Consider the following 113,251-nt stretch of genomic DNA (forward strand, 5'->3'; position numbering starts at 1 on the left):
GTTGGCGGCAGGGGCACGGCGATCGGAGGTGCAGCGTCGACCGCCAATGTGCGGTGCATTTGAAGTTTCCCTCCAAACGGCGACACCGCAGACATATTCGGCTTGCTGTAGGAAAACACGCCGATTGCTTGTGATTGGCTCGTCAGGTTAAGGACTTCCGTTGCGTAAGCACCTGGATGGGGAAATCCGGGATAAGATTCTGGCACAACGATCACGGCGCCTGCATACCCTTTGCGAAGATAGGCATGCGACTGGCCGATCGCCGTTAGTACGCCATGAAGCCCTTCGTTTGGCCGCTTGAACTCCAACGCGACGGTGTAGTCTGCTGCGGCTGGCCCTGGAATCGAAAGTGCGATCACCCCATCCGCGTGTGGCCAAGCGTGGCGCCCCTCACGAGCAGCGTATGCACTCAGGGCTGCCGCAGCAGGAGGAGCATCAAACCAATTCTGCGGTGAAGCAAGCAGAAGCCTCACAATCTCTGCCGCTGCATACGAGGCCTCGATGTCATGGCTCATGCCACGGCCTCAAGCAAGTCGTCATCGTCACCGTTACCATCTGCGTTCGAGAGGGGCTGTGGGCCTTCAATGAGCGAGTAGTACGCGGACGCAGGCACCTGGCCCGGAAACCAGCTGTTGACCTCGGCTTTTCTGATGCAGTTGCCCAGTATTTCAGCAAGCAGCGGCGGAAAAGCGTTGCCGACTTGTATGCACTGTTCCTGCCTGGGCCCGACAAATTCTATTTCGTCCGGAAATGTCTGAATTCGCGCTGCCTCTCGCACCGTAAGGGCACGGTTTAAGAACGGGTGTATTGGAAAAGCGTTGTGGCCAGGCACCATCGTAATAGAGGGGCGGTCGCGGTGGAGACGCTTGAATACGTGGCTGTAGTTCTTCACTTCGTCAGTTCGGTACCCCGACCTGAGGTGAAAGGGCAGAGACTCGACATCCAGCCTTCCTCCTTCTGGAATGTAGCCGTATCGCTCTACCAAAAGCGGCTTGTGCTTCATAGGCACGTGGCAGGATACACGATCATGGGAGGACGGCAGAGCCAAATCGCCGATCACTTCGCCGACTGTCCGGTAAGGGTCTTGCCAGTCCTTTGGCTCGGCAAAGAACTTCCTTTTTGGCCACGGAATCACATGGCCGGTTCGATTGCCAATGATAAGAAGCCTGCGGCGAAGCTGAGGTACGCCATAGTCCGCCGCGTTAAGTACGCGGGCTTCAGAATGAGTATACCCTGCCTCTTGGAACTCTCGCAGCAACACGCGCAAGAATTGTCCGTCATCTAGGTTTGCCAAACCCGGAACGTTCTCCATCACGAACCAGCGGGGCTGCACCCTTCGCACAATTTCAACAAAGGCGAAGACCAGCGTGTTTCGAGGGTCCTTGTGCGGATCGTATCCCCGCGTATTCACAAACCGCCGGCGTCCAAACATCGAAAACCCTTGGCACGGCGGTCCACCCACGATCAGGCCAGTCTGGGACGCAGATAGCCTCTCCACTACCTCATCTACGACGCTCTGCTTGGACAGGTCGGTCTCTAAGAACGGGGTTTGGGGGAAGTTGAGGCGATGAGTGGCGCTCGCGTGTGGGTTTGCGTCCACCGCAAGGGTCGGCGTCCAGCCTGCTCGCTCCATTCCAATCGAAATGCCTCCTGCCCCGCAGAACAGATCAGCGAACGCCAGTGGGGGGCCGCTCCGACTTGCTGTCACTGTTCGAGGTTTTGATCGGGTGAGCGAGAGCGCCTTAGGTCCAGCCGCTGCCGTGCTGGCACGGGAGGTCGCAGCCGCCTTTTTGGCGACCTTAGCCGCAGCGTGTTTGATAATTGCCTTGCCGATCGCGCATCCAAGAAGAGGGGGAACGGCGTTGCCAACTAAGATGCACTGGTTGCGCCTATCTCCAGCAAATTCAATCTCATCCGGGAAGGTCTGCAAGCGGGCTGCCTCACGAGGTGTGAGGCTTCGGTTGAGTGTCGGGTGGACCGGGAACGCATTGTTTCCAGGCACCATCGTCAAGGAAGGCTTACTCCGATGAAGCCGCTTATAAGTGTTGCCGAAATTGCCACGACGTATTTCGGGAGGGAGTTGCTCGGGCGGCGGCAGGCGGCCGCCTTCTGGAATGAGCCGATATCGCGCGATGACTGTCTCTGAATGAGCGAGCGCCACGTGGTTGGGAACTTCGCTACCCTTCGTCGAAAGATCGCCGATTGCCTGCCATGCGCTCACGTAAGGCTGCTCTGCTTCAGGTCCGTGGGAAGGCTCAGGAAACCGAAAAGGAGCATTTCGCCGGGTGCCGAAAAAGAACACCCGCTGGCGAAACTGGGGAACGCCGTAGTTCGCCGCGTCCAGCACATCCCAATGCATACGGTAGCCCATGTCCTCGAAGACCCGGAGGATGTGATCCTTAAACCGCCCCCCGTACATCGTCGTGAGCGCCTTTACGTTCTCCATGAGGACGTACGTGGGCTTTACCTCGGAAACGATCCGAGCGAACGCGGCAAACAGCTCATTCCTCGGGTCGGCGGACATCTTGTCGCCCAGCGTCGAGAAGCCTTGGCAGGGCGGCCCCCCCACGATTAAGTCAGGCCCAACGCCCCCAGCCGCAGCAACTAACGCGTCCCCAGAAAGTTTGCGTGCGTCCGCCAGTATGAACGGGGTCTGTGGCTTATTCAGCGCGTAAGTGGCCTGAGCATAGGGCGAAATATCGGACGCCACAGCGACCCGAAAGCCCGCCTGCTCAAGGCCGAGATCAAGTCCCCCCGCTCCGGCGAACAATGCAAATGCCGTAAGCTGTTTGCCCCGGTTCTCCAGCATCTATCGATCCCCTTCCCTGGGGTTGCCCAGGAACCCTAGCAGTTGCCGTTGCACACCGTCGTCAACAGTGAGTTGGCACTCCCAAACCACAAAGGTCTGCCAGCCCAAGTGTTGAAGCTTCGCGAGATTTCTCCGATCTCGCTCTATGGTATTGTCTAATTTTTCTTCCCAGTAATCGCTTCGTGTTCTTGGTCGCTGCGCGTTCTTGCATTTTGGATGGGAGTGCCAGAAACAACCATGAACGAAAATCGCTTTGCGCTTGCGGCTAAACACGACATCCGGCTTCCCCGGGAGCGCAGCCACGTTCTTGCGAAACCGATATCCGAGCGCATGCAGCTTCGCGCGAAGCGTCCGCTCCGGACGGGTATCCGTACTGCGGATTGCTCGCATGATGCGCCTACGCGCCTCGGGGACTTCGGCGAAGATAGCTGGCGAGGGCGGGACAGGACTGACTCGGACCATTCCAACACTCTAGGCTGATTCGTTCTAGGCTGTCGCGAATTGCCCAAGGTGACGAATAATTTGCAAGGTCGAGAAGTTGTGGAAGTTTCAGGGACAATGACATGACAATGCCCGCTCACTTCACCGCCCTCATGGGATCCCTGGGGAAAGACCGACGTGGCATCGCCAACCGTCAGCTTAGTTGACCCTTCTCCGCGATCACTGCTCAACACAGTCGACCCGGTAGCGATTGCCGACGCCCGATGTGGGCGCTGCAACGAGACCGGCGCGAAAGTTGCTAAGCCTCGATGGCATTGAGTTCCTTCAGCACAGCGCGTGCATAATCGTGCGTTGTGAACTCGTCGCCGTTGGGTGAATAGCAGTGCATCGCGCCAGCTTTCGGAAGGCCTAGTTTTCTTGCCATTTCACGTAAGATGTCCTTGTTCTTACCGCGCTCCACGCGCTCACCCGTGTTCAAGTTCGTCATCTGGATAGGATCAACGCTGTCGATGCGATAGTCGATGAACTCATTGCGCTTTGGGCCAATGTGATCCTGGCGCGACATCTGGGTGCGGATCGTACCGGCGTTATACCCGTGGGGCGCGAGCGCGGCGACAGCTTCAGCAGCAGTTGCGTTGGGGTTCGCAGCACGAAACCGGCGTACGGCTTCGATGGGGCCAACCAGTTCAGTAGCCTCTTCGGCTGTGAGGGCGGCTTGAAGGGCATCAAGTGCCGCGTGGAGCTGCTCAAACGCGGCTACTACACTCCGGGTATTGGTCATCGTCACTGATCCTTAGCTGTCTCGAAGCATTGCGTTAAGCCGATTCACTACCTAAGTGACATTTAGATATCACACAAGTGACGATTTTGCAATTAGAATAGAGAATAGTGGAGCGGTGTCGCCGACGTTCCTGACGCGCCCTGCCTGCTGCTTTTTTAGGGCTCTACTCGATTGCCTGTAGCTGGCCTCGGTTAGCTGTAGACCGGATCATCATCTCCATCCCCCAAGAACACCCCAGCTTCCTTAGCGGCCAGTTTGAAGACCCTGCGGAACTCCTGGGGGGTAGCTCGATCCTCAAGGGCCTCAAGGGCACACCGGGTCGCCGTCTGCTGCCACCGGGCCGGAGGCCACCTGAGGAGTTCCTCCGCTCCCGCCTCGATGTTCGAGACGTTCAGCCTGCCGCCTGGGTGCCTTATGGTCACCGGGGGTTTGAACCAGTGGAGCCCTCCGGGGAGCCCTTGAGTTGCCATGGGGGGTCGGACCTTTTTGCGAAAAATGCGTTAGACCTTACGTATAACTCAGGGGGCCTCAATCCCCCCGTGCCCCCTCAGACAAACGCGCGATCATCGAGTGGGCACTGGGCAAAATGCCCATGTAGGAATGCCCAGTCGCGTCGTACATCTCGTACGTTTACGTGAGTGACCGCTACAGTGTCCCCTACCCGCCGGAAAATGCCGGCCTGTGCGACGAGATCGCCGATCGTGGCGGCGCCATCGTTTCCGAAATGCCGTTCGGCTGGCAGCCGCGCGCGCAGGATTTTCCGCGCCGCAACCGCCTGGTTGCCGGCATGGCGCTCGGGCTGGTGGTGGTCGAGGCGGCGCAGCGGTCCGGTTCGCTGATCAGCGCCCGCCTCGCCAACGAAATGGGCCGGCTGGTCTTCGCCGTACCCGGCTCGCCGCTCGATCCGCGCGCCGCCGGCTGCAACGCGCTGCTCAAGGACGGCGTCACACTCGTGACCGAGGCCGCCGACGTGCTTGGCGCGATGGCGCCGCTTGCCGGCATCAGGCTTCCAAGAACGGCCACACTTGCCGAAGCCCCCGACATGTCAAATCTGCCGCCGCCCGGCGAAAGCGAGCGTGTCGATGTTCTGGAAGCGCTTGGGCCCACACCGACAGGTATAGACGAGATCATCCGCCACACCGGCATGACCGCCGCGCAGATCGCGATGGTGTTGCTTGAGCTTGACCTCGCCGGACGGCTGGAGCGTCACGCGGGCGGTAATGTGTCGCTGGTGTTGGGGAAATCCTGAGTGGTCGCGCGTCGCGACACCACTACCGGAAGAGGTACTTAGCCACTTCCGGATTACCCCGGCGCCACATGACATTATCGAGGAAATAATGGTGCACGTTGATGAAGATCAGCACGATGAAGAAGAACAGCGAGGAGCCGAGGACCTGGCTGTCGTAGGGGACCAGGGCGGTAAGCACGAACGGGATCAGCCAGAAGCCGAGATAGCCGAGGGCGCCGCCGCCGATGATGAACCCCAGCACCCGCAGCCTGTAGCGGGGCCCAAGCACAGATAGAATTCTCGGCTCCGGATCGCGCGCGGCATCCGAGACGTCTCGCTCGACATTGGTCTGATACCGCCACACAACGGCAAGATATTGCAGCGAATGGAGCGCGGGCACCACCAGCAGCCAGAGCGGGTTTATCCTGGCGATCAGGATCCAGAGATAGAGCGAGGCGACATAGGCCACGATGCCGTTCCAAGGCAGGGCCCCACCGTTCCTTCGCCAGCGATCGGCCAGCATCAAAAGGGTGGCCGCCGTCGACCCGACGGCCGCCAGCACGGCAATGTCGGCAATCCAGGACGGCGCGGCGAAGGTGTAATATTGAAGGCCGTAATATTGCCCTCGCGTCACCGCCGTGTTCGTCTGCAGCCAGGCCAGAATCCACACCGCGTAGCTGTTGACGAGCAGGACCTTCTTGTCCCGGCCGTCGAAAAACTTGCGCTTCAGCACGGCGTCGACCATCAGCATGCCGTAGCCTTGCTTGACGTAGTGCCAGCCGACGAAGAAGAACATGGCATTGGCCGCGAATCCAAGCAGCCGCGTGTTCGACGTCGCCGCGCCATAGGCAAAGAACAGAGCCATGATCGCAGGAACGACGACGCCGGCGAAAATGTAGCGAAGCTGCAGGCTCCTTTCGTACCCGACGCCACGCGCCTTGCGCCCGAAATTGCGGTAGAAAATCTGGTAGGAATGCGCGAAGTGCGGATAGTTCACAAGGTAGGCCACGGCGACCATCGTCGCGGCCAGAGGGCCTTCGTATTCACGCGGCACGAAGAACAGCACGGGCAAGATCAGGAACGCGCTGCCGCCCAGCATCAGGAAGTCGGCGACCGGGCCGAAAAGATATCTGCCGGGCGACGTCTCCGCTTTGGTCGCCTGCGCATCCACAGAAAGGTCAAGTGTCATGCGTGAGCCTCCCTCGGAGGCCCGAGTTTAACCACGACCTTTTACCGGGACAAGGCAAGTGCCATGATCTCCTTGTCTTGGGAAAATCACACTATCACGCTGAGCCGGTCGACGCGATCTTCACAAGCCGTTTTTTGGCCTCTGCCACTCGCTTCTTTTCCAACCTTATACGGCTGCACAACGCGAGATTGATTCCGACGCCGCATTCTTCTTCCAGCATTTCTGTCGCGTGATTGAGAGAAATCTCCGCGCGCTTGACCCGCTGCCTGGCACGGGCCAGTTCCAGATTCAGTACATCCACTTTCCGCATCCTGAATTGCGGTCCCTTCATCGGGGAAACGGCCGCGCATAAGTTTTTGTTCCGACGTCCTGGGCGGACGACGGTTCGTGTTTCCATGGCCCCGGATGTGGAAGCATCCGTCGATCGGCTCTGGCGTCTGTTTGATTGTTGAATGGTGAGCGCGATGGGATTCGAACCCATGACCTACTGATTAAAAGTCAGTTGCTCTACCGGCTGAGCTACGCGCTCCCGCGGGCTCGAAACGCCGCCCTCGAAATTGCGCGGAACATAGGGAGAGTGCTGCGGTCGGTCAACCGGAAAAAGACGGTCCCCCGCCAGAGCTGCCAAGGGGTTCTGCGAAAGGTTGGCGGCCCGCGATCTGAATATCCGCCGTGTAGATCCCAGTGGCGGATTCCCGGCAGCGAAATATCTCGGAAGCTTCAGACAGAACAATGACATGAAAATCAAACGGGAACCTTCGCGCTGATTTCCCGTTTGCCCAGCACAGGGACGTCAACCAACCCTCTCTCAGGAGAAGACCAATGAAGAAGATCATATCGGGCTTGCTTGCCGCCACCTTGTCGGTTTCGTTTGCCGCCGTTGCGGCGGTTCCGGCCAATGCCGCGCAGGTATTCGTCCCGCAGGCCTCGCCGGCTTCGTCCGACGTCCAGAGCGTAGCGGAGCGCGATTTCCGCTGGAGGCACAACCATTGGCGCGACGGTCAGCGTTTTTCGCGCAATGACGGCATGTATTGGAACGGCCATCGCGGCTATCGCGAATACCGCCACGGCTATCGCCGCCATGGCGACTACTGGTTCCCGCTTGCCGCTTTCGCCACCGGCGCGCTCATCACCGGCGCGATCGTGAACAGCGAGAACAACCGCGTCTACCGCGGCAATTCGCATGTGCAGTGGTGCTACGATCGCTATCGTTCGTACCGCGCCTCGGACAACACCTTTCAGCCCTACAACGGCCCGCGTCAGCAGTGCATTTCGCCCTACTGACGGCCTCCAGTCAGTACCAGGGTCGTTGACTGAGCCCGTGCCTCGAGAGGCACGGGCTCTCTCTTTTTTGCCTAGCTAACCGCCAGAGTAATTCCAGCAAGAGTGTGAGCGGTCAGGCTCGGCGACTTCGCCGTAGCCTTCCGCCCGGAATTGCGGAAAAACAATAGATAGCGGTCAGTTTGCCCATCTGATGCTTTTGAAAACCAGATACAGCGCTCCGCCCTCGCCGCGCGGCGATCGGTAGGCTCCAAGCGCGTTGCAAACCCGAACCATAGCCCCGGTCAGGTTCCAACCAACAGCCTCCAGGTCTCCGCTCGCACCCGTGACGTAGGCCTGCGCCAGGTCATCTATGCCCTTTTCCTCGCCGAAGGCCCGAACCAGCTTCGCGTCGCCGACAAGATTGCCAGGCAGGTTCGAGTTTGCCCAGGCCCACAACCAGTTGTCAGCCTTGGCGCTGGTGGAACCAGCGATCTGGATTTCGGAGACGACCTTGAAGCCGGCCTTGTCGGAGAACGACAACGTTCCGACCGTCAGGTCGTAATCGTAACGCGGCCAGTGCCCGAGGCGGAAATCCTTCTCCAGGCGCGCGTTCTTGGCGGTGAGTTGATCATAGGCCTCATCGCGCCAGGCGGGATACCAGTCCGGCTGCATTTTCCCCCGTTCCCTCGCCCGCTCCCACGAATCCTTATCGCACGCTCAGCGTCCTGCGCACTGCGTCGCGCCAGCCAGCGAGCTTCGCCGAGCGCGTTGCCGCATCCATCTCCGGTTTGAAGCGCCGCTCCAGCGCCCAGCTTTTGGCGAAGTCCTTCGCCTTTGGCCAGATGCCCGCCTTCGATCCCGCGAGCCACGCCGCGCCCAGCGCCGTTGTCTCGAGGATCGTCGGGCGGTCGACCGGCGCGTCGAGAATGTCGGCGAGCCGCTGCATGGTCCAGTCGGACGCCACCATGCCGCCATCGACGCGGAGCACCGTTCTGGCGGAAGCGCCTTTCCAGTCCTTACGCATAGCGTCGAGCAGGTCGCGCGTCTGGAAGGCGACGGATTCGAGCGCCGCGCGCGCGAACTCGGCGGGGCCCGAATTGCGCGTCAGGCCGAAGATGGCGCCGCGCGCGTCGGCGTCCCAGTGTGGCGCGCCGAGGCCGACGAAGGCCGGCACCAGATAGACAGCTTGGGCGGGATCGGCGGACGCCGCCAGCACGCCGCTCTGCTCCGCCTTGCCGATCACCTTGATGCCGTCGCGCAGCCACTGCACAGCCGCGCCCGCGATGAAGATCGAGCCCTCCAGCGCATAGGTGGTCTTGCCGTTGAGCCGGTAGGCGATCGTGGTCAACAGCCGGTTCCTCGAGCGCACGAGGTCCGCGCCGGTGTTGAGCAGCGCAAAACACCCGGTGCCGTAGGTCGATTTCATCATGCCGGGCTCGAAACAGGCCTGGCCGATGGTCGCCGCATGTTGGTCGCCGGCAACGCCGAGGATCGGCATCTCGGTCCCGAACAGGCTCTTGTCCGTGACGCCGAAATCGTCGGCGCAGTCTTTCACCCGCGGCAGGATAGAAGCCGGTATCTTCAGGATAGAGAGCAACTCGTCATCCCAGACATTCTTCTCGATGTTGTAGACCAGCGTGCGCGAGGCGTTTGTGGCGTCGGTTGCGTGCACTTTGCCGCCGGTCAGGCGCCAGATCAGGAAACTGTCGATGGTGCCCGCAAGCAGCTCGCCCTTTTCGGCGCGCTTCCGCGCGCCCTTCACCTTGTCCAGCATCCAGGCGATCTTGGTGCCGGAGAAATAGGGATCGAGCAGCAGCCCGGTCTTGCGCGTGAATTTCTTCTCCAGTCCCTGTTTCTTTAGCTTCTGACAGAGCAGCGCCGTGCGCCTGTCCTGCCAGACGATCGCGTTGTGGATCGGCTTGCCGGTCGCCCTGTCCCAGATCACCACAGTCTCGCGCTGGTTGGTGATTCCTATTGCCGCCACGTCCGACGCTGCGCGACCGGCGGCTTTGAGCGCGGTCTTCACCGTCCCTAGCACGCTCGCCCAGATCTCCTCCGGGTCATGCTCGACCCAGCCGGAGGCCGGATAATGCTGCTTGAATTCCTGCTGGCCGGCGCCGGCGACTTTCATATTGCCGTCGAAAAGGATCGCCCGGGTTGAAGTCGTCCCCTGGTCGATAGCCAGCACAAAACCGCTCATTCCGCTCCTCCACCTTGATGCAACGGGGGAGACGGCAAAGCCGCCTCCCCCCGCATTCCTTACGCGAGCGCTGCCGCCCGCATCTGGTCTGTCACTTCTGCCAGCTCTTCACCAGGTCGTCATAGTTGATGGTGATCGGCTTTTCTTTCTCGTTCTCGATCTTGAGCTGCGGCGCGAGGTTGCCCTTCGAGACGGCATCCTTGTTCCAGTAATCGAGATCGTGCTCCTCGGCGAGCTTCGGCCCGATGTCGCCTTGGACGCCGGACTTCCCGATGCGGCCCATCACCTTCTCCTGCTCGGCGCAGAGCGAGTCCATCGCTTCCTGGGCCGACTTCGCGCCCGACGACGCATCGCCGATCGCCTGCCACCACAACTGGGCGAGTTTCGGATAGTCCGGCACGTTGGTACCGGTCGGCGACCACTGCACGCGGGCCGGCGAGCGGTAGAACTCGATCAGGCCGCCGAGCTTCGGAGCGCGCTCGGTGAAGCTCTTGTCGTGGATGGTGGAGTCGCGGATGAAGGTGAGACCGACATGGCTCTTCTTCACGTCGACCGTCTTCGAGGTGACGAACTGCGCGTAGAGCCAGGCGGCCTTGGCGCGGTCGGTCGGGGTCGACTTCATCAGCGTCCACGAACCGACGTCCTGGTAGCCGAGCTTCATGCCGTCCTTCCAGTAGACGCCGTGCGGCGACGGCGCCATGCGCCACTTCGGCGTGCCGTCGTCATTCATCACCGGCAGGCCCGGCTTGACCATGTCGGCGGTGAAGGCCGTGTACCAGAAGATCTGCTGGGCGATGTTGCCCTGCGAGGGAACCGGACCCGATTCCGAGAAGGTCATGCCTTGCGCTTCCTGCGGAGCATACGCCTTCAGCCAGTCGAGATACTTCTGTATCGAATACACCGCTGCCGGCCCGTTGGTGTCGCCGCCGCGCGCCGTGCAGGAGCCGACCGGACGGGATTGATCGTCGACCTTGATGCCCCATTCGTCGACCGGCAGCCCGTTCGGGATACCCTTGTCGCCATTGCCGGCCATGGAGAGCCAGGCATCGGTGAAGCGCCAGCCGAGCGACGGGTCCTTCTTGCCGTAGTCCATGTGGCCATAGACCTTCTTGCCGTCGATCTCGCGGCCGGTGAAGAACTCGGCGATGTCCTCATAGGCCGACCAGTTGACCGGCACGCCGAGGTCGTAACCATATTTGGCCTTGAAGTCGGCCTTGTTCTTCTCGTCGTTGAACCAGTCGTAGCGGAACCAGTATAGGTTGGCGAACTGCTGGTCGGGAAGCTGGTATAGCTTCTTGTCCGGGGCGGTGGTGAAGGACGAGCCGATGAAGTCCTTCAGGTCGAGGTTCGGGTTGGTGACATCCTTGCCCTCGCCCTCCATCCAGTCGGTCAGGTTGCGCACCTGCTGGTAGCGCCAGTGCGTGCCGATCAGGTCGGAGTCGTTGACCCAGCCGTCATAGAGGTTCTGGCCGGTCTGCATCTGGGTCTGGATCTTCTCGACGACGTCGCCTTCCTGGGTGATGTCATGCGTGACCTTGATGCCGGTAATCGCGGTAAAGGCAGGCGCCAGCACCTGCGATTCGTACTGATGCGTGGTCAGCGTTTCCGACACCACCTTGATGTCCATGCCGGCAAACGGCTTGGCGGCATCGATGAACCACTGCATTTCCTTTTCCTGATCGGCGCGTGATAGCGCCGACAGGTCGCCTATCTCCTTGTCGAGAAAGGCCTTCGCCTCGTCCATACCGGCATAGGCATTGCCCACCCCGAGCAATAGGACAAGGGCAGTCGTGGTTGTTAGAAATTGCCGTTGCATGTGTCTCCTCCAATTTAAGTTTCAAGTGCGATCCGGGGTGGCCGCCAGCACGCGGCCGCTCCGGCTATTTCCCCCTCTATACGTATCGGAACACGCCAATGGCGTAGATCACGGAGAGAGCGAGAGCCCACCACAGGTTGGGCCCTATCAGACCCAGCCAAGCGAGATGGATGAAGGCGCTGCCGAGCAGCGAAACAAAAAGCCGGTCGCCGCGCGTCGTCTCGAAGCGCAGCACGCCGACGCTCGGATTGCCGCCGGGCGAGACATATTCCCAGACGCCCATCCCGCAGAGCATCAGCGCGATGACGACGAAGAAGGCGGCCGTCGGCCAGGTCCACGCCATCCAGGAGAAGTCGAGGTTCATGGTCAGACCCTCCCCAGGGCGAAGCCCTTGGCGATATAATTTCGGACGAACCAGATCACGAGCGCACCGGGGATCAGCGTCAGCACGCCAGCGGCAGCCAACAATCCCCAATCCATGCCGGCGGCAGAAACGGTGCGGGTCATGGTGGCGGCGATCGGCTTCGCGTCGGTCGTGGTCAGCGTGCGGGCGATCAGCAGTTCCACCCACGAAAACATGAAGCAGAAGAAGCAGGCGACACCGATGCCGCTCGCGATCAGCGGCATGAAGATCTTGAGGAAGAAGCGCGGGAAAGAATAGCCGTCGATATAGGCGGTCTCGTCGATCTCCTTCGGCACGCCGGACATGAAGCCTTCGAGGATCCACACGGCCAGCGGCACGTTGAACAGGCAATGCGCAAGCGCCACCGCGATATGCGTGTCGATGAGGCCGAAAGCCGAATAGAGCTGGAAGAACGGCAGCGCGAACACCGCCGGCGGCGCCATCCTGTTGGTCAGCAGCCAGAAGAACAGATGCTTGTCGCCGAGGAACCGGTAGCGCGAGAAGGCGTAGGCCGCGGGCAGCGCCACCGCCACCGAGATCACCATGTTCATCACCACATAGGTGATCGAGTTGATGTAGCCGGAATACCAGGCCGGCTGCGTGAAGATAGTATAGTAGTTCGCCAGTGTCGGCTGGTGAGGATAGAGCGTCAGTGAATTGACGATCTCGGCATTGGTCTTGAAGCTCATGTTGATGAGCCAGTAGATCGGCAGCAGCAGCAGGATGATGTAGATCGTCGGAACGATCCACCACCAGCGCGACTCCTCGCCGCGACGGCGCATCAGCTTCGCCACCTCATCCTGAGGCAATGTGCTGCCGACTTCGGTGATGGCCGTTTCGCTCACGCGTGTCGTCTCGTTGGCGCCTGCCATGTCAGCGCTCCGCGTCGTAGTTGGTCATCACGGTGTAGAACACCCATGACAACAGGAGGATGATCAGGAAGTAGATCAGCGACATGGCCGCCGCCGGACCGAGATCGAACTGGCCGAGCGCCGTCTTGACCAGGTCGATCGACAGGAAGGTCGTCGAATTGCCGGGGCCGCCGCCGGTGACGACGAAGGGTTCGGTGTAGATCATGAAACTATCCATGAAGCGCAAAAGCACGGCGATCAGCAGCACGCGCTGCATCTTCGGCAGCTGGATATAGCGGAACACCGCCCAGCGCGACGCGCCGTCGATCTTGGCCGCCTGGTAGAAGGCGTCCGGGATCGAAACCAGCCCGGCATAGCAGAGCAGCACGACAAGGCTCGTCCAGTGCCAGACATCCATGATGATGACGGTGACCCAGGCATCAAACGGATCCTGGACATAGTTGTAGTCGATGCCGAGCGCGTTGACGTAATAGCCGAGCAGGCCGATGTCGTTGCGGCCGAACACCTGCCAGATCGTGCCCACGACATTCCATGGAATCAGCAGCGGCAGCGCCATCAGCACCAGGCAGACCGGCACGCCCCAGCCGTTCTTCGGCATGTTCAGCGCGATGAAGATGCCGAGCGGCACCTCGATCGCCAGGATGATGAAGGAAAAGATCAGGTTGCGCACCATCGCTTCCCAGAAGCGGTCGGAATGCAGCAACTCCTCGAACCATTCGGTGCCGGCCCAGAAGAAGACGTTGTTGCCGAACGTGTCCTGCACCGAATAATTGACGACGGTCATCAGCGGGATGACCGCCGAGAAGGCCACGAGCACCAGCACTGGCAGGACAAGGAACCAGGCCTTGTTGTTCCAGGTCTTGTCCATCTATGCCCCCATCTCGACGCGCCAGGAATCGGCATAGATGTTGATGCCGGCCGGATCGAAGCGGACTTTCGGCTCGGCCGGGACCTCGTCGTCCTCACCGATCACCGCGGCTATTTCGCTGCCTTCCAGGTTTGCGCGCACGACCTTGTGGCGGCCGACATCCTCGACCTTCCTGACCTGCACCGCCATGCCCTCGCGGCCGAGCCGCACATATTCGGGGCGGATGCCGAGTTCGGCCGCGCCGGTCGCGGCCTTGGGCACGCCCGGCAATTCGATGCGCTGCGCCCCGAGCTTCGCCGTCCTGCCCTCGAGCGCAATCGGCAGCACGTTCATGCCCGGCGAGCCGATGAAATAGCCGACGAAGGTGTGGCGCGGGCGCTCGAAGAGCTCGGCCGGCGTGCCGATCTGGACGATCTCGCCGTCATACATCACCACGACCCTGTCCGCGAAAGTCAGCGCCTCGGTCTGGTCGTGCGTCACATAGACCATGGTGTAGCCGAAGCGGCGATGCAGTTGCTTCAGTTGCGAGCGCAGCACCCATTTCATGTGCGGGTCGATGACCGTCAGCGGTTCGTCGAACAGGATGGCGTTGACGTCGGAGCGCACCAGGCCGCGGCCGAGCGAGATCTTCTGCTTCTGGTCGGCGGTCAGGCGGCGCGCCTTCCTGTTCGCCATCAAGGCGAGATCGATCATGTCGAGCGTCTCGCGCACCTTGCGGTCGACGTCAGCCTCCGGCACGCGGCGATTGCGTAGCGGGAAGGCCAGGTTGTCATAGACGGTCATGGTGTCGTAGATGACCGGGAACTGGAACACCTGGGCAATGTTGCGCTCCTGCGTCGACAAATTTGTCACGTCCCTGCCGTCGAACAGAAGCTTGCCGTGCGAGGGATGCAGCAGCCCCGAGATGATGTTGAGCAAGGTGGTCTTGCCGCAACCGGAAGGCCCGAGCAGCGCATAGGCGCCGCCATCCTCGAAGGTGTGATGCACTTCCTTCAGAGCGAAATCGGAATCCTTCTGCGGGTTGGGCAGATAGGAGTGGCGAATGTGGTTGACCTCGATGCGCGCCATCTGATGCTCCTCAGGCCGCCAGCTTCGGCGCCGTCACGGCGCGGCCGTTCTGGTCGAAGACCATGATATGGCGCGGATCGATGAAGACCTCGACCTCGTCGTCCGGCTCGAACTCGCGGATGCCGTGGGCGAGCATCACCCACCGAACGTCGGCAAAGTCGAGATGGACGAAGCTCTCCGAGCCCGTGATCTCGGTGATGGTGACCTTCGCCCGCACCGGCACGGCTGAATCGTTCGGCCGCTCCAGCGACAGATGATGCGGCTGGAAGCCGATCGTGTAGCTGGCGTCCGCGATACCGGCGAGCTCCCGCGGCACCGGCAATTTGACACCGCCTTCCAGCAGGAAGTCCGCTCCCCTTTTGGAGAGCAAGATGGTGTTTAGCGGCGGGTCGGCGAAGGTCCGTGCAGTCACGAGGTCGGCAGGCTTGCGGAACACCTCCACCGTCGGGCCGAATTGCGTAACGCGTCCCTCCGAAAGCGTGGCCGTGTTGCCGCCCAGCAGAAGCGCCTCGTGTGGCTCGGTCGTGGCATAGACGAAGATCGTGCCGGCGGCGGCGAAGATCTTCGGCAACTCGGCGCGCAATTCCTCGCGCAGCTTGTAGTCGAGATTGGCCAAAGGTTCGTCGAGCAGCACCAGACTGGCATTCTTGACGATGGCGCGGGCGAGCGCGGTGCGCTGCTGCTGGCCCCCCGAAAGGTTCAGCGGCGTGCGGTCGAGATAGGGCGTGAGCTTCAAGAGCGCCGCCGCGTTGCGCACTTCCTTGTCGATCCTGGCCTGCTCCACGCCGGCCACCCTCAGCGGCGAGGCGATGTTCTCGTAAACGGTCATCGCCGGGTAGTTGATGAACTGCTGGTAGACCATCGCGACGTTGCGCTTCTGCACAGGCTGCCCGGTCACGTCCTTGCCGTCGAACCAGACCGAGCCGGAGGTCGGCGCGTCGAGGCCTGCCATCAGCCGCATCAGGCTGGTCTTGCCGGAAAGCGTCGGTCCCAGCAGTACATTCAGCGAGCCGTGCTGAAGCGTCAGCGACACGTCGCGGATGTGCTCCTGCGCGCCAACCGTCTTCGTCACGTTCCTCAGTTCCAGCATCGCGCCTCCTCCCGGGCTTTGCGCTTCAGCAATAGATCCTTATTCCGCCGCCGCGACGTGACGGCTGCTCAGTCCTCGCATGAACTCTTCCAGTGCCGCCGTCTGCTCCCGGCTGAAATGCAGGCCTCGCTTGGTGCGGCGCCACAGCACGTCCTCGGCGGTGACCGCCCATTCATTTTCGGAGAGATAGCGGACTTCCGCCTCGAAAAGATCGGCGCCGAAATTGCGGCCGAGATCGGCATTCGACTTGGCGAGCCCGAGCAGCTTCTCCGCGCGTGTGCCGTAAAGCCGGGTGAGCCGGCGCGCCAGCCGTTGATCGAGGAACGGATAGGTGTTCTTCAACCTGGCAACCTGGGCATCGAAGCCGGTGGCGAAAAAATCGCCGCCGGGCAGTGGCGCGTCATGCGTCCAAGGCTTGCCGCGCTTGCCGAGAAAAGCCTCGATCTTCTCCAGCATCGATTCCGCCAGCCGGCGGAAGGTCGTGATCTTGCCGCCGAACGCGTTGAGAAGCGGGGCAACGCCCTCCCCGCCATCGGCTTTCAGCACGTAGTCCCGCGTCGCCTCCTGCGCCTTGGAGGCGCCGTCGTCATAGAGCGGGCGCACCGCCGAGTAGGTCCAGACGATGTCCGAGCGCTTCACGGGTTGCGCGAAATATTCGCTTGCGGCGGCGCACAGATAGTCGATCTCGGCGTCGGAGATCTTCACGTCATGCGGATCGCCGGGATAGTCGCGGTCGGTTGTCCCGATGAGGGTGAACTCTTCCTCATAGGGGATGGCGAAGATGATGCGGCCATCCTTATTCTGGAAGAAATAGGCGCGCGGATCGTCGAATTTTTTGCCGATGACGATATGGCTGCCCTGCACGAGGCGCACATTGTGGACTTCGTTCTGTCCGACGGCTGCCTGCAGGACGTGATCGACCCACGGGCCGGCGGCGTTGACAAGAAGCCGCGCGCGGACCTCTTCGGTGTCACCGGTGAGCATATTCTGCACTTTGATGGACCATGTCGAACCGTCGCGGCGCGCGCTGACGACCTTGGTGCGGGTGCGGATAGTGGCGCCCCGGTCGGCGGCGTCACGAGCGTTCAGCGCCACCAGGCGCGCGTCGTTGACCCAACCGTCCGAATACTCGAACGCCTTGCGGAACAACGGCTTGAGCGGCTTGCCGGCCGGATCGCTGGCCATATCCAGTGTCTTCGTCGCCGGCAGCAGCTTGCGCCCGCCGATGTGGTCGTAGAGGAACAGCCCAAGTCGGATCAGCCAGGCGGGCCTGAGGCCCTTGGCGTAAGGCAGAACGAAGCGCATCGGCCAGATGATGTGCGGCGCGTTCTTCCACAGAACCTCGCGCTCCATCAGCGCTTCGCGCACCAGCCGGAACTCGTAGAATTCGAGATAGCGAAGACCGCCATGGATGAGCTTGGTCGAACCGGAGGACGTCCCGCTCGCCAGATCGTTCATTTCGGCCAGGTATACCGAGTATCCGCGGCCAACAGCATCGCGGGCTATGCCGCAGCCATTGATACCGCCACCGATGACGAAAATGTCATGGATCGGAATTGCGTCCAAAGGGTCCTCCAACGATTTCGCATTGCACCATTTTTGTGTTTTACGAAACCGTGGCGGAATTATTTCGAACTCAAACCGAATGTCAAACGAAATATCACAGCTTTGTGAGGCGGCTGTGATGCAAGCCTATTCGAGTCCCGTCTCGACCAACCTCACCTCGGTCTCTTCGCAGATCCGACGGATAGAGGGGATATCGCAACGATCGGTGATGAAAGTATTCACTTGCGAAAGATGGCCGATGCGAACCGGCGCCGTGCGCTCGAACTTGGTCCGGTCGGAGACCAGGATGACATGGCGCGCGTTGGCGATGATGGCCTGCGCCACCTTCACCTCACGGAAATCGAAATCGAGCAGCGCGCCGTCATGGTCGATGGCCGAGGCGCCGATGACGGCGTAGTCGACCTTGAACTGACGGATGAAATCGACGGCTGCTTCGCCGACAATGCCGCCGTCCGAACCGCGCACCACGCCACCGGCGATCACCACCTCGAACGTAGGATAAATGCGCATCCTGTTGGCAACATTGATGTTATTGGTAATGACCATGAGCCCGCTGTGGTCAAGCAGCGCCTTGCTGACCGCCTCGGTCGTGGTGCCGATATTGATGAACAGCGAGGCATTGTCCGGTATTAGACGCGCCGCCGCGTTACCGATCGCTTCCTTCTCGTCGGCAGCGATCTTGCGCCTCGCCTCGTACTCCATGTTCTCGATGCCAGAGGGAAACAAGGCGCCGCCGTGGATGCGCGTCAGCAGGCGCTGATCGCAAAGATCGTTGAGGTCCTTGCGGATGGTCTGCGGGGTTACATTGAAATGCGTCGCAAGGTCCTCGACCAGCACCCGGCCACGGTCTTTCGCCATCTGGATAATCTCGGCGTTGCGCGGCGAAAGAAACATCCGGCGTCCTCCATTTTCGTTTTTCCCGTCTATATCGGAAAACGAAAGCGAAGAAAAGGCATAAGCCGGCTAACGAAAATCACCTGATTGCAAAAGGCAAACCACCGCGCAACACCCACTGCCTCAAGCCGGGCGGCGGGCCATCTCGGTTATAACGTCGAACGCCGCGTCGACATCAGCCGCGGTCGACTCGAACTGTCCCGCCTGAAAACGGATCGCCACGCGCCCGTCGACCCGCGTTTGCGTCAGGTATATGCGGCCATCGGCGTTGATGGCATCCACGAGGCGCAGATTATGCTCGTCGGTGTCGATACCCGCTGCCGCGCGATGCCGGAATGAGAAAAGCGACAGCATCGGCTCGCTGCTGAGTTCGAAGTCCGCTTCCTTGGCCAGCCGCGCGGCAAGCCCTTCGCTCCAGGCGACATGGTTGCGGATCATGTTGCGCAAGCCCTCCAGGCCATGGGCGCGCAGCAGGAACCAGAGTTTCAGTGCGCGGAAGCGCCGGCCGAGCGGCACCGACCACTCGGAATAATTGATTATGCCGTCATGACCCAGCGTCTTCAGAAACTCCGGCTTGATGGCCAGCGTGCGCACGAGGTCTTCCGGCTGGCGGACGAACTGGATCGAGCAATCGAACTGCGCACCGAGCCATTTATGCGGATTGAAGACGATCGAGTCGGCACCCTCGATGCCGGCCCAGAAATGCCGGTATTCCGGGCAGATCATCGCCGATCCTGCCCAGGCAGCGTCGACATGCAGAAAGAGCCCCTGCCGCTTCGACACGGCCGCGGCAGCGGCGATGTCGTCCGTGCCGCCGATGCTGGTGCCGCCGACGGACGCGATGATGCCCGCCGGAAGCAGGCCCGCTTCGCGATCGGCGATGATAGCCGCTTCAAGTGCCGCCGTGTCCATGGCGCGAAAGCGGCCGGCGACCGGAATGCGCACGAGATTATCCTCGCCGATGCCGGAAACCCAGATGGCGCGGTCGATCGATGTGTGGACCTGGTCCGAGGAATACACCCGCAGCTGCACCTGCCCGGCGAGACCCTTTCTGTTACCTTGCCATTCGAGCGCCCGTTCGCGCATGGTGAGCACCGCGGCGAGCGTCGCCGACGAGGCCGAATCCTGGATGACGCCGGAGAAGCCTTCCGGGAGGCCAAGCGCTTGGCGCATCCAATCCACGACGCGGGTCTCGAGTTCGGTCGCCGCCGGCGAGGTCTGCCACAGCATGCACTGCGCGGCCATCGCTGAGACCAGGTATTCCGCCACGACCGAAACCGGCGCCGCGTTGGCCGGAAAATAGGCGAAGAAGCGGGGATGCTGCCAATGGGTCATGCCTGGCACGATCTTGGCTTCGAAATCGGCGAAGATCTTCTCCATCGGTTCGGCCGTTTCGGGCGGCGACGCCTCGATGCTTCTGAAGATCTCGCCCGGCGCGATTGCCGGGCGCACCGGGCGGTCGCGCAGGTTGGCGCGATAATCAGCACCCCAGTCGGCGGCGCGCCTCGACCAGTCACGGAATTCTTGGTTGTCCATGCATCCTCCCGGCAGTCAGGCCGAGCGCGCCAGCGTATACGCGCTCACTTCATTGTTTATGCGACGCCACCGGAGCGCATGCCTTCACCACCTTACCCCGGAAAGTCCGGCAGGCTGGCAAAGGCCGTCTTGAGCGCGTTCGACCAACCGTCGGAAATGGTACGATAATAGGGATCACCCTGGGCAATCCGCCGGTTCAGGCCGACCTTGAACGCATCCTTTTCCAGGAACAGCAAATCGAGCGGCAGCCCGACCGACAGATTGGATTTCAGCGTCGAATCGAAAGACACCAGAAGCAGCTTCACCGTCTCGGCCAGGCTCATTGCCCGATCATAGGCGCGGATGATGATCGGCTTGCCGTATTTCGTCTCGCCGATCTGGAAGAACGGCGTATCGTCGGTCGACTCGATGAAATTGCCTTCCGGATAGATCATGAACAGCCTTGGCGGGCTGCCCTTGATCTGGCCGCCGAGAATGAACGAGGCATTGAAATAGGAATCGGCCTTGTCACCGCTCGGCGAGGCGTGCGCGATCACCTCCTTGACCGTGTCGCCGACCAGCCGCACCGTCTGGTACATGGACGGAGTATTCAACAGTTTCTCGTGGCGGTCGCTGACCGCTTTGTTGCGCTCGTCGAGCAGGCTGACGACGGCTTGCGTCGTGGCAAGGTTGCCCGCCGACATAAGCACGATGACGCGCTCGCCTGGCTCTTCCCAGACCTGCATTTTCTTGAAGGTCGAGATCGAATCCATGCCCGCATTGGTGCGCGTGTCCGACATGAACACGAGCCCGCGATCGATCTTGAGGCCGACGCAATAGGTCATGGTTCGCTCTTCCGGCAGAGAATCTCGCAGAGATTACTGCTCCACCGTCACGGTGACGGCAAGCCTCTCTTGCGCCCGCCCCAGCAATATCCCGGACACCGGCGAGGCGTCCCGATAGTCGCGACCGGTCGCCACCCGCACATACCGTTCGTCGGGAGAGATGCCGTTGGCCGGGTCGAAGGCAACCCATCCGAGCCCTGCGACATAAGCCTCTGCCCACGCATGGCTCGCGGCCTGCTCGACGGCTGCGTCCATCATCAGGTAGCCGCTGACGTAGCGTGCCGGAAAACCAAGGGCGACGGCCGCGGCGATGAAGATATGGCTGTGATCCTGGCAGACACCGGATTTCAGCGCCAGGGCTTCTTCCGCGGGCGTCACAACGCTGGTTGTGCCCGGCCTGTAGGCGACGCGGTCGCGGATGGCAGCCATCAACCGGTGCAGCCGCTCGATCTCGGTGCCCTGCCCGAGCGTGCCGGCCAGTTCGCGTATGCCGTTGCCGGCGGCGGTGAGTTCTGTCTGCTGTCCGAACAACCAGAGCGGCGCAAAGCCTTGATGCGCGCCCGTCACGCCCGCGGTGTCATGCGTGGTTACTTCCCCCGACGCCTCGACAGTGATCACGCTCAGGCCGCCATCGGCGCTCATCAGCCGCGTGTCGTTGCCGAAATGATCTGTAAAGCGCACCTCCTCGCGCGCGCCTTCGACCTTGACCGCCCAGGAGCCGACGGTTTGCGTCCGCCCGCTCAAGGGCAGCAGGCGCAACCGCTGCAGCAGATATTGCACCGGCGCATCGTAGCGATACTCGGTGCGATGGGTGATCTTGAGCCGCATGACGTCTGCCCTCAGCCCCGCTCAATGGAAACGGTAGTCCTGGGCTATCTCGTCGCCCAGTCTGGTGTTGTCGCGAATGAATTCCGCCAGGAACTCGTGCAGGCCATGATCGAATATGTCCTTGATCGAGCCCCTGTTGAGCATCGCCTGGATCTTCTCGGCCGTGTCGTGGCAGGCATGGCGCTCCCCATAATCGTCGGCGAGGAATTTCAGGTGCTCGCCGAGGAAGCGATAGCAGAAGGTCAGCGAGCGCGGCATGCGCACATTGAGGATCAGATAGTCGGCGATATTCGTCGGCTTATAGTCGGCTTCATAAACCCAGCGATAAGATCGGTGCGCCGACACTGAGCGCAGGATCGACTCCCACTGGTAGTTGTCCAGCGTCGAGCCGACCCAGGACAGCGAAGGCAACAGCACGTAGTATTTCACGTCGAGGATGCGCGCCGTGTTGTCGGCGCGCTCGACATAGGTTCCGAGCTGCGAGAAATCGAAAATCTCGTTGCGCAGCATCGTGCCGTAGAACGAACCGCGGATCAACGCCGTCTCACGTTTGATGGCATCGAGCACCGTCGGCAAGTCGCGCTCGTCGATCGGCCTCGCCAGCATCCGCTTCAGTGACATCCAGGCTTCGTTGATGCTTTCCCAGGTCTCGCGCGTCAGCGCCGTGCGCACCATGCGGGCATTGTTGCGCGCCGTCTCGATCGACGACATCGTGCTCGACGGGTTCGAGGTGTCGCGCAGCAGGAAGTCGGAGACGTTGGCGGCAGTGTATTCCTGGTACTTCTGAGAGAAGGCATAGTCGGAACCGGCGCTGAGCAGCACCGAATTCCACTCCTCCGACGCATTCTGCGTACGCGTCAGCGCCATGCGCAGGCCGGCATCGACGAGGCGCGCCATGTTCTCGGCCCGCTCGATGTAGCGGTTCATCCAGTAGAGACCGTTTGCGGTGCGGCCGAGAAGCATGTCAGCAGGCCCCGGCGAGCGAATAGCGAGTAGCGAGTAGCAAATAGGGAAGATTACGTTTCATGATTGTTGCGTCCCCCTGCCCGGCTCAGTCATCGAGTACCCATGTATCCTTGGTGCCGCCCCCCTGTGAGGAATTGACCACCAGGGAGCCCTCTTTGAGGGCGACACGCGTCAAGCCGCCCGGCACGATCTGGATACGATCCGAGACCAGCACATAAGGTCGAAGATCGACATGGCGCGGCGACAGGCCCTTTTCTGTCAGGATCGGACAGGTCGACAGCGCCAGCGTCGGCTGGGCGATGTAGTTCGAGGGTTTTGCCTGCAGCTTCTTGGCGAACTCCTGGCATTCCTTCTTGGTCGCCGCCGGGCCGACCAGCATGCCGTAGCCGCCGGAGCCGTGCACTTCCTTGATCACCAGCTCGCCGATGTGCTCGAGCACATATTTGAGGCTGTCCGGCTCCGAGCAGCGCCAGGTGGGGATGTTGCCGAGGATAGCCTTGCGGCCGGTGTAGAACTCGACGATCTCCGGCATGTAGGAATAGATCGCCTTGTCGTCTGCAATGCCGGTGCCGGGCGCATTGGCGATGGTGATGTTGCCGGCGCGGTAGACATCCATGATGCCCGGCACGCCGAGCGCGGAGTCCGGCCGGAAAGTCAGCGGATCGAGGAAAGCGTCGTCGACGCGCCGGTAGAGCACGTCGATCTGCTTGTAGCCTTCGGTCGTGCGCATCGCGACATGGCCATCGACGACGCGCAGATCCTGCCCCTCCACGAGTTGCACGCCCATCTGGTCGGCAAGGAAGGCGTGCTCGAAATAGGCCGAGTTGTAGGAACCCGGCGTAAGCACGGCGATGGTTGGCGCGCCCTTGGCGCTTTGCGGCCGCACCGCGGCGAGCGATTGGCGCAGGAGCTGCGGGTAGTTCTCGACCGGCCGCACCTTGATCTTCTGGAACAGCTCCGGAAAGAGCTGCATCATCGTCTCGCGGTTCTCCAGCATGTAGGAGACGCCGGACGGCGTGCGGGCATTGTCCTCAAGCACGTAGAATTCGTTCTCCGAGATGCGGACGATATCAACACCGATGATGTGGGTGTAGACGCCGGCCGGTGGCCTAACCCCGATCATCTCGGGCAGGAAAGCCTCGTTCTTGGCGACAAGCTCCCTCGGCACGCGCCCGGCGCGCAGGATCTCCTGGCGGTGGTAGATGTCGTCGAGGAAAGCGTTCAGCGCTTGCACGCGTTGCTCGATGCCCTGTGTCAGCCGGCGCCATTCGTGGCCGGAGAGGATGCGCGGCACGATATCGAAGGGGATCAGCCGTTCGGAAGCTTCCTGCTCGCCATAGACGGCAAAGGTGATGCCGGTCTTGCGGAAGACGCGCTCGGCGTCCTGCATTTTCTGGGTAAGCCTGGCCGGGTCCTGCTCCTTCAGCCAGCGATCATAAGCCTCATAAGGTCTTCTCAATCCGGATATTTCCGGAAGCATTTCGTCGAACGCTGCCAATCGCGTACTCCCCTGTGAGACCATTTCACTGGCCCCGCTGGAGAAAATCAAGCGCAATCGGTGATTTAGGAAGCGACGGCCGCCACTCCATGTAAATTGCCTAATTTTAAGGCACGAGCGGCAAGCCCGGGTCAGCTGCTGCTTCCGGGCGGGGCAAAGTCGGGCCGGTCAGAACGCCCGGAAGGTGACGATGGTGAACGTGTCCTTGATTCCAGGCAGGATCTGCACCCGTTCATTGACGAAGTGGCCGATATCCTCCTCGTCATCGACGTAGAATTTGGCTAGCAGGTCGTAGTTGCCGGCGGTCGAGTAGATTTCGGAAGCGATCTCGGCATCGGCAAGCGCGCTGGCGACATCGTAGGCTTTGCCCAGATCGCATTTAATCTGCACGAAAAACGCCTTCATTGCCCGGTCCTGCCAGCCTGCTTCATGATCAAGCGGCCCTTGTGGCAGACTGCCGCCCGGCTTTCAAGCATCAGGCCTCGCGCGCCGTGGCGGCGGCTTGCCGCAATTCGGTGACGGGCATGCCGCGGCGATGCGGCTTGCCATCGACTACCACGCGCCAGCGAGCCCCGACTTGACGCAAAATCTTCCTATTCGATGAAACCACGGCGTGCCCTGCAGCGTATGTTAGATTGAGTGTTCATGACGCAACTTCGGGGAGACAGGCCATGCGCCGCGCTTTGTTCGCACTCGCTCTGGTTCCGATATTTCTTGCATCCCTGGCCTTCGCCGGCGACGCCGAGATCAAGGCCGCGCAGACGGTCATTGACAGCCAGCTGAAAGCCTTCATCGCCGATGACGGCGCCGCTGCCTACAGTTTCGCCGCGCCGAACGTGAAGCAGATCTTTCCGACCGTCGACACCTTCATGAACATGGTGACGAACGGCTACGCACCGGTGCGCAAACCCCGCTCCTATTCTTTCGGCAGGGTCGAGCAGACCGGACCCGGTTCGCTTATCCAGCAGGTCCTGATCGTCGGACCCGACGGCAAGGATTACGAGGCGGTCTATACACTTCAGCAGCAGCCGGACGGCAGCTTCAAGATCACCGGCTGCAGCCTGCGCGCTTCGACCTCGGTCAGCGCCTGAACTCCTCAAAGGGCCGGAATATCGCCCCTCGCCCAGCCTTCGGTGATCTCGGCGGCGCGCGCTTCGAAGGCCTGCGCCTCTATGGCCCCCCTCATGTCCTGCATCAGCTTCTGATAGTAGGACAGGTTGTTCCAGGTCAGCAGCATCGCGCCGAGCGCTTCCTGCGAACGCACCAGATGATGCAGATAGGCGCGTGAATAGTCGCGCGCGGCCGGGCAGTCGCTTTCCTCGTCGAGCGGCCGCGGATCGTCCGCATGGCGGGCGTTCCTGAGATTGACCTTGCCGCGGCGCGTGTAGGCCAGGCCGTGGCGGCCGGCGCGCGTCGGCATCACGCAGTCGAACATGTCGATGCCGCGCGCCACGGATTTCAATATGTCGTCCGGCGTGCCGACGCCCATCAGGTAGCGCGGCTTGGCGGCCGGCAGTTCCGGGCAGGTGATGTCGAGCATCTCCAGCATCACCGATTGCGGCTCGCCGACCGCCAGCCCGCCCACGGCATACCCCTTCAGATCCATCGCGTTCAGTGCCTGCGCCGACCGCACCCGCAGGGCCGCGCTGTCGCCGCCCTGGACAATGCCGAACATCGCCTTGCCCGGCTGGTCGCCGAACGCCGTCTTGCAGCGCTCCGCCCAGCGCAGCGACAATTCCATGGCGCGCTCGATCTCCGTCGGCTTGGCCGGAAGCGCGGTGCACTCGTCGAGCTGCATCTGGATGTCGGAATCGAGCAGCCCCTGGATCTCGATCGACCGCTCCGGCGACATTTCGTAGGCCGCGCCGTCGATATGTGAGCGGAAAGTGACACCCTGTTCGGTCAGCTTCCTGAGCTTCGACAGCGACATGACCTGGAAGCCGCCGCTGTCGGTCAGGATCGGATATGGCCAGCGCGCGAACTCATGCAGGCCGCCGAGCCTCGCCACGCGCTCGGCCCCGGGGCGCAACATCAGATGATAGGTGTTGCCGAGGATGATGTCGGCGCCGACGCCGCGCACCTGATCCATATACATGGCCTTGACGGTGCCGCCTGTGCCGACGGGCATGAAGGCCGGCGTGCGGATCTCGCCGCGCGGCATCGAGACAACACCGCGCCTGGCCTTGCCGTCGGTGGCGAGCAGCTTGAAGGAAAACGTCTCAGCCATTGAATTCCTTGTCGTGCACAGGCGCGTCGGGCGCCTGCTCGTCGAGCGACTGCCGGTAGCGAATGCAGCCGCGCATGAATTTAGGCCAGGGTGGCACGGCGATCGACGGCTCGGTCTTTTCCGGCAACAGGTCCCAGAGATCGGGATGATGCCAGCACAGATCATGCCCGGTCGTGTCGCGATGCGCGCGGATGCCGGCGCGCAGCTTCTTCACCTCCTCGATCAGCATATCGCGGTCCATGCCGTCGAGATCATTGTCCATCGCTCGTCTCCGCTCGATAAAGCAGGCTGGCGTCGCCGTAGGAATAGAACCTGTAGCGGTTTTCGATCGCATGCGCATAGGCCGAACGCATCGTCTCCAGCCCGCTGAAGGCCGAAACCAGCATGAACAGCGTCGAACGCGGCAGATGGAAGTTGGTCATCAGCATGTCGGCCGTTCGGAAGCGGTAGCCGGGCGTGATGAAGATGTCGGTGGGGCCGGACCAAGGTTCGATGCCGCCGTCTTCGCGCGCCGCGCTCTCAAGCAGGCGCAACGATGTCGTGCCGATGCAGACGATGCGCCCTCCCCGCGCCTTGGCCGCGTTGAGCGCCGCAGCCGTCTCCCGGCTGACCGAGCCGATCTCGGCATGCATCTTGTGGCCGGCCGTGTCGTCGGCCTTCACCGGCAGGAAGGTGCCTGCACCGACATGCAGCGTGACGAAGCGGCGCTCGACGCCCCTGGCATCGAGCGCGGCAAACAGCGCCGGCGTGAAATGCAGGCCGGCGGTGGGGGCAGCGACCGCGCCCTCTTCCCTGGCATAGATGGTTTGGTAGTCAGCACGGTCGCGCTCGTCATCGTCGCGCTTCGAAGCGATATAGGGCGGCAGTGGGATATGGCCGACGGCGTGCAGCGCCTCGTCGAGCAACGGGCCGGAGAGGTCGAAGCCGAGCAGCGCCTCGCCCGCCTCGCCTTTCTCGATCACCGTCGCATCGAGCTGGCCAAGGAAGCAGGAATTGCCGTCATGGCCGAAATGGATGCGGTCGCCGGCGGCAATGCGCTTGCCCGGCCGCATGAAGGCCTGCCATCGGTCCGGCGCCACCCGCATATGCAGCGTTGCATCGACCTGCGCCACCGCCTCCCCGCGCTTGCGCACCCCCTTCAACTGCGCCGGGATGACCTTGGTGTCGTTGAACACCAGCACGTCGCCTTCGCGCAGCAGTGACGGCAGATCGCTGACAATGCGGTCCTGCAGCGTTTCACCCGGCTTAATGATCAGCAGCCTAGCGCTGTCGCGCGGCTCCGCCGGGCGAAGAGCGATACGCTCCTCCGGCAGGTCGAAGTCGAACAGGTCGACCCGCATCAGAACAGCCGGATGAGCAGCGCCCCGGCAAGCAAGAGCACGGCGCCGGCGACGCGGCCAAACGAGATTTCGCGAACCGCGACGCCAAGGAAGCCGACGCGGTCGATCAGCATGCCGGCGAGCAACTGCCCAGCGACCAGGAAGGCCATGAGCGCCGCGGCGCCGATGCGCGGCGTGAGAATGGTCGAGAGCGTCACATAGAAGCCGCCCAGCATGCCGCCGGCGATGAACAGCCAAGGCGCCGGCGCCTTCCAGTCGAGCGATATGCCCTGCACCCTCACCACAGCGAAGGCGATGATGCCGAGAACGATGGCACCGGACAGGAAGGAGAATGCTGCCGCAGCGACCGGAAGGCCGAGGCCCCGCGCCAGCTGAGAATTGATCGGCGCCTGGATGGCGATGAAGGCGCCGGACAGGATGCCGAGCAGGGACCAGACAGCGCCCATCATCGTTCCGCCTTTACTTGACGTCCGCCGCGACCTTCAGCGACACGATCTTGTCGGGATCCTGCACCGGCTCGCCGCGCTTGATCTTGTCGACATTCTCCATGCCTTCGATGACCTGGCCCCACACCGTGTACTGACGGTTGAGGAAGGCGGCATCGTCGAAGCAGATGAAGAACTGCGAATTCGCCGAGTTCGGGTTCTGGGCCCTGGCCATCGAGCAGGCGCCGCGGCCGTGATTCGCATTGGAGAACTCAGCCTTCAGGTCCGGCTTTTCGGAGCCGCCCATGCCCGCGCGCGACGGCGCGTAGGTCGGCTTCGAGGAGTTGCCGAACTTGACGTCGCCGGTCTGTGCCATGAAGCCGTCGATGACCCGGTGGAACACCACGCCGTCATAAGCGCCTTCGCGCGCCAGCTCCTTGATGCGGGCAACGTGGCCGGGCGCCAGTTCAGGGTACATCTCGATGACGACCTTGCCTTTGGTCGTTTCCATGACGAGCGCGTTCTCGCGATCCTTGATCTCAACCATTACAGAAAATCCTTTTGCAAATTGAGCGAGTTATTTGGCGTCCGAGGCGATGCGAACCTTGATCATGCGGTCGGGGTCGGCGACCGTTCCATTGTCGGCCTCATCGCCCTTCTTGATCTTGTCGACGAGATCCATGCCGCTGACGACCTGGCCGACGATAGTGTACTGGCCGTCGAGGTTCGGCGCGGGCGCGAACATGATGAAGAATTGCGAGTTCGCCGAATTTGGATCCTGCGAGCGGGCCATGCCGACCACGCCACGCGTGAACTGCTCGGTCTGCGAGAACTCGGCCGGCAGGTCGGGAAGATCGGAGCCGCCGGTACCAACGGCCTCGGGGTTGAAGCCCTTCTTCATATTGCCGAATTTGACGTCGCCGGTCTGGGCCATGAAGCCGTCGATGACCCGGTGGAAGGCGACATTGTCATAGGCGCCGTCACGCACCAGCTTCTTGATCTGCGCGACATGCTTGGGCGCCAGGTCGGGACGCAACGCGATGGTCACGTCGCCATCCTTGAGCGTGATGATCATGGTGTTTTCCTTGTCGGCCGCGACAGCCGGCCCAGAGGCCGAGAGAAGGGATGCCGCGAAAAGGCCGGCAAGCATGACGAGGAACGAAGCAAGCTTCTTCAGCTGCATAGGGAAACTCCGGGAAGCCTATTGGGTGAACTTGGCGGTGAGCGCGCCGGCAACGGCCGCCGGCACGAAGGGACGGATGTCGCCGCCCATCGAAGCAATCTGGCGCACGAGTGTGGCGGTAATGGTGCGCACCGAAGGACTGGCGGGCAGAAAAACCGTCTGCAATTCAGGCGCCATGGTCTCGTTCATGCCGGCCATCTGCATTTCGTAGTCGAGGTCGGTGCCGTCGCGAAGGCCGCGGATCATGATCGAAGCTCCCTGCTTGCGGGCTGCGTCAATGACCAGCCCGTCGAAGGCAACGACCTTGATGCGGCCTGCGTCCGTGCCGAACTCGGCCCTGGCGGCGGCTTCGATCAGTTTCACGCGCTCCTCGAAGGAAAACAACGGCTTCTTGCCCGGATGAATACCGATCGCCGCGTAGACGTTATCAGCCACCGCAAGCGATGCCTTGAGCACGTCGAGATGGCCGTTGGTCAGCGGGTCGAAGGAGCCGGCGTAAAGGGCGGTGCGTGCGGTCATGGCAGGCTTCTAGCGGGCGGGCGGGCGGAAGGCAAATCCCATTGATGGGGTGCCCATGAACCTTTCCACGCGGATGAACGACAGATGAACGATGCGATCACGAACGTTTCACGCAGCGTTCATTAGGTTGCCACTTCAAGGGATGAAACCAAATCCCCATCTTATCGTTGTAAATGCAGGAGAACACGCAAATGCTGATCTACATGCTTGCCACTGCAATGACCATCGTGATGCTGATCGCGACTGCATTCGGGTTGCACCAGGAAGCAGCGCGGGTGCGTGTAAAGGCGAACACCAAGCGGCTCGAGGGTTTCGCTCATCGCAACGCCTATCGTCGCTACTGATCACCGCCATGACCGAACCGGCCCAGAGGGCCGGTTGATCCGGACGAGAGCCTATTCGTCCCCGCCCATGTCGTCCGCGCCAGTCTCGCCCGACGTCCCTTCTTCTGCCTCTTCATCCGATTGCGGTTCCGAAATCCGCTCCACCGACACGACCTTCTCGCCTTCGGCCGTATTGAAGATCGTTACGCCCTTGGTGGCGCGGCTGGCGAAACGTATGCCGTTGACCGGCACGCGGATGACGGTGCCGCCGTCCGAAACCAACATGATCTGATCGTCATTGCCGACCGGGAAGGTCGCGACCAGACGCCCGATCTCCGCCGTCTTCGAAACATCGGTGGCGCGAATGCCCTTGCCGCCGCGGCCGGTCAGGCGGAAATCGTAGGACGACGAGCGCTTGCCGTAACCATATTCGGTCACCGTCAGCACCAGCTTTTCATGCGCCTTTAGGAACTCGTAGCGCTCGTCCGAGAGTTCGGCTTCCTCACCGATCTCCTCATTGGTCAGCGCGATTTCCTCTTCCTCGCCGGCGGTGCCGGCAGCGAGCCGGCGCTCGGCTGCGGCGCGCTTTAGATAGGCCGCGCGCTCGGCGGGTGATGCCTCGACATTCTCGATTATCGACATCGAGATGATGCGATCGGTCTCGGCCATGGTTATGCCGCGCACGCCAACCGAATTGCGGCTCTGGAAGACGCGGACATCGGAGACCGGAAAACGGATGCATTGACCGGAATTGGCGGTCAAAAGCACGTCGTCATTGTCCGTGCAGGTCTCGACGCCGAGGATCTCGTCGCCCTCTTCCTCCAGCTTCATGGCGATCTTGCCGTTGCGGTTGACCTGGACGAAGTCGCTGAGCTTGTTGCGGCGCACGGTGCCTCTCGTGGTGGCGAACATCACGTCGAGTTCGCCCCAGTCCGCCTCGTCCTCGGGCAACGGCATGATCGTGGTGATGCGCTCGCCCTGCTCGAGCGGCAGCATGTTGATCAGCGCCTTGCCGCGCGATTGCGGGTTGCCGATCGGCAGCCGCCAGACCTTTTCCTTGTAGACGATGCCGCGCGAGGAGAAGAACAGTACCGGCGTATGCGTGTTGGCCACGAACAGCCGGGTGACGAAATCCTCTTCCTTGGTAGACATGCCGGAGCGGCCCTTGCCGCCGCGGCGCTGTGCCCGGTAGAGCGAGAGCGGCACCCGCTTGATGTAGCCGGAATGGCTGACGGTGACGACCATGTCCTCGCGTTGGATCAGGTCCTCGTCTTCCATATCCGAACCGCCGTCGGTGAGCTCGGTGCGCCGCGGCGTGCCGAACTCGTCGCGGACCGCTATCAGCTCATCCTTGACGATCTGCTGGATGCGTGCGCGTGACGACAAAATATCAAGGAAATCAACGATCTCGGCGCCGATCTGGTTCAATTCGTCGGCGATCTCGTCGCGACCAAGCGCCGTCAGGCGCTGCAGGCGCAGTTCGAGAATGGCGCGAGCCTGCTCCTCGGAAAGATTGTAGGTGCCGTCCTCGTTGATGCGATGGCGAGGATCGTCGATCAGCTTGATCAGCGGCGCCACGTCGTGCGACGGCCAGCGCCGCTCCATCAATTGCTCGCGCGCCGTCTGCGGATCGGGTGCGGTGCGGATGAGCTTGATGACCTCATCGATGTTTGCGACGGCGATCGCGAGGCCGACCAGCACATGCGCCCGCTCACGAGCCTTGCGCAGCAGGTACTTGGTGCGACGGCTGACGACTTCCTCGCGGAAACCGACAAAGGCCTTCAGCATATCGATCAGCGTCAGCACTTCCGGCTTGCCGCCGTTGAGCGCCACCATATTGGCGCCGAACGAGGTCTGCAGCGGCGTGAAGCGATAGAGCTGGTTGAGGACAACGTCGGCCACGGCGTCGCGCTTCAATTCGATGACGACGCGGTAGCCCTGGCGGTCGCTTTCATCGCGGATGTCGGAGATCCCCTCGATGCGCTTGTCGCGCACCAGTTCGGCCATCTTCTCGATCATCGAGGCCTTGTTCACCTGATAGGGGATCTCGGTGACGACGATGGATTCACGGTCATTGCCGCGCTGCTCGATCTCGACGCGGCCGCGCATGACGATCGAGCCGCGGCCCGTCGAATAGGCGCTGTAGATGCCGGAGCGGCCGAGCACGATGCCGCCGGTCGGGAAGTCCGGACCGGGCACGATCTCCATCAGCGCCGTCAGGTCGATGGCCGGATTGTCGATCAGGGCGATGGCGCCGTTGCAGACCTCGGTGAGGTTGTGCGGCGGGATGTTGGTGGCCATGCCGACGGCGATGCCGCCGGAGCCATTTACCAGAAGGTTCGGGAAACGGGCCGGCAGCACCTTTGGCTCGCTGCCTGATGCGTCGTAAGTGTCCTGGAAGTCGACGGTTTCCTTGTCGATGTCCTCCAGCAGCTCATGCGCGACTTTGGTAAGCCTGGACTCGGTGTAGCGCATCGCCGCCGGCGGATCGCCGTCGATCGAGCCGAAATTGCCCTGTCCGTCGATCAGCGGCACGCGCAGAGACCAGTCCTGCGCCATGCGCACCAGGGCGTCATAAATCGAGGCGTCGCCATGCGGATGGTATTTACCCATCACGTCGGCGACCGGCCGTGCCGACTTCACATATTTGCGGTTCCAGTGGTAGCCGCTCTCATGCGAGGCGTAGAGGATGCGGCGATGCACGGGCTTGAGGCCGTCGCGCACGTCCGGGAGGGCGCGACTGACGATCACGCTCATGGCGTAATCGAGATAGGAGCGCTGCATCTCCTCGATGATCGAAATCGGCTCGATGCCGGTGGGGCCGCCATCCGGCCCGCGCGGTGTCTTCTGGTCGGTCAAATCAGGTCACAATCCAGTCGGGAATCACTGCCTGCTTATATAGGAAGCCTTGCCAAAACTCCAATCTCGCCGGGACTTTTCCAGAGACAATTTTGATGGTAATTTCAAATGGATACCGCTGATTGCGACGATATGGCCACCGTCATTTTCGCCCTCACGCGGCAAGGTCGGCGATGGATCCCGCAAAAACCGCAAGTGCTGTGAACCTGGCTTCGTGGCTGCCTTTGCGGGCGCTGAGCGGCTGGAGCGTCAAGGACCTCAATGGCGATCTGGCCGCCGGCATCACGCTGGCCGCCATTGCCATACCCGAACAGATGGCGACGGCGCGGCTCGGCGGCTTCGCCCCTGAGATCGGCTTCTTCGCCTTCGTCGCCGGCTCGGTTGCCTTCGCGGTGTTAGGTGCCAACCGGCATTTGTCAGCTGGCGCCGATTCGACGATCACCCCCTTGTTCGCCGGCGGGCTGGCGCTGATCGCCACCGCCGGTTCGCCGCATTATCTGGCGCTGGCGGCAATGCTGGCGCTGATGGTGGGGCTGCTGGTGACGCTCAGCGGCATTTTCCGCCTCGGCTGGATCGCCGATCTCCTGTCCGTGCCCGTCACGACCGGTTTCCTCGCCGGCATTTCGGTTCACATCATCGTCTCCCAACTGCCTGGACTATTTGGCCTGCCGCCGCAGAGCGGTGAAACGCTGCGACGCATGGGCGAGATCGCCGCCAACATCCATATCACTAATTTCTGGAGCCTGGCCCTCGGACTGGGCGTATTCGTGATTGTGCTTACGGCCGAGCGAATCAGCGCGCGCATACCGGCGGCTTTGATCGGCATGGTGCTGGCAACGCTTGCCGTCGTCAGCATGGGCCTCAAGGATCGCGGCGTCGAGGTGCTCGGCGCCTTGCCGAACGGATTTCCGACGCCCGGATTGCCGCTGATCAACCTCGAGGACGCGCGGGCGCTCGTCCCGCTCGCGTTGCTGATCGCCATCGTCGTCATGGTGCAGACAGCGGCCACAAGCCGTTCCTTCGCGCCTCAGGATGGTGAAACACCCGACGTCAATCACGATTTCGTCGGCGTCGGCGCCGGCAGCCTCGTGTCCGGCCTCTTCGGCGCCTTTGCGGTGAACGCCAGCCCGCCGCGCACGGCAATCGTCGCGCAAACCGGCGGCCGTTCGCAGCTTTCGGGCCTGATCGCGGCGGCAATCGTTTTGGCGCTCGGAGCCTTCGGCGGCCGCTTGCTCGCCGATGTGCCGCAAGCAGCACTTGCCGGTGTGCTGATGTACGTGGCCCAGCGCATCCTGCGCTGGCGGGTAGCCGCTAGCGTCTACCGGCAGGCGCCGGTCGAGTTCGCGCTGATCCTGATCACTATGATCGCGATCGTCGTCCTACCGATCGAAACGGGTGTCGCGATCGGTATCGGTCTGTCGCTGCTGCACGGCATCTGGGGCTCAACGCGCACGGAAGCGATCGAACTGGCGCAGGTGCCTGGCACCTCTGTCTGGTGGCCGCCGAATGGCTCGAACGCAGGCGAGCGGCACCCCGGCGTGCTGGTTGCGGCGTTCCAGGCACCGCTTTCCTTTGTCAACGCCGGCCGTTTCAAGCGCGGCCTGACCAACCTGATCGACGCCAGGAGGGAGGACGTGAAGCTGGTGGTGCTGGAGGCCAGCAACATCGTCGAGATCGACTATACCGCCGCCCAGGCGCTGATCGACACCATCCGCCATTGTCGCGACAAAGGCGCCGTCTTTGCCATCGCCCGCATGGAATTGCTGCGCGCCCAGGAGGCGCTGGCGCGGTTCGGCATCGCCGAAATCGTGGGCCCACAGCGGATATTCCACAGCGTCGACGCGGCGATCAAAACGCTTGGTCCGGGTAACCCGCAGCAGCAAGAACAGGATGGAGTGCCATGATCACCCCGCGAGAACCCATTGTGACGCCGGTCCGCGTCGAGGAATTGAGGCCGACGCAGATAACTGTCGGCATGCGGGAAGTCGGGCTGAAGCGCCAGATGATCCGGGCGCAAGACGCGAACAACAAGACCGGCGCATTTCTGGGCAAGCACATGATACCGGTCGTCCTCGGTCCAAAAAACCGCAACTACGTCACCGATCACCATCATCTCGCCCGCGCTCTCCTTGAGGAAGGTGTCAAGGATGTGCTCGTGACCGTGATCAGCGATCTGTCTGCGCTCGATAAGGACGCGTTTCTGTTCGTGCTCGACAATCGCGGCTGGATGCACCCTTTCGACGAGAACGGCCGGCGCCGCGAATACTCGGTAATTCCCAAGACGATCGGGGAACTGGTCGACGATCCCTACCGGAGCATGGCGGGCGAACTGCGCCGCCTGGGCGGCTATGCCAAGGACACGACGCCGTTCAGCGAGTTCATCTGGGCGGATTTCCTGCGTCGGCGCATCGACCGGAATGCGGTCGCGAAGAATTTCGACAAGGCGATGAAGGATGCTCTGGCGCTCGCCAGGACCAAGGACGCGGACTATCTGCCTGGATGGTGCGGCCCGACATCCGATTGACAGCCCTACCGATTGGGAACGGCCGATCCTACCGCGCGCGGCGGACGCGGTAAGCACTCGGGGCCTCCCCCATCTCGCGCCGGAACCGGCGGTTGAAGGTCGACAGGTCGTTGAAGCCGGCGTCGAAGGCGATCGTCGAGATCGCCGTGTCCGAGCTGAGCAGCCGCACCGCGGCGCGGTGCAGCCTGGTCCTCAGCAGGAATTGATACGGCGTCATGCCGGCAACCTGCCGGAACGTGCGCAGGAAGTGATACGGGCTGGTGGTCGCGCCGTCGGCGAGTTCTGTCAGCGACAATGGTCGATCGGCGTTGAGCTCGACCAGCCGCACCGCTTCGGCAACGCGTTTCTGGTCGCGACGGCTGGGTTCGTGCCTTTCCGGCACCGCATCGGAGCTTGCAGCGACAACCGCGCCGGCCATCCGCAGGGCGAGCTCCTCGAAAGGTTCTCCGTCGCCAATTTCGCGCGCCGCCTCCGCCTCGGCCAGCAAGGGCGCCAGCGCCGGCAGGGGCGGCAGGCGAGGATCGGCGAAGCGCAGTCGCTTCACGCCCGGCAGTTCGGCCACCACGCGCTCCAGATAGGCCGGAGAGAAATGGAAGGACAGGCAGCGGTCGCCAGCGCCATGCTCATGCCCGCATTCGTAGCAGGCGCCGGGATTGCCGAGCAGGATGGCGCCCGGCGCCAGCACCGCCATGCCCTGGCGCGTTCGATAGCGGAACGCTCCCCTGGTCACCGCAGCGACGCAGAATGCGCGATGCTCTTCCTCGAATGGTCTGTCGCCGGCGATCGCCGTGCACACCACGTCGGACACCTGCCAGCCATGCCCGGAGGCCAGAGTTTTCTGGGCGGTCGTCATGGCCAAAAGATAGCAATATTTCCCAAGCGAAGAACCCTGATACGCCCCTATTGCTTGGCCTCTCCTGACAAACGAGGCAGCAGCAATGACCGATCCCTTTGCCGAGGCTCTGCACAGCGACAGCCCCATGCCGGGCCTTGCCGAGAAACTGAATCTCTATGGACGCTTCGTCGGTGCCTGGACATTTGAGGCCACGCGCATCCTCGAGGATGGCACCAGGCTGACGGGACGCGGCGAGGTGCATTTCGGCTGGGTCCTCGAAGGCAGGGCAGTTCAGGACGTCTGGATCCTTCCCGCCCGAGACGCGGGCCCCTCGCCGTCGCTTGGATCGTGGACCTTCTATGGCACCACGTTGCGGGTCTACGATCCCGGCGCGAACGCCTGGCACATCTTCTGGAGCGATCCGCGCAACCAGTATTACAGCCGGCAACTCGGCCGCGCCGAGGACGACGCGATCGTCCAGATCGGTGCCGACGGCACTGGCGCCTCGGTGCGCTGGAGCTTTTCGTGCATCACCGAAAACTCGTTCCGATGGCTTGGCGAGCGGTCGCACGACGGCGGCTCAACCTGGCGAATGGAGGTCGAATTCCTGGCTCGGCGCGCGACTCCAGCCTGAGCGATCAAACAATTGTAATCATGGAGGAAACAATGCTCGATCATGTCTCGATCGGTGTCCGCGACCCCGGCGCTTCGAAACCTTTCTACGACGCCGCGCTCGAGCCGCTCGGTTATTCCTGCCTGAGCCAGTCGCCCGGCTCCCTCGGCTACGGCGCTCAGGCGGTCCAGCTTTGGGTGAATGAAGCTGGGCGGCCAGTTCCGGCGGAAGCGGCTTCCGGCCTGCATTTCTGTTTCGCGGCGCCGACGCGCGACAGCGTCGATGCCTTCCATGCGGCAGCATTGCGAGAAGGCGGCAGGGACAACGGCAAGCCCGGGCTCCGAGCGGCCTATGGAGACCACTACTACGCCGCCTTCGTCATCGACCCGGACGGCTACCGCCTGGAAGCCTATTGCGGCAATACCAACTAGCCGGCTGATTTCCCCTCCAGCCTGTTTCCAGCGCCCGGGCTTTGCTCTACCAATTGCGGAGCCTGGGCTTCGCCCGGTGGGAGAGGCCCAGCGATGCCGAGTTTCGACAGCCTGTTCAACGCCTTCGTCACCATCCTGGTGACCATCGACCCGCCGGGGCTGGCGCCGCTCTTCCTTGCCGTGACGCGTGGCATGAATCGCGAGGAGCGTCAGCAGGTCTCGGTGCGCGCCTCGGTGATCGGCTTCCTGGTGATGGCGCTGTTCGCGATTGCCGGCGCCTCGATCCTGTCGGTATTCGGCATCACGCTGCCGGCCTTCCGTGTCGCTGGCGGCTTCCTCTTGTTCTTCATCGCCTTCGAGATGGTGTTCGAGCGCCGCCAGGACCGCAAGGAGAAGATCGGCGACGTCGCTATCACCAGGGACATGATCCACAACATCGCCGCCTTCCCGCTGGCGATCCCGCTGATCGCCGGGCCCGGTGCGATCTCGGCGACCGTGCTTCTGTCGGGCCACTTCGAAGGCTTTGCCGCCCAGGCAGCGCTGGTCGGCATCATCTTCCTCTGCCTCGTCATCACCTATCTGGTGTTCGTGCTGTCGGAACGGATTGACCGCATCCTCGGCCAAACCGGCCGCTCGATCCTGACGCGATTGCTCGGCGTCATCCTGGCGGCGCTTGCCGTGCAGTTCGTGGCGGACGGCGTCCGGGCGCTGATGGCCGCTTGAGCAGCATCCTGCTGCCTAATGCGTACTGCCTACTTGGCCGCCGTATCGATGACCTCGAAATCATGCGTAACCGTCGCCGTCTTGGCCATCATCGCGGTGGCAGAGCAGTATTTCTCGATTGACAGGTCGATGGCGCGTTTCACCTTGTCGCGTGACAGCCCACGGCCCTTGACGATGAAATGCATATGGATGCGTGTGAAGACGCGCGGCTCGGTCTCGGCTCTGTCGGCGTCCAGCTCGACCACGCAATCCTCGACCGCCTCGCGGCCCTTCTCGAGGATGTGCACCACGTCATAGGCCGAGCAGCCGCCGGTGCCGATCAGCACCAGTTCCATCGGGCTCGGTCCCGGCGTCCGGCCTTCCGGCCCGTGCGCCGTGCCCAGCACGACCTTGTGACCGCTGCCGGATTCGCCGACGAAGGTGCGTTCCTCAACCCATTTGACGCGTGCTTTCAAGTTGATCTTCCTTACGAAGTGTCTGTCGCTTACTGCCCGAACACAACCGCGTGCATGATCCGGCCGGGCAACAGCGTGAAGATTCCGGCGCCGACCAGCGCGAACAGGTAGAGCTTGATCATGGCGCCGCGATGCGCGGCCACCTTGTGGGCATGCGCATACCACGCCGCCAGCGGTACGGTGACCAGCACCAGGATCGACAGGAGGTGGATCGGACTGAACGGCCCGACGAGCCGGATCTGCTGGATCCAGAAGCTCGACATGGCAATGGCCAGCATCAGCGCCACCCAGGCATAGCCCAGCACGCGGTGACGCACCGTGCCTTTCGGCAGTGCCAACTGGAGGCCGCCTGCAGCGAGCGCGGCTAAGGCAGCGAATGCATGCCATGGAATGGGAGGCGGTGCCGACAGAAGCGGTCCGAGCGACATCGCGCGTCCCTTCAAACCATCATTTCGAGGCGCTTAGAACGGGATCTCGTCGTCGAGCTCGCGCGACGAACCGCCGCCGCCCTTGGAACCGCCACCCCCACGGCTGAAACCTTCGTTCGGGCCGGACTGGCCGAAATCCGAGCCACGGCTGCTGCCGCCGCCGGAATAATTGCCGACCTGGCCGCCGCCGCCCTCGCCGCGCGCGTCGAGCATCTGCAATTCGCCACGGAATTTCTGCAGCACGATTTCGGTCGTGTAGCGGTCATTGCCGGTCTGGTCCTGCCATTTGCGGGTCTGCAGCTGGCCCTCGACATAGACCTTCATGCCCTTCTTCAAATACTGCTCGGCCACCTTGGCGAGTTGGTCGTTGAAGATGACGACATTGTGCCACTCGGTCTTTTCCTTGCGCTCGCCCGAATTCTTGTCGCGCCAGCTTTCCGACGTGGCGACGCGGATGTTGACGACCGGCTCGCCCGAATTCAGGCGGCGAACTTCAGGGTCCGCTCCCAGATTGCCGACCAGAATGACCTTGTTGACGCTACCCGCCATCGTACCTCTCCGCGCTCATCCGAAACAGATTTCAAGTCGCTCACCTTACAGCCTCGGGGTCGCCCATGCCCGCAAAGGCTGGCTTTTCCCACAAGGAATTTGTTCCCTTTTCGTTCTAGTCATGACTGCCTGCCCTGTCAAGGAATGCCACCAAGAACGAAGTCCGAACATGCGCTTCCGTATATGGCGATCAAATAGCCGCTTGCCAAATCAATAAGTATCGACTTATGCTTTATCCATGATCGAAGCAGAGATATTCCGGGCGCTGGCCGACCCGACCCGTCGCGCCGTTTACGAGCGCCTCACAGCCAGCGAGTTGAGCGTGAGCGAGCTGCGCGCCGGCATGAGCGTGTCGCAGCCGGCAGTCTCCCAGCACCTTGCCGTGCTGCGCGGCGCAGGTCTGGTGATCGAGCGGCGCGCCGGCCGCAACGCCTATTACCGCGCCGATCCGCAAGGGCTCGACCCGTTGCTCGGCTGGATCGAGCGCTACCGCGCCTTCTGGCCGGAACGCATCGAGAAATTGAAGACGGTTCTGAAGGGAATGGACCAATGACCGAGCCAGAAAGCCCGACTGCGGCCGGGGCCACGCTCAGCTTCGAATGCGACCTTCCCGATCCGCCGGAGAAGGTCTGGCGGGCGCTGACCGAGCCGGAACTGCTCGCCGCCTGGATGATGCCGAACGACATGAAGGCCAAGGCCGGCAGCCGCTTCGCCTTTGCCGGACCGGACGCGCCGATCGAATGCGAGGTGCTGGAAGCCGAGCCCGGCAGGCGCCTGAGCTATTCCTGGCGCGAGCGGCCCGGAGCGAAGGACCGGCTTCCCGCCTTTGACAGCATCGTCACTTTCACGCTCACCGGCACCCTCACGGGTGGCACGCATCTGCGCATCGTGCATGACGGCTTTGTGCCGATGGCGGAGCCTGTACTCGCCGTCTCGGGCGCCGGCTGCGGACTCTCGCTTCATGCGCGCAAGAACCCGATCGCCGCCAACGCGCCCTGCATGATGCTGCGCGCCGCCTGATCAAGAAAACCGAGGAAACCCGCCATGAGCATTGCCAATCTGGTGCCGATGGTCATCGAACAGTCGAGCCGCGGCGAACGCGCCTTCGACATCTTTTCGCGGCTGCTACGCGAGCGCATCGTCTTCATCAACGGGGAGATCAACGACAGCGTGTCGGCGCTGGTCTGCGCGCAGCTCCTGTCGCTGGAATCGGACAATCCCGACAAGGAGATTTCGCTCTACATCAACTCGCCGGGCGGTATGGTGACCAGCGGCTTCGCCATCTACGACACGATGCAGTACATCTCCTGCCCGGTATCGACGGTTTGCATGGGCTTTGCCGCCTCGATGGGTTCCTTCCTGCTGATGGCGGGCATGCCGGGGCGGCGGATCGCGCTGCCCAACACCCGGATCGTGCTGCATCAACCGCTTGGCGGCTTCCAGGGCCAGGCCTCCGACATCCAGCGCCACGCCGAGGACATCGTGCGCACCAAACAGCACATGACCGAGCTCTATGCCAAGCATTGCGGCCGCAGCTACGAGGAGGTCGAGCGCACGCTCGACCGCGACTATTTCATGAGCGCCGCGGAAGCCAAGGAATGGGGTCTTGTCGACCACGTCTACGACACGCGCAAGAAGGCGGCCTGAAGTCTAGAGCCGGACGCGCGGCAATTTGATCGCCGCGCGTCTGGCATCGCTCCAGCCGCGTCTCTATACTCCGCGCATGAAGAATCCGCTCCGATCCAGGGCCTTGTGCGCTGCGCTTGCCGCGTTTGCCGGCATGCTGATGGCCGACGCTGCGATTGCCGATGACAACTCGGCGCAGAAGCTGCCCGGTGTGACCGGCGACTACCGCATCGCCAAGCCGGCGCCTCAGCCTGAACCGGACGACGCGCTGCCTGCCGGAAGCGACGGCACCTTCAGGATCGGCAACACCGATGTCAGAATCGGCGGCAGCATAACGATCGACATGGCAACGGGCGGCACTCGCATCCCAAACCACTGATCGCGAGCGGTCGCAGGCCGCACGTTAACCCCTCGCAAAATGCAAGCCCCGCCACTGCTTCGGCAGGTGGACGGGGCTTTCATGGATCTCAAATCCAATTTTAGCCGGGAGTGGACTGCCGGCGTTCTGTTTCGGATGCAACGCGGCGTTCAGCCGACGATCCGACTATCGTCTCTGATTGTTGGGAATCGGCAAGTCACGGTTTGTCGGGCCGGCGTTTCAAGTCTGCCCTGGCACTTATGCCTGCCGCGGCTCCATTTCCGTGTGGAGCCTCAAGGGACTGTCCGGTGGCGTCATGCTCCGCTCCTGGATCCGTTGCGACAATGTCGTTCGAAGCGCTGATCGCTATCACCTGCGGCGTCTCGCAGGTCGCCAGTTGGGCGGCGAGGCCATCGAAAGACGGCCGGCTTCGTTGACGCCTTTGAGACTGCTCCCGTCAGTCGCGGGCGTCAACCTTTGAATAGCCGGTTACCGAAAAATGTGATCGCCTGGGGTTACATGATGGTATCTAGGAGTTACCTGAAGGTAATTGGCCGAGGCGGCATCGGCATCCGGTTCCGCAGCATTCGGGGCGACTGTTTCCACAACGCTTTGTCAGGAGCGTGTTCGACCTTTGTTCTTTCCGCTTGCCCGCCTGCGGGAAAGACGGTTAAACGCTTTGTGTCGGGATTTGTGGCGTCTCTCGACGTGGCGGGGAAAATACCTACATAGGGGATGGCCGGGACGAACCCGCCCAATCCAGCAAATTCCAGATCTGAGGCGGCGACCGGCAATGGCCGACCATAAATATCTTTCCATTCGCGGGGCGCGCGAACACAATCTCAAGAATATCGACCTCGACCTGCCGCGCGACAGCCTGATCGTCATGACCGGGCTGTCCGGATCCGGCAAGTCGTCGCTCGCCTTCGACACCATCTACGCCGAAGGTCAGCGCCGCTATGTCGAGAGCCTGTCGGCATATGCCCGGCAGTTCCTGGAGATGATGCAGAAACCGGACGTCGACCAGATCGACGGCCTGTCGCCCGCCATCTCGATCGAGCAGAAGACCACCTCGCGCAACCCGCGCTCGACGGTCGGCACCGTCACCGAGATCTACGACTACATGCGCCTGCTCTTCGCGCGCGTCGGCATCCCCTATTCGCCGGCCACCGGCCTGCCGATCGAAAGCCAGACGGTCAGCCAGATGGTCGACCGCGTGCTGGCGCTCGACGAGGGCACGCGCCTGTTCTTGCTGGCGCCCATCGTGCGGGGCCGTAAGGGCGAGTACCGCAAGGAACTGCTGGAACTGCAGAAGAAAGGCTTTCAGCGCGTCAAGGTCGACGGCGTCTTCTACGAGATCGCCGACGTGCCGGCGCTGGACAAGAAGTACAAGCACGACATCGACGTGGTGGTCGACCGCATCGTCGTGCGCGGCGATCTGGCGACCAGGCTCGCCGACTCGATGGAGACCGCGCTGAAGCTTGCCGAGGGCCTTGCCGTGGCGGAGTTCGCCGACCGTCCGCTCGATGCCAGCATGACCGGCGAGGACTCGGTCAACAAGTCGAAGAACGAGACGCATGAGCGCATCCTGTTCTCGGAAAAATTCGCCTGTCCGGTGTCCGGCTTCACCATTCCGGAGATCGAGCCCAGGCTGTTCTCGTTCAACAATCCGTTCGGCGCCTGCCCGACCTGCGACGGCCTCGGCAGCCAGCGCGCCATCGATCCCAACCTTGTCGTGCCGGACGAAAACGTCTCGCTGCGCGACGGCGCCATCGGCCCGTGGGCGAAGTCGACGTCGCCCTACTACGCACAGACGCTGGAAGCGCTCGGCAAGGCCTATGGCTTCAAGCTGGGGGACAAGTTCAAGGATCTGAGCGCCGAGGCTCAGAAAGCCGTGCTGCACGGCACCGGTGAGCGCGAGATCACCTTCCAGTACGATGACGGCCTGCGCTCCTACAAGACCACCAAGACCTTCGAGGGTGTCATCCCCAATCTCGAGCGGCGCTGGAAGGAAACGGAATCGGCCTGGATGCGCGAGGAGATCGAGCGCTTCATGTCGGCCACCCCCTGCCCCGCCTGCAACGGCTACCGGCTGAAGCCGGAAGCGCTGGCGGTGAAGATCGGCGGCAAGCATATCGGCGAGGTCACCGAGCTGTCGATACGCAAGGCCGACCAGTGGTTCACAGACCTGCCGGCCAAGCTCAACGAGAAGCAGAACGAGATCGCGGTCCGCGTGCTCAAGGAGATTCGCGAGCGGCTGCGTTTCCTTAACGATGTCGGTCTCGACTATCTGACGCTGTCGCGCAACTCCGGCACGCTGTCGGGCGGCGAGAGCCAACGCATCCGGCTCGCCTCGCAGATCGGCTCCGGCCTCACCGGCGTGCTCTACGTTCTGGACGAGCCCTCGATCGGCCTGCACCAGCGCGACAATGCGCGCCTGCTCGATACGCTGAAGCATCTGCGCGACATCGGCAACACGGTGATCGTCGTCGAGCATGACGAGGACGCGATCCTGCATGCCGATTATGTCGTCGATATCGGTCCGGCCGCCGGCATCCATGGCGGCCGCATCATCGCGCAAGGCACGCCGCAGCAGATCATGGCCACGCCCGCCTCGATCACCGGCAAATACCTGTCGGGCGAGCTCGAAGTGACGACGCCCGCGGTGCGCCGCGAAGCGAAGAAGAACCGACGTCTCAAAGTCGTCGGTGCGCGCGGCAACAATCTGAAGAACGTAACGGCCGAAATCCCGCTCGGCACCTTCACCGCGGTCACCGGCGTGTCCGGCGGCGGCAAGTCGACCTTCCTGATAGAGACGCTGTTCAAGGCCGCCTCGCGCCGCATCATGGGCTCGCGCGAGCATCCGGCCGAGCATGACCGCATCGAGGGGCTGGAATTCCTCGACAAGGTCATCGACATCGACCAGTCGCCAATCGGCCGCACCCCGCGTTCGAACCCGGCCACCTATACCGGCGCCTTCACGCCGATCCGCGACTGGTTCGCGGGCCTCCCCGAAGCCAAGGCGCGCGGCTACCAGCCGGGCCGCTTCTCCTTCAACGTCAAGGGCGGCCGTTGCGAAGCCTGCCAGGGTGATGGCGTCATCAAGATCGAGATGCATTTCCTGCCCGACGTTTACGTCACCTGCGACGTCTGCCACGGCAAACGCTACAACCGCGAGACGCTGGACGTGCTGTTCAAGGGCAAGTCGATCGCCGACGTGCTCGACATGACGGTCGAGGAAGGCGTCGACTTCTTCTCGGCGGTGCCCGGCGTGCGCGACAAGCTGGAGACGCTGAAGCAGGTCGGCCTCGGCTACATCCATATCGGCCAGCAGGCGACGACGCTGTCGGGCGGCGAGGCGCAGCGCATCAAGCTCGCCAAGGAATTGTCGCGCAAGGCAACCGGCAAGACGCTCTACATCCTCGACGAGCCGACCACCGGCCTGCATTTCCATGACGTGGCCAAGCTGCTCGAAGTGCTGCACGAACTGGTCGACCAGGGCAACACGGTGGTGGTCATCGAACACAATCTCGAGGTGATCAAGACCGCCGACTGGGTGCTCGATCTCGGCCCCGAAGGCGGCGACGGCGGCGGCGAATTGGTGGCGTCGGGCACGCCCGAAGCCATCGTGCGTGAGAAGCGCAGCTACACCGGCCAGTTCCTGAAGGAGCTTCTGGAGCGGCGCCCCGGAGGCAAGCGCGAAGCGGCCGAGTGATGACAGGTAACGGCCTGATTTCCGTCGAAAGCCGCTTCGGCGTTACCGAAACAATCGACCGTTTGGTTGCGACCGTCACCGGCGCCGGCCTCCGCATCTTCGCGCGCATCGATCACGCAGCCGGCGCGCGCGAGATCGGCGCGCCGCTGCGCCCGACCGAATTGCTGATCTTCGGCCATCCGAAAGGCGGCACGCCGTTGATGCAGGACCACCAGCTTGCCGGCATCGACCTGCCGATCAAGGCGCTGGCCTGGGAGGACGACCAAGGCAAGGTCTGGCTGTCCTACAGCGATGCGCAGTGGCTGGCGGAGCGCCATGGCCTCGGCGACGCCAGTCGCGATGCGGTGGCGGCGATCGCCGCCGGCATGCAGAAGGTTGTAACGGCAGCTGCCGGAGTGGATCGCTCGTGAGACAAGCCAGCCTCGACGATCTCGCCGCTATCGTCGCGCTGACCGCCGATGCCTATGCGCCTTACACACCCATACTCGGCGGACCGCCGGTCCCGGTCACGGAAGACTATACGCCGCGTATCGAGCGCGGCGAGGTCTGGCTGTTGGAAGAAGCAGGAAGGTTCGCCGGACTGATCGTTCTGGAGCGTCATTGCGACCACGCCATGATCTTCAGCGTCGCCGTTTCGCCGGCTTTCCAGGGCCGGAAGCTCGGCATCGGATTGCTCGACTTCGCCGAGGAGCAGGCAAGGTCATGGGGCGTGCCGGAGGTGAGGCTCTACACCAATTCGCGCATGGAGCGGAACATCGCGCTCTATTCAGCCTGTGGCTATCGGGAAACGGGTCGCCGAGCCAACCCATACCGGCCAGGATGGACGCTGGTCGACATGGCGAAGCCGGTCGACAAGACGGCCTGACCACATTTTTTGAAACTGGGAGGAAGACGATGAGCCAAGGAAAAATCCGTTCCGGCATGGGCGGCTGGACCTTCGAGCCCTGGGACACCTCTTTCTACCCGGAGAAGCTCGCCAAGGCCAAGCAGCTGCATTACGCCAGCCGCCAGGTCCCGACCATCGAGGTCAACGGCACCTATTATTCCAGCTTCAAGGAACCGACCTTCGTCAAATGGGCCAACGACGCTCCGGAAGGCTTCGTCTTCTCGCTCAAGGGCAACCGTTTCGTCACCAACCGCCGCGTGCTCGGCGAAGCCGAAGAATCGATGACCCGCTTTCTCGGCTCCGGCGTTGCCGCATTGGGCGACAAGCTCGGGCCGATCCTGTGGCAGTTTGCGCCAACCAAGAAATTCGATGCGGACGATTTCGAAGCTTTTCTCAGGCTTCTGCCTGAGAAGCAGGACGGTGTGCCCCTGCGCCACGCGCTGGAGGTGCGCCACGAAAGCTTCATCGTGCCGGAATTCCCGGCTCTGGCGCGCAAATACAAAGCCGCGATAGTCTATGCCGATCATGCGAAATATCCGGCAATCGCCGATGTCACCGGCGATTTCGTCTATGCGCGGCTGCAGGCCGGCAGCGACGACAATCCCGATTGCTACACCCCGAAAGGGCTCGACGAATGGGCAGGACGGGTGAAGACCTGGGCGCAGGGCAAGCAACCCACCGACTTGCCGCGCGCCGACCCGAAGACCGAGGCGCCGGTCAAGCCGCGCGACGTATTCGTCTACTTCATCAGCGAGGGCAAGGTGCGCGCGCCCTTCGGCGCGATGGCACTGATGAAGCGGGTGGCAGGCTGATAAGGTAAATCCCGCAATCTTCGCGACGATCGTAACGCAATCGATACTTCCTTGCTGCACTGATAGACCTACGTCAGGTTGCATAAACCAGGCGCCGGCAAGGACGATGCATGCTGCTTGACTACAACTCACTGCTTCTGGCCGTCGGCTTTTCCGCCGCTTGCCTCAGCCTGACGCTGTTCGGCACCTGGCTGGCCGCGCGTTCCGACAGGTTCCTGCTGACCTGGGCGGTAAGCGTGCTGGTCGTGGTGCTCGAAGTCTTTGCCTATGACGCCTATATCCAGGAGCCAGGAACTGCGCTTGGAGTGGTGACGCTGGCGGTGCTGCTGCTGGGCTTCTCGGTAATGCTTGGCGCCGCCTATCAATTCAGGACAAGACGCTCGCCCCTGCCGCTTATCGCGCTCGGTGCTGGCGTTTCCTATGCGCTGGCGCTCCCACCGATGGCGCTCGGTTATGACGGCTTGGGCTTCATGCTTGAGAACGCCCTGGCCGCGCTGATCCTGTTTGGCACCGCGTACGAATATTGGCGGGGCCGCGCGGAAGCGCCCGTCCACCTCATCGGCGTGGCACTGCTCTATTCACTGACCGCGGCATCCTTCGTGCTTTGCGCGGCCGTGCTGGCATGGGACGGCAAGCTTGTCCTCGGCCATGCGCCTGGCAACTGGGCGGAGGATCTCAGCCTCGTTATCGTCATTGCGTCCATGACGGGTATCGGCGCGTTGTCCCTGGCGCTCAACCAGGGCCGGCTCGCCCGCCACCACCAGCGCGAAGCGCAGACCGATGGCTTGACCGGCCTTCTCAACCGTCGCGCTTTGTTCGACCTGCATGGCAAGACGCCCGTCAATGCTTTCACGGCGGTGGTGGTGTTCGACCTTGACGGCTTCAAGGCGATCAACGATCAGTTCGGCCATGCCACTGGCGACGAGGTGTTGAAGGTCTTCGCCGAAGTGCTCTCCGCCGGTCAGCGCCCAAGCGACTCCATCGCCCGCATGGGCGGCGAGGAATTCGCCATGGTGCTGAGGCGCACCTTGCCCGAGACGGCTGGAGCAGCGGCCGAACGCGTCAGGGCTGCGTTCGCCGCGCGCACGATCGAAACCGAGATCGGGCCGTTGTCCTGCACGGTCAGCGCCGGCTTTGCCTTCGGCAGCGCCGAAGGCATGACCTTCGACAAAGTGCTCAGCGCCGCTGACAAGGCGCTCTATGCCGCCAAGCGCGGCGGCCGCAATCGCGTCCTGGATTTCCGCCTCGCCGGGTGACCTTTTCGGGCCGGCTACTCCCTCTCAGTGGCGAGCGATCACCTCGTTGAAGGCGTCGAGATCGACATAGAAGACCTTGGTCATTTCGCCGATCAGATCATCCTCGTCATAGCCTTGCGACATCAGGATGTTGATCGCCGTCATGATATCGACGCGCTCCGTGAGGCGCCGCTTCTGATAGTCCTCGACAAAACGTTCCATCGCCGTCCCCTGGCAAGAATCTTCTTGGACGCATTGACCGACAATCACTGCGGGGAAGGCTAGGCGGGCTTGCTTGCGTGGAACTTGCGGGCGGTGTCCGCGCCTTCCCCCTCATTCGCGACTGATACGGAAAGCGGCCGACTCACCAAGGCCAAGAAAAGACTAGCATGCAGTATTCGGCGCACCACAGTCGGGCGAAGCCGGCAGAGAGAAATATCGGGCTTGCTGTCGCTTCGCGATGTCAGCGAAGTAAGGCAATGATTCTACACTGTCAGGAACTTCCGCACATCCGCCCGGTCGAGGTCCTCGGCGGGGCCAGTGTGCACGATCTGGCCGCGATCCATGATGTTGACCTCGTCGGCAAGCTCCCGGCAGAAATCGAGATACTGCTCGACAAGAAGCACTGCGATCCCCGCCTGGTCGCGCAGATAGCGGATTGCGCGGCCGATATCCTTGATGATCGAAGGCTGTATCCCTTCGGTCGGTTCGTCGAGCACCAGGAGCTTCGGCCGCATCACCAGTGCGCGGCCGATCGCGAGTTGCTGCTGCTGGCCGCCGGAAAGGTCGCCGCCGCGGCGCGACAGCATCTGTTTCAGCACCGGAAACAGTTCGAAGACATGGGCTGGAATGTTGCGGTCGGCGCGCCTCAGCGGCGCGAAACCGGATTCCAGGTTCTCGCGCACCGACAGCAGCGGGAAGACCTCCCTGCCCTGCGGCACGAATGCGATGCCCGACCGGGCGCGGTCATACGCCGCGCTCCGGTCGAGCGCCTTCCCCTCGAAGGCAACGCTTCCGCTCGTCAGCCGGTGGTGGCCGACGATGGATCTCATCAAACTGGTCTTGCCGACGCCGTTGCGGCCGAGGACGCAGGTGATCTTGCCGGCATCTGCCTTCAGCGAAACGCCGCGCAATGCCTGGGCGGCGCCGTAGTGAAGCGTGGCATCGCGGACCTCAAGCATGGTCAGCCCCTTCTCCAGCGCTTCAGGAAGGCGAAATCGAAACGGTGGAAAGGAACCCGCCAGACCATGCTCAGCGCCCCAGATAGACTTCGACGACGCGCTGGTCGGAAGAGACGAAATCGAGCGTGCCTTCCGACAGCACCGAGCCCTCATGCAGGCAGGTGACCTTGACATCGAGCTCGCGCACGAAATGCATATCGTGCTCGACGACCACCACCGAATGGTCGCGGGCGATGTCCTTGAGCAGGCGCGCGGTCTCCTCTGTTTCGGCGTCGGTCATCCCGGCGACAGGCTCGTCGACCAGAAGCAGCTTTGGATCCTGCGCGAGCAACATGCCGATCTCCAGCCATTGCTTCTGGCCATGGCTGAGATTGGCGGCAAGCTCGCCGCGCTTGTCGCCCAGGCGGATGATGCCGAGTATATCGTCGATACGCCGCGCCTCGGCCGCGGAGCGGCGATGGAACAGCGCCGGGAAGATCGAGCGCGGCCCCTTCAGCGCCAGCATGATATTGTCCTCGACGCTGTGGCTCTCGAAGACGGTCGGCTTCTGGAATTTGCGGCCGATGCCCATCATGGCGATCTCGGCCTCGTCATGCCGTGTCAGGTCGACCTGGCCGTCGAAGAACACCTCGCCCTCGTCGGGCCGTGTCTTGCCGGTGACGATGTCCATCATCGTCGTCTTGCCGGCGCCGTTGGGGCCGATGATCGCGCGCATCTCGCCCTTGTCGAGCACCAGCGACAGGTTGTTGATGGCGCGGAAACCGTCGAAGGAAACAGAGACGCCGTCGAGATAGAGGATGGTGTTCGACTTGCTCATGATCCGCTCACTCCGCCGGCTGCGGCTCGGGCCCGGAAGCCGACCAGGCGCCCGGCGTCCTCGCCGCCGAGCGCACGATCTTCGGCTCCGGCGCCTGGGGATCGGCACCGGCTTCCGCGGCGAGCGAGGCCGCGCGCAGCGACTTGGCCTTGCCGCGCCAGCCATCCCACATGCCGACGATCCCCTTGGGCAGCAAAAGCGTGACGGCGACGAACAGCCCGCCAAGCGCGAACAGCCAGAATTCCGGCAACACGCCGGTGAACCAGGATTTGCCGGCATTGACCAGCAGCGCGCCGATGATCGGGCCGACAATGGTGCCGCGCCCGCCTACCGCGGTCCAGATCACCACCTCGATCGAATTTGCCGGATCGAATTCGCCGGGATTGATGATGCCGACCTGCGGCACATAGAGCGCCCCGGCGATGCCGGCCATGATTGCCGAGACCGTGAAGGCGAAGAGCTTGACGTTCTCGGCCCGCCAGCCGAGGAAGCGCGTGCGGCTCTCCGCGTCACGCACCGCCATCAGCAGCTTGCCGTATTTGGATCGCACGATCGCCGCTGTGACGGAGACGGCTAGCGCGAGCGTGATGGCGCTCGCCGCGAACAGCGCCGAGCGCGTTGCGTCCGCCTGCACGCCGAAGCCGAGAATGTCCTTGAAATCGGTCAGGCCGTTGTTGCCGCCAAAACCCATGTCGTTTCGGAAGAAGGCGAGCAGCAGCGCATAAGTCATCGCCTGGGTGATGATCGACAGATAGACGCCCGTGACCCGGCTGCGGAAGGCGAACCAGCCGAAGATGAAAGCAAGCAGCCCGGGCACGGCGAGCACCATCAGCGCCGCGAACCAGAAATGGTCGAAGCCGTGCCAGAACCAAGGCAATTCCTTATAGTTCAGGAACACCATGAAGTCCGGCAGGATCGGATTGCCGTAGACGCCGCGCGAGCCGATCTGGCGCATCAAATACATGCCCATTGCATAACCGCCTAGCGCGAAGAAGGCGCCGTGGCCGAGCGAAAGGATGCCGCAATAGCCCCAGACAAGGTCGAGCGCGAGCGCCAACAGCGCGTAGCAGAGATACTTGCCGACCAGCGCCACGATATAGGGCGGGATATAGAATGTGCTTTGCGGCGGCACCGCGAGGTTGAGCAGCGGCACGATGACGGCGGCCGCGAGCAGGGCGAGGATCGTAAGGGCGATGCGGCGGTCGGCACCGAAGAAGCGTTGCGTGATCATGCCTCCACCGCCCTGCCCTTCAGCGCGAACAGGCCGCGCGGGCGCTTCTGGATGAACAGGATGATCAATAACAGCACGACGATCTTGCCGAGCACGGCGCCGGCATAGGGCTCGAGGAACTTATTGACGATGCCGAGCGAGAATGCGCCGACCAGCGTGCCCCAAAGATTGCCGACTCCGCCGAAGACCACGACCATGAAGCTGTCGATGATGTAGCCGCGGCCGAGATTGGGCGACACATTGTCGATCTGGCTCAGCGCCACCCCGGCGATGCCCGCAATGCCGGAGCCCAAAGCAAAGGTCATGGCGTCGACCCAGGGCGTCCTGATCCCCATCGAGGCGGCCATGCGGCGGTTGGCGGTCACGGCGCGCATCTGCAGCCCCCAGGGCGTGCGCTTCATGACGTATAACAGCACCGCGAAAACGGCGAGCGCGAAGACCAGGATCCACAGCCGGTTCCAGGTGATCGCGAGCTGGCCGATATCGAACGAGCCGGACATCCAGGACGGGTTGCCCACCTCCTTGTTGGTCGGCCCGAAGATGGTCCGCACTGCCTGCTGCAGGATCAGTGAAACGCCCCAGGTGGCCAGAAGCGTTTCCAGCGGCCGGCCATAAAGGAAACGAATGATGCCGCGTTCAATCGCCAGCCCGACAAGCGCTGAGACGAGGAAGGCAAGCGGCAGCGCGATCACCAGCGACCAGTCGAACAGGCCCGGGAACGATGTGCGGATCACCTGCTGGACGACGAAGGTGGTGTAGGCGCCGAGCATCACCATCTCGCCATGCGCCATGTTGATGACGCCCATGACGCCGAAGGTGATGGCCAGCCCGATCGCGGCCAGCAGAAGCACCGATCCGAGCGAGATGCCGTACCAGATGTTCTGCCCGGCGTCCCACAGCGCCAGCGTCGAGTTGATGCGGCCGATAGAGGCCGACGCCGCGTCCTTGACCGCGCCCTGCGCGTTGGCCTCGACGGAGGTGAGCAGCGAAAGCGCGTCGCGGTCGCCCCGCGCGCCGATCACGCCGATAGCAGCGAGCTTGTCGGCCTCCGGCTTGTCGGAAACCAGTATGGAAGCGCCACGCGCCTGCTCCAGCAAAGCCTTGACGCTCGCGACGGTTTCACTGGCGATCGCTGCGTCGAGTGGCTCGATGTTGGCCGCATCAGGTGTCTTGAACATAGTGTCGGCGGCGGCGATGCGGACAGTCGGATCCTTGGAACCAAGCGTCAACGTACCCAATGCATCGCGGATGGTGCGGCGCAAGGTGTTGTTGGCGCCAATCTGGGTTAAGTCATCTGCGGAAGCCTCGCCCGCTGCCTCGCCGCTCAGCGGGTCGAAAAGCTGGATGCTGTCGCTCCCTTCCTTGCCGACAAACACCATCGAGTCGGCGGCGCGAACGTAAAGATTGCCTTCCGCCAATGCAGCAAGCGGCCGTTCGACAGCCGGATCGCCTGTGGCCGTCAACTCGCGAACGACTGTTCCCGTCTCGGAAAAGTCCGTTACTGTCGCGAATTTAGCGATGATGGCACGCAGGTCGGCTTCCCCAGCGCCCGAGGACGACAGCGTCGTCAGCAGGAACAAAAGCGTGAGTCCGATCGCACGGAAGATCTTCATCGGTGTATTTGGCGACCCTTGAGGGTTTAATGGGCGTCCGGACGGTGGAGGAAACCGTCCGGACGCGCGCGGTCTTGGGCATGGACCTGAACGTCCAGCCCGGGGAGGATCAGTTCGTGCCCTTGCCGCCGCACTTGCCGGTTTTGACGTTGAAGTTGCCGCAGCTGAGCGGCGCGCGCCAATCGGAAATCAGGTCCTTGGAGTCGGGCAGGTAGTCGGACCATTCGTCGCCCATCACCAGGCCCGGCGTCTTCGAAACCGTTTGGAACTGGCCATTGGCCTGGATTTCACCGATCAGCACCGGCTTGGTGATGTGGTGGTTGGGCATCATCGTCGAATAGCCGCCGGTCAGGTTCGGCACCGAAACGCCGACCATGGCGTCGATGACCTTGTCCGGATCGGTGGTGCCGGCCTTTTCAACCGCCTTCACCCACATGTTGAAGCCGATATAGTGGGCTTCCATGGGGTCGTTGGTGGTGCGCTTGTTGTTCTTGATGAACTTGTGCCAGTCGGCGATGAACTTCTTGTTCTCAGGCGTGCTGACGCTCTCGAAATAGTTCCACGCGGCGAGATGGCCGACCAGCGGCTTGGTGTCGAGGCCGGCCAGTTCTTCCTCGCCGACCGAGAAGGCCATGACCGGGATATCCTCGGCCTTGATGCCCTGGTTGCCGAGTTCCTTGTAGAAGGGCACGTTGGCATCGCCGTTGACGGTGGAGACCACCGCCGTCTTCTTGCCGGCCGAACCGAATTTCTTGATCGCCGAGACCTCGGTCTGCCAGTCGGAGAAGCCGAACGGCGTGTAGTTGACCATGATGTCCTCGGCCGGCACGCCCTTTGCCTTCAGATACGCCTCAAGGATCTTGTTCGTGGTGCGCGGATAGACGTAGTCGGTGCCTTCGAGCACCCAGCGCTTCACCGAGCCGCCATCGGCGCTCATCAGATAGTCGACGGCCGGAATTGCCTGCTGGTTCGGAGCCGCGCCCGTATAGAAGACGTTGCGCTCGCTCTCCTCGCCCTCGTACTGGACCGGGTAGAACAGGATGTTGTCGAGTTCCGAGAACACCGGCAGCACCGATTTGCGGGACACCGAAGTCCAGCAGCCGAACACGGCCGCAACCTTGTCCTTTGAGATCAGCTCGCGCGCCTTCTCCGCGAAGAGCGGCCAGTTGGACGCCGGGTCGACGACCACGGCTTCCAGTTTCTTGCCGAGCAGCCCGCCCTTGGCGTTCTGCTCGTCGATCAGCATCAGCATGACGTCCTTCAGCGTCGTCTCCGAAATCGCCATGGTCCCCGACAGCGAATGGAGAATGCCGACCTTGATCGTGTCTTCGGCCGCCTTGGCGGAAGCCGACGCCAGCAAGCCGGCTGCGACGACGCCGGCGGACAGGATTTTTGTTATTCTCGCGAAATTTCCCCTCATATACACACTCCCAAGCTGGTTGTTTTGCACCGCGATATAAGCTGTGCAAACGACGTGCCAGACAGGAATGCTCGCGACGGATTTTCAAGATAATGCTGGGATTACAGCCGGTTATCCCCTAGCCCGAACATTGTTCGATCTGCTCCAGTGCGATCGAACTGAGAAAACTTTACGCAAAGCTGCCTAGATTTTGCACAAACTGAAAAAATGCACTAAATTTCATCATAAGGTCATGGCTGCCTGATCGGCGCTGTTGCAGGGCAAAGGCAAAATGAGGCAAGGTCGGTGCAAAACGAGCGATGCCATGGCCCTGCGGACGATCCTGATTTTCCTGCTCCTCCTGTCCGCCGTCGGCGGAGCGCGAGCCGATTTCTCCGACGGCAGGCTCCCTGACGGCGTCTATCGCTGTGAGGTCTACCTGCTGGGCCAGTTCATCAACCTCGGCGACATCACCATCAAGGGCAACGTCTATAGCGGTCCGGTGACCTTCGGCACATCAGGAGCCTACAACTACCAGATGAACGCCAATGGCGAGATCAGCTGGCTTGGCCCGCTCGGCGGCTACAGCAGCGGCGGCAATTCGATCTCGATGACCCAGGCGACTTTGGACGACCCCAGCGGTCCATCCTTCGACATCATCATGAAGCAGCAGGACGGCGCCTTCACGGCCTCGACCTGCACCAGAAAATAGTCCCGCATAACGACCAGGAGATCGCGGACGTCCCGACCTATGTGCGCAACAGTTGGAGCAACGCCGCTCCGGCGGTTTCGGCCGATGACGTCGCCGCCATGCGCAAGCATTTGACGCATTAGCGTCAGCGTGCCGTGGCAACCTCCAGTGCCAGCCGCGTCATGTCGATGAAAAGCGCCTGGCGCTCCGAATAGGCGGTCTGCTCCCCGGTGACGACATGATCGACCACGGTGAGCAGCGACAAGGCCCGCGCGCCGAAATGCGCCGAAATGCGATAGAGCGCGCTGGTCTCCATATCGACCGCCAGAGCGCCGAGTGCCATTGCCTCGTCGAACCGCGCGCGGCCGTCCGGGTGGTGGAACACGTCGCTGCAGACCGTCGGACCCGCGCTGCATGCAATGCCTAGATCCGCAGCGCGTTGCAGCGCCAGCGCCTGGAGCGCCTGATCCGGTCCCGCCGGCCGGTAAAGCCCGAACACCTCCCCGCTGATCGCTCCCTCGGCACGTACGGCGCTCGAAATCACGACGCTCCGCAGCGGAACGTCTTTTGACAGTGCGCCGCACGTGCCGGTTCGCACCAGCGTCTTCACGCCGTGACAGTCGAGCAGCTCGTGTGCGTAGATCAGAAACGATGAGACGCCGATGCCGGTTGCCTGGATGCTGACCGGCTTGCCCCTGAAGAAGCCCGTGAAGCCCAGCGCGCCCCTTCGGCGGTTGACGCAGCGCGGCGTCTCGAGAAAACTTTCCGCCATCCACTGCGCGCGCTCGGGGTCGCCCGGCAACAACACCGTTTCGGCGTAATTCCCCCTCTCCGCCTCGATATGCGGCGTCACGCCCTACCACCCCCATGATAGACCCATCCGGTCGCCATCATGACAGCGTGGCCGCAATGCGCAAGCGCTGGCATACCCGAGCATGATCCCGCAAAGTGGGAACCGGCTTTCGGGTAGGATCATGCTTATCCAAAGAGCCAGGTGGTCTAGGACTCCAGCACGTCCTTGACGATCGTCGCCAGTTGCTTGAGCGAGAACGGTTTCGGCAGGAAGCCGAAATGCGCGTCCGCTGGCAGGTTCTTTGCGAAAGCGTCCTCGGCATAGCCCGAAACGAACACGAACTTGATGTCCGGTTGGCGTTTGCGCAATTCGCCAAGCAAAGTCGGCCCATCCATCTCCGGCATGACCACGTCCGACACGACGATATCGACCTTGCCACCGAGCGCCTCGAACACTTCCAGCGCCTCTACGCCCGATGACGCCTCGTGAACGGTATAACCGCGCGAGGTCAGCGCCCTGATGCCACCCATGCGCACCGCGTCTTCGTCCTCGACCAGAAGCACGGTGGCCGAGCCGGAAAGATCCTTCGCGGTGTCGACCGGCTTGACCGGGGCCGCCCCCGCCGTAGCCGGCGCTTCGCCAGGCTCGGCCTGCTTCTTCACCTCGGCGATGTGGCGCGGCAGGAAGATACGGAACACCGTCCCCTTCCCGACTTCGGAATCGCAGAAGATGAAGCCGCCGGTCTGCTTGATGATGCCGTACACCATCGACAGGCCGAGGCCGGTGCCCTTGCCGACTTCCTTGGTCGTGAAGAACGGCTCGAAGATCTTCTTCAGCACGTCGGGCGCGATGCCGCTGCCGGTGTCCTCGACGTCGACAAGCACATAGTCGGCCGGCGTCAGTTCGCGATAGGCGAAGGATTTGCATTCGTCTGCCGTGACGTTGCGGGTGCGCACGGTGAGATCGCCGCCGCCCGGCATGGCGTCGCGCGCATTGACGGCAAGATTGACCACCACCTGCTCGAACTGGCCGATATCGACCTTGACCGGCCACAGGTCACGGCCGTGGTCGATCTTCAGCTTGATGTCGTTGCCCACAAGGCGGGCGAGCAGCATCCTGAGATCGGCCAGAACGTCGGTCAGGTTGAGCACCTCCGGCCTCAGCGTCTGCTTGCGCGAGAACGCCAGCAACTGCCGCACGAGTGAAGCTGCCCGGTTGGCGTTCTGCTTGATGTTCATGATGTCGGGGAAGGACGGGTCCGACGGTCGGTGGTTGGTCAACAGAAGGTCGGACGCCATGATGATGGCGGTGAGCACATTGTTGAAGTCATGTGCGATACCGCCGGCGAGCTGGCCGACCGCCTGCATCTTCTGGCTCTGCGCCATCTGCCCCTCGAGCGCCTTTTGCTCGGTGGTCTCGACCGCGTAGACGATCGCCGATTCCTCGGCGCCCTCGCCGCCCGCGCTGTCGGCGACGGCGTTGACGTAGAAGCGGATGTGGCGCTCCTCATTACCCGGCAGCAGGGAGTCGATCGGCTCGATATTGGCCTGCCGCTGCCGGGCTTTCTCGAAGGCCGCCGCGAAGGCTGGCCGGTCCCGTTCGTGGACGACGGTCTCGAACCGCACCCGCCGGTCGACAGCATCGCGGTCGACCACCGACGAAAAGAGCTGCAGGAACGGCGCGTTGGTGCGCAGGATGCGACCGTTCGCGTCGACTCCGGCAATGGCCATCGGCGTCGAATTGAAGAAGCGGGTGAAGCGCACCTCGGAGGCCCTGAGCTCCGCCGAAGCGTCCTCGCCTTGGGTGCGATTGAGCACGATCGTGCGCGTCGGCCCGTTCACGCCTTCGCGGCTTGCCGATACCCGGTGCATGAAGCGCACCGGCAGCGCCTGGCCGCTCATGGTGGTCAGGTCGAGGTCGATGACGGCGTTACGGGTGGTGCCTGGATCCGCCTTGACCGAGCGGACCAGCGCCATGCCGTCGCCGGCGATGATTTCCGGCAGCGTGATTGCGCCCGGCGTGAAGGAGGCGAGGTCGATGCCCAGCCATTCGGCGAGCGTGGCGTTGATATAGGTGACGCGCCCCTCCTGGTCAGCCGAGAAGAAGCCCGCCGGCGCGTGGTCGAGATGGTCGATGGCTTTCTGCAGGTCGAGGAAGAAGCGCTCCTGCTCCGCCCTCTCCTGGGAAATGTCGGCGACCTGCCAGGCCAGCATCGGCAGCCTTTGCCCGGGCATGCTGAAAGCGCGGGCTCGGGCGCGGTACCAGCGCGCGCCGGGTTCGGCGCCAGGCTTGATCGATTGGGCCAGCCGGAACTCGCCGTCGCCAGGCTGGCCGTCGCGGAGGCCCGACGCCAGCCGGTAGATCGTCATCGAGGCTTCGGGAACATCCGACAGCAGTCCCTCGACCGTCTTGAGATCGGCGGCCGAGGCAGCCCCCGTCATGTCGGCATAGGCGCGGTTGGCGTAAACGATGCGACCCTTGGTGTCGGTGACCAGAAGACCTTGCGACATCGAATCCACGAAGGCTTTTGACAGTTCGTCGCTCGTGGAACGCGGCGCGATCTGCACGAAGCCGATCGCGGTCGCGAACAGGAAGCCGACGCCGATCATGGCCAGCACGCCGAGCATGCCGAGCAGGAAAGGATCGCCCAGGCGCTCGCGGAACAGTCCGAAGACGATCGCGGCGCCGGTCAGCACGACGATGAAGACAACAAGCCTGGTGACGGCGCCCGGACGCGTGTTCTGGTCGACGATCGGTACCGGATAGAAATCGCCGCGCGCTTCCTTGGCCATGTTCCCCCTGCTTGTGATTCCGGTGTCCGACAGGCGCGGACGGCCGGTTGAATCACATTCTCCTGTAACGGAAAAGGCCCCGGCGGCAAATGTCCGATAAAATCAGCGATTCATGTTTTCAAACTGTTCACGGGGCGTGAAGTGAACTTGCGGCGGGCCGTCGCCGCGGTCTAGTGTCGCCTCACCTCGAAAAGGCGATTGGGTGCACCGATGCTGCAGTGGCTGGATAGCGTGGCGGGTCCGGGTTATGTCGCTGCAATCCTGTGGACGTTCGCGGCGCTTATTTTGCTTGTCGTCGTCCTGCTTGTGATCAAGGTTGTGCGCAACCTGACCTTCGGCACCTTCGTGGCCGGCGGGAGGAACCGCAAGACGCGCCTCGCGGTCATGGACGCCACCGCCGTCGACAGCCATCGAAGGCTGGTGCTGGTGCGACGCGACGATATCGAGCACCTGATCCTGATCGGCGGACCGACCGATGTCGTGGTCGAGCGCGACATCCGGCTGGCGGCGCCTCGCCGACCGGCGCTGACGGGCGACAGCGGCCAGCAACAGGCAGGTGCCGCACCGCGCCCACGCGCGCCGCAACCGGCGCCTGTGCCCGCGACGGCGAGGCAGGCGCCCCCGCCTGCCACCCAGCCCGCGGCCACGGCGCGGCCACACGCGCCGGCGCCCGTGCCCAAGCCGATGGCGCCGAGCCCGTCGGCAGCGAAGGTGATGCCGCTGCCGGCCTACGGGGCGGCGAACGGCAGCGCCAGGCACGCCCAGCCGTCCTCAAACGACTCCATCGACGACACGCTGATGCACGAACTCGAGACCTCTCTCGACGACCAGCATGCCCAGCCGCCGATCAGTAAACCGGCGGCCAAGCCTTCGCTCGACGACGAGATGACCAAGCTTCTTGGCGAACTGGGCAGCCACAAGCGCTGACCGAGCGCATGGCCTTCCCGCGCGAACGTGTCTGTTCGGCACCCTGACATCGAAGAATGGTTACAAAAAACGAAATGGCCGGAAACCCGGCCACTTTCGAAATTCGCTGCCCTTCCGGTTCTCGCGTCAGTCGTCGCGATAAACCTTCTCGCGGCGCTCGTGACGCTCCTGTGCCTCGATCGACAGCGTCGCGATCGGACGCGCGTCGAGCCGCTTCAGCGCGATCGGTTCCCCGGTCTCCTCGCAATAGCCGTAGGTGCCTTCGTCTATGCGCTGGAGCGCGGAGTCGATTTTGGAAATAAGCTTGCGCTGGCGATCGCGGGCGCGCAATTCGATGGCGCGGTCTGTTTCGGAGGAGGCGCGATCGGCGAGGTCGGGATGATTGGCGTTTTCCTGCTGGAGGATTTCAAGGGTTTCGCGCGCTTCGCGCAGAATGTCGTTCTTCCAAGTTATAAGTTTCTGGCGGAAGTACGATTTCTGCCGTTCATTCATGAACGGCTCGTCTTCGGAGGGTACGTAATCGGCGGTAACGATATCGTTCATTCGACTCACCCAACAACCCCAAATTTGGCGCCTATATATTCGGGGACAAGAGCCTGCACAAGCGCTATCGGCGACAGTTTCACGCAATTGTTAGTCTCGCTTCGTCCCTGCGCCGGGCGACGTTGCTGCAACGGTGGAAGGCGAATTCGCACATGATTCGCCAGGGTTGCTGGCGCCGGCCATTGTGCAGGATATCGTTCTGGTGACTAATCGCACTCTGTCGCGAGGCAGCACTACGGGGGTCCGGTTGAGCAGACTTTATATATTGCGGCATGCCAAAGCCGGCTGGGCGCTTCCCGGCATGCGTGACTTCGACCGCCCGCTCGATGAATCGGGCATGGCCGATGCCGAAGCGATCGGAGAGGCCATGCGGTCCCGCAACTATGTGCCGGACGTCACCCTCTGCTCCAACGCCAAGCGAGCCCGCCAGACGCTGGAAGGCCTGGCTGGGCGCACCGACACGGGCCGGGTCCTGTTCTTCGACACGCTCTATAGCGAGGACGCGGCCGGCTATCTCGACATCATCCGCAGGAATGGCGACGCCGACCGGCTCCTGGTGATCGGCCACAATCCCATGACCGAGGATCTGGCCATGGCGGTATCGGGCGACGGGGATGAGACGGCGCGCGGGATGCTGAACCACGGTTTTCCAACCTCCGGACTCGCCGTTGTGCGCTTTCCCGGCAATCTCGCCGAGGCGGCGCAAGGCAAGGGCTATCTCGAAGCCTTTCTCACGCCTGCCGACCTCTGAGGCCATTTCAAACCCGCGGCCCAACGCCTATATCGGGCTCTGACGCGCAACCAGAGGCAGATTTGGCATCATCGCTGACCACCTTCACCGACGAGGCGAGGATTGCGCTCGACACGCTGTCGGGCCGAGCCGCCGGGCTCTTCTCCCCGTCGTTGCGTCTAGGCGTTACCGGCCTTTCCCGCGCCGGCAAGACAGTTTTCATCTCCGCCCTCGTCCACAACCTCATCCACGGCGGACGCCTGCCGCTGTTCGAGGCGCAGAAATCCGGCCGCATCGCCAGGGCCTTTCTTGAGCAACAACCGGACGACGCCGTTCCGCGCTTCCAGTATGAAGACCACGTCGCAGCGTTGGTCAACGACCGCGTATGGCCGGATTCCACGCGCGCCATCTCCGAACTCAGGCTCACCATCGAATACGAGTCGGCGTCCGGCTGGAACCGGTTGTTTTCGGCCGGAAGACTATCCGTCGACATCGTCGATTATCCCGGCGAATGGCTGCTCGACCTGCCGTTGCTCGGCAAATCCTACTTCGATTTTTCGCGCGAGGCGGTCGAACTGGCAGCCCTGCCCGTCCGTTTCGACCTGTCGCAGGCCTGGCGCGAGTTGGCCTCCGCCGTCGATCCCGATGCCGACGCCGACGAGATGACGGCGCGGCGGCTGGCCGAAAGCTTCGCCGCCTATCTCAAGGCATGCAAGCTCGACGATCGGGCGCTATCGACCCTGCCGCCCGGCCGTTTCCTGATGCCGGGCGACCTCGAAGGTTCGCCGGCGCTCACCTTCGCGCCTCTGATGACGCTCTCGCAGGGGCGGCCGCGATCCGGATCGCTGCAGGCGATGATGGAGCGCCGCTACGAGGCCTACAGGACGCATGTCGTCAAACCGTTTTTTCGCGAGCACATCACCCGCCTCGACCGCCAGATCGTGCTTATTGACGCCATGCAGGCGCTCAATGCCGGCCCTGCCGCCATGGCCGACCTCGAGCGCGCCGTGACCGAAATCCTGTCCTGCTTCAGGCCCGGACGCGGCAATTTCCTGACCGACTTCTTCGCGCGCCGCATCGACCGCATCCTGGTTGCCGCGACCAAGGCGGACCATCTGCACCACGAAAGCCATGACCGGCTGCAGGCGATCGTGCGCCGGCTGACCGACCGTGCGGTCGCACGCGCGAATTTCAGCGGCGCCGCCGTCGATGTCGTCGCAATGGCCGCGGTGCGCTCGACGCGCGAGGGCACGGTGAAGCAAGGCCGCGAGACGCTGCCGGTGATCATCGGCATCCCGCTGAAGGGCGAGAAGATCAACGGCGAGACATTCGACGAAAACACAGAAACCGCCATATTCCCGGGCGATTTGCCGGAAAAGGTGGATGCCGTGTTCGACGCCTCCGGATCGCCTCAGGACAATGCCGAACCGGCGATCCGCTTCGTGCGTTTCCGACCGCCCAAGCTCGAACGCACCGCCGAGGGCGTCACGCTGTCCTTGCCGCATATCCGGCTCGACCGCGCGCTGCAGTTCCTGATCGGAGACCATCTGGCATGACCGCGCCCCGCAAACCGGCGGCCTTCCGCATCGAGCCCGAGATGGAATTGCGGCCGCAAGCTCCGCAACGCCGCAGCGCCGGCGAACAGCCGGCACGAAAGGCCCGCGCCGTCGGGACGGATATGCCGGTGGTCATCCCCTCGGAAATCGACGTCTTCGACGAGTCGGATATCGAGGCCGCTCCCCCGCCGTCGGCGACGGCGCCGCGAAAGCGCTCGCTGCTTGCCCGATTGTTCTTCGGCGCCGTCGGCGCGCTGGTCTCGCTGGCCATCGGCCTGTGGACGGACCAGCTCATCCGGGACCTGTTCGCCCGCGCCGACTGGTTGGGCTGGCTGGCGGTCGGCATGGCGGCAATCGCGCTTTTGTCGCTGTTCGTCATCCTCATCCGCGAATTTCTCGCCATCGCCCGCCTCGCCGAAGTCGAAAAGATGCAGAAGCGGGCTTTGGATGCGGTAGCCCGCGACGACCCGAAGGCTGCGCGCGCTCTGGTCGATGAGCTCTCAGCTTTCGTCGCCGCTAAGCCAGAAACCGCGGCCGGCCGGCGCTCGCTCGCCGAATTGCGCGGCGAGATCATCGACGGCGCCAATCTGGTCAGGCTGGCCGAGACCGAGATCCTGTCGCCGCTCGACGCCCGCGCCAAGGTCATGATCCTGGAAGCGGCGAAGCGCGTTTCCCTGATAACGGCGGTCAGCCCCCGCGCGCTGGTCGACATCGCCTATGTCGTGTTCGAGGCCGGGCGCCTGATCCGGCGGCTCTCCGAGCTCTACGGCGGCCGGCCCGGCACGCTCGGCTTCTTCCGGCTGGCGCGCGGCGTGCTCGCGCATCTGGCGGTGACCGGTTCGATCGCGGTGGGCGACAGTTTCGTCCAGCAGATCGTCGGCCATGGGCTTGCCGCGAAACTCTCGGCAAAGCTCGGCGAAGGCGTGGTCAATGGCATGATGACCGCGCGCATCGGCATCGCGGCGATGGAAACAGCCCGCCCCTTGCCGTTCATCGCAGTGAAGCGCCCGGGCCTCGGCGATTTCCTCTCGGCGCTGACCTCTTTTGCATCGCGCAAGGACGGCCAGGCGGACCAGTAGGGTAAACGCGAAAAGCGCTTCAAGTGACGAAGCATTAACCAATCTTCTCCATGGTCACTCAGGTCCCAAGTAAAGACTCTGTCGTGCCGGGTGTCGTCCATGAGAAGCGTAATTCTGTCCTGCGTGCTGCCCATGACTGTTGCGATTGCCGCGCCGCTCGGCCTCGCCGAAAGGGCTTTTGGCGCGGAGCCCGACAAGCAGTTCTTCCGTTCGGTCGAAGGCAGATGGATCGGCCCCGGCGAGATCATCGCGGGCAAGTACAAGGGCACCAAATTCACCTGCGATTTCAATGGCTCCACGCCCGCCAGCCAGCTCGGCATGACACTTGACGGCGGCTGCAGGGTGGGCGTGTTCACGCAGAAGATGTCGGCCAGCGTCGAGCGCAAGGGTCGCGACGGTTACAGGGGCACCTTCATGGGCGGCTCGACCGAAAGCGGCATGGACATTGTCGGCGGCAATGTCGTTGACGCCCAGAAGGTCGTCTTCACTATCAACCGCAAGCAGTTGAACGGCGTCATGCAGGCGCGTGTCCCCGACGGCAATTCGATGACCGTGACGGTCGCAGTGCGCGTCAACAATCAGCTGGTGCCGGTCATCGGCATGAGCCTGAAGCGGGTCGACTCGGTGGAAGTCGGCGCCATCGCCAAGAACTGATACGGCGCGGCCCGTCAGCCGCGCTCGCTGCTCGCAAAGGGCGGCTCAAGTCAAGATCGGGAAGTGGCAGGCCACTTTGCGGCCTGGACGATGTTCCTTCAGCTCCGGCCGCTCCGAGCGACAGCGATCAGCCGCGATCGGGCATCGCGGGTGGAAGCGGCACCCGGACGGAGGCTTCAGCGGGCTCGGCACGTCGCCGGTGAGGATGATGCGCTTGCGCGCGCCCGCAGGTGTCGTCTCGACGACCGGAACGGCCGAGATCAACGCCTGGCTGTAAGGGTGGGCAGGCGTCGCGAAGACCTCTTCCGCCGGCCCTTCCTCGACGATCGAGCCGAGATACATGACCGCGATGCGGGTCGAGACCTGGCGCACCACCGAAAGGTCGTGGGCGATGAAGATATAGGTGAGCTTCAGCTTCTCCTGCAGGTCGGCGAGCAGGTTGACGATCTGGGCCTGCACCGACACATCCAGCGCGGAGACAGGCTCGTCCAGCACGACAAGGTCGGGGTTCAACGCTATCGCCCGCGCGATGCCGACGCGCTGGCGCTGGCCGCCCGAAAATTCATGCGGATAGCGCATCACGTGGTCCGGCAGCAATCCGACCAGCTCGAACAGTTCCGCCACGCGAGCGGTGATCTCGCGTGCCGAAAGCTTGCCGTGGATGCGCAGCGGCTCGGCCACGAGATCACCGACGCGCCGGCGCGGATTGAGCGAGGCCGAGGGGTCCTGGAAGACCATTTGCAGGCGCCGCCGCAGCGGCCTGAGCTCGGACAGGGACTTCGAGGTGATGTCGTCGCCCTCGAACAGAAGCTTGCCGTCGGTGATGTCGTACAGCCGAACCAGGCAGCGCGCCAGCGTGGACTTGCCGCATCCGGATTCGCCGACCAGCCCGACCGTCTCGCCGCGCCACACGCTCAGCGAGACATTGTCGACCGCATGGACGATCCGCCTGCCCTGCGCGGAAAAGCGGCTGCCGATCGAGAACCGCTTTGCCAGAGAACGCGTCTCGAGGATCGGGCGATCTGAAACAGTCGACGGCTCGCTCATGCCTGCGCCACCCGAAAGCATGCGGCGGCATGCGCATCGCTGCCGAGACCCGGCCTACCCGCCTCGCAAGGTTCATAGCGGACGGGGCAGCGCGGGCCGAAGGCGCAGCCTTGCGGCAGCCTGAGCAAGGATGGCGGCGAACCGGGAATGGCCGGCAGACGGCGCGGCTTTTGGCCGGTCAACGGCGGGATAGAGCCAAGCAGCGCGCGCGTATAGGGGTGTCGCGGATCGGAAAACAGCTCCGTGCGGGTGCCGCGTTCCACCACGCGGCCGGCATACATGACCATGACGCGGTCGGCGAGTTCGGACACCACGCCCATGTCATGCGTGATGAAGACCACGGCCGACTTATGCTTGGCCCGCAATTTGCGGACAAGGTCGAGAATGCCGGCCTGCACGGTGACGTCGAGCGCGGTGGTCGGCTCGTCGGCCACCAGTAGCGCCGGATCGCAGGACAAGGCCATGGCGATCACGGCCCGCTGCCGCATGCCGCCGGAAAGCTGGTGTGGATAGCGCGACATCGCCTCATGCGGATTGGGGAAATTCACCTCCGACAGCAACTCCTCGACGCGCGCCATGGCCTTGGCTTTGCTGACGCTGCGATGCGCCCGGATCTGCTCGGCGATCTGCCAGCCGATCGTGTAGACCGGCGTCAGCGCCGTCATCGGATCCTGGAAGATCATCGCGATCTCGTTGCCGCGCAGGCGCCTCAGCTCGCGCGGCGGCAACCCGACCAATTCGCGGCCCTTGTAGCGGATCGAGCCTTCGATTGTGGCGTTCGGGTCGGTGATGAGGCCCATCACGGCGAGCAGAGAGACCGTCTTGCCGGAGCCGGATTCGCCAACGACGCCGAGAATTTCGCTTTCCTCGAGGTCGAAGGAAACGCCGTCGATGGCGCGCACTGGCCCGTCATGGGTGCGAAAGGACACTTTTAGATCGCGCACCGTCAGTATCATGATGCCCTCAGCCGCGGATCGAGCAGGATGTAGACGAAATCGACGACCGCATTGGCAATCACCACGAACATCGACGCATACATGACCGTCGCCATGATCATCGGCAGATCCAGGTTCTGCAACGCGTCATAAGTGAGCTTGCCGATGCCGTGCAGGCCGAACACGACTTCGGTCAGCAGCGCCGAGCCGCCGACCAAGGCGCCGAAGTCGAGCCCGAAAAGGGTGACGAAGGCGATCAGCGACGTGCGCAGCGCATGGCGAAACAGGATACGGGTCTCCGACAGGCCCTTGGCGCGCGCCGTGCGTATATAATCCTCCTGCATGGATTCGATGATGGCCGCGCGCAGCACCCGCCCGTAGATGCCGATATAGAGGATGGCCAGCGTGATCCATGGGATGACCAGCGTCAGGAACCAGCCTTTCGGATCGTCGGAAAAGTTCTTGTAGCCCAGCGGCGGCACCCAGGAGAACGCCCAGCTGTCGTGGTACCGGCTCTGGGTGATCAGGTTCATCACCTCGCCCAGCCAGTAGACAGGCATCGAAATGCCAAGCAGGCCGAGCGCCATCAGAAGCTTGTCCAGCCAGCTGTCGCGGGTAGCCGCGGCGACGATGCCGATGATGACCGAGACGACGACCCACAGGAACGCCGCCCCGAACACCAGCGAAAGCGTGACGGGGATCGAATCCATGACGGCCGGCACCACCTTCCAGCCGCGGTTGACGAAGGAGGTCAGGTCGCCGGTAACGAATATCTTCTCCATCATGCGCGTGTATTGCACATAAAGCGGTTGGTCGAAGCCGAAGCTGTGGCGCACCGCCGCCAGCACTTCCGGCGAGGCGTTGCGGCCGGCAATACGAGCGGCCGGATCAGCGCCGGGCGTGGCGAAGAAGATCAGGAACACGATGACCGAGATGCCGAACATCACGAACAGCATCTGGCCGAAACGGCGAAGGATGGCGTAGATCATAAGTCGCGCCCCAGCCGAACCTTGGAACGCGGGTCGAGCGCATCGCGCAGACCGTCGCCGAAGACATTGAGCGCCATGACGGAAACGGCAATGGCGAGGCCAGGCACCAGCGCCACCAGCGGCCTCGTATAGAGCAGCGCCTGCCCGTCCTGGATGATGGTGCCCCAGCTGGCAGCGGGAGGCTGCACGCCGATCGACAGGAACGAGAGCGCCGATTCCGTCAGCATGTTCAGCGCCATCATGAGCGGCACGAAGACGATGAGCGTGGTGGTGATGTTGGGCAGGATGTCGCGCCACAGGATGCGCCAGCCCGGCACGCCCAGATTGATCGCGGCGAGCACGAACTCGCTGTGGCGCAGGGCAAGGACCTGCCCGCGGATCGGCCGAGCGACATAGGGTATATAAACGATACCTATGATGATGATCGGCAGCCATAGGCTGCCCGATTGGATCTCGATCGGGCCGATCGCGATGCCTTGGGCGATGGTGACGATGGAAAGCGAGATCGCCAGGAGATAGATCGGGAACGCCCACAGCACGTCGAGCAAGCGCGACAGCACCGTGTCGGTGATGCCGCCGAAATAGCCGGCGATCAATCCGGCCATCGTACCGAAGATCAGCGTGAAGATGGTGGCCGCGCCGGAGATCAGAAGCGAGTTGAGCCCGCCATAAAGCAACCTTGCCATGACGTCGCGGCCCTGGCTGTCGGCGCCGAGGAAATAGTTGCCGAGCCGCCAGGTTGGACCGATCGGCGTGTAGCCCAGCCCCAGCCCCTCGGTCGACTGTTCCATCACCGCGACGTCGGCGCCGTCGATCTGGATGACGGCGTCGAGCGTCGAGGCGAACGGGTCCGTGCCGGCCCACTTCGCGTAAAATGGCGCGCTCAAACAGGCGAGAACGATGACGAGGAAGACGGCCAGGGACGCCATGGCGGCCCTGTCCGTTGCCAGCTTCGCAAACGCGACGGCCCAGGGCCCTCGCGCCTTGCGCGGCATGGCGGAGACTTGGCTGGACACTATATGTGCCTTCCGCGGTTCGTTACTGCACTCACTGCACCCAGGATTGGGTGATAATCCAGTTGAACTGCGGGTTGAACTTGAAATTGCCGATGCGCTTGCTGACGAAATCAAGCCGCTTCGGCGTAAAGAGACCAACCGCCGGCGCCTTGTCGGTCACCTGCTTGTCGATCGCCGCCCACAATTTGTCGGCCGCCTTCTGATCGTTCACGCCGAGGTCCAGCGCCTTCTGCATCTGGGCGTCGATATCCTTGTCGCAGAAGCCCGAGATGTTGATCGAGGCGTCAGAGCCCTCGCGATACGAAGCGCAGCTGAACAGGATGTTCAGGAAGTCCGACGCTGCAGGATAGTCCTTGTACCACTGGGTGACGGACATCTGCACTTTGTTGTTGGTGTTCTGGATATAGGTGAACTGCAGGTTGGACGAGATCGGCTTGACGTCGGCGACGTAGCCGATGCTGGTCAGCACGCTCTGCAGATAGACGCCGATCGAGCGAGAGATGGCCGTGTCCTCGACGATGATGGTGACCTTCTGGCCCTTGGTGCCCGATTCCTCGACGAGCTGCTTTGCCTTGTCGACATCCGGAGCAGACCATTTCGCGCCAGGGTTCTTGGTGAAGGGGCAATAGTCCTCGTGTCCGGGGAAATCCGGCGGCAGGACCTGACAGACCGGCGAGGCAAGCACTTTGCCGCCGAACAGCTTGACCAGCGTGTTGCGGTCGACCGCGTAGGCGACAGCCTGGCGGGCCTTTTCATTGTCGAACGGAGCCATGCGGGTGTTCAGCGGCGCGTACCACCAGGCCGAAAGCGGCGAGATGTGCAGCTGGTCCATGGACTTGCTGCCGAGTTCGCCGAGGCGGTCGCTGGGCAGCGCATCGAACATCCAGTCCGCCTCGCCGTTCTGGATCGCCGTCACCGCCGCCTCTTCCGACAGGCCGAAATCATACTGCACGACATCCGGATAGCCGTCCGGCTGGGCTTCCTCGCTCCACTGCTTGAAATTGGGATTGCGGGAAACGGTCATGCCCTTGTTGGGATCGAAGGCCGAGATCATGTAGGGGCCCGTGCTGGGGATCGGCTTGGAGCCCATGTCTTCGGTCGGCGTGTCGGCCGGCAGGATCACGGCGTGCGGCAAGGCAAGCTTGTAGAGAATCTCCGCGTCCGGCTTGGTGAGATTGAGGGTGATGGTGCCGGCCGCCTCGTCGGCCACGACACCGCCTTCCAGCGTGCAGCTCTTGGTGTCGGCCAGGCATTTGTCGGCGCCGACAATGCCTGCGTAGAACGTGCCCGAAGTCGGGCCTGACACCTTGAAGATGCGCTGGAAGGAGGCGACGACGTCCTTCACGCCGAGGTCCTGGCCGCTGGAGAACTTGATACCCTTGCGCAACTTGAAGGTGAAAGTCTTGCCGTCATTGCTGACCGCAGGCAGCGCCTCGGCCAGGTCGGGAACGATCGAAAATCCATCGACGCCCTCGGCCTTGCGGAAGGCGACGAGGCCGTCATAGATCGGCTGGTACATCTGCCAGCCCTGGTCGGTGTAGTTGATGTGCGGATCGAGCGTCCCGGCCGCCGATCGGGCTAGAAGCCGGATGGTGCCTCCTCGATGCTCCTTGAGATATTCAGCCTGCGCAGGTGCCAGCCACGAGCCGGCCAGCAATGAAGCGGCCGAGGCCGCCAAAAGCAGTTTCTTCATGTCTTCTTTCCCCTTTTCAGTTGTCGTTGTGGTCCAGGAAGTCTCCAACCACCCGCATGCAAAGATCCTGCTCCTCGACATGCGGCATGTGGCTGGACTGCTCGAATATCTCCCACCGCGATCCCTTGATGCCGTCCTTGAAGGGCTGCACGGTCGCGGGTGTGGCTTCGTCGTAGCGGCCGGAGATGAGAAGCGTGGGAACCTCGATGGCCGACAACCGGTCGACGACGCTCCAGCTCTTCAGCGTGCCGATGACGTGGAACTCATTCGGGCCGTTCATCACATTGTAGACAGTCGGATTGCGCGCGATCTGGGCGAACGTCTCGGTTACCTCGGGCGGGAACGGCACGACCCGACAGACGTGCCGTTCGTAGAACCGCATCGTCGCTTCCTGGTAGGCCGGATCGTCGGTCGTGCCGGCCTGTTCGTGCTTCGCCAGCGTTTCCCGAACGAGCTCGGGCAGATCGGCGCGCAGCCGGTTGGCCTCCGCGACCCAGAGCTTCATGGAAGCCGGCGAATTGGCGATGGTCAGCGACTTCAGCCCCCTCGGCCCGGTCACGCCGTATTCGGCGCCCAGCATGCCGCCCCAACTCTGACCGAGCACATGGAAGCCGCCGCGGATGCCGAGATGGTCGACAAGGTTTTCCAGCTCATCGATGAAGAGCTGGGGCGTCCAGAAATCGGCGCCCTTCTCAGGCAACAAGGTGGAGTTGCCGCAACCCAGTTGGTCGTAGTGGATGACGGCGCGGCCGCCCCGGGCGAGAAGCTTGTAGGCATCGACGTAATTATGCGCGGCGCCGGGCCCGCCATGCAGGATCACCACCGGCGCCTTGCCGGCATCGAGCTCGCCGCTGATCCGATACCAGGTCTCATAGCCGCCGAAGCCGGCCCGGCCTTCCTTGCTGACGATCTCGGACGGCATCGCGGTTCCCTGTTCGGTCGAAGACATCTCGTTGCCGCCTAGTTCGCCGCCCTGCCGGACTGCACCCACTCTTCCAGCATCTGCACACCGAAGGCCGTGGCGCCTTCCCTGCCAAGAGGCCGATCCCTGTCAGCCAGTTCCTTGCCGGCAATATCGAGATGCACCCAGGGACGGTCTTCGGTGAAATTGCGCAGGAAGGCCGCGGCATAGGGGGCGTCGCCGTCTTCCATGTCCTTGGCGTGATGCCGGATATCGGCAAAGGGCGATTGCAGCCCCTCGTCATAGGCCCGGTCGAGCGGCAACTGCCAGAATCGCTCGCCGACCTTCTCCCCGGCCGCGATCATGCGCGAGGCGATGGTGTCGTCGGTGCTGAAAAGACCGGCGAACACCGATCCAAGGCCGCGCATTACCGAATAAGTCAGCGTGGCCAGGTCGACGATCACCGACGGATTGAAGCGCGAAGCGGCGTAATAGAGGCAGTCGGCCAGGATGAGCCGGCCTTCCGCATCGGTGTCGAACACTTCCACCGTCTGACCAGACGCCGTCGTGATGATGTCGCGCGGCTTGAGCGCGGTGCCGGACGGCATATTCTCGGCAATGCCGAGCACGCCGACGGCATGCACTGGGCTGCCTTGCCGGGCGAGCGCGATCAACAGGCCGACCACGGCGGCCGCGCCGCCCATGTCGGCCTTCATGTCGAACATCTGCTCGCCGCGCTTGATGCACAGGCCCCCGGAATCGAAGCAGACACCCTTGCCGACAAAGGCCAGAGGTTGCGCCGGAGAGCCCTTGCCGCGATAGCGCAGGACAGCGACGCGCGGCGGCCGCACCGAACCCGAGCCGACGGCCAGGATAGCGTTCATGCCGAGCTCGTTCAGCCGCGCCGTATCGAGGACCTCAATATCGATGCCGGCCTCGCGCAGCGGCTCCAGATGATCATGGAAATTGTCGGGGTGGAGATGGTTCGGCGGGAGGTTGACCAGCGTTCGCGCATATTCGACGCCGTCGGCGATGGCGTTTATCCGCGTCAGCGCCGCTTTCAGATCCGGACCGGCCGCGCCTATCAATTGTACCCGCAACGTCCGGTCGGCACCGGCGCCTTGCCGCCGGTTGCGCATGTCGAAACGATAGCGCCGCAGGCGCATGCCGAGCGCGACGCGCGCCAGGATTTCCGCCGCGGGCAGGTCGACGCCGGCGATGGGATCCAGCACCAGCGTGGCGGCGCATTCGCCCTTGCCTTCCAGATGCGCGGCAAGCAGACCGCCGGCGCGCGTCAGGGACAGCGTGGTCACGGCGTCGGCCTTGCCGAGCGCCAGCACCACCACGCGCCGGGCCGGCGCGGCCGCAGGGGCGATGACGTCGATGCAGTCACCCGATTGCGAAAGGGCGGCCGGGCCGGTGCAGGCTCGGGACATAATCCCTCCCATATCAGCATCGAGCGCCGCTGCCCGAGGGCCGAAACCGTTCTCAGCGATTTGCAGGATCACGACGACGGAGGTTTCCCGAGAAATCTCGTCCGCCACTTCAAACACCGGCACTGGCGACTGAGGCATAAAGCTCGTTCTCCCATTTACGGGGCGGCTCCTGCCAGGTCGGCAAACCTCTCCCGCCACCGGTGGAAACCGGTGAGGCCGGTTCGCGCCGTTGGGAATGGTATAGGAGTACCCAAATAACTGTTTTCTGACGGCGACTTAGTCGCTCTTGTCATTTGGGTAGCTCCGAACAGGGCGGACGATCAAACGCCAATTTTGCCCAAGTCGATTGACAAAAACTCAACTGACAATTCATGATCGGCCAATGGCCCTACCCTCACTCAACGGCATGCGCGCTTTCGAGGCCGCCGCGCGCCTCGGCAGCATCAAGGATGCGGCGGAGGAGCTGCATTTGACGCCTTCGGCCGTCAGTCGCCACATCCGGGCGCTTGAGAAGAACCTTGGCCAGGACTTGTTCGAGCGCGGTTTTCGCCAGATCACCCCGACAATAAGAGGATCATATTATGCGCGCAGCCTCTCGGAGGCATTCGAGGCCATCTGGCGCGCCACCGACGACGTCAGCTTCGCCCATGGCCCGGGGCATGGAAGGACCCAGCGTGTCAGGGTTCTCTGCGTGCCTGCGGTCCTGAATCTCTGGCTGGCGGACCGGTTGCCGAATTTCCGCAAGCTGCATCCGTCAGTGGACTTGGAGATCTCGACGTCGGGCAAGCGGGCCAATTTCGATTTGGCCATTGTCGACGAGTTCGTCTACAAGGCCGGCCCCGCCTTGACGCTGCTGATCCCGCTGGTCCTGACGCCGGTCTGCGCGCCCTCGCTGCTCGAAGGACCGGTGCCGCTCAAAACACCCGCCGATCTGGTCAACCATCACCTGATCCATGAATGCGAAAGCATGCGCTGGCGGCGCTGGCTGGAGCAGGAAGGCGTTCTAGACGCCACGCCGAAATCCAGCACTACGCTGGATGATTGCACCTTGATCATGCGCGAGGTGATAAACGGCGCGGGAATCGCTTTGGCCGACACCATGATGGCGCAGGACCTTCTGCAGCAGGGCAAGCTCGTCGCCCCGTTCAGCGCCCGCCACACCTATCCTGCCGGAATCTACCTGCACCAGCGTCGCAGCATCGGAAACAAGCCGGGCACAGGCCTCTTCCAGGACTGGCTGCTCGCCCAGATCGCCGACCATAAGCGAACCATGGCTATCGCCTAGCGCATCCCTGCAAGATGAGGGGCCGAGGCGGTGCGCAAACAAAATGCGGCGGCCGCCCGGCCGCCGCATTCGTTCGTCGACGGCTGCCCTCAACCCTTGATGGTGGCGGTCAGCTCGTCATAGGCCTTGCAAGCTTCGTCGAGCGTCGTCGCGCCCTGATATTTCGTGGTGACGGCCTGCACCTTGGCGGTCAGATCGGCCGCCTTGCTAGGATCCTTGGTGATGGCCTCCTGAAGCGCGGCAGCCATGTCCTGCGCCTTCTTGGCAGCCATTTCCTGGGTGCATTCCGGCCCCTTGGAGCAAGCCGAAACAGCCAGCGCCGCAACACCGACGGCGACGAGCAAAAACTTCTTCATGTCAATTATCTCCTCAAAAAGGCAGCCGCCCATCGCCGCTACCTCCAATGGCCGAAGCCGTACGTGCCTTAACCGCTGATTGTGGCGGGACGCAACAACCGGACCGCGTAAACTTGTGTAACGGAGCTGCAACAGGCGTTTGTCGCCTTGCCTGCTGCCTTGTATCCGCCGGCGTGGGTCCTGCCCTTTCAGCCAGTCGCCGCGCCCTTGCCTCTCACTCCCGGCCTATGCAAGGAGTGCTTCGAGTGGAACAGGAAGGCAGGCATGGCGGCTGAAGCGTCGAGCAGCGATCTGGTGCAGGTGGTGGCGCTGCTCGCCGCGGGGGTCGTCGCGGTGCCGATCTTCAAGCGCATGGGGCTGGGCTCGATCCTCGGCTATCTCGCCGCCGGCGTCGTGATCGGTCCGTTCGGCCTGCGCATCTTTGCCGAATCGGGATCGATCCTCCACGTCGCCGAGCTCGGCGTCGTCATGTTCCTGTTCATCATCGGGCTGGAAATGCAGCCATCGCGGCTCTGGGGGCTGCGTCGCGAGATTTTCGGCCTGGGCGCCCTGCAGGTCGGCCTCTGCGCCTTGCTTCTGACTCTCGTCGGGCTCGCCGGAGGCTTTCCGATCGCGCAATCCTTCGTTGCCGGCGCCGGCTTCGTGCTGACCTCGACCGCGATCGTCATGCAGTTGCTGGAGGAGCGCGGCGAGATCGCCACGCCAAAGGGCCAGCGCATCGTCTCCATCCTGCTGCTCGAAGACCTGGCTATCGTGCCGCTGCTCGCCTTGATCGCATTCCTTGCGCCTGGCGGCGCCGAGACCAGCCTTTCGGAACGCCTGACGGAAGTCGGCATAGGCATCGCGGCAATCGTCGGGCTCGTCGTGGCAGGCCGTTACCTGCTCAATCCGCTGTTCCGCATCCTGGCGGATGCCCGCGCCCGGGAAGTCATGACCGCCGCGGCGCTGCTGGTGGTGCTGGGATCGGCGCTCGCCATGCAGCTCTCCGGCCTGTCGATGGCGATGGGCGCCTTCCTCGCCGGCGTTCTTCTGTCGGAATCGACCTTCCGCCACCAGCTCGAAGCCGACATCGAACCGTTCCGCGGCATCCTGCTCGGCCTGTTCTTCCTCGCCGTGGGCATGTCGCTGGATCTCGGCGTCGTGGCCCAGAACTGGCGGCTCGTCGCGATCTATGTCGTGGCCTACATGGTCATGAAAGCGATCGGCATCTACGCCGTCGCGCGCATCCTGAAGAGCGGCCACCGCGAGGCGCTCGAACGCGCCGTCTTCATGGCGCAGGGCGGTGAATTCGCCTTCGTGCTTTATTCGTCCGCCGCCGCGGTCGGCATCATCGACGGGCAGGCCAACGCCACGCTGACTGCCATCATCATCATCTCCATGGTGCTGACGCCCCTGGCGATCATCGCGCTGCGTTACATTACCCCGCGCGACGAGCAGTCGCTCGACGGCGTCGACATCGCCGACGGCCTTAGCGGCAGTGTGCTGATCATAGGCTTCGGCCGCTTCGGCCAGATCGCCAGCCAGCCGCTTCTGCTGCGCGGGCTGGATGTCTCGATCATCGACAACGAGGTGGAGATGATCCAGGCGGCTGCCGATTTCGGCTTCAAGGTCTACTACGGCGATGGCACGAGGCTGGACATCCTGCACGCCGCCGGCGCCGGGCGCTCGCGCGCGGTGCTGATCTGCGTGGACAAGCCCGACGCCGCCGTGCGCATCGCCCAGTTGATCAAGGCCGAATTCCCGCTGGTCACCATCCTGGCGCGCGCCTTCGATCGCGGCACGGCGCTGCAGCTGGTGCGCGCCGGAGTAGACTATCAACTGCGCGAAACCTTCGAATCGGCGCTGGTTTTCGGCGGCTCCGCGCTGGAAGCGCTCGGCGTCGACCCCGAAGAAGTCGCCGACGTCATCGAGGATGTGCGGCGGCGCGACGAAGCGCGTTTTGAGACGCAATTGGCCGAGGGCGTGCGCGCCGGTCAGCGTTTCCTCAAGGGCAATATCGGCACGCCGATCCCGACCCCGCTCACCCAGCCGCGCCACGCCGGCCGGGCGCTGAACGAGGAAACCGCCGTCGTGCTGAACAAGGCAGAGACCAAGAGCTGAGGAGCAACGCATGGCAGAGCTCGACCCGCGAGCCCTTTCCGTGACCGTATTCTGGCGCGATGCCGGCGAGGACGCATGGTTCGAGAAGAATGACGCGTTCGACGCGGATTTTCGCAACCGGTTCCTCGACCTGCATTATGCCGCCGCGCGGCGCGAATGCGATGACTGGAACACGCATGCCGAAGGATCGCTGGCGCTGATGATCCTGCTCGATCAGTTCCCGCGCAACTGCTTCCGCGGCACCGGCCACATGTACGCGACCGATCCCTTGGCTCGATATTTTGCCGATAATGCGATCGCCGCGGGCCAGGACCTGGAACTTGAGGAACTAGTTCGCGTCTTTCTCTATTTGCCCTTCGAGCATTCCGAATCGCTGGCCGACCAGGAACGGTCGGTTGAGCTCACGGTCGCCAAAGCCCCCGAATATCTGAAATACGCCGAAGAGCACCTGGATATCATCAGGCGCTTCGGACGCTTTCCGCACCGCAACCGGATGCTTGGCCGCGCGACGACAGCCGAGGAGCAGGCATTTCTGGACGGCGGCGGTTTTTCCGGCTGATCAGTCGATTTCAGGAAAACCGAGGTCCTCCGTCGAAGCTGGATATCAGCCGAGCCACCATTCCCGACCGGAGGGCAGCCGCTCGATACCGGAAATATCGACGGCGACGAGCCTCTCCGAGACGCTCCTGCCACCGACCGAAAGCCCGGGGGCGATCTCGGCCAGCGGCGCCAGCACGAAGGCTCGCTCCAGCATGCGCGGATGCGGCACTTCAAGCCCGGTCTCATGGATGACCCGGTCGCCGAACACCAGTATGTCTATGTCGATCAACCGCGGCCCCCAGCGCTCCTCGCGCACGCGTTTCAATCGCCTCTCGACATCGAGGCAAAGGTCGAGCAGCGCGCGCGGAGAAAGCGCCGTCTCGACCGCGGCGGCGGCATTGAGGAAATCGGGTTGGTCGAGCTTGCCCCAAGGCGGCGTGCGGTACAGCGAGGAGACCGCGGTGACGCGCGTCTCGGCGCCGCCATCCAGCATGCGCAATGCCGCGCCCATGGACTGCGCCGGGTCGCCGAGATTCCCGCCGAGACTGAGATAGACGGTGCTATTCCGGCCAGACAACGGTCACCTCGACATAGTCCAGCACGCCAGGCACCGGAGCGTTCGGTTTGCGCACGGTAATCTCGGCCTTCCTGATCTGCGAAAACCGTTCCGTCAGCGCCTTCGCGACCTCCAGCGCCAGTGCCTCGATCAGAAAGCGGCGATGTCCCGTCACGATCTTCTCGATGACAGCGAAGGCGACGCCATAATTGACGGTATCCTCGATGGAATCCTCAGTCAGCGGGCGACTGGGTTGGACGGTCAGTTCGGCATCGACATAAAAACGCTGGCCAAGCGTCTCCTCCTCGTCCAGCACGCCGTGGCGGGCGAAGAAGGCGCAGTTCTTCATGCGGATGACGTACATGATCAGTGTCCGGGAGCGAGCTCGGTTTCGCGTGCGAGCATAGCATCGGTCACCGCCAGCGCGTCCACGTTGATTGCGACATCGTGGACGCGAAACAAGTCGGCTCCCTTCAAGCGCAGGATGACGCTGGTGGCCGCCGTGCCGGCGGCCCGCCCGGCTGGCTCGCGCCCGGTCGCGGTGCCGATGAAGCGCTTGCGCGAGGTCCCCGCCATCAACGGATAGCCAAGCGCCTGGAGCTCGGAAAACCGCGCCATAAGCTCCAGGTTCTCCTCCGCCGTCTCCTTGGCGAAGCCGAAGCCGGCGTCGAGCACGATCTGGCTGTCGGCGACATTGCCGGCACGCGCGATCTCCAGGGATTTGCGCAGGAAAAGGAACTGGTCCTCGATCACATCAGGCAATTTCCGCCGTTCGCGACCTGTATGCATGATGATGAGGCCGGCGCCGGTCTCGGCGGCGACGCGCGCGATTCCCGGCTCGCGCTGCAGCCCCCAGACGTCGTTGACGATGTGGGCCCCGGCGGCAACTCCCAGCCGCGCGGTATCCTCACGATAGGTATCGATTGAGATAAGCGCCTCGCCGGAAGCGGCAAGAGCCGCGATGACCGGCAGCACGCGCGCCTGCTCTTCCTCGGCCGTGACCGCGGCAAAACCCGGCCGCGTCGATTCCCCGCCGACATCGATAATGGCGGCGCCTTCCGCCACCATACGGCGCGCCTGTTCCAGCGCCTTTTCAGGCGCGACGAACAAACCGCCGTCCGAAAAACTGTCGGGCGTCACGTTGAGGATGCCGACGACGATCGCCTTCGGACCGAGGTCGAGATAGCGCCCATGCGCCAGCTGCCATCGCCTTGTCGTCATTGTCCATCAACCATGCGTGATCCGCCGGAAATCAATTCCGTTGCGCTGGCGACGGCCCTAAAGCAAGGTGCGTGAAGAGGCAATATGATGAAGCGATCCCTGCTCTGCGCCCTGATGCTCGTCCTGCCCGCCATGCCGGCGGCTGCGGCGAATCTTGTGAAGACATACAGCTACTACAGGGTCGGCGGCCGCACGTTGGACGACATCCAGAACCAGTTGTCGACAAACGGGCCGGAAGTGAAGAGCACCGGGTCACGCCACCCAGGCGCCACGCAGATGGCCTTCACGACACACATCAGCTACGCGCAGAGCGCGGACTCTTGCCGCGCCACCGACGCGATCGTCACAGTCAAGGTCAAGGTGATCCTCCCGAAATGGCGGGGCTCGCGCAAAACCGATCCCGACGTCAGACTGTTCTGGGACACGCTGTCGGCCGACATAAAGCGGCATGAGGAGCGCCATGTGGAGATCGCCAAGAACCATGCGCGTTTGGTCGAGGATGCGCTGAAGGCCGCGCCCGCGCAACGGACCTGCGAACAGGCAAGGGCCAAGGCAGCCGAAATACAGGCAGCTGAGCTCGCCAGGCACGATCAGGACCAGATGCGCTTCGATCGTGTCGAGAGCGTCAATTTCGAAAGCCGTATCCTTCGGCTGCTGCGCTATCGCATGGAGCGCATCCAGGCCGGCCAGTTGCCGCCGCCTTGATCCGAGGCAAGGCCCAACGGGGCCAATTTCGTCCAAGGATGGTGCCAGACCGGGAAAAAATTCGAGCGGTGGTCGAAATCGGCCTGTATCGAACGACATATAGCGGGTTAGCCCCCGGGGCCTCGGACAATGAAGAGAAATGAAATGCGCCAGGCGCAACCGACGGTCTGGACCGTCCAGGGCCGGGCATCGGCCCGCTGAAAGAATAACGCATGGACCAGACCGTCGAGAACCAGGCGATGGCGCCGAAAGCCGCGCCGCTGCTGAGCGAGAAGGAGAAGAATGCCATCATCGGCGGCGTGCTGCTGTCGATGCTGCTGGCTGCTCTTGACCAGACCATCGTGGCTCCCGCGCTGCCGACGATCGCTCGCGCGCTCGGCCATGCCGAGTATCTGCCGTGGATCGTCACCGGCTATCTTCTGACCGCGACCGCGATGGCACCGCTCTACGGCAAGATCTCCGACGTCCATGGACGCCGTCCCGTCATCTATGCCAGCATTCTGATCTTCCTGCTCGGATCGCTTGTCAGCGCGCTTGCCCCCAACATGCTGGTGCTGGTCATCGGCCGCGCCATACAAGGTGCCGGCGGCGGCGGTCTCTTCGCGCTGGCCCAGACGGTTATCGGCGATCTCGTGCCGCCGCGCGAGCGCGCCCGCTACGCGGCCTGGGTTTCGGGCACCTGGGCGGTAGCCAGCGTCGCAGGCCCGCTGCTCGGCGGCGTGTTCGCCGAACACCTGCACTGGTCGCTGATCTTCTGGATCAACCTGCCGATCGGCTTCCTGGCCATGGCGATCATCAACAACCCGCTGAAGAAGCTGCCCATCGCCGCTAGGCATCACCGTATCGACGGGCTGGGGGCGGTGCTCCTGGTCGTCGCCACCGCGCTGCTGCTTCTGGCGTTGAGTTGGGGCGGCGGCACCTACCCTTGGTTCTCATCGCAGATCCTGGGCCTTTTGACCTGTTCTGCCGTCTTCTGGGCGCTCTTCGCGCTGAGGCTGCTCAAGGCGGTGGAACCCTTGATCTCGCTCGACGTGTTGAGCAACCCGATCGTGCTCGCCGGTACACTGTCGATGTTCCTGCTGCAGGCCGCGAATATCGGCGCCTCGGTCTATCTCCCGGTCTATCTGCAATCGGTCGTCGGGCTTTCGGTCAGCGGATCCGGCACTGCCATGCTGGGCCTCCTGCTCGGCACTGTTGCCGGTGCTGCCTTCAGCGGCCGAGTGATCCCGCGCTTCGTCCACTACAAGCGCATCGCCATGTTCGGCGTAAGCCTGGCGATCGTATGCATCGGCGTGCTCAGCGCCATTGCCGACAAGGCTTCGTTGCTCGAAGTCGAAATCCTGACGACGCTGATCGGCCTGGGCAGCGGCACGACCTTTCCGGTCAGCACCATCTCGGTACAGAACGCCGTCGACCGCGCGCATCTCGGCGTTGCGACGGGCGTCCTGACCTTCCTGCGCACTCTGGGCGGCGCGCTCGGCGTCGCAATGCTCGGCGCCGTTGCGCTTGGCTTCGGGCTGCCGCTGGCCGCCGAAGGCTCGCAGACACATGTTCAGCCGACATCGGCGATGCCGTTCGTGATGATCTTCCTCACCGCCGGCGTCACGCTTGTCCTGGCGCTGATTGCGCTGGCGCTGATGCCGGAAAAGCCGCTGCGCGGCCACGACGAGCAAGCGGCGGCCGTGCTTGCGGAGTAAATGCGTCAATCGTGGACGCCAAGCTTCTTCTGCAAACTGGTCGACGAGGTCGTGTACTGGAAGACGATACGCTCACCAGGGCTGATGATGAGCTTGGCGGCCTGCGCCATAAGCGCTGCCTCGTGGAAGCCTGACAGGATCAGCTTCAGCTTGCCAGGGTACCAGTTGATGTCGCCTATGGCGAAAATACCGGGGATCGACGTCTGGAACTTCTCGGTATCCACCGGGATAAGGTTCTCGTGCAGGTTTAGGCCCCATTCTGCGATCGGCCCGAGCTTCATCGTGAGGCCGAAGAATGGAAGCATGCGGGTGCACGGGACCTCGACGTCGCCGTCCGGACCGCCCTTGATGGTCGCCGACGACAACTGGCCGCCGGCCCCGGCAAGGCCGCTGACCTGACCGACCAGGAACTTGAGCTGTTTCATTTCCTGCAGGGCATACATCTTGTTGACGCTATCGGGCGCGGCCCGGAATTCCGGGCGCCGGTGAACCAGCGTGACGCTTTTGGCGATCGGTTGCAGGTTGAGCGTCCAGTCGAGCGCCGAATCGCCGCCGCCGACGATGACGAGATCGTGGCCACGGAATTCCTCCATGCGCCGGACGGAATAAAAGACGCTCTTGCCCTCATAGCCTTCGATGCCCGGAATGGGGGGGCGCTTGGGCTGGAACGAGCCGCCGCCGGCGGCGATCACCACGACCTTGGCCTCGAACAGCTCGCCCTCGTCGGTAGATACCCGGAAACTTCCATCGTCGAGCGTCTGGAGGCTCGACACCATGCGGTTGAAGGTGAAGTCCGGCTTGAACGGCGCGATCTGCTCCATGAGTTTGTCGACAAGACCTTGTGCCGAGATCGTGGGCCAGCCGGGGATGTCATAGATCGGCTTTTCTGGGTACAGCTCCGCGCACTGGCCGCCGGGACGGTCGAGAATGTCGATGAGATGGCACTTCATGTCCAACAGGCCAAGCTCGAACACGGCGAACAGGCCGATCGGCCCTGCCCCGACGATCAGAACGTCCGTCTTGATGGTCTCGCTCATGCGATGCGCTCCCTTTTGGGAATGGAGCGAGACTGCATGAGCTATCGCCTGCTGCCAAGCAGCCAATGCAAAAGAAAATCGGAAAGCCGTCTCAGCCCTGGCGTTCGGGAACCCGAACGATCAGGCCGTCCAGCGCGTCGCGCACCTTGATCTGGCAGGAAAGGCGGGAATTGGGCCGCACATCATAGGCGAAGTCCAGCATATCCTCTTCCATCGCTTCCGGCTCTCCGACCTCGGCCGTCCAGGCTTCGTCGACATAGACATGGCAGGTAGCGCAGGCGCATGCGCCGCCACATTCGGCTTCGATGCCGGGCACCGCGTTGCGGATCGCGTTTTCCATGACTGTCGAGCCGTTTTCGGCGTCCACGTCAAATCGGGTCCCGTCATGGGCGATGTAGGTCAGCTTGGTCATTAAGTCACCTGAGGAGTCGCAGCCGAGATAATCACTCCACCGGACAAGTCAACTGCCGCGCGAAAGCGCCACGAAATGACGTTTTTCAAAATGGTGGATGCTACCTGCTTATTCCGGCGATGAAATCGCGCACTTCTTCGATCAGCGTGCCGAGCCTCATTAGCGACCGGGCGTCTTCCGGCTGCTTTTCGATGAGCGCCGCGCATTCGGCGACCCCGAAGGCGCCTATTGCGCGCGCGGAGCCCTTCAATCCATGCGCCAGAAGGACCCTTTGCCTGGCGTCCGCTTCCGTGATCTGGTCGAGAACGGTGAGCAGCTGCTGCGCGAACAGCGCCAGCACCTCCCGTTCCAGGTCGCGGTCACCCATCGTCTGACGTGCCAGATGGCCGAGATCCACCGGTCGGGCTCCGGCCGTTCCGGAGGCGTCGCCCCCCGGCATGGAGAACGCAATACCACTTTCGCCAGGCATACGCACTGCAACTCCATAAAGTGGGCAGAGGAGCCCGGAAGAATAGGCGGTTTCGGTCGCCAACGGGTTAACGGTTGCAGGGGAAAAATGTTGCCGTGAAGGCGTGCCGGATCACGCTTCCGTTAACCTTATATTTAAAGTTTTACGTATCGCCCGGAATGCATGTTTTCTTTACCCCTGTGTGTCATTACGATACGAAGGTCCATTTTTCAGCCTCCTGCTCGGGATAGACACGCCACAATCGGGCCAGAATCAGGCCAAAATCATAAGTCCCGCGGCAGCTAGTACAGGGTAGCGAAGGCATGGCTAAGAAACCAACCACGACCAAGTCTCTCGAGAATGACGTAGCCGCGGAACTGGAAAAGGCGCTCGACCTTGACCTTGGCGACGATGGCGGCCTCGATATGGCGGCGTCGATGGAGGACCTCGAGGCCCAGATTTCGGCAGCTGCCGATGAGCTCGCGCGCGAAGGTCGCAGCCAGAGAGCGGAGCCGGCAAACACCCCTTCTGCCGCCCCCCCGGCTGCCAAGGCGCCCGCGTCCAAGCCGGCCGAACTGCGTCCCGTCGAGCCGCGCAATGCGCAACCGGGAGGCTTTGCGCCGGCCGCCGGTTTCACACCCGCCAATGACGACCGCCAGAAGGATTACAAGACGCTGCTGCACAGCCTCAACCGGCGTGCGTCGAGCACCGTCTATTGGGTGATCGCCTTTATCTCGCTGGCCTGGGTCGCCGGTGCCGGCGGCCTGGCCAACCTGCTGTTCGGCCCGGGCATCTGGAAGATCCGCACCTTCGACCAGTTCTTCGCCCGTCCCGAGCTGATCGGCCTGGCGGTTGCCGCTATCGTTCCGGTCATCCTGTTCTGGGCGTTCGCCGCCATGATCCGACGCGCGCAGGAGATGCGCATCGCCGCGCAGTCCATGACGGAGGTCGCCTTCCGTCTGGCAGAGCCCGAAAACCTCGCCCAGGACCGCGTCATGATGATCGGCCAGGCCGTTCGCCGCGAGGTGGCGGCCATGGGCGAAGGCATCGAGCGCACCCTGGCTCGCGCGGTCGAGCTGGAAACGCTCGTCCACGGCGAAGTCAGCCAGATCGAGCGTTCCTATTCCGAAAACGAGGCCCGTATCCGTTCGCTGGTCGACGGTCTCGGTAGCGAGCGCGAGGCGGTCGTCACCCATGCCGAGCGCGTGCGCGCCTCCATCGCGAGCGCTCACGAGACGCTGCGCGACGAAATCGGCGCCGCCAGCGACATCATCCGCGACTCGATCCTCAACGCCTCGACCAAGCTGTCGATGACGATCAATAATTCCGGCGACACGCTGATCGACCGCATCAATGAAAGCTCTACGTCGATCTTCGATTCGGTCGAATCACGCCTGGACAATATCACCGACAGGCTCTCGACCTCCGGCGAGGCGTTCGCCAGCCTGCTCGACACCCGTATCGCCAAGCTGACAGACACCACGGACGGCCTTACCCGCTCGCTGACCGACCTCCTCGACGACCGCACCCATGGCATGGTCTCGCTGCTCGGCGGCGCGGCGCGCACCTTGAGTTCCGAATTCGAGACCAGCCTCAGCGGCATCGAACGCACGCTGGCCGAACGCGGCCAGGCGCTGATCAGCGAGTTCCAGACCCGGGCCGAGGCGCTCGATACCGGCACGCAGAAGCTGAACGCCGCGCTGGAAGCGCGCGCCCGCCAGATCAACGAGACGCTTGTCGAACGCGCCCGCGAGATCGCGCACACCTTCGCCGAGAGCAAGGACACGCTGTCGTCGATGATCGACCAGGGCAAGACGCAGATCGGCGCCGATATGGCCGACATCATTTCGTCCACCTCCTCCATGCTCGAAGCCCGCGCCACCGACTTCGCCGGGCGCATGGAAGCGGCCCGGCATGTGGTGTCGCGTTCCTTCGACGCCGACATCCAGCGGCTTGCCGATGCCCGCGTCGGCATAGAGGAAGCTGTCGAGAACCATAGCCGTTCCCTCTCGGAGACCAGCGAACGCATGGCTGCCGCCATGCAGGCGGACCTGGCGAAATTCGCCGAGGGCCGCGCGGCGATCGATGCCGCCGTGACCAATCAGGTGCAGAAGCTGGCGGAAGGCCGCGGTTTGATTTCGCGGGCGCTGGAAGAGGACCTGCGCAAGGTCAACGAGTCGCGCGCCGCCATCGATGCTTCTTTGGGCAGCCATCTGGAACAGCTCGAAGAGGGCCGCAACCGCCTGTCGCAAGCCTTGAACGAAGACACCGGCAGGCTTGTCCAAGCCCGTACAATGATTGACGAAATGGTCGCCGGCCACGTCGGGAAGCTGGCCGAGGGCCGCAATATCCTTGCGCGTGCCCTGGAGGCAGATCTGGGCAAGCTGCAGGACAGCCGCGCCTCGATCGACGGCCTCGTGGCCGGACAGGTCGAGAAGATCGCCGAGGGCCGCGCCGTGCTCGCCAAGGCGCTCGAAACCGACATCATCGGCATCAGGAACCTGATCGAGACGCATTCGACCAAGCTCGCCGAGGATCGCGGCGAACTCAGCCGTGCGCTCGAAAGCGATCTGAGCGGCATCCGCGGCCTGATCGACAGCCACGCCGGCAAGCTTGTCGAAGACCGCAGCCTGCTGTCGCAGACACTGGAAGCCGACCTCGCCAAGCTGGCAGACAGCCGCGCCTCGATCGACGGGCTGGTCGCTGGCCAGGTCGAGAAACTCGCTGAAGGTCGCGATATCCTCAAGCGCGCCCTGGAGTCCGATCTCAACGCCATCAAGGGTGCCATTGCGGGACACTCCGACAAGGTGCTGGAGGATCGCTCGCAGCTGTCGAAAGCTCTCGAAGCCGACCTGCAGGCCGTCAGCAGCGCCATAGCCGATCATCAGAACAGGCTCGCGCAGGATCGCTCCACCTTGTCGAAGGCCCTGCAGGATGATTTGCAGAATGTAAGCGGGGCTGTCGCCGACCATCAGAACCGGCTTGTCCAAGACCGCTCGGTGCTGTCGAAATCGCTGGAAGACGATCTCGCCAAGCTGGCGGAGAGCCGTTCCAGCATCGACGGCCTCGTCGCCGGCCAGGTCGAGAAGCTTGCCGAGGGTCGCGACATCCTCAAGCGCGCGTTGGAAGCCGATCTGAACACCATCCAGGGCGCGATCGTCGATCATTCGCAGAAGATCACCGAGCACCGCGCCGAGCTTTCGCGTGCGCTTGATGCCGATATGGCAAATGCCAGCGGCCTCATGCAGACCCATGCCGACCAGCTGTCGCAGAACCGCGCGACGCTGTCCAAGGCGCTGGAAGACGACCTCGCCAAGCTCGCCGAAAGCCGTGCGGGTATCGACGGATTGGTCGCGGGCCAGGTCGAAAAGCTCGCCGAAGGCCGTGACATCCTCAAGCGCGCCCTCGAAGCGGACCTTGCCAAGCTGGCCGAGAGCCGCGCCTCGATCGATGGCCTCGTGTCCGGCCAGGTCGAGAAGCTCGCCGAAGGCCGCGACATCCTTACGCGCGCTCTTGAGGCCGACCTTGCCAAGCTCGCCGAAAGCCGAGCCGGAATTGACGGCCTCGTCGCCGGCCAGGTCGAAAAGCTCGCCGAAGGCCGCGACATCCTCACGCGCGCTCTTGAAGCCGACCTTGCCAAGCTTGCCGAAAGCCGAGCCGGAATTGACGGCCTTGTTGCCGGCCAGGTCGAGAAGCTCGCCGAAGGCCGCGACATCCTTACGCGCGCTCTTGAAGCCGACCTTGCCAAGCTGACCGAAAGCCGCTCGGAGATCGACGGCATCATCGCGGGCCATGTCGACAAGCTGTCCGAAGGCCGCAACATGCTTGCCAGGGCCTTGGAGGACGATCTCGCCAAGCTCGCCGATGCACGCCAGGACGTCGATCGTTCGGTTTCCGGCCATATCGACCAGATCGCCGCCAGGAGCAGCGACATCTCTGCGGCGATCGCCGCGGACGTCGAGAAGATCGAGCAAGCCTTCAGCCGGCAGACCGGTGTCATCGAGGAGCGAGCCGGCACGATGGAGCGCGCGCTGTCGACCGGGGTCGACAATGTGCGCGGCGTGCTGGAAAAGACCGCTGTCTTCGTGGCGGGCGCGCTGCGCGACAAGGTCATGGAAGTCACCAACGCGCTGCATGAACAGGCCGGTGCTGCGTTCAGCGACGCCGACCGCAAGATTGCGGAACGCGCCGAGCAGACTTCGGCCGCCCTGCTCTCCCGCGCCGAGGATATCGCCCAGGCCTTCGAGGCGGCGGACCGCCGCCTGCACGAGCGCGCCCAGGACACGTCCAACATGCTGATGGCGCGCGCCGACGACGCGTCGAACGTGCTCATGACCCGCGCCGAGGAAACCGCCGACAAGCTGGCCACCCGCGCCGGCGAGATCGCCAGCACCTTCGAGGCGGCCGACCAGAAGCTGGTTGCGCGCGCCGTCGAAACGGCGCAGTCGCTGGCTGCCCGCGCCGGCGACATCCTGCGCAACTTCGAGGGCGCGGATGAGCGGCTCTCGATGCGCATCACGGAATCGGCCGAAGCGCTCGCAGCCCGCGCCACGGATCTCGGCCGCATATTCGACAGCGCCGACCAGCAGCTCATGGCGCGCATTGCCGAGGGTTCGGAGGCGCTTTCCGCCCGCGCCGGCGAAATCGGCCGCATCTTCGACGACGCGGACAACCGCCTGGTGTCGCGCATCGCCTCGAGCAGCACGACCATCGGCGAGCATGCCGACACGATCGTCGGTGCTTTCGCCGCCACTGAGCAGCGCGTCGCCGACCGCGCCCGTCAGACCGGCCAGGAACTTGCCGTGCATGCCCGCGAGATCGAGCAGGCGCTGGCAGGTGCCGACGAGCGGCTCGCCGCGAGCGCCGCCGCCGCTGCCGCCCGCGTCGAGGACCAGGTCGCGAGCGTGGAAAGCCGTCTCGCCTATACTGCCGAAACGATGGGCCAGAAGCTCAACGAGCAGGTCTCCAGCGCCGAGGCCCAGCTCATCTCGCGCGCCAATGTCATCGCCGAGACCTTCACGGCGGTCGGCCAGCATATCGGCCAGAGCACCAACGAGGCGGCGCGGACCATCGGCTCCAACACCCGCGAGCTCAACACCATGCTCGCCGCGCGTTCGGCCGAAATGGCGAAGATCCTCGACGAGACGGCCAGGCCGCTGGTCGAGCGCTTTGCCCAGGGCGGCTCGGAGCTGCAACGGAGCATGGAAGAGGTCACAGAGCGGGCGACCGAGAAGCTGCGCAGCGAGAACGCGGCCCTGGTCAACGCCCTCGCCGGCCGTACCGCCGAAACGCTTTCCGCCGTCGAAGGCGCTAGGTCATCGCTTGCCGACAGCGTGGCTGACCTCATCGGCCGCATGACGACCTCCAGCGCGCAGCTCGGCCAGCTCATCGAACAGGCCGCCGTCAATCTCGGCCAGGTCGAAGAGAGGCTCTCCGGCAGTACGCAGAGCTTCGCCGCGACCACGGAGAAAGCCGCCCAGACCTTCGCCAGCTCCGCACGTTTGGTCGATTCCAACACGACCCGGCTTACCGACCTGTCCTCGGCGACGCTACGCGAGGTGGCCTCGATCGCGACCAAGTTCGACGAGCACAGCCGGCTGCTTTCCAGCGCCTCGAACTTGCTCAGCTCCGCGCAGAGCAATCTCGAACACACGCTGGAGCGCCAGTCCTCGCTGGAAGACCTGGCCGTCGGCCTGGTCAAGAAGTCGGAAGACCTCGAGAAGGTCATGCGTTCCTTCGAGAATCTCGTCGGACAGACGATGCAGACGGCGGAAGGCCGTACGATGGAGTCGGCGGAAAAGATCCGTACCGCCATCGCCGAGGTCGTCGATTCGGCCACGCGCCGCTTTGCCGACGCGACGGAGGAGATGCGGCGCACAGCGGGCTCGATCAAGAGCGAACTCGACCTCACCCGCGCCGAGCTGAAGAAGGGCGTCATCGAAATGCCGGAGGAGGCCAAGGAATTGACCTCGGCCATCCGCCGCGCCGTCGCCGAGCAGATCAACGCGTTGAAGGAGCTGTCGGATATCGTCGCCAAGTCCGGCCGCAGCGGCAGCAGCGAGCAGGGCGAGCCCCGCGGTCTGCGCCCTGCTCCGCAGGCGCCGGTCCGAGCCGCCGAACCGCCGTTGCGCCGGCCGCCGGCCCCGCAGCCACAGCCGCAGCCACAGCCGCAGCCGACGGCTCGTGCTCCGCAGGCTCCGCTCGCCGATGCCACGCTGCGCGGCACTATCGATCTGGAGCGTCCCGCCGACACGCGTCGCGACCCGAACGGCAAGACGCCGCAAGGCGGATGGGTACGCGACTTGCTGACCAACGCCTCACGTGAGGAAGAGCTGAGGCCGGCGGCACCGGCGGAAGCGCCGCGCGCGGCCCCTGCTGCACAGCGTTCGCCGCTGCATGTCATGGAGTCGCTCAACTCGCTCTCGGTCGACATTGCCCGGGCCATCGATCACGACGCCTCGATCGAGCTCTGGAACCGTTACCGGCGCGGCGAGCGCGACGTGTTCACGCGTCGCCTCTACACGCTGAAAGGCCAGCAGACCTTCGACGAGATCCGTCGCAAGTACCAGGCCGAGGCGGAGTTCCGCGCCGCGGTCGACCGCTACTGCGAGGACTTCGAGAAGCTGCTCAAGGATGTCTCGCGCAACGATCGCGACAACATCATGGCACAGACCTATCTGACGTCCGATACCGGCAAGGTCTACACCATGCTTGCTCACGCCAGCGGCCGGTTGCACTGACGCCTTCAGTCGGAAGCAGAAGTAAAAAGGCGGGTCTCGACCCGCCTTTTTCATGTCCGTGATTTTGATTGTCGGCCTAACCGAGAGGCTCAGATCGCCGAATCCGTCCACCGGACGATCTCGGTGGCCGCTTGGCCGAAGGCGCGGTCCAGCGCGCCGACATAAGCGGCATTGCCGCTGCCGGAGACCGGCGCGCTCGCTGTGAAGTCCTTCGAGGCGCGCACCTCGCCGTTGCGGTCGTTCAGGATGCGCACGAAGAGGTCGACATCGGCGTACTGGCCGCCATTGACGCGCACCTCGAAGGAGCGCACCTCGACGATGATCTGGTAGTCAATCGCCAGCCCCTCGCCTGGCTTGCCGACGCCGGCGAAGCTGCCGGAACGCTGGAAAGTCTCGGCCAGCCTCGCCTGCACGATCAGCGGCAGACGATCCGCCCATTGCGCGCCCTTGAGGAACTGGATCGAGCGATCCGAAGGCCTGATGACGATGTTCTGGCTGTCCAGCGCCTTGAGCGCCGACGGCTGGGCGATCAGGATCTGGCGGCGGCTGTGAGCCCGCACGTCAACCGATGGCGCTGACAGTTCGAATGTGTCGAGCGGTGCCGGCTTGGCGCCCAAGGCCGCGCACCCGCCAAGCGTCAGCACGAGCAACGCCGCGGCAGCCGACTTCAATCCTCGCACCTTGGCATACGTCACGCGTTGTCCCCGGATCAAACCGACCTCTTGGTTCATTTTTCTGGCGGTCGCGGGAGCCGAAGTCAACGCCGCACCCTGCCGTCGTACTGTTTCACCTCGCCATCGCCGCCCGATAAAATGCGCTGCGGATTGCGGCTGAGGTCGGTCACCGCTTCCTCGATGCGGTTGATCGAGCGACGGCTGTCCTGCACCAGCGCCTCGACATTCTGCAAGCCCTGGCCGGAGAAGCGAGCCAGATTGTCGGTGATGGTGCCGAGCCGCGCATTCAGCGTGTCCGCCACCTGCTTGAAGGATTTCAGTGTCGCCCTGGCATCGGCCATCACGCCGTCGGCCTCGCCGGAGCCGAGGATTTTGTCCACCTTGGCCAGGATGCCGTCGACGCGCACCGAGGCGTCGTTCAGGCGCTGCGCGAGCTGGCGGGCATCCTTGATGGTCTGGTCGATGTCGTCGGAACGGTTGGCGATCTTGTCGGTGACCTTGGCGATGTCCGAGGCCGCCTTGTCGGCATTGGCGCTGGCCTTCTGGATGCTGGCCAAAGCGGCCTTGACATCGGCCGGATCGATACCGTCGAGCACGCCGTTGACCTTTGCCAATGTTCCTTGCGTCTGCTTGGCGAATTCGTCGATCGAGCCGACCGCCGTATTGACGTTGCCGATGACCGTGTCGAACTGCTTGCTGGTCTCTTTGAGGTTCGCCGTCACCGTGTCGACATTGGCCACGATGCTCTTGATCTGATCCTTGTCGACGGAATTTAGCAGGCCTTCGGCGGCCTTCAGCGTGCTGTCGAGCCGGCCAGAGACATTCTTCAGTTGATCCGACAACGAGCTCACCGCCGACAGGAACTTGTCGATGCCGTCGGAATTCTTGGCCAGCGCATCCGAGAAGGTCTGGACATTCTTGATGGTCTGCGTCAGCGGGTCGCGAACGTCCTTGGTGAAGCCTTCGAGTTCACCGAGCACCTTGTCGGCGCGGGTGAAGATGTTCTGCGCCGTCTGCAAAAGGTTGTTGACCGCGGACGGATTGGCGACGATCTCGGCGACCCTGCCTTCCTTCTCCGCCTCGTCGAGTAGTCTGGCTTCCTTGGGGTCGGCGCCCTTGAGCTCGATATTGGCCTGGCCGCTGAGGCCGGTAAGTCCGAGATCGGCCTGGGTCGACTTGGTGATCGGCGTCCAGCGCGCCACCTCGGTATCGGCAATGGCGACGGTTGGGTCATCGCCGTCGATATAGACGTTTTTCACGTCGCCGACTCTGACGCCGTTGAACAACACCAGGCTGCCGCGGCTGAGGCCGGAGGCCGAGCCCGGGATACGCACGCGCAGCATGGCCGTTTCGCCCCTGCTGCCAATCGCGGCCGTCCAATAGACGAAGGCGAAGGCCGCAAGGATCGCACCCAGTGTGAAGATACCGACGATTACGTAGTTGGCTCTTGTTTCCATCGCCCCACTTATCGCTATGCCCGCGCCGCCAGATCAAGTTGGCGGGCGCGCTTTCCGCGGAAATAGGATTTCACCCACGGCTCGTCGCTTTTCAGCATGTCGTCGATCGTGCCTTCCACCAGAACCCTCTTATTGCCGAGCACAGCCACGTGATCGCAAGCGGTGAACAGCGTGTCGAGATCGTGCGTCACCATGTAAACGGTCAAATCCATCGTGTCGCGCAGCTTGACGACCAGTTCGTCGAATTCGGCTGCGCTGATCGGATCGAGCCCGGAGGTCGGCTCGTCAAGAAAGACGATGTCGGGATCGAGCGCTAGCGCACGCGCCAGCGCCGCGCGCTTGATCATGCCGCCGGAAAGTTCGGACGGGAATTTCTGCGCTGCGTCGGGCGGCAGCCCGACCAGTTCGACCTTGAGCATGGCGAGTTCGTCCATAAGCGCCTTGGGCAGGTCGAGATATTCGCGCATCGGCACCTGCACGTTCTCCAACACCGTCAGCGCCGAAAACAGCGCGCCGTGCTGGAAGAGGACGCCGAGCCGCATGTCGATGCTCAGGCGATCAGCATCTTTTGCCTCGTCGACGTCGACCCCAAACAGGCTGATGGTCCCCGACTGCTTCGGCATCAGGCCCAGTATGGTGCGCAGCAGCACCGACTTGCCGGCGCCCGAGGCGCCGACGAAGCCAAGGATTTCTCCACGCCTGATGTCGAGCGAAAGCTTGTCGAGGATGATCTTGTCTCCGATTGCAACTGTGACGTCGCGAACCGAAAGCACAATCTCGCCATCGTTCATGTGCTCGGCAGTCGTGGCGCCGTTTCCGTTCGCCATCTCAGAAGCCGATCGCTGCGTAGAACATGGCGAACAGGCCATCGAGGATGATGACGATGAAGATCGACTTCACCACTGAGGCGGTCACGTGCAGGCCGAGCGATTCGGCGCTGCCGCCGACTTTCATGCCCTCGACGGACGCAATGATCCCGATGATCAGGGCCATGAACGGCGCCTTGATCAGCCCGGCAAATATGGTGCTGAGATCGATCGCGACGCGCAGCCTGTCTATGAAGGCGGCCGGCGGGATATCGGAGTAGAGCCAGGCGGCGGCGATGCCGCCGGCGAGAGCCGCGAAATTGGCGATGATGGTGAGGCATGGCAGCCCGATCACCAGGGCGACGAGCCGCGGAAAGACCAGCACGCCGATTGGATTGAGGCCGATCACCTTCAGCGCGTCGACCTCCTCTCGCATCTTCATCGAGCCGATCTCGGCGGTGATGGCGCTTCCGGAGCGGCCGGCCAGCATGATGGCCGTCATCAGCACGCCGAGCTCGCGCAGGATCAGCACGCCGACGAGGTCGACGACGAAGATATTGGCGCCGAAATAGCTGAGCTGATAGGCGCCCTGCTGCGCCACGATGGCGCCGACAATGGCCGACATCAGCGTCACCACCGGTATTGCGCCGACACCCATGCGATCGATCTGGTTGAAGATCGCGGCCGGGTTGACCGCATGTCCACGGCCGAGCTTCATCTGCGCCCCGCGGATCGTTGCGCCGAGGATGTTCATTGAGGCGAAGAAATCGTCGCGCATCTCGTAGACCCGCCGGCCCACAAGCTCCAGGGCGCGCAGGATGATGTTGGGCGGGGCGGGCGGGTGTGATTCGGGCTCACGTCGCACCGCGTCGCCAACCGCGCCGAGCAGGATCGAGGCGACCTCGCTTTGCCCCTGCAGATGAACCTCGACGCCTTTCTTCTCGAAGGCGCCGGCCAGCCGGTCGATCAGCCAGGCGCCGGCAGTGTCTATCTTTTCGATGTGGGAAAGGTCGAGCATCAGCCGTTTCGCACCGCTTCTCTGCTCGATCTTGCGCATGTCGGCATCGACCAGCGCGACGGTGCGTGTCGTCCACACGCCGGAAAAGGCGCAGCCCAGCACGCCATCTTCCTCGCCCACCGCAACGCGCGGCTGGTGCTCGGCGTCCTTGGCGGCCTCGCCGCTTGCGTCGCGTTTGCGGATGGTCAACATGGCGCCCTGTTTAGCGTGACGGGACTGGCGTGTCGATTTGCCGGCATGCCGGTGTCGCGCGGCTGGAGAAGAAAATTATGGCGCGTGTCATTTCGGTCGAAATGGAGCGGTTTCCGATCGCCGGCACCTTCACCATTTCACGGGGGTCGAAGACCGAGGCCGAAGTCATCACGGTCACGATTGCCGAGCGCGGGCATTCCGGGCGTGGTGAATGCGTGCCCTACAAGCGCTACGGCGAGACTATGGATGGCGTGCACGCGGCCATCGAGGCGATGCGCGAACGGATCGCTGGCGGCCTAAGCAGGACCGCGCTGCTTGATGCCATGCCGGCAGGCGCGGCACGCAATGCCATAGATTGCGCGCTGTGGGATCTGGAAGCCAAGCTGACCGGCACGCCCGTGTCGGCGGCGATCGGCGTGCTCGCGACCAAGCCGCTGGAGACCGCCTACACCCTGTCGTTAGCCGAACCGGAGGCCATGGCCGCGCAGGCGCGCGCCAATGCCGCGCGCCCCTTGCTCAAGGTCAAGATCGGCGGTGGCGACGACATGGCGAGGATACGCGCGGTGACGGAAGCCGCCCCCAGGAGCCGCATCATCCTCGATGCCAATGAGGGCTGGGCGGACGCGAATGTCGAGGCCAACCTTGCCTTCGCCGCGCGGCACGGCGTCGCGCTGGTCGAGCAGCCGCTGCCGGCGGGCAAGGACGACATCCTGCGCCGCATAGCGCATGCGGTGCCGATCTGCGCCGACGAAAGCGTGCATGCGGCCAAGGACCTCGATGCTCTTGTCGGTCTCTACGACGCCGTCAACATCAAGCTCGACAAGTCCGGCGGCTTGACTGAGGCGTTGAGGCTGCGCGACCGTGCCCGCGACCTCGGCTTCGGGATCATGGTGGGCTGCATGGTCGGCACCTCGCTCGCCATGGCGCCGGCGGTACTTCTGGCGCAGGATGCGGACTTCGTCGACCTCGACGGTCCGCTGTTGCTGGCGCGCGATCGCGAGCCCGGCCTCGTCTACCGGGGATCGCTCGTTTCACCCCCTGACAGAGAGCTTTGGGGCTGAGCGGGAAGCGAGTCCGATTAGCGCTATTCCGATGATCGCGATCGGGATCATCGCCCAGAAACCGTCGACGCCCAAACGATCATAGAGCGGACCGGAAGCAAGCGTGACGGCGGCCATGAAGAAGCCGTTGAAGAAATAGGCAATCCCTTGCGCCGCGCCGGTTCGCTCCTCGGAAACCGTCTCGCCGATCATCTTCTGCAGGCCGATCAGCACCATCGCGACCGAAACCGAATGCAGCGACTGGACAAGGAAGAAGCCGGCAACGCCAAGCCCCAGCGGCCAGACGAGCGGAAAAGCTATCCAGCGCACGATCGAGCCGATGCCTGCGATCACCATGACCCTGACCACCGAGACCGAGGAAAAAATGCGGTTGAAGAACAAGAACATGCAGACTTCCGATACCACGCCCCAGGCCCAAAGCAGGCCGACGACGGAATCGCCGATGCCAATCGATTTCCAGTAGATCGACACGAACCCGTAGAGGAAGGCGTGGCTGGCGGTGATGACGCCGACGCCGAGGGTGAAATAGAGGAAGTAGGCGTTGAAAAGGCTCGGGGCCTTATTCTGGAGTTCGGTGGCCGACAGCGGCGAGGCCTTGCGCGGCCGTCCGATGCGCGGCGCCGCCAGCGCCGCGACCAGGGCCACGCCGAGTGCCACGAAGATAATGGCCGGAACCGCATTCGGGCTGGTGGCCGCCAGGATGAATCCGCCCGTGACATTGGCGCAGAGGTAGGAAATCGAGCCCCATTTGCGCATGGCGGTGTAGTTCGAGCCATAGCGCCGCACGCCCGACAGCGCCAGCGAATCGGCTATCGGCGAATGCGGCGTCCAGACGACGGCAAGCAGCAGCGACACCGCAAGCACGACCGCGTAGGTGGCCGGCAGGAAATAGCCGGCCGAGACGAGCATCGAGGCGCCAACCAGCGCGATATAGACATTGGCGCGATCCTTCGCACGATCGGCAAGCGCGGTCAGCACTGGCGTCGTCACCACGCGCAGGAACATCGGCGCCGCCAGGATGACGGCGATCTGCTCGGGATGAAACCCTTTCGCCTGCAACCAGAGCGGAAAGTAAGGCAGATGCGTGCCCAGCGACACGAACAAGGTCGCGAAGATCAGGCTGATGCGCAGTTCGAAATGGCTGGGCTTGACGAGTTGCTCGGGAGACAGGGGCGGCAGCGACATGAATCGATCCAATTACGCCACACGCAACGGCCTGCAACGCGGCCCGATCCCTAACACGCGGCAAGGCAGGGCGGAACTGTCTGGACTAATCGATTGGCGGCAAAGCTGTTGAAGACGCCGTCCGGTTCGAATATCCGCCTTGCGATCCCGCCGCTCAGTGGACGTGGAAGGCCAAGAAGGCCGGACTGGTCGGCCAATCCTTCACAGGCGGTCGCGCTCAGGCCGCCCGCGCCGCCCTGCCCTTGAGGTCGATGATGTCGACCGGCACCAGTACATCCTTGCCGGCCGAGGATTCCGGCAGCACATGCGCCCAGGTCAGGATCTCCATGCGGCCGTCGAAATGCTCGACCACTGCGGTGCAGCTTTCCACCCAGTCGCCGGTGTTGATGTACTGCACGTCGCCATAGCTCTCGATGGCGGCGTGATGGATATGTCCGCAAATCACGCCGTTGACATGTGAGCGGCGCGCCTCCTCGGAAAGCACGGTCTGGAAAGACCCGATGAAGTTCACCGCCTTCTTCACCTTGACCTTGGCCCAGGACGAGAACGACCAGTAAGGCAGGCCGAGCAGATGGCGCAGCTTCGTCACCACACGATTGACCAGCATCGCCGCGTCATAGGCGTGGTCGCCGAGATAGGCGAGCCAGCGCTGGTTGTGCACGACGGTGTCGAACTGATCGCCATGGATGACCAGCAGGCGCCGGCCGTCGGCGGTTTCGTGGATGGCGCGGTCGGCAACGACGATGCCGCCGAAATGCACGCCCTGGAACTGGCGCGCGAATTCGTCGTGATTGCCGGCGATATAGGTGATCGAGGCGCCCTTGCGCGCCTTGCGCAGCAATTTCTGCACCACGTCGTTGTGGCTCTGCGGCCAGTGCCAGCTGCGCCGCAGCCGCCAGCCGTCGACGATATCGCCGACCAGATAGATGATTTCGGCATCGTGATAACGCAGGAAGTCGATCAGGAAATCGGCCTTGGCCGCTTTCGAGCCGAGATGCAGGTCGGAAATGAACAGGGCGCGGAAAGTGCGGGGCTCTGGGTCAGACATCACGATTTACCCTTTGCTTTCGCGTGCCTATGCCCCGATTCATGCAACAATCGTATGACGGTTGCGGTTGATCCAGCCCAAGCGCTAGCTTGCGCGCAACTCAATCAGGAGAAAATCACCATGGATCTCGGCATTCGCGGCAAGAAGGCCATCGTCTGCGCCTCGAGCAAAGGACTGGGGCGCGGCTGCGCGATCGCGCTGGCCGAGGCCGGCGTCGATCTGGTCGTCAACGGCCGCGACGCCGCGCTTCTGGCGAAAACCGCAGCCGAAATCCGCGAAAAGTTCGGGGTCAAGGTGATCGAAGTCGCCGGCGACGTGTCGAAACCCGAGGTGCAGAAGGCGATGCTCGCCGCCTGTCCCGATCCGGACATCCTGGTCAACAACAATGGCGGCCCGCCCTTGCGCGACTTCCGGGAGCTCGACCGCGCAAAGATCCTGGAGGGCGTGACTCAGAACATGGTAACTCCGATCGAACTCATCCAGGCAGTGATCGACGGCATGGCCGGGCGCGGCTTCGGCCGCATCGTCAACATCACCTCGCTGTCAGTCTATGTCCCGATCCCCGGCCTCGACCTGTCTTCCGGCGCGCGCGCTGGCTTGACCTCTTTCCTCGCCGGCGTGGCGCGCACAGTGATCGACCGCAACGTCACCATCAACAGCCTCCTGCCCGGCAAGCTCGACACCGACCGACTGCGCGGCCCGCATGAGGCCGGCACCCCGGAAGAGCCTGCCGCGGCCGCCGCGCGTAAGGCGCGCATCAGCGCCGACGTGCCGGCGAAACGTCTCGGCACGCCCGAGGAATTCGGCCAGATCTGCGCCTTCCTTTGTTCGGTCCATGCCGGCTACCTCACCGGCCAAAACATCCCGGTCGACGGCGGCCTCTATGTAAGCGCGTTCTGACCGTCGCCAATCCAAGGGGCGTGAGGCTTACAGCCCAACCGGTTGGAATCGATTGATTATTCTCGCTCCGGCATTGTGAAGGCCGGAGCCGCTAGTTGCCGTCGCGAAAACGCGCTGGCGCATGCTAAAAGGCTCCAAAGCAGTATCGCAGGGAGGGGCCGCAATGGACGGCGAGAACAAGAAAACGGCCCGGTCGGATCTCGACGAGGCAGCCCTGTTTTTCCACAAGTACCCGACGCCGGGAAAGCTCGAAATCCAGGCGACGAAGCCGCTCGGCAACCAGCGGGATCTCGCGCTTGCCTATTCGCCGGGCGTGGCAGCGCCCTGCCTGGAGATACGCGACGATCCCGCCACGGCGGCCGACTACACCGCGCGCGCCAACCTTGTAGGCGTCGTCTCGAACGGATCCGCGGTGCTCGGACTAGGCAATATCGGTCCGCTCGCCTCCAAGCCTGTGATGGAAGGCAAGGCGGTTCTCTTCAAGAAATTCGCCGGCATCGACGTCTTCGACATCGAGATCGACGCGCCGGAAATCGAGCGGATGGTCGAAACCGTCGCCGCATTGGAGCCTACCTTCGGCGGCATCAACCTTGAGGACATCAAGGCGCCCGAATGTTTCGAGGTCGAGGAGCGGCTGAAGGCCCGCATGGGCATCCCGGTTTTCCATGACGACCAGCACGGCACGGCCATCATCGTCGCCGCCGCCGTCCTCAACGGGCTGGAACTGGCGGGTAAGGCGATTTCCGACATAAAGATCGTCACCTCCGGCGCGGGCGCCGCCGCGCTGGCCTGCCTCAACCTTCTCGTCTCGCTCGGCGCCAAGGTCGAGAACATCTGGGTCACTGACCGTTTCGGCGTCGCCCATAAGGGCCGCGTCGAGGAGATGGATCGCTGGAAAGACCCCTATGTGAAGGACACCGAGGCGCGCACGCTTGCCGATGTCATACCCGGCGCCGACGTCTTTCTCGGCCTTTCCGCCGCTGGCGTGCTGAAACCGGAATTGCTGCGGCATATGGCGCCGAAACCGCTGATCCTGGCTCTCGCTAACCCCAACCCCGAGATCATGCCGGAAGTGGCGAGGGCCGCGCGGCCGGACGCTATGATTTGCACGGGACGATCCGATTTCCCCAATCAGGTCAACAACGTGCTCTGTTTTCCTTACATCTTCCGGGGGGCGCTGGACTGCGGCGCCAGCGCCATCAACGAGGAGATGAAGATGGCCGCGGTGCGGGCGATCGCAGCGCTTGCTCGCGAGGAGCCTTCGGACGTCGCGGCCCGCGCCTATTCCGGCGAGACGCCGATGTTCGGCCCCGATTTCCTGATCCCCTCGCCCTTCGATCCGCGCCTCATCCTTCGCATCGCGCCGGCCGTGGCGAAGGCTGCCTGCGACACCGGCGTCGCGACCCGGCCGATCACCGACTTCGCCGCCTATATCGACAAGCTGAACCGCTTTGTCTTCCGCTCCGGCCTGGTGATGAAGCCGGTGTTCTCGTCCGCCAAGGCGTCGAGCGCCAAGCGCGTCATCTATGCCGACGGCGAGGACGAGCGCGTGTTGCGCGCGGCACAGGTTGTGCTGGAGGAAGGCATCGCCGAACCGACGCTGATCGGCCGCCCGCATGTAGTGGAGGTCAGGCTGAAGCGCTACGGTCTACGCATCCGGCCTGGCGTCGATTTCGCTTTGATCAATCCGGAAGACGATCCGCGCTACCGCCACTATGTCGACCTTCTGATCGAGCTGGCCGGCCGACGCGGCGTCACCACCGAGGCCGCCCGCACCATGGTGCGCACCAACAACACGGTGATCGCGGCGCTCGCGCTGAAGCGCGGCGATGCGGATGCGATGATATGCGGGCTCGAAGGCCGCTTCGAGCGACACCTGCGCAATGTCTCGCTGATCATCGGGCCGCGCGCTGGGGTCAAGGATCGCGATCTGTCGACGCTCTCCATGCTGATTTCGCAGCGCGGCATCATTTTCCTCACCGACACCTATGTCTCCATCGATCCGTCGGCCGAGGAGATCGCCGAGATGACCGTGCTGGCGGCCGAGGAGATCAGGCGTTTCGGAATGGAGCCAAAGGCCGCCCTGCTCTCCTTCTCGGATTTCGGTTCGCGCGACGCGCCGAGCGCGTTCAAGATGCGGCAGGCCGCGGAGATCCTGTCGCGCATTGCACCGGACCTGCAGTGCGATGGCGAGATGCATGCCGATACCGCCCTGTCGGAACATCTGCGCCAACGCGTCTATCCGCATTCACGGCTCAAGGGCGAAGCCAATCTGCTGGTCTTCCCGAACCTCGATTCCGCCAACATCACGCTGACGGCGTTGGGCGCCATGATGGATGCGCTGCATGTGGGGCCGATCCTGCTCGGCACCGACAAGCCCGCGCATATATTGACGCCGTCGGTAACCTCGCGCGGCGTTGTCAACATGACCGCGCTTGCCGTGGTCGAGGCGGCGCACAAGGCGCAGGCGCTCCTAGGCCCGGGCTGAGACTGTGAAAGCCGGATTCCCCGGCAGGCATGACAATTCGGTCCCTGAGCGTGAAGCTCAGGCTGTACCGACTCTGGCATAGTCGATTAACCATGGCGGGGTAGCTTCGGGTCGATAAGGCGATTTGGGGTTTCGGATGAAAGGCAAGGGGCTGAAGCCGACCCACCTTATGGTGCTGCTTGCGGCGCTTGCGGGTTCAGGCTTCGCCGTGTCCGAGGCGCAGGCGGCTCCGCGCGTCTGCCGCCAGCTCGAAACCGAACTCGCCGCGACGCTCGGTGGCGGCGGAGGCCCGGGCCTCGTGCGCAAATATGACGACGCCATCGCGCGCCAGCGCGAGCAGCTTGCCAAGGCCCGCGGGCGGGCAAGCGATGCCGGTTGCGGCTTCACGCTGTTTTCGCGCAATGTCGGCGAATGCGCGGCGCTCAATGCCTCGATCGAGCGCATGAACGCCAACCTCGACACGCTTCAGGCGAAACGCGAGCGGCTGGCAGCCGGCGGCACGCGGCGCGATCGCGGCCGCATCCTCGCAGCGCTCGATGCCAATGGCTGCCGGGACGACGAGATCGCGACGCGACGCGACGCGCCCCAGCAAGCGGCCCGGGACAATGGCGGCAATTTTTTCGATCAGCTTTTCGGCCGCCAGGACCAGCAGCTCGAAACGCTCGATGTCCCTGATGCGCCGGACACGGCGGCGGTCCCGCTCGACGATCCCAGCGTGCGCAACTTCCGCACTATCATCAACCGGCCGGACAGCATGGACCTGCCGAGGCTGGGCGGCGAGTTCCGCACGATGTGCGTGCGCACCTGCGACGGCTATTTCTTTCCGATGTCCAACGCGGCATCCGTCGGCGACTTCGAACGCGATCAGAAGAATTGCGAATCGAGCTGCCCGGGCACCGAGATGCAGGTCTTCTATTCGCGCGGAATGGCGGACGATTCGGGCTCGATGACCTCCTCGGTCACCGGCCGCCCCTACAGCGAGTTGCCGACAGCGTATCTCTATAAGCAGGCCAATTACTCGCGCCCGCTCACTTGCGGATGCAACGCGCAGGCCAGCAACGGCAATTTCACCATCATCGGCGGCAACCCGCCGTCCAACCCCCAACAATCGCAGCCCGAAGGCGGGGTAGCGCTGTTCGTCCCGGTTCCGGCGAACAAGCCGGATCCGGGCGCCGATCCGGAGACGATCGCCAACGCCGAAGGCAGGCTCGACCGCGAGGCGATCAGGCAGCTGATCAGCAAGACGCCGGTGTCGCCGGTCTCGGCGCTGCCGCCGGACCAGCGCAAGGTCAGGGTCGTCGGGCCAGCGTTCCTTCCCGACCCATCAGCGGCAATAGATCTGAAAGCTCCGGCCCCGAAGTCCGCCCAGTGAGCGCCAGTCTCAGCGGCATGAACAGCGACTTGCCCTTGCGCCCGGTCGCTTCCTTGATGTTGCCGGTCCAATCCTTCCAGAGCGTGCCGTTCCACGGCTCCTGCGGCAGCAGATCGAATGCCTGACGGAGGAAGTCGCGGTCCTCGCCGGAAAACTCGGCCGGCTCCTGCGGGCCCTCGCTCACGATTCGCCACCAGGCGACCGCGTCCGACAGGCGGTCGAGATTGCCGCGCACGGCAAGCCAGAACGGCTCGGCCTTCTCGCCGGAGATGCCCAGCACCATCAGCCGGTCACGCGCTTCCTCGAACGGCATATGATGCATCAGCGCGCGGTTGAGCACGAAGAGTTCTTCCGGGTCGAACTTGGAGGCGGACTTGGAGGTCGCCGCAAGGTCGAAATGGCTGGCAAGCTCGTTGAGATCGTGCGCGGCGGTGACATTTTCCGAGGTGCCGACCAGCACGGCCAGCGAAGCGACCGCCATCGGCTCGATGCCGTCCTCGCGCAGGCTTTCGATCGACAGCGCGCCGGTGCGCTTCGAAAGCCCCTCGCCCGACACGGTCGTGAGCAGATTGTGGTGGCCGAAGACCGGCGGTTCGGCGCCGAGCGCCTTGAAGATGGCGATCTGCACGCCGGTGTTGGTAACATGGTCGTCGCCGCGAATGACGTGGCTGACGCCCATCTCGATATCGTCGACTACAGAAGGCAGCGTGTAGAGGTAGGTGCCGTCCTCGCGCACCAGGACAGGGTCCGACAGCGAGGCGAGATCGACCGTCTCCTCGCCGCGCACAAGGTCGTTCCAATGCACGTCCGTGCGCTCGGGCTGCAACGGATCACTGGTGAAATTGGGCAGCAGGAAGCGCCAGTGCGGGCGCCGCCCATCCGATTGGTACTCGGCCACCTGCTCCGGCGTCAGCGTCAGCGCCTCGCGGCCATAGACCGGCGGCAGGCCGCGCGTGCGGCGCACCTTGCGGCGCAGATCGAGCTCTTCCGGCGTTTCGTAGCAGGCATAGAGCAGCCGCGCCGCCTTCAGCCGCTCGACCGCCGCGTCATAGATCTCGAAGCGGCGCGACTGGTACTCGGTGACATCCGGGAAGATGCCCAGCCAATGCAGGTCATAGAGAATGGAATCGGCATATTCCTGCTTCGAGCGGGCAATGTCGGTGTCATCGAAGCGCTGGATGAAACGGCCCTTGTTGTTCATGGCGAAAAGCCAGTTGAACAGCGCGGTGCGCGCATTGCCGATATGGATGCGGCCGGTCGGCGATGGGGCAAAACGTACGGTAACTGTCATGAGCGGGGCGTAGCGGATGCTTTTGGTGTTGACAAGGCGCGCCCCCGCGCGAACGCAACAGATAGTGCAAGCCAGTTAAAATGAAAAGCCGACGGCCCGACACGCTTCGCGCCAGATTGAAAAACCGCGTCAAGTGCCTGCGAAGCCGGACTTCTCGTGTCCCCGTTATCCACATATGTGACACACAAGATGTTGGGGTCACAAAAGCTACAAAAACGAATCCTTGACGGGTCCGAACGAGTCGCTTTTTATGGGCCATGCGCTCCTGTTGCGGGCGCGACCGGAGAGTTCAGAGGCCGGTCTTTTTCCCCGGATTTTGTGCGTTTTGCCCGGATTTCCGCCCGTTCACGAGGCTGGCGGAGCGTTGGGATCAGTAGGGCTTGGGTGGGCGAAAGGGAGAATTGTCGGCCTGGAAAAAATGATCTGTTAACACTATATTTAGTGTTTGCAGGCAGGCTGGACGCTAGATAGTGTGAACCTCCCTCTACGGAGGGAATCGACAAAAGTTTCAGTTGAGGGACCCGCGAGGGTCGGCCTGCAGCCCGGACAAATGCCTGGGAAGGCGTTTGCTGTCTGCATGTCGGTACTTGCGACGAGGAGAGTGCCGGCATGGCTTGCGATGCCGGCAAACGGCGGACTGTGCTTTTCGCCTGGTGGGGCAGAAATCCCTGCGGAAAAGCGCTATATATAGACACAAAGGGACCGGACCAATGCGCATCGAGCGTCGCTTCACCAAGCCAGACCAGTCAGCTTATGCGGAGATCGAATTCCGCAAGGCCCTGTCGGAGATCAAGAATCCCGATGGCTCGGTGGTGTTCCGCCTGGACAACATCGATGTGCCGGCGCAGTTCAGTCAGGTCGCGGCCGACATCCTGGCGCAGAAATATTTCCGCAAGGCGGGCGTTCCGGCACGCCTGAAGAAGGTCGAGGAGAATAACGTCCCCTCCTTCCTGTGGCGCTCGGTCGCGGACGAGGCCGAGCTCGCCAAGCTGCCCGATGCCGAACGTTATGGTTCGGAAACCGACGCCCGCCAGGTCTTCGATCGTCTTGCCGGCACCTGGACCTATTGGGGCTGGAAGGGCGGCTACTTCAAGTCCGAGGACGACGCCCGCGCCTTCCGCGACGAGCTTGCCTATATGCTCGCCACCCAGCGCGTCGCGCCGAACTCGCCGCAATGGTTCAACACCGGCCTGCATTGGGCCTATGGCATCGACGGCCCGAGCCAGGGCCATTTCTATGTCGACCCCTTCACCGGCAAGCTGACCAAGTCGAAGTCCTCCTACGAGCACCCGCAGCCGCATGCCTGCTTCATTCAGGGCGTGCAGGACGACCTCGTCAACGAGGGCGGCATCATGGATCTGTGGGTGCGTGAGGCGCGCCTGTTCAAATACGGCTCCGGCACCGGCTCGAACTTCTCCATGCTGCGCGGCGAGGGCGAAAAGCTTTCCGGCGGCGGCCGCTCGTCGGGCCTCATGAGCTTCCTCAAGATCGGCGACCGCGCGGCCGGCGCCATCAAGTCGGGCGGCACGACGCGCCGCGCGGCGAAAATGGTCATCGTCGACGCCGACCATCCCGACATCGAGCAATTCATCGACTGGAAGGTCAATGAAGAGCAGAAGGTCGCCTCGCTGGTGACCGGCTCCAAGATCGTCAAGAAGCACCTCGAGGCCATCATGAAGGCCTGCGTCAATTGCGAAGGCAATGGCGACGACTGCTTCGATCCGGCTTTGAACACCGCGCTGAAGCGCGAGATCAAGGCGGCCAAGAAGGACGCCGTGCCGGAGAACTACATCTACCGCGTCATCCAGTTCGCCAAGCAGGGCTACACCTCGATGTCGTTCAATACCTACGACACCGACTGGGATTCGGACGCCTATCTCACCGTCTCCGGCCAGAATTCCAACAACTCGGTGTCGCTCAAGGACAATTTCCTGCGCGCGGTGGAAGCCGATGGCGACTGGCAGCTCACCGCCCGCAAGGACGGCAAGGTGCTGAAGACGCTGAAGGCGCGCGATCTGTGGGAAAAGATCGGCTACGCCGCCTGGGCGTCGGCCGACCCCGGCCTGCACTTCAACACGACGATGAACGACTGGCACACCTGCGCCTCCGCCGGTGCGATCCGGGCCTCCAACCCGTGCTCGGAATACATGTTCCTCGACGACACGGCCTGTAACCTGGCCTCGATCAACCTTCTGCCCTACCGCAACGCCGACGGCACGATCGACATCGCCGCTTACGAGCACACCGTTCGCCTTTGGACCGTCGTGCTCGAAATCTCGGTGATGATGGCCCAGTTCCCGTCCAAGGAGATCGCCAAGCTCTCCTATGACTACCGCACGCTCGGCCTCGGCTACGCCAATATCGGCGGCCTGCTGATGACCTCGGGCATTCCGTACGACTCCGACGAGGGCCGCGCCATCTGCGCCGCGCTCACCGCAATCATGACCGGCGTCGCCTACTCGACCTCGGCCGAAATGGCCTCCGAGCTCGGCGCCTTCCCTGACTATGACCGCAACGCCCAGAACATGCTGCGCGTCATGCGCAACCATCGCCGCGCCGCCTATGGCGACAAGGACGGCTACGAGAAGCTCGCCGTCAACCCGGTGCCGCTGGTCGCCTCCGACCTCAAGCAGCAGGCGCTGGCCGAGCACGCCCGCGCCGCCTGGGACCGCGCCATCGAGCTCGGCGAGGAGCATGGCTACCGCAACGCGCAGGCGACGGTGATCGCGCCGACCGGCACGATCGGCCTGGTCATGGACTGCGACACCACCGGCATCGAGCCCGACTTCGCCCTGGTGAAGTTCAAGAAGCTCGCCGGCGGCGGCTACTTCAAGATCATCAACCGCGCCGTGCCGGAAGCGCTACGCACGCTGGGCTATGCCGAAAGCCAGATCGCCGAGATCGAGGCCTATGCCGTCGGCCACGGCAACCTCAACCAGGCGCCCGGCATCAACCCGTCCTCGCTGAAGGCCAAGGGCTTCACCGACGAGAAGATCGCGGCGCTGAATGCGGCTCTCAAGTCGGCCTTCGACATCAAGTTCGTGTTCAACCAGTGGACGCTCGGCGCCGACTGGGTGAAGGAGACGCTCGGCTTCACCGACGAGCAGCTCGGCGACATCTCCTTCGAGATGCTCCCGGCGCTCGGCTTCTCGAAGAAGGACATCGACGCCGCCAACATCCACGTCTGCGGTGCGATGACGCTGGAAGGCGCGCCCTTCCTGAAGGCCGAGCACCTGCCGGTGTTCGACTGCGCCAGCCCCTGCGGCAAGATCGGCAAGCGTTCGCTGTCGATCAACAGCCACATCCTGATGATGGCGGCGGCCCAGCCCTTCATCTCGGGCGCCATCTCCAAGACCATCAACATGCCGAACGAGGCGACGGTCGAGGACGCCAAGAACGCTTACATGCTGTCCTGGAAGCTAGCGCTGAAGGCCAACGCGCTCTATCGCGACGGCTCGAAACTGTCGCAGCCGCTCAATGCCTCGCTGCTCGCCGATGCCGAAGAGGATGAGGACGATGCCGTCGAGCAGTTGGTCGCCGCACCCGCCGCTCAGCGCGCCGTGCAGGTAACGGAAAAGATCGTCGAGCGCGTCATCGAGCGCCTCTACCGCGACCGCGAGAAACTGCCGAACCGCCGCAAGGGCTATACGCAGAAAGCCGTCGTCGGCGGCCATAAGGTGTATCTGCGCACCGGCGAATTCGACGACGGCCGCCTGGGCGAGATCTTCATCGACATGCACAAGGAAGGCGCCGCCTTCCGGGCGATGATGAACAATTTCGCCATCGCCATATCGCTCGGCCTGCAGTACGGCGTGCCGCTCGAGGAATATGTCGAGGCCTTCACCTTCACCAAGTTCGAGCCGGCCGGCATGGTGCAGGGCAACGACGCGATCAAGAACGCCACGTCGATCCTCGACTACGTGTTCCGCGAGCTGGCGGTCTCCTATCTCGGCCGCCACGACCTCGCCCATGTCGACCAGTCGGACTTCGACAAGACCGCGCTCGGCCGCGGCATCACCGAAGGCAAGGCGACGCCCTTCTCCAAGGGCCTCTATCGCGGCGCCTCGCCGGTGAAGCTGGTGTCGGGCATCGGCAATGAGCCCAAGGGCTTTGGCGGTGCGGGCTCGACCACCACCGCCCCTGCCCGCGCGGCACCGACCGCCTTCGCCGGCTCCAACGTGCTGGCGCTGAAGCCTGCCAGCGACGAGGCTCTAGCCTACAAGCGCGACTATGAGGAACGCGCCAGGGAACTGGTCGAGGATATCGTGGAGGAAGAAGCCGAGGCCGCCGACGCGGAAGCGCTGTTCACCGACGCCGCCGCCAACGAGGCCGCCGAGGCGAAAAAACTCGCCGCGACAAGGCGCCAGCAATCGCTGCTGCAAGGCTACACCGGCAACGAATGCTCCGAGTGCCACAACTTCACCATGGTGCGAAACGGCACCTGCGAGAAGTGCGACACGTGTGGCTCGACGAGCGGGTGCAGCTGAGTTTTGATTAGAATCATGAAATGATATACACGCCCGCGCCTATTGCGCGGGCTTGTATATGGTGAGACCTGATGAGCAATTGCGAGTGCTCTTTCTGCAAAAACGAGAAAGATTTTTCGTTCCCCCGAGAGCTTCTTGCTCGAATGTCCGAGGGAAAGGTCGCTATATTTGCCGGCGCAGGTATCAGCACCGAAAATCGCGATCATTGCAAGGAAACCTTTTACGACCAGATTCGATATGAAATGGGATCGAGTGAGGACCTCGACTTTCCGTCGCTAATGTCTCTGTACTGTAGACAGCCTGATGGGCGGATCAAGCTGATACAGAAGATTCGAGATCGAATAAATTACTTTAAATCCTTCCGGGCTTTAGCGTGCCGATGACAAATTTTCATCGCGCAATTCGGCCACTTCACATGATTTCAGATGTGGTAACGACAAACTGGGATGACTTTTTTGAAATTGAGGCCGGCCTAGAGCCTTTCGTATATGATCAAGACCTTGCCTTTGTCGACAGCTCAAGGCGGAGAGTAATAAAAATCCACGGATCAATTACGAACTATGGATCAATAGTTGCTACGGAGGAGGACTACTCCCAATCACTTAAGCGCCTTAAAAGCGGGGCCATCGGCGCGTATTTGAAAAATCTAATTGCATCAAAGACAATAGTCTACATTGGCTATTCGCTCAGGGACCCAAACTATCTGAAGCTCGTTCAATCCATGATCAAGATCATGGGGCCATTCGCCAGATCTTCGTATTATGTGTCGCCGAAGATAGACCACGCCCATCTAAATGGCACCAAATTAAATTTGATACCCGTAGAGACGGATGGAGCTTTTTTTCTTGAACAGTTTCGGCTTCACTACAATTCACAGAACGAAACCAGAAAAATATTAAATGAGTCTGCGTTTGATAATTGCGAGAACTTCTTGTATGATCTGAATGAATACCACTCATACACAGAAGAAATATTTATTGAGACCAAAAACAAACTTCTCATACTAGCACTATCGTACCAGGACGGCCTTCAAGATGCATTGATGCGCATCAAAGATCAGCGCTCAAGCGGAGAGTATTATAGCCATGACCGCGTACATTCCCTTATACATGGATACGAACAAAAGATCGATAAATACATATCTGAAAATAACTACTGGGATGCATGCTACTGCCGTGGCTATCAAAATGGATTGATCTTGCTAATTTCAGATAGCGATGGCGCTGGACCTCCATTTGTCGACCTTATTTTTGACGAAACGATAGACACCACTCCGAAAGTTATGCGGTTTCCACGCAAGAAAATACCACAGTCGATTCTCGATGAGATTCATAGTATATTCCCTAAACTAGAGGGATCTGACCTCATCCCCGAGCATATGCCGTACGTGTAAGCATATGCCGTCGCCGGTTGAGTTCAAATCGCCGAAACTATGATCGACCACATCACCATCGAAGTGACCGACATCGACAAGAGCAAGCTCTTCTACGAACAGGCTTTCGCGCCATTGGGCTACAGCCTCGCCTTCGGCAAGGAGGGCATCTTCTGGGCCTTCGATGTCGGAAATGGCTGCCTGTTCGAGATCCAGGGAAAGGACTAGAAGCCGCCCCTCGCCCATCTGCATGTCGCCTTCCGGGTGAAGAGCAAGGCCGAGGTCGATGCGTTCCATCGCGCGGCGCTCGATGCGGGCGCGGCGGACGATGGCGCGCCGGCCCGCGGCCGGATTATGCGGAAAATTACTACGCCTGCTTCGTGCTCGATCCCGACGGCTACAATATCGAGGCGACGATCAACGCGGCTTAGTGCGGCGGCGCCCCTTCGCTTCGTCATTTCAGGGCGGAGTAAAGAGCGAAGCGAGGCGGCGCAGACTTTGAAGATGCTACCGGAAAAGTATCCGCCGCGGCCCGGGCGAGACGTCGGCCTGGAACCTGTGCTGTGGTTAAGGCATCCGACATGTTGATCGCGGTCGACAACCAGGTCGGCGAATTGGAAATGAACCGCAAACTCCAGTAAATCTGCATTAGAGCAAAATTGCCCGCCGGCTTACAGGCCGTGCGCAGCAGAGCCAACTCCCTTGCGATATCGCCCCGCCTACGACAGGATTGCTGCAACTGGAGGTTAGCCATGACGCCGGATAGCTTGCGACTCGACCACCCGCCGCTCGACACTCCGCCCGTGCAATACCTGAACCTGGACCCGTCGCTTTATGTCCGCGATGATATCTGGCAGCAGGAACGGGGCAACATTTTCGCGCACACTTGGCAATTCATGGGGCCCGTCGCCTCGGTCGCGACGTCCGGTCAATACCTTGCCATCGACATCGCCGGGACGCCGGTCTTCGCCATCCGGGGCCGGGACGGGACCTTGCGCGGATTTAAGAACGTCTGCCGCCACCGGGGGGCGAAACTTCTGGCCGATGGCGCGGGCAAATGTGGGCTGGTCGTTTGTCCCTATCACAAATGGTCCTTTGCCGACACCGGACGGCTGGTGCGGGCCCCATGGTATGGCAAGGATCCCGCGATCATCGCCGAAGACTGGCCGCTGGAGACGGTGCAGTTGTCCGAATGGCGCGGGCTGCTCTTCGCGGCGCTCGACCCGAAGGAAAGTCTTCTGGATCAACTTGGTTCTCTGCCCGCCGAACTGGCGGACGAGCCGTTGGAGACCTATGCCGCCACCGATCAGGCCACTGTCAGTTTTGCGGCGAACTGGAAAATCTACACCGACAATTTCGTCGAAGGCTACCACATCCCTGGCACGCATCCCTCGTTCTACGCTGCCATCGACTTCGAAGCTTTCCAGACCACCGCCCATCCCGGTTATGTCCGGATGACCGCACCGCCGAGAGACGGCCTGTTCTATCGCGGCAAATGGCTTTGGATGTGGCCGAACTGGACGCTGTCGCTTTTCGATGGCGGCATGAACGTTAGCCGGATCAACCCGACCTCACCGCATCACACAGACCAGCACTACCATTTCTTCTTTGCCGACACCTCTGACGAAGCATCCGAGAGCAGGGCGAAATCTGTGCAAGGCACCCTGGCCGTGGTGCGCGAGGACTACACCATCTGCGCCGATACGCATCTCAACTATGCCGCAGGGGCCTATAGCTCCGGCCCGCTCTCGGGACGGCATGAGCGGGGAGTGCAGTATTTCCAGGAACGGGTCGCTGCGGCCCTGGGGCTGTGACCGCTCTGGCGTCCTTGTCCTCCGGCAACTGCTCCGGCTCGGTGCCGGCACAAGAGCGGCCAAGCCGAGGATGAGCGTCGCCGCAATCGGAGCTCTCTCGATGCGGAGACCAAATCGGCGAACGCGGCTTTGAAGACCAAGTTTAGCGGGCGCTCTTACCGGCCGGACCCTTTACGGCTAAAACTCATTGTGTCGGCGTTCAAGCCACACGGGCATGAAAAGCGATAGCGATGCTGCTTCTATTCGAAGCCGCGAGATGCGCCGCGGCTCATTCGTTGACGCACATCAAAGCCACGCAATCCACGATCCCATACCGTTGCCGCCGTCAGCCATGACTTCGGAGGTGAAGATGGACAAGGAGATCAAGGACAAGATCCAGAAGTTGCTGGACCAGCATCGGATCATGACGGTTGCTACGCTGAGGCCGGACGGCTGGCCGCAAGCGACGACCGTCGGCTATGTCAATGACGGCCTTACCCTCTATTTCCTCTGCGGCCTGGACAGCCAGAAGGCTGCGAATATCGCGCGGGACGATCGCCTGTCGCTGACGATCGACCACGACGCGCCGCAAGTGATGGAGATCACCGGGCTTTCCATGGCCGCGCGGGCGCAGCCGGTCACCGACAAGGCCGAGGCGGAAAAGGTATTGCGGATGCTGCCGATGAAATATCCGCCGCAGTCCTCGCTGCCCGGTCCGATGCCGACGCCGGACCAGGTCCGCATCTTCCGTGTGATACCTTCCGTGATTTCCGTGCTGGACTACTCGAAGGGGTTTGGCCACACGGATCTGGTCACCTGCTGAGCGGAACGGCCGCGCTCTGATTGATCGATCGCTTGATCCAGGTCAAGGCAATGCCGTCATGCTCGTTGTCTCCTGGGTTGTTCTTTCCCAGGAGATGGAAATGCCCACAGAGAGCCTGATCGTCGTCACCGCCGTCCTGGCCTACTTCGCGTCCTTCATGGGCGTGCTTGCCTATGTGACAATGGTCGAATCGCGACATCTGCCGCGGAGATAGTCGAGGCGATCCGAAAGCGCGTCAGTCGGCGTCGGCCACCATCTGCCCTCCGCCGCCCAGCCAGGCGCGCCATTGCCGCTCGTCGCCATGGAAGACGTTGAGGTCGATGCGACCCGTCACGCCGTGCGACAGGCCGGAGCCTGAATACTGCCAGAACAGCCACTTGCGTCCCGGATAGACCTTTGACGGATGCGCCGCCACCGCGCGCAGCCAGAAGGGATAGTTCTGGAAGGCGCCCTGCAGGTTGTCGCGGTAGAAATCGGGACTGGTGTAGATGATGGGACGCTGGCCGTAATGGCGCTCCAGCTTGTCCATGAACACCTGCATCTTCTCCAGCACCTTTTCGCGCGAAGGCCTGCGCTTGCAGGAGGAGTCGCCGTTCCACTCGACGTCGATGACAGGAGGCAGCGCGCCATCCATTTTCGGCACGTTGCGGATGAACCAGTCGGCCTGCTCGCCGGCGGTGCGGCACCAGTAGAAGAAATGATAGGCGCCGCGCTTCAGCCCGGCGGCGTCGGCATTGCGCCAGTTCTTCATGAACATCGGATCGAGATGGTCGCCGCCATCCGTCGCCTTGATATAGGCGAAATTGGCGCCCTGGGCGCGCAGCTTCCCCCAATTGATGTCGCCCTGCCAGCGCGAGACGTCGACGCCGTGCACCGCAAGGTGACGCGGTGAGGAACGACCGAAATTGATCGGCTTGGCGTCGCGGAAGGCATAGCGGGTAACCGGACCGGCAAGCATCGCAGGCGCCGCGCGCGACAGCCGCTTCGGCGGCGAGACGAGGGCCGCCTCCTGTACGGGCGGATCGACGCTGTCAGGCAAATCCGGCGCGGGAAAGTTCACCGTCTCCTCTTCGGCGAGGCTAAAGGGGCGCGAAGCCGCGTCGGTGCCATTCGCATTGGCCTCGTCAAGCAGCGCGGCTGGCGGCTTGATGCGTGCCATGCCCGACATCGACGCCGTCTGGACGGTCTTCTCTGTCTGGACAGTCCGCACGCCCTTCGACACCGGCGCGCTAGGCCGCACGACCGAGCTCGTCGTCTCATTTGACGGCATCTGCAAGGCATCGACGCCCGAGGTGGACGAGCAGCCGGCAAGGCAAAGCGCTGCGAGCACGAAACTGACGACGCCGGAAATCCGCATCATTGACCTGTACGCAAAACAAAACAGACCGAAGGCAGGAACAGCGCCGCCGGACAATCAGGCCTTTCCTAATGAGAAATTACCAACAAAGTTTGAATCAAAATTTACTTTTGGCCTGTGGCAGCTATCGAATCGGTGTGTCTCCCTCACCTCGCCCGGCGTCGATTCGACAGCGGGCATGCCTCTCCCGCCTTCGCCCCGCTTGACACTTTGCGGCCTCATGGCGTGAGACAAGACACCCCGTCCGTTCTCGATTTGAAGGCGCCAACCAAAAATGGCCCGCTTATTTCAGCTCTTCCTGCTTCTTGCCTGCCTTGTCGGCACTCCGGCGGCGCATGCGGAGAAGCTGATCGTGGTGCCGCCCGGCAACCGCTTTGAAACACAGCCGCCCATTCCAAGCGCATCGGCGAACCGCACGGCTGCCTTCAAGACAACCTATGAGGAAAAATACCAAAAGATCGTCGCGCTGCTGAAGCACGAGGCGAAGCTCAGGGCGCATATCAAGCAGGTCGCCGCCGTCTACGGGATCGATCCGATCCATATCGTCGGCGCGCTCATCGGCGAACACACCTACAACGTCACCGCGGTCGGCTCGGTGCAG

General features: G+C 63.0%; 103 protein-coding genes, 1 tRNA gene and 4 pseudogenes (2 of these 108 running past the window's edge). 40 read left to right on the top strand and 68 right to left on the bottom strand.

Annotation, left to right across the window (positions count from 1 at the left end; translation table 11 throughout):
• From ACR64R_RS09265 to ACR64R_RS09285, 5 genes are all read right to left on the bottom strand, one after another.
• Positions 1 to 515 carry the 5' portion of a hypothetical protein gene (locus tag ACR64R_RS09265; protein WP_487361345.1) on the bottom strand. It extends 985 nt beyond the left edge of the window, so only the first 515 of its 1,500 coding nucleotides appear in the window; its start codon is at positions 513 to 515; its stop codon lies beyond the left edge, outside the window.
• Positions 512 to 2,809, bottom strand: a complete 2,298-nt coding sequence (locus ACR64R_RS09270; protein ID WP_487361346.1) for a DNA cytosine methyltransferase — start codon at positions 2,807 to 2,809, stop codon at positions 512 to 514. The genes ACR64R_RS09265 and ACR64R_RS09270 overlap by 4 nt, the downstream gene beginning before the upstream one ends.
• A complete protein-coding gene (locus ACR64R_RS09275; RefSeq protein ID WP_487361347.1) occupies positions 2,810 to 3,271 on the bottom strand; it encodes a very short patch repair endonuclease in 462 nt (153 codons plus the stop codon).
• A 277-nt stretch (positions 3,272 to 3,548) separates the two neighbouring features.
• A complete protein-coding gene (locus ACR64R_RS09280) occupies positions 3,549 to 4,031 on the bottom strand; it encodes a hypothetical protein (protein ID WP_487361348.1) in 483 nt (160 codons plus the stop codon).
• Between the two features lie 191 nt (positions 4,032 to 4,222).
• Positions 4,223 to 4,501, bottom strand: a complete 279-nt coding sequence (locus ACR64R_RS09285) for a DUF982 domain-containing protein (RefSeq protein WP_487361349.1) — start codon at positions 4,499 to 4,501, stop codon at positions 4,223 to 4,225.
• Positions 4,502 to 4,683: 182 nt separating this feature from the next.
• Between ACR64R_RS09285 and ACR64R_RS09290 the strand changes: the two are divergent.
• A pseudogene (locus tag ACR64R_RS09290) lies at positions 4,684 to 5,280 on the top strand (DNA-processing protein DprA); the annotation flags it as partial.
• 22 nt (positions 5,281 to 5,302) lie between these two features.
• Here ACR64R_RS09290 and ACR64R_RS09295 read toward each other — a convergent pair.
• The 3 genes from ACR64R_RS09295 to ACR64R_RS09305 all read right to left on the bottom strand — a co-directional run bounded on the left by ACR64R_RS09295 (position 5,303) and on the right by ACR64R_RS09305 (position 6,977).
• Positions 5,303 to 6,448, bottom strand: coding sequence for a hypothetical protein (locus ACR64R_RS09295; protein WP_487361350.1), 1,146 nt, complete (start codon positions 6,446 to 6,448; stop codon positions 5,303 to 5,305).
• 94 nt (positions 6,449 to 6,542) lie between these two features.
• Positions 6,543 to 6,749, bottom strand: a complete 207-nt coding sequence (locus ACR64R_RS09300) for a hypothetical protein (protein ID WP_487361351.1) — start codon at positions 6,747 to 6,749, stop codon at positions 6,543 to 6,545.
• Between the two features lie 152 nt (positions 6,750 to 6,901).
• Positions 6,902 to 6,977 (bottom strand) — tRNA-Lys (locus tag ACR64R_RS09305).
• 293 nt (positions 6,978 to 7,270) lie between these two features.
• Between ACR64R_RS09305 and ACR64R_RS09310 the strand changes: the two genes are divergently transcribed.
• Positions 7,271 to 7,732, top strand: coding sequence for a BA14K family protein (locus tag ACR64R_RS09310; protein ID WP_487361352.1), 462 nt, complete (start codon positions 7,271 to 7,273; stop codon positions 7,730 to 7,732).
• Between the two features lie 174 nt (positions 7,733 to 7,906).
• On the opposite strand, the gene ACR64R_RS09315 is transcribed toward ACR64R_RS09310, so the two are convergent.
• From ACR64R_RS09315 to ACR64R_RS09390, 16 genes are all read right to left on the bottom strand, one after another.
• A complete protein-coding gene (locus ACR64R_RS09315; RefSeq protein ID WP_487361353.1) occupies positions 7,907 to 8,383 on the bottom strand; it encodes a DUF6882 domain-containing protein in 477 nt (158 codons plus the stop codon).
• Positions 8,384 to 8,417: 34 nt separating this feature from the next.
• Complete coding sequence (gene glpK / locus ACR64R_RS09320) at positions 8,418 to 9,911, bottom strand: glycerol kinase GlpK (RefSeq protein WP_487361354.1); 1,494 nt, start codon at positions 9,909 to 9,911, stop codon at positions 8,418 to 8,420.
• 91 nt (positions 9,912 to 10,002) lie between these two features.
• Positions 10,003 to 11,727, bottom strand: coding sequence for an ABC transporter substrate-binding protein (locus tag ACR64R_RS09325; RefSeq protein ID WP_487361355.1), 1,725 nt, complete (start codon positions 11,725 to 11,727; stop codon positions 10,003 to 10,005).
• 76 nt (positions 11,728 to 11,803) lie between these two features.
• Positions 11,804 to 12,091 (bottom strand): DUF2160 domain-containing protein, encoded by a 288-nt coding sequence (locus tag ACR64R_RS09330; protein WP_487361356.1) that lies wholly within the window; start codon positions 12,089 to 12,091, stop codon positions 11,804 to 11,806.
• A 2-nt stretch (positions 12,092 to 12,093) separates the two neighbouring features.
• Positions 12,094 to 13,002, bottom strand: coding sequence for a carbohydrate ABC transporter permease (locus ACR64R_RS09335; RefSeq protein WP_487361357.1), 909 nt, complete (start codon positions 13,000 to 13,002; stop codon positions 12,094 to 12,096).
• A gap of 1 nt (position 13,003) precedes the next feature.
• Entirely contained in the window at positions 13,004 to 13,870 is an 867-nt protein-coding gene (locus ACR64R_RS09340; protein WP_487361358.1) for a carbohydrate ABC transporter permease, read from the bottom strand.
• Positions 13,871 to 14,938 (bottom strand): ABC transporter ATP-binding protein, encoded by a 1,068-nt coding sequence (locus ACR64R_RS09345; RefSeq protein ID WP_487361359.1) that lies wholly within the window; start codon positions 14,936 to 14,938, stop codon positions 13,871 to 13,873.
• 10 nt (positions 14,939 to 14,948) lie between these two features.
• Complete coding sequence (locus ACR64R_RS09350) at positions 14,949 to 16,028, bottom strand: ABC transporter ATP-binding protein (RefSeq protein WP_487361360.1); 1,080 nt, start codon at positions 16,026 to 16,028, stop codon at positions 14,949 to 14,951.
• Between the two features lie 39 nt (positions 16,029 to 16,067).
• Entirely contained in the window at positions 16,068 to 17,594 is a 1,527-nt protein-coding gene (glpD, locus tag ACR64R_RS09355) for a glycerol-3-phosphate dehydrogenase (protein WP_487361361.1), read from the bottom strand.
• A gap of 126 nt (positions 17,595 to 17,720) precedes the next feature.
• Positions 17,721 to 18,488, bottom strand: a complete 768-nt coding sequence (locus ACR64R_RS09360; RefSeq protein WP_487361362.1) for a DeoR/GlpR family DNA-binding transcription regulator — start codon at positions 18,486 to 18,488, stop codon at positions 17,721 to 17,723.
• 123 nt (positions 18,489 to 18,611) lie between these two features.
• A complete protein-coding gene (locus tag ACR64R_RS09365) occupies positions 18,612 to 20,024 on the bottom strand; it encodes a pyridoxal phosphate-dependent decarboxylase family protein (protein ID WP_487361363.1) in 1,413 nt (470 codons plus the stop codon).
• A gap of 92 nt (positions 20,025 to 20,116) precedes the next feature.
• The gene (locus tag ACR64R_RS09370; protein WP_487361364.1) at positions 20,117 to 20,848 is read right to left on the bottom strand and encodes a proteasome-type protease; all 732 of its coding nucleotides are present in this window, start codon (positions 20,846 to 20,848) and stop codon (positions 20,117 to 20,119) included.
• A gap of 33 nt (positions 20,849 to 20,881) precedes the next feature.
• Positions 20,882 to 21,676, bottom strand: a complete 795-nt coding sequence (locus ACR64R_RS09375; protein WP_487361365.1) for a transglutaminase family protein — start codon at positions 21,674 to 21,676, stop codon at positions 20,882 to 20,884.
• 21 nt (positions 21,677 to 21,697) lie between these two features.
• Positions 21,698 to 22,639: an alpha-E domain-containing protein gene (locus ACR64R_RS09380; RefSeq protein ID WP_487361366.1), complete on the bottom strand. Its 942-nt coding sequence runs from the start codon at positions 22,637 to 22,639 to the stop codon at positions 21,698 to 21,700.
• Between the two features lie 88 nt (positions 22,640 to 22,727).
• On the bottom strand, positions 22,728 to 24,140 hold the full coding sequence (locus tag ACR64R_RS09385) for a circularly permuted type 2 ATP-grasp protein (protein WP_487361367.1): 1,413 nt from the start codon (positions 24,138 to 24,140) through the stop codon (positions 22,728 to 22,730).
• Between the two features lie 168 nt (positions 24,141 to 24,308).
• The gene (locus tag ACR64R_RS09390; protein ID WP_320227121.1) at positions 24,309 to 24,545 is read right to left on the bottom strand and encodes an Lrp/AsnC ligand binding domain-containing protein; all 237 of its coding nucleotides are present in this window, start codon (positions 24,543 to 24,545) and stop codon (positions 24,309 to 24,311) included.
• 266 nt (positions 24,546 to 24,811) lie between these two features.
• Here ACR64R_RS09390 and ACR64R_RS09395 point away from each other — a divergent pair, with 266 nt between their 5' ends.
• Positions 24,812 to 25,231, top strand: coding sequence for a DUF4864 domain-containing protein (locus ACR64R_RS09395; RefSeq protein WP_487361368.1), 420 nt, complete (start codon positions 24,812 to 24,814; stop codon positions 25,229 to 25,231).
• Positions 25,232 to 25,236: 5 nt separating this feature from the next.
• Here ACR64R_RS09395 and tgt read toward each other — a convergent pair whose 3' ends face one another.
• Genes tgt through coaD form a run of 7 tightly spaced genes read right to left on the bottom strand, consistent with a single transcriptional unit; the run spans position 25,237 to position 29,834 of the window.
• Positions 25,237 to 26,367, bottom strand: coding sequence for a tRNA guanosine(34) transglycosylase Tgt (gene tgt / locus ACR64R_RS09400; RefSeq protein WP_487361369.1), 1,131 nt, complete (start codon positions 26,365 to 26,367; stop codon positions 25,237 to 25,239).
• The gene (locus ACR64R_RS09405; protein WP_487361370.1) at positions 26,360 to 26,629 is read right to left on the bottom strand and encodes a hypothetical protein; all 270 of its coding nucleotides are present in this window, start codon (positions 26,627 to 26,629) and stop codon (positions 26,360 to 26,362) included. The genes tgt and ACR64R_RS09405 overlap by 8 nt, the downstream gene beginning before the upstream one ends.
• Positions 26,619 to 27,707 carry a tRNA preQ1(34) S-adenosylmethionine ribosyltransferase-isomerase QueA gene (queA, locus tag ACR64R_RS09410; protein WP_487361371.1) on the bottom strand — a complete coding sequence of 363 codons (1,089 nt, stop codon included), beginning with the start codon at positions 27,705 to 27,707 and terminating at the stop codon, positions 26,619 to 26,621. Before queA ends, ACR64R_RS09405 begins: the two co-directional genes overlap by 11 nt.
• The gene (locus ACR64R_RS09415; RefSeq protein ID WP_487361372.1) at positions 27,707 to 28,156 is read right to left on the bottom strand and encodes a DMT family transporter; all 450 of its coding nucleotides are present in this window, start codon (positions 28,154 to 28,156) and stop codon (positions 27,707 to 27,709) included. Before ACR64R_RS09415 ends, queA begins: the two co-directional genes overlap by 1 nt.
• 10 nt (positions 28,157 to 28,166) lie before the next feature.
• Positions 28,167 to 28,679 carry a peptidylprolyl isomerase gene (locus ACR64R_RS09420; RefSeq protein WP_487361373.1) on the bottom strand — a complete coding sequence of 171 codons (513 nt, stop codon included), beginning with the start codon at positions 28,677 to 28,679 and terminating at the stop codon, positions 28,167 to 28,169.
• A gap of 30 nt (positions 28,680 to 28,709) precedes the next feature.
• Positions 28,710 to 29,315 (bottom strand): peptidylprolyl isomerase, encoded by a 606-nt coding sequence (locus ACR64R_RS09425; protein ID WP_487361374.1) that lies wholly within the window; start codon positions 29,313 to 29,315, stop codon positions 28,710 to 28,712.
• An 18-nt stretch (positions 29,316 to 29,333) separates the two neighbouring features.
• Complete coding sequence (gene coaD / locus ACR64R_RS09430; protein ID WP_487361375.1) at positions 29,334 to 29,834, bottom strand: pantetheine-phosphate adenylyltransferase; 501 nt, start codon at positions 29,832 to 29,834, stop codon at positions 29,334 to 29,336.
• Positions 29,835 to 30,025: 191 nt separating this feature from the next.
• On the opposite strand from coaD, the gene ACR64R_RS09435 reads away from it, so the two are divergent.
• Entirely contained in the window at positions 30,026 to 30,178 is a 153-nt protein-coding gene (locus ACR64R_RS09435; protein WP_487361376.1) for a hypothetical protein, read from the top strand.
• A gap of 51 nt (positions 30,179 to 30,229) precedes the next feature.
• On the opposite strand, the gene gyrA is transcribed toward ACR64R_RS09435, so the two are convergent.
• Complete coding sequence (gene gyrA, locus ACR64R_RS09440) at positions 30,230 to 33,016, bottom strand: DNA gyrase subunit A (RefSeq protein WP_487361377.1); 2,787 nt, start codon at positions 33,014 to 33,016, stop codon at positions 30,230 to 30,232.
• 173 nt (positions 33,017 to 33,189) lie between these two features.
• On the opposite strand from gyrA, the gene ACR64R_RS09445 reads away from it, so the two are divergent.
• A complete protein-coding gene (locus ACR64R_RS09445) occupies positions 33,190 to 34,920 on the top strand; it encodes a SulP family inorganic anion transporter (protein ID WP_487361378.1) in 1,731 nt (576 codons plus the stop codon).
• On the top strand, positions 34,917 to 35,540 hold the full coding sequence (locus tag ACR64R_RS09450; RefSeq protein ID WP_487361379.1) for a ParB-like protein: 624 nt from the start codon (positions 34,917 to 34,919) through the stop codon (positions 35,538 to 35,540). Before ACR64R_RS09445 ends, ACR64R_RS09450 begins: the two co-directional genes overlap by 4 nt.
• 28 nt (positions 35,541 to 35,568) lie before the next feature.
• On the opposite strand, the gene ACR64R_RS09455 is transcribed toward ACR64R_RS09450, so the two are convergent.
• Positions 35,569 to 36,393, bottom strand: a complete 825-nt coding sequence (locus tag ACR64R_RS09455; RefSeq protein WP_487362404.1) for a helix-turn-helix transcriptional regulator — start codon at positions 36,391 to 36,393, stop codon at positions 35,569 to 35,571.
• 85 nt (positions 36,394 to 36,478) lie between these two features.
• Here ACR64R_RS09455 and ACR64R_RS09460 point away from each other — a divergent pair, with 85 nt between their 5' ends.
• The 3 genes from ACR64R_RS09460 to ACR64R_RS09470 all read left to right on the top strand — a co-directional run bounded on the left by ACR64R_RS09460 (position 36,479) and on the right by ACR64R_RS09470 (position 38,142).
• Positions 36,479 to 37,009 (top strand): hypothetical protein, encoded by a 531-nt coding sequence (locus ACR64R_RS09460; RefSeq protein ID WP_487361380.1) that lies wholly within the window; start codon positions 36,479 to 36,481, stop codon positions 37,007 to 37,009.
• Positions 37,010 to 37,041: 32 nt separating this feature from the next.
• Positions 37,042 to 37,419, top strand: coding sequence for a VOC family protein (locus tag ACR64R_RS09465; protein ID WP_487361381.1), 378 nt, complete (start codon positions 37,042 to 37,044; stop codon positions 37,417 to 37,419).
• A gap of 93 nt (positions 37,420 to 37,512) precedes the next feature.
• On the top strand, positions 37,513 to 38,142 hold the full coding sequence (locus ACR64R_RS09470; RefSeq protein WP_041000641.1) for a MarC family protein: 630 nt from the start codon (positions 37,513 to 37,515) through the stop codon (positions 38,140 to 38,142).
• A 29-nt stretch (positions 38,143 to 38,171) separates the two neighbouring features.
• On the opposite strand, the gene ACR64R_RS09475 is transcribed toward ACR64R_RS09470, so the two are convergent.
• The 3 genes from ACR64R_RS09475 to ACR64R_RS09485 form a co-directional block, all read right to left on the bottom strand.
• Complete coding sequence (locus tag ACR64R_RS09475) at positions 38,172 to 38,597, bottom strand: OsmC family protein (RefSeq protein ID WP_487361382.1); 426 nt, start codon at positions 38,595 to 38,597, stop codon at positions 38,172 to 38,174.
• Between the two features lie 29 nt (positions 38,598 to 38,626).
• Positions 38,627 to 38,935, bottom strand: coding sequence for a DUF2306 domain-containing protein (locus ACR64R_RS09480; protein WP_487361383.1), 309 nt, complete (start codon positions 38,933 to 38,935; stop codon positions 38,627 to 38,629).
• A gap of 123 nt (positions 38,936 to 39,058) precedes the next feature.
• Positions 39,059 to 39,574, bottom strand: coding sequence for a single-stranded DNA-binding protein (locus ACR64R_RS09485; RefSeq protein ID WP_487361384.1), 516 nt, complete (start codon positions 39,572 to 39,574; stop codon positions 39,059 to 39,061).
• Between the two features lie 238 nt (positions 39,575 to 39,812).
• Here ACR64R_RS09485 and ACR64R_RS09490 point away from each other — a divergent pair, with 238 nt between their 5' ends.
• The 9 genes from ACR64R_RS09490 (at position 39,813) to ACR64R_RS09530 (ending at position 48,227) form a co-directional block, all read left to right on the top strand.
• Positions 39,813 to 40,127: an ArsR/SmtB family transcription factor gene (locus tag ACR64R_RS09490; protein WP_487361385.1), complete on the top strand. Its 315-nt coding sequence runs from the start codon at positions 39,813 to 39,815 to the stop codon at positions 40,125 to 40,127.
• On the top strand, positions 40,124 to 40,594 hold the full coding sequence (locus tag ACR64R_RS09495) for an SRPBCC family protein (RefSeq protein WP_487361386.1): 471 nt from the start codon (positions 40,124 to 40,126) through the stop codon (positions 40,592 to 40,594). Before ACR64R_RS09490 ends, ACR64R_RS09495 begins: the two co-directional genes overlap by 4 nt.
• Before the next feature lie 24 nt (positions 40,595 to 40,618).
• Complete coding sequence (locus ACR64R_RS09500) at positions 40,619 to 41,221, top strand: ATP-dependent Clp protease proteolytic subunit (protein ID WP_487361387.1); 603 nt, start codon at positions 40,619 to 40,621, stop codon at positions 41,219 to 41,221.
• A gap of 133 nt (positions 41,222 to 41,354) precedes the next feature.
• Complete coding sequence (locus ACR64R_RS09505) at positions 41,355 to 41,579, top strand: hypothetical protein (RefSeq protein ID WP_487361388.1); 225 nt, start codon at positions 41,355 to 41,357, stop codon at positions 41,577 to 41,579.
• A 772-nt stretch (positions 41,580 to 42,351) separates the two neighbouring features.
• Complete coding sequence (gene uvrA, locus ACR64R_RS09510) at positions 42,352 to 45,273, top strand: excinuclease ABC subunit UvrA (protein WP_487361389.1); 2,922 nt, start codon at positions 42,352 to 42,354, stop codon at positions 45,271 to 45,273.
• Positions 45,273 to 45,683, top strand: a complete 411-nt coding sequence (locus tag ACR64R_RS09515) for a DUF302 domain-containing protein (protein ID WP_487361390.1) — start codon at positions 45,273 to 45,275, stop codon at positions 45,681 to 45,683. Before uvrA ends, ACR64R_RS09515 begins: the two co-directional genes overlap by 1 nt.
• Positions 45,680 to 46,138, top strand: coding sequence for a GNAT family N-acetyltransferase (locus tag ACR64R_RS09520; RefSeq protein WP_487361391.1), 459 nt, complete (start codon positions 45,680 to 45,682; stop codon positions 46,136 to 46,138). Before ACR64R_RS09515 ends, ACR64R_RS09520 begins: the two co-directional genes overlap by 4 nt.
• A 29-nt stretch (positions 46,139 to 46,167) precedes the next feature.
• A complete protein-coding gene (locus ACR64R_RS09525) occupies positions 46,168 to 46,971 on the top strand; it encodes a DUF72 domain-containing protein (RefSeq protein WP_487361392.1) in 804 nt (267 codons plus the stop codon).
• A gap of 110 nt (positions 46,972 to 47,081) precedes the next feature.
• The gene (locus ACR64R_RS09530) at positions 47,082 to 48,227 is read left to right on the top strand and encodes a GGDEF domain-containing protein (RefSeq protein ID WP_487361393.1); all 1,146 of its coding nucleotides are present in this window, start codon (positions 47,082 to 47,084) and stop codon (positions 48,225 to 48,227) included.
• Positions 48,228 to 48,251: 24 nt separating this feature from the next.
• Here ACR64R_RS09530 and ACR64R_RS09535 read toward each other — a convergent pair whose 3' ends face one another.
• The 6 genes from ACR64R_RS09535 to urtA form a co-directional block, all read right to left on the bottom strand.
• Entirely contained in the window at positions 48,252 to 48,428 is a 177-nt protein-coding gene (locus tag ACR64R_RS09535) for a hypothetical protein (protein WP_487361394.1), read from the bottom strand.
• Positions 48,429 to 48,691: 263 nt separating this feature from the next.
• Positions 48,692 to 49,387, bottom strand: coding sequence for an urea ABC transporter ATP-binding subunit UrtE (urtE, locus tag ACR64R_RS09540; protein WP_487361395.1), 696 nt, complete (start codon positions 49,385 to 49,387; stop codon positions 48,692 to 48,694).
• Between the two features lie 70 nt (positions 49,388 to 49,457).
• Positions 49,458 to 50,204 (bottom strand): urea ABC transporter ATP-binding protein UrtD, encoded by a 747-nt coding sequence (urtD, locus tag ACR64R_RS09545; protein WP_487361396.1) that lies wholly within the window; start codon positions 50,202 to 50,204, stop codon positions 49,458 to 49,460.
• Between the two features lie 7 nt (positions 50,205 to 50,211).
• Positions 50,212 to 51,435 (bottom strand): urea ABC transporter permease subunit UrtC, encoded by a 1,224-nt coding sequence (gene urtC, locus ACR64R_RS09550; RefSeq protein WP_487361397.1) that lies wholly within the window; start codon positions 51,433 to 51,435, stop codon positions 50,212 to 50,214.
• Positions 51,432 to 53,048 (bottom strand): urea ABC transporter permease subunit UrtB, encoded by a 1,617-nt coding sequence (gene urtB / locus ACR64R_RS09555; protein ID WP_487361398.1) that lies wholly within the window; start codon positions 53,046 to 53,048, stop codon positions 51,432 to 51,434. Before urtB ends, urtC begins: the two co-directional genes overlap by 4 nt.
• 109 nt (positions 53,049 to 53,157) lie before the next feature.
• The gene (gene urtA / locus ACR64R_RS09560; protein WP_487361399.1) at positions 53,158 to 54,468 is read right to left on the bottom strand and encodes an urea ABC transporter substrate-binding protein; all 1,311 of its coding nucleotides are present in this window, start codon (positions 54,466 to 54,468) and stop codon (positions 53,158 to 53,160) included.
• Between the two features lie 304 nt (positions 54,469 to 54,772).
• On the opposite strand from urtA, the gene ACR64R_RS09565 reads away from it, so the two are divergent.
• Positions 54,773 to 55,159, top strand: coding sequence for a hypothetical protein (locus tag ACR64R_RS09565; protein ID WP_487361400.1), 387 nt, complete (start codon positions 54,773 to 54,775; stop codon positions 55,157 to 55,159).
• A gap of 124 nt (positions 55,160 to 55,283) precedes the next feature.
• Here the strand turns inward: ACR64R_RS09565 and ACR64R_RS09570 are convergent, their stop codons facing one another.
• A complete protein-coding gene (locus tag ACR64R_RS09570) occupies positions 55,284 to 55,991 on the bottom strand; it encodes a purine-nucleoside phosphorylase (RefSeq protein ID WP_487361401.1) in 708 nt (235 codons plus the stop codon).
• Positions 55,992 to 56,137: 146 nt separating this feature from the next.
• Positions 56,138 to 58,723 carry a cell cycle histidine kinase CckA gene (cckA, locus tag ACR64R_RS09575; protein ID WP_487361402.1) on the bottom strand — a complete coding sequence of 862 codons (2,586 nt, stop codon included), beginning with the start codon at positions 58,721 to 58,723 and terminating at the stop codon, positions 56,138 to 56,140.
• A gap of 210 nt (positions 58,724 to 58,933) precedes the next feature.
• Here cckA and ACR64R_RS09580 point away from each other — a divergent pair, with 210 nt between their 5' ends.
• Positions 58,934 to 59,650 (top strand): hypothetical protein, encoded by a 717-nt coding sequence (locus tag ACR64R_RS09580; protein WP_487361403.1) that lies wholly within the window; start codon positions 58,934 to 58,936, stop codon positions 59,648 to 59,650.
• A gap of 126 nt (positions 59,651 to 59,776) precedes the next feature.
• On the opposite strand, the gene dksA is transcribed toward ACR64R_RS09580, so the two are convergent.
• Positions 59,777 to 60,193: an RNA polymerase-binding protein DksA gene (dksA, locus tag ACR64R_RS09585; RefSeq protein ID WP_040972254.1), complete on the bottom strand. Its 417-nt coding sequence runs from the start codon at positions 60,191 to 60,193 to the stop codon at positions 59,777 to 59,779.
• Positions 60,194 to 60,440: 247 nt separating this feature from the next.
• Between dksA and ACR64R_RS09590 the strand changes: the two genes are divergently transcribed.
• From ACR64R_RS09590 to ACR64R_RS09605, 4 genes are all read left to right on the top strand, one after another.
• A complete protein-coding gene (locus tag ACR64R_RS09590; RefSeq protein ID WP_487361404.1) occupies positions 60,441 to 60,944 on the top strand; it encodes a SixA phosphatase family protein in 504 nt (167 codons plus the stop codon).
• A gap of 62 nt (positions 60,945 to 61,006) precedes the next feature.
• Positions 61,007 to 62,479 (top strand): YcjX family GTP-binding protein, encoded by a 1,473-nt coding sequence (locus tag ACR64R_RS09595; protein ID WP_487361405.1) that lies wholly within the window; start codon positions 61,007 to 61,009, stop codon positions 62,477 to 62,479.
• Positions 62,476 to 63,558: a YcjF family protein gene (locus ACR64R_RS09600; RefSeq protein WP_487361406.1), complete on the top strand. Its 1,083-nt coding sequence runs from the start codon at positions 62,476 to 62,478 to the stop codon at positions 63,556 to 63,558. Before ACR64R_RS09595 ends, ACR64R_RS09600 begins: the two co-directional genes overlap by 4 nt.
• Positions 63,559 to 63,657: 99 nt before the next feature.
• Positions 63,658 to 64,212 (top strand): hypothetical protein, encoded by a 555-nt coding sequence (locus ACR64R_RS09605; RefSeq protein ID WP_487361407.1) that lies wholly within the window; start codon positions 63,658 to 63,660, stop codon positions 64,210 to 64,212.
• Positions 64,213 to 64,257: 45 nt separating this feature from the next.
• Here the strand turns inward: ACR64R_RS09605 and ACR64R_RS09610 are convergent, their stop codons facing one another.
• From ACR64R_RS09610 to ACR64R_RS09640, 7 genes are read right to left on the bottom strand one after another with little or no spacing between them, the layout of a single operon-like run.
• A complete protein-coding gene (locus tag ACR64R_RS09610; RefSeq protein ID WP_487361408.1) occupies positions 64,258 to 65,259 on the bottom strand; it encodes an ABC transporter ATP-binding protein in 1,002 nt (333 codons plus the stop codon).
• Positions 65,256 to 66,215, bottom strand: a complete 960-nt coding sequence (locus ACR64R_RS09615) for an ABC transporter ATP-binding protein (protein ID WP_487361409.1) — start codon at positions 66,213 to 66,215, stop codon at positions 65,256 to 65,258. Before ACR64R_RS09615 ends, ACR64R_RS09610 begins: the two co-directional genes overlap by 4 nt.
• On the bottom strand, positions 66,212 to 67,183 hold the full coding sequence (locus ACR64R_RS09620) for an ABC transporter permease (RefSeq protein WP_487361410.1): 972 nt from the start codon (positions 67,181 to 67,183) through the stop codon (positions 66,212 to 66,214). The genes ACR64R_RS09615 and ACR64R_RS09620 overlap by 4 nt, the downstream gene beginning before the upstream one ends.
• Positions 67,180 to 68,178, bottom strand: a complete 999-nt coding sequence (locus tag ACR64R_RS09625) for an ABC transporter permease (RefSeq protein WP_487362405.1) — start codon at positions 68,176 to 68,178, stop codon at positions 67,180 to 67,182. Before ACR64R_RS09625 ends, ACR64R_RS09620 begins: the two co-directional genes overlap by 4 nt.
• A 52-nt stretch (positions 68,179 to 68,230) precedes the next feature.
• Entirely contained in the window at positions 68,231 to 69,892 is a 1,662-nt protein-coding gene (locus ACR64R_RS09630; protein WP_487361411.1) for an ABC transporter substrate-binding protein, read from the bottom strand.
• 16 nt (positions 69,893 to 69,908) lie between these two features.
• Positions 69,909 to 70,814 (bottom strand): proline iminopeptidase-family hydrolase, encoded by a 906-nt coding sequence (locus ACR64R_RS09635; protein WP_487362406.1) that lies wholly within the window; start codon positions 70,812 to 70,814, stop codon positions 69,909 to 69,911.
• Between the two features lie 38 nt (positions 70,815 to 70,852).
• Positions 70,853 to 72,367: a leucyl aminopeptidase gene (locus ACR64R_RS09640; protein ID WP_487361412.1), complete on the bottom strand. Its 1,515-nt coding sequence runs from the start codon at positions 72,365 to 72,367 to the stop codon at positions 70,853 to 70,855.
• 244 nt (positions 72,368 to 72,611) lie between these two features.
• On the opposite strand from ACR64R_RS09640, the gene ACR64R_RS09645 reads away from it, so the two are divergent.
• Complete coding sequence (locus ACR64R_RS09645) at positions 72,612 to 73,514, top strand: LysR substrate-binding domain-containing protein (RefSeq protein WP_487361413.1); 903 nt, start codon at positions 72,612 to 72,614, stop codon at positions 73,512 to 73,514.
• 89 nt (positions 73,515 to 73,603) lie between these two features.
• Here the strand turns inward: ACR64R_RS09645 and ACR64R_RS09650 are convergent, their stop codons facing one another.
• Positions 73,604 to 73,870, bottom strand: a complete 267-nt coding sequence (locus ACR64R_RS09650; protein WP_487361414.1) for a hypothetical protein — start codon at positions 73,868 to 73,870, stop codon at positions 73,604 to 73,606.
• A gap of 264 nt (positions 73,871 to 74,134) precedes the next feature.
• Between ACR64R_RS09650 and ACR64R_RS09655 the strand changes: the two genes are divergently transcribed.
• Positions 74,135 to 75,970: a monovalent cation:proton antiporter-2 (CPA2) family protein gene (locus tag ACR64R_RS09655; RefSeq protein WP_487361415.1), complete on the top strand. Its 1,836-nt coding sequence runs from the start codon at positions 74,135 to 74,137 to the stop codon at positions 75,968 to 75,970.
• A 10-nt stretch (positions 75,971 to 75,980) separates the two neighbouring features.
• A complete protein-coding gene (locus ACR64R_RS09660) occupies positions 75,981 to 76,529 on the top strand; it encodes a DUF924 family protein (protein ID WP_487361416.1) in 549 nt (182 codons plus the stop codon).
• A 45-nt stretch (positions 76,530 to 76,574) separates the two neighbouring features.
• On the opposite strand, the gene folK is transcribed toward ACR64R_RS09660, so the two are convergent.
• The 3 genes from folK to folP are packed head-to-tail and all read right to left on the bottom strand — an operon-like array spanning position 76,575 to position 78,287.
• A complete protein-coding gene (gene folK, locus ACR64R_RS09665) occupies positions 76,575 to 77,087 on the bottom strand; it encodes a 2-amino-4-hydroxy-6-hydroxymethyldihydropteridine diphosphokinase (RefSeq protein WP_487361417.1) in 513 nt (170 codons plus the stop codon).
• Positions 77,071 to 77,430 carry a dihydroneopterin aldolase gene (gene folB, locus ACR64R_RS09670; protein ID WP_487361418.1) on the bottom strand — a complete coding sequence of 120 codons (360 nt, stop codon included), beginning with the start codon at positions 77,428 to 77,430 and terminating at the stop codon, positions 77,071 to 77,073. The genes folK and folB overlap by 17 nt, the downstream gene beginning before the upstream one ends.
• A gap of 2 nt (positions 77,431 to 77,432) precedes the next feature.
• Positions 77,433 to 78,287, bottom strand: a complete 855-nt coding sequence (gene folP / locus ACR64R_RS09675) for a dihydropteroate synthase (protein WP_487361419.1) — start codon at positions 78,285 to 78,287, stop codon at positions 77,433 to 77,435.
• 84 nt (positions 78,288 to 78,371) lie between these two features.
• Here folP and ACR64R_RS09680 point away from each other — a divergent pair, with 84 nt between their 5' ends.
• Positions 78,372 to 78,992 carry a DUF922 domain-containing Zn-dependent protease gene (locus ACR64R_RS09680; RefSeq protein ID WP_487361420.1) on the top strand — a complete coding sequence of 207 codons (621 nt, stop codon included), beginning with the start codon at positions 78,372 to 78,374 and terminating at the stop codon, positions 78,990 to 78,992.
• A 212-nt stretch (positions 78,993 to 79,204) separates the two neighbouring features.
• Positions 79,205 to 80,689 (top strand): MDR family MFS transporter, encoded by a 1,485-nt coding sequence (locus ACR64R_RS09685; protein ID WP_487361421.1) that lies wholly within the window; start codon positions 79,205 to 79,207, stop codon positions 80,687 to 80,689.
• A 5-nt stretch (positions 80,690 to 80,694) separates the two neighbouring features.
• On the opposite strand, the gene ACR64R_RS09690 is transcribed toward ACR64R_RS09685, so the two are convergent.
• From ACR64R_RS09690 to ACR64R_RS09700, 3 genes are all read right to left on the bottom strand, one after another.
• Positions 80,695 to 81,726 (bottom strand): NAD(P)/FAD-dependent oxidoreductase, encoded by a 1,032-nt coding sequence (locus tag ACR64R_RS09690; RefSeq protein ID WP_487361422.1) that lies wholly within the window; start codon positions 81,724 to 81,726, stop codon positions 80,695 to 80,697.
• Between the two features lie 91 nt (positions 81,727 to 81,817).
• Entirely contained in the window at positions 81,818 to 82,138 is a 321-nt protein-coding gene (locus ACR64R_RS09695; RefSeq protein WP_040981161.1) for a 2Fe-2S iron-sulfur cluster-binding protein, read from the bottom strand.
• A gap of 100 nt (positions 82,139 to 82,238) precedes the next feature.
• A complete protein-coding gene (locus ACR64R_RS09700) occupies positions 82,239 to 82,607 on the bottom strand; it encodes an Hpt domain-containing protein (protein WP_487361423.1) in 369 nt (122 codons plus the stop codon).
• A gap of 302 nt (positions 82,608 to 82,909) precedes the next feature.
• Here ACR64R_RS09700 and ACR64R_RS09705 point away from each other — a divergent pair, with 302 nt between their 5' ends.
• Positions 82,910 to 89,326, top strand: coding sequence for a kinesin (locus ACR64R_RS09705; protein ID WP_487361424.1), 6,417 nt, complete (start codon positions 82,910 to 82,912; stop codon positions 89,324 to 89,326).
• Positions 89,327 to 89,415: 89 nt separating this feature from the next.
• Here ACR64R_RS09705 and ACR64R_RS09710 read toward each other — a convergent pair whose 3' ends face one another.
• Genes ACR64R_RS09710 through ACR64R_RS09725 form a run of 4 tightly spaced genes read right to left on the bottom strand, consistent with a single transcriptional unit; the run spans position 89,416 to position 93,473 of the window.
• Positions 89,416 to 90,057, bottom strand: coding sequence for an ABC-type transport auxiliary lipoprotein family protein (locus ACR64R_RS09710; RefSeq protein ID WP_487361425.1), 642 nt, complete (start codon positions 90,055 to 90,057; stop codon positions 89,416 to 89,418).
• A 26-nt stretch (positions 90,058 to 90,083) separates the two neighbouring features.
• Positions 90,084 to 91,457 carry an MlaD family protein gene (locus ACR64R_RS09715; RefSeq protein ID WP_487361426.1) on the bottom strand — a complete coding sequence of 458 codons (1,374 nt, stop codon included), beginning with the start codon at positions 91,455 to 91,457 and terminating at the stop codon, positions 90,084 to 90,086.
• 14 nt (positions 91,458 to 91,471) lie between these two features.
• Positions 91,472 to 92,284: an ABC transporter ATP-binding protein gene (locus ACR64R_RS09720; protein ID WP_487361427.1), complete on the bottom strand. Its 813-nt coding sequence runs from the start codon at positions 92,282 to 92,284 to the stop codon at positions 91,472 to 91,474.
• Between the two features lies 1 nt (position 92,285).
• The gene (locus ACR64R_RS09725) at positions 92,286 to 93,473 is read right to left on the bottom strand and encodes an ABC transporter permease (RefSeq protein WP_487361428.1); all 1,188 of its coding nucleotides are present in this window, start codon (positions 93,471 to 93,473) and stop codon (positions 92,286 to 92,288) included.
• Positions 93,474 to 93,550: 77 nt separating this feature from the next.
• On the opposite strand from ACR64R_RS09725, the gene dgcA reads away from it, so the two are divergent.
• On the top strand, positions 93,551 to 94,534 hold the full coding sequence (gene dgcA, locus ACR64R_RS09730; RefSeq protein ID WP_487361429.1) for an N-acetyl-D-Glu racemase DgcA: 984 nt from the start codon (positions 93,551 to 93,553) through the stop codon (positions 94,532 to 94,534).
• Here dgcA and ACR64R_RS09735 read toward each other — a convergent pair.
• Complete coding sequence (locus ACR64R_RS09735; protein WP_487361430.1) at positions 94,505 to 95,719, bottom strand: MFS transporter; 1,215 nt, start codon at positions 95,717 to 95,719, stop codon at positions 94,505 to 94,507. The two genes, dgcA and ACR64R_RS09735, sit on opposite strands and share 30 nt — an antisense overlap.
• A 217-nt stretch (positions 95,720 to 95,936) precedes the next feature.
• Positions 95,937 to 96,767 (bottom strand): UDP-2,3-diacylglucosamine diphosphatase, encoded by an 831-nt coding sequence (locus ACR64R_RS09740; protein ID WP_487361431.1) that lies wholly within the window; start codon positions 96,765 to 96,767, stop codon positions 95,937 to 95,939.
• A gap of 120 nt (positions 96,768 to 96,887) precedes the next feature.
• Between ACR64R_RS09740 and ACR64R_RS09745 the strand changes: the two genes are divergently transcribed.
• From ACR64R_RS09745 to ACR64R_RS09755, 3 genes are all read left to right on the top strand, one after another.
• Complete coding sequence (locus ACR64R_RS09745) at positions 96,888 to 97,667, top strand: SDR family oxidoreductase (protein WP_487361432.1); 780 nt, start codon at positions 96,888 to 96,890, stop codon at positions 97,665 to 97,667.
• A 163-nt stretch (positions 97,668 to 97,830) separates the two neighbouring features.
• Positions 97,831 to 100,155 carry an NADP-dependent malic enzyme gene (locus tag ACR64R_RS09750; protein WP_487361433.1) on the top strand — a complete coding sequence of 775 codons (2,325 nt, stop codon included), beginning with the start codon at positions 97,831 to 97,833 and terminating at the stop codon, positions 100,153 to 100,155.
• A 136-nt stretch (positions 100,156 to 100,291) separates the two neighbouring features.
• Positions 100,292 to 101,527 carry a DUF2865 domain-containing protein gene (locus ACR64R_RS09755; RefSeq protein ID WP_487361434.1) on the top strand — a complete coding sequence of 412 codons (1,236 nt, stop codon included), beginning with the start codon at positions 100,292 to 100,294 and terminating at the stop codon, positions 101,525 to 101,527.
• Here the strand turns inward: ACR64R_RS09755 and gltX are convergent.
• Entirely contained in the window at positions 101,445 to 102,818 is a 1,374-nt protein-coding gene (gene gltX, locus ACR64R_RS09760; protein WP_487361435.1) for a glutamate--tRNA ligase, read from the bottom strand. The genes ACR64R_RS09755 and gltX overlap by 83 nt on opposite strands.
• Before the next feature lie 710 nt (positions 102,819 to 103,528).
• Here gltX and ACR64R_RS09765 point away from each other — a divergent pair.
• From ACR64R_RS09765 to ACR64R_RS09785, 5 genes and pseudogenes are all read left to right on the top strand, one after another.
• Entirely contained in the window at positions 103,529 to 107,305 is a 3,777-nt protein-coding gene (locus ACR64R_RS09765; protein ID WP_487361436.1) for a vitamin B12-dependent ribonucleotide reductase, read from the top strand.
• 415 nt (positions 107,306 to 107,720) lie between these two features.
• On the top strand, positions 107,721 to 108,698 hold the full coding sequence (locus tag ACR64R_RS09770; RefSeq protein ID WP_487361437.1) for an SIR2 family protein: 978 nt from the start codon (positions 107,721 to 107,723) through the stop codon (positions 108,696 to 108,698).
• Positions 108,699 to 108,737: 39 nt separating this feature from the next.
• Positions 108,738 to 109,108, top strand: a pseudogene (locus ACR64R_RS09775) (VOC family protein).
• A gap of 321 nt (positions 109,109 to 109,429) precedes the next feature.
• Positions 109,430 to 110,491, top strand: a complete 1,062-nt coding sequence (locus ACR64R_RS09780; protein WP_487361438.1) for an aromatic ring-hydroxylating oxygenase subunit alpha — start codon at positions 109,430 to 109,432, stop codon at positions 110,489 to 110,491.
• A gap of 349 nt (positions 110,492 to 110,840) precedes the next feature.
• Positions 110,841 to 111,293 carry a pyridoxamine 5'-phosphate oxidase family protein gene (locus tag ACR64R_RS09785; RefSeq protein ID WP_487361439.1) on the top strand — a complete coding sequence of 151 codons (453 nt, stop codon included), beginning with the start codon at positions 110,841 to 110,843 and terminating at the stop codon, positions 111,291 to 111,293.
• A gap of 235 nt (positions 111,294 to 111,528) precedes the next feature.
• Here ACR64R_RS09785 and ACR64R_RS09790 read toward each other — a convergent pair.
• Positions 111,529 to 112,383, bottom strand: a pseudogene (locus ACR64R_RS09790) (glycoside hydrolase family 25 protein); the annotation flags it as partial.
• 128 nt (positions 112,384 to 112,511) lie between these two features.
• Positions 112,512 to 112,650 (bottom strand): annotated as a pseudogene (locus tag ACR64R_RS09795) (glycoside hydrolase family 25 protein); the annotation flags it as partial.
• A 274-nt stretch (positions 112,651 to 112,924) separates the two neighbouring features.
• Here ACR64R_RS09795 and ACR64R_RS09800 point away from each other — a divergent pair.
• Positions 112,925 to 113,251, top strand: partial view of a DUF1402 family protein gene (locus ACR64R_RS09800; RefSeq protein WP_487361440.1) — the 5' portion only. The gene runs 636 nt beyond the window's last position; 327 of the gene's 963 nt are visible here — the first part of the coding sequence; it begins with the start codon at positions 112,925 to 112,927; its stop codon lies beyond the right edge, outside the window.

The sequence above is a fragment of the Mesorhizobium sp. MC2-1-1 genome, assembly GCF_057597255.1.

Bases quoted from the DNA above. Each gene is read 5' to 3' on its own strand.
- ACR64R_RS09270 (WP_487361346.1), bottom strand. From the start codon at position 2,809: ATGCTGGAGAACCGGGGCAAACAGCTTACGGCATTTGCATTGTTCGCC.
- ACR64R_RS09275 (WP_487361347.1), bottom strand. From the start codon at position 3,271: ATGGTCCGAGTCAGTCCTGTCCCGCCCTCGCCAGCTATCTTCGCCGAA.
- ACR64R_RS09280 (WP_487361348.1), bottom strand. From the start codon at position 4,031: ATGACCAATACCCGGAGTGTAGTAGCCGCGTTTGAGCAGCTCCACGCG.
- ACR64R_RS09285 (WP_487361349.1), bottom strand. From the start codon at position 4,501: ATGGCAACTCAAGGGCTCCCCGGAGGGCTCCACTGGTTCAAACCCCCG.
- ACR64R_RS09295 (WP_487361350.1), bottom strand. From the start codon at position 6,448: ATGACACTTGACCTTTCTGTGGATGCGCAGGCGACCAAAGCGGAGACG.
- ACR64R_RS09310 (WP_487361352.1), top strand. From the start codon at position 7,271: ATGAAGAAGATCATATCGGGCTTGCTTGCCGCCACCTTGTCGGTTTCG.
- ACR64R_RS09315 (WP_487361353.1), bottom strand. From the start codon at position 8,383: ATGCAGCCGGACTGGTATCCCGCCTGGCGCGATGAGGCCTATGATCAA.
- glpK (WP_487361354.1), bottom strand. From the start codon at position 9,911: ATGAGCGGTTTTGTGCTGGCTATCGACCAGGGGACGACTTCAACCCGG.
- ACR64R_RS09325 (WP_487361355.1), bottom strand. From the start codon at position 11,727: ATGCAACGGCAATTTCTAACAACCACGACTGCCCTTGTCCTATTGCTC.
- ACR64R_RS09330 (WP_487361356.1), bottom strand. From the start codon at position 12,091: ATGAACCTCGACTTCTCCTGGATGGCGTGGACCTGGCCGACGGCCGCC.
- ACR64R_RS09335 (WP_487361357.1), bottom strand. From the start codon at position 13,002: ATGGCAGGCGCCAACGAGACGACACGCGTGAGCGAAACGGCCATCACC.
- ACR64R_RS09340 (WP_487361358.1), bottom strand. From the start codon at position 13,870: ATGGACAAGACCTGGAACAACAAGGCCTGGTTCCTTGTCCTGCCAGTG.
- ACR64R_RS09345 (WP_487361359.1), bottom strand. From the start codon at position 14,938: ATGGCGCGCATCGAGGTCAACCACATTCGCCACTCCTATCTGCCCAAC.
- ACR64R_RS09350 (WP_487361360.1), bottom strand. From the start codon at position 16,028: ATGCTGGAACTGAGGAACGTGACGAAGACGGTTGGCGCGCAGGAGCAC.
- ACR64R_RS09360 (WP_487361362.1), bottom strand. From the start codon at position 18,488: ATGTTTCTTTCGCCGCGCAACGCCGAGATTATCCAGATGGCGAAAGAC.
- ACR64R_RS09365 (WP_487361363.1), bottom strand. From the start codon at position 20,024: ATGGACAACCAAGAATTCCGTGACTGGTCGAGGCGCGCCGCCGACTGG.
- ACR64R_RS09370 (WP_487361364.1), bottom strand. From the start codon at position 20,848: ATGACCTATTGCGTCGGCCTCAAGATCGATCGCGGGCTCGTGTTCATG.
- ACR64R_RS09375 (WP_487361365.1), bottom strand. From the start codon at position 21,676: ATGCGGCTCAAGATCACCCATCGCACCGAGTATCGCTACGATGCGCCG.
- ACR64R_RS09380 (WP_487361366.1), bottom strand. From the start codon at position 22,639: ATGCTTCTCGGCCGCACCGCAAACGGTCTCTACTGGATGAACCGCTAC.
- ACR64R_RS09390 (WP_320227121.1), bottom strand. From the start codon at position 24,545: ATGAAGGCGTTTTTCGTGCAGATTAAATGCGATCTGGGCAAAGCCTAC.
- ACR64R_RS09395 (WP_487361368.1), top strand. From the start codon at position 24,812: ATGCGCCGCGCTTTGTTCGCACTCGCTCTGGTTCCGATATTTCTTGCA.
- tgt (WP_487361369.1), bottom strand. From the start codon at position 26,367: ATGGCTGAGACGTTTTCCTTCAAGCTGCTCGCCACCGACGGCAAGGCC.
- ACR64R_RS09405 (WP_487361370.1), bottom strand. From the start codon at position 26,629: ATGGACAATGATCTCGACGGCATGGACCGCGATATGCTGATCGAGGAG.
- queA (WP_487361371.1), bottom strand. From the start codon at position 27,707: ATGCGGGTCGACCTGTTCGACTTCGACCTGCCGGAGGAGCGTATCGCT.
- ACR64R_RS09415 (WP_487361372.1), bottom strand. From the start codon at position 28,156: ATGATGGGCGCTGTCTGGTCCCTGCTCGGCATCCTGTCCGGCGCCTTC.
- ACR64R_RS09420 (WP_487361373.1), bottom strand. From the start codon at position 28,679: ATGGTTGAGATCAAGGATCGCGAGAACGCGCTCGTCATGGAAACGACC.
- ACR64R_RS09425 (WP_487361374.1), bottom strand. From the start codon at position 29,315: ATGCAGCTGAAGAAGCTTGCTTCGTTCCTCGTCATGCTTGCCGGCCTT.
- coaD (WP_487361375.1), bottom strand. From the start codon at position 29,834: ATGACCGCACGCACCGCCCTTTACGCCGGCTCCTTCGACCCGCTGACC.
- ACR64R_RS09435 (WP_487361376.1), top strand. From the start codon at position 30,026: ATGCTGATCTACATGCTTGCCACTGCAATGACCATCGTGATGCTGATC.
- ACR64R_RS09445 (WP_487361378.1), top strand. From the start codon at position 33,190: ATGGATCCCGCAAAAACCGCAAGTGCTGTGAACCTGGCTTCGTGGCTG.
- ACR64R_RS09450 (WP_487361379.1), top strand. From the start codon at position 34,917: ATGATCACCCCGCGAGAACCCATTGTGACGCCGGTCCGCGTCGAGGAA.
- ACR64R_RS09455 (WP_487362404.1), bottom strand. From the start codon at position 36,393: ATGACGACCGCCCAGAAAACTCTGGCCTCCGGGCATGGCTGGCAGGTG.
- ACR64R_RS09460 (WP_487361380.1), top strand. From the start codon at position 36,479: ATGACCGATCCCTTTGCCGAGGCTCTGCACAGCGACAGCCCCATGCCG.
- ACR64R_RS09465 (WP_487361381.1), top strand. From the start codon at position 37,042: ATGCTCGATCATGTCTCGATCGGTGTCCGCGACCCCGGCGCTTCGAAA.
- ACR64R_RS09470 (WP_041000641.1), top strand. From the start codon at position 37,513: ATGCCGAGTTTCGACAGCCTGTTCAACGCCTTCGTCACCATCCTGGTG.
- ACR64R_RS09485 (WP_487361384.1), bottom strand. From the start codon at position 39,574: ATGGCGGGTAGCGTCAACAAGGTCATTCTGGTCGGCAATCTGGGAGCG.
- ACR64R_RS09490 (WP_487361385.1), top strand. From the start codon at position 39,813: ATGATCGAAGCAGAGATATTCCGGGCGCTGGCCGACCCGACCCGTCGC.
- ACR64R_RS09495 (WP_487361386.1), top strand. From the start codon at position 40,124: ATGACCGAGCCAGAAAGCCCGACTGCGGCCGGGGCCACGCTCAGCTTC.
- ACR64R_RS09500 (WP_487361387.1), top strand. From the start codon at position 40,619: ATGAGCATTGCCAATCTGGTGCCGATGGTCATCGAACAGTCGAGCCGC.
- ACR64R_RS09505 (WP_487361388.1), top strand. From the start codon at position 41,355: ATGCTGATGGCCGACGCTGCGATTGCCGATGACAACTCGGCGCAGAAG.
- uvrA (WP_487361389.1), top strand. From the start codon at position 42,352: ATGGCCGACCATAAATATCTTTCCATTCGCGGGGCGCGCGAACACAAT.
- ACR64R_RS09515 (WP_487361390.1), top strand. From the start codon at position 45,273: ATGACAGGTAACGGCCTGATTTCCGTCGAAAGCCGCTTCGGCGTTACC.
- ACR64R_RS09525 (WP_487361392.1), top strand. From the start codon at position 46,168: ATGAGCCAAGGAAAAATCCGTTCCGGCATGGGCGGCTGGACCTTCGAG.
- ACR64R_RS09530 (WP_487361393.1), top strand. From the start codon at position 47,082: ATGCTGCTTGACTACAACTCACTGCTTCTGGCCGTCGGCTTTTCCGCC.
- ACR64R_RS09535 (WP_487361394.1), bottom strand. From the start codon at position 48,428: ATGGAACGTTTTGTCGAGGACTATCAGAAGCGGCGCCTCACGGAGCGC.
- urtE (WP_487361395.1), bottom strand. From the start codon at position 49,387: ATGCTTGAGGTCCGCGATGCCACGCTTCACTACGGCGCCGCCCAGGCA.
- urtD (WP_487361396.1), bottom strand. From the start codon at position 50,204: ATGAGCAAGTCGAACACCATCCTCTATCTCGACGGCGTCTCTGTTTCC.
- urtC (WP_487361397.1), bottom strand. From the start codon at position 51,435: ATGATCACGCAACGCTTCTTCGGTGCCGACCGCCGCATCGCCCTTACG.
- urtB (WP_487361398.1), bottom strand. From the start codon at position 53,048: ATGAAGATCTTCCGTGCGATCGGACTCACGCTTTTGTTCCTGCTGACG.
- urtA (WP_487361399.1), bottom strand. From the start codon at position 54,468: ATGAGGGGAAATTTCGCGAGAATAACAAAAATCCTGTCCGCCGGCGTC.
- ACR64R_RS09565 (WP_487361400.1), top strand. From the start codon at position 54,773: ATGGCCCTGCGGACGATCCTGATTTTCCTGCTCCTCCTGTCCGCCGTC.
- cckA (WP_487361402.1), bottom strand. From the start codon at position 58,723: ATGGCCAAGGAAGCGCGCGGCGATTTCTATCCGGTACCGATCGTCGAC.
- ACR64R_RS09580 (WP_487361403.1), top strand. From the start codon at position 58,934: ATGCTGCAGTGGCTGGATAGCGTGGCGGGTCCGGGTTATGTCGCTGCA.
- dksA (WP_040972254.1), bottom strand. From the start codon at position 60,193: ATGAACGATATCGTTACCGCCGATTACGTACCCTCCGAAGACGAGCCG.
- ACR64R_RS09600 (WP_487361406.1), top strand. From the start codon at position 62,476: ATGACCGCGCCCCGCAAACCGGCGGCCTTCCGCATCGAGCCCGAGATG.
- ACR64R_RS09605 (WP_487361407.1), top strand. From the start codon at position 63,658: ATGAGAAGCGTAATTCTGTCCTGCGTGCTGCCCATGACTGTTGCGATT.
- ACR64R_RS09610 (WP_487361408.1), bottom strand. From the start codon at position 65,259: ATGAGCGAGCCGTCGACTGTTTCAGATCGCCCGATCCTCGAGACGCGT.
- ACR64R_RS09615 (WP_487361409.1), bottom strand. From the start codon at position 66,215: ATGATACTGACGGTGCGCGATCTAAAAGTGTCCTTTCGCACCCATGAC.
- ACR64R_RS09620 (WP_487361410.1), bottom strand. From the start codon at position 67,183: ATGATCTACGCCATCCTTCGCCGTTTCGGCCAGATGCTGTTCGTGATG.
- ACR64R_RS09625 (WP_487362405.1), bottom strand. From the start codon at position 68,178: ATGCCGCGCAAGGCGCGAGGGCCCTGGGCCGTCGCGTTTGCGAAGCTG.
- ACR64R_RS09630 (WP_487361411.1), bottom strand. From the start codon at position 69,892: ATGAAGAAACTGCTTTTGGCGGCCTCGGCCGCTTCATTGCTGGCCGGC.
- ACR64R_RS09635 (WP_487362406.1), bottom strand. From the start codon at position 70,814: ATGCCGTCCGAGATCGTCAGCAAGGAAGGCCGGGCCGGCTTCGGCGGC.
- ACR64R_RS09640 (WP_487361412.1), bottom strand. From the start codon at position 72,367: ATGCCTCAGTCGCCAGTGCCGGTGTTTGAAGTGGCGGACGAGATTTCT.
- ACR64R_RS09645 (WP_487361413.1), top strand. From the start codon at position 72,612: ATGGCCCTACCCTCACTCAACGGCATGCGCGCTTTCGAGGCCGCCGCG.
- ACR64R_RS09650 (WP_487361414.1), bottom strand. From the start codon at position 73,870: ATGAAGAAGTTTTTGCTCGTCGCCGTCGGTGTTGCGGCGCTGGCTGTT.
- ACR64R_RS09655 (WP_487361415.1), top strand. From the start codon at position 74,135: ATGGCGGCTGAAGCGTCGAGCAGCGATCTGGTGCAGGTGGTGGCGCTG.
- ACR64R_RS09660 (WP_487361416.1), top strand. From the start codon at position 75,981: ATGGCAGAGCTCGACCCGCGAGCCCTTTCCGTGACCGTATTCTGGCGC.
- folB (WP_487361418.1), bottom strand. From the start codon at position 77,430: ATGTACGTCATCCGCATGAAGAACTGCGCCTTCTTCGCCCGCCACGGC.
- folP (WP_487361419.1), bottom strand. From the start codon at position 78,287: ATGACGACAAGGCGATGGCAGCTGGCGCATGGGCGCTATCTCGACCTC.
- ACR64R_RS09680 (WP_487361420.1), top strand. From the start codon at position 78,372: ATGATGAAGCGATCCCTGCTCTGCGCCCTGATGCTCGTCCTGCCCGCC.
- ACR64R_RS09685 (WP_487361421.1), top strand. From the start codon at position 79,205: ATGGACCAGACCGTCGAGAACCAGGCGATGGCGCCGAAAGCCGCGCCG.
- ACR64R_RS09690 (WP_487361422.1), bottom strand. From the start codon at position 81,726: ATGAGCGAGACCATCAAGACGGACGTTCTGATCGTCGGGGCAGGGCCG.
- ACR64R_RS09695 (WP_040981161.1), bottom strand. From the start codon at position 82,138: ATGACCAAGCTGACCTACATCGCCCATGACGGGACCCGATTTGACGTG.
- ACR64R_RS09700 (WP_487361423.1), bottom strand. From the start codon at position 82,607: ATGCCTGGCGAAAGTGGTATTGCGTTCTCCATGCCGGGGGGCGACGCC.
- ACR64R_RS09705 (WP_487361424.1), top strand. From the start codon at position 82,910: ATGGCTAAGAAACCAACCACGACCAAGTCTCTCGAGAATGACGTAGCC.
- ACR64R_RS09710 (WP_487361425.1), bottom strand. From the start codon at position 90,057: ATGAACCAAGAGGTCGGTTTGATCCGGGGACAACGCGTGACGTATGCC.
- ACR64R_RS09715 (WP_487361426.1), bottom strand. From the start codon at position 91,457: ATGGAAACAAGAGCCAACTACGTAATCGTCGGTATCTTCACACTGGGT.
- ACR64R_RS09720 (WP_487361427.1), bottom strand. From the start codon at position 92,284: ATGGCGAACGGAAACGGCGCCACGACTGCCGAGCACATGAACGATGGC.
- ACR64R_RS09725 (WP_487361428.1), bottom strand. From the start codon at position 93,473: ATGTTGACCATCCGCAAACGCGACGCAAGCGGCGAGGCCGCCAAGGAC.
- dgcA (WP_487361429.1), top strand. From the start codon at position 93,551: ATGGCGCGTGTCATTTCGGTCGAAATGGAGCGGTTTCCGATCGCCGGC.
- ACR64R_RS09735 (WP_487361430.1), bottom strand. From the start codon at position 95,719: ATGTCGCTGCCGCCCCTGTCTCCCGAGCAACTCGTCAAGCCCAGCCAT.
- ACR64R_RS09740 (WP_487361431.1), bottom strand. From the start codon at position 96,767: ATGTCTGACCCAGAGCCCCGCACTTTCCGCGCCCTGTTCATTTCCGAC.
- ACR64R_RS09745 (WP_487361432.1), top strand. From the start codon at position 96,888: ATGGATCTCGGCATTCGCGGCAAGAAGGCCATCGTCTGCGCCTCGAGC.
- ACR64R_RS09750 (WP_487361433.1), top strand. From the start codon at position 97,831: ATGGACGGCGAGAACAAGAAAACGGCCCGGTCGGATCTCGACGAGGCA.
- ACR64R_RS09755 (WP_487361434.1), top strand. From the start codon at position 100,292: ATGAAAGGCAAGGGGCTGAAGCCGACCCACCTTATGGTGCTGCTTGCG.
- gltX (WP_487361435.1), bottom strand. From the start codon at position 102,818: ATGACAGTTACCGTACGTTTTGCCCCATCGCCGACCGGCCGCATCCAT.
- ACR64R_RS09765 (WP_487361436.1), top strand. From the start codon at position 103,529: ATGCGCATCGAGCGTCGCTTCACCAAGCCAGACCAGTCAGCTTATGCG.
- ACR64R_RS09770 (WP_487361437.1), top strand. From the start codon at position 107,721: ATGATTTCAGATGTGGTAACGACAAACTGGGATGACTTTTTTGAAATT.
- ACR64R_RS09780 (WP_487361438.1), top strand. From the start codon at position 109,430: ATGACGCCGGATAGCTTGCGACTCGACCACCCGCCGCTCGACACTCCG.
- ACR64R_RS09785 (WP_487361439.1), top strand. From the start codon at position 110,841: ATGGACAAGGAGATCAAGGACAAGATCCAGAAGTTGCTGGACCAGCAT.